This is a genomic window from Sphingomonas sp. BGYR3 (assembly GCF_025153455.1).
GTDB lineage: Bacteria > Pseudomonadota > Alphaproteobacteria > Sphingomonadales > Sphingomonadaceae > Sphingomonas.
In genome coordinates this window covers 1,842,323-1,954,272 of the sequence record NZ_JANZNT010000001.1, presented here as the reverse complement: position 1 = coordinate 1,954,272, position 111,950 = coordinate 1,842,323, and the positions used below count along the sequence as shown (strand labels likewise).

The window sequence follows — 111,950 nt, the reverse complement described above, 5'->3', positions numbered from 1 at the left end:
GGCCGGTATTGATCCCCCATGCGATCCCATAGGTGAAGAATGCAGTGCCGCTGGTTTCCGGCGGCGAACCCTCCGCCGCCAGCAGCGACGGCGCCCAATAGCCATCGGCTTTCTGAAGCGTGGCGAGCCGGGACGCCATGTCGGCGAACAGGCGCTCCAGCCGGATCCGGTCCGCACTCCCTTTGGGCAACAGCGGCAGGATGCGGGGGATAGACGCGAACACCCACCCGTTGCCGCGCGACCAGAATTGCTTGCGCTGCCGGTCATCCCGGCGGTCGAAAAAGCGGCTGTCGCGATAATAGAGCTTTTCGACGGGATCGTAGAGAAAGTCGGTCGTCGCCCAGAATTCGCGCATCGCAAAGTCGCGATACTTCCGCTCGCCCGTCTGTCGCGACAGCTCGACCAGCGCGGGCGGCGACATGAACAGCGCGTCGCACCAGCACCATCGGGTCAGACATTCGGCATTGCTGTATCCGGTGGGCGGCACGACGAAGGCCAGCGTCGTGACCGCGGGCTTGTCGACCACCTGATCGAACGTTGCCCGGGTGGGGGCAAGCGCGGCCCGCCCGGCGCCATTGGCCGCGGCCCACAGATAGCTTTGGGTGATGGCGTGGTCGTCGGCGAAATAGACCTTCCTGCCCGGCGTCCATTCGTTTCGCCGGCCATGGTCCATGATCGCCTGCCGGATGCGGTCGGGGGCACCGGCATCGGCAAGCGCCGTCATCCCGACCCAGAATACCGCCTGTTCCCACGCGCGGGCGTTGCCGGATTCGCCGGTGGCCCGGTTGATATGGGTTTGATCGCTCATCCGCCTGAGCTGCCAGTCGGCAAGCCGGACGGCGCTTTCGATCGGCTGAACCGCCGGCTGGGCCGCGACCATTACCGGCAGGGCCGCCAACGCTGCGCCAGCCATCCAACGCGTCATCATGCTCCATCCTCCAGTTCGGGGCGATCGGTCATCCGGGCCAGCACGCCGTCACGGGACGGGTCGTTCATCGGATGCCAGTCGTCTTTCAGTTATCATATAACCGGGTCGTTGCCGGTCAATCCTTGATCGGCGGTTCGGCATGGTGCGACCCGTCGGCCAGGCGGATGTGCCGCGCCAGGCTTTCCTGCATATGTCGGCGGGCGGCCGCTCGCGCGCCCTCCACGTCCAGCCGGGCAATGGCATCGACGATCGCGACATGCTGCGCGTCGACCAGGCCGGCATATTCCTGCGCACCCGCGCCCGGATCGGCGCGAAAGGCGAGTTCGCGGGGCGGAACCAGTCGCACGCCCAGAAACTCGCAGAAGCGGATGAAATACGGGTTTTTCGATGCCTTCGCGATGGTCAGGTGAAATTGCGCATCGGCTTCGGCAGCCGCCGCCGGGTCGGCGCTGACCGCGCGCATATGCGCCAGTGCCGCCTGCATCGCATCGACATCCGCCATGGACCGGCGCATCGCGGCCAGGGCAGCCATTTCGGTTTCGAACGCCAGCCGCATTTCCAGCAACAGGACAACATCGCCGATATCGGCCATTTCGTCGCGGGTAACCTGAAACGCGCGATACCGGGCGCTATCCGCCACGAACACGCCGTCGCCCTGCCGCGCCACGGCATAGCCCTGCGCCTCCAGCCGGGCGACCGCCTCCCGCACCACCGTCCGGCTCACCGCTTCGCTGCTGGCAATGTCCTTTTGCGCGGGCAGCCGCGATCCGGGCTGCCATTCGCCCGACAGGATGCGCGATTCGAACTTCACGAACAGCCGATCGGCCAGCGACCCCGTTTTCATCATGCCTGCCTTAACTGCAAAACCCATGGGCTGATCCACACATCCCGCTTGCCAACCAGTTGTATGATATCATACCTGTTTCAACCACGGGAGATGGTATGCGCTATGCAATGACCGCCATGGTGGCAACCCTTGGGCTGACGGCGCTGTGGGCACAGCCCGCGCCGGTGCAGGACCGGGGGGCTGACGCCGGGACGGGCAAGCCGGCGGCCGTCGTGACGCTGGCGACATACCGGTATGGCGACCTGTTGTGGGAAAACGACCGGACAGCGCATCGCATCTATGGCCGCCCCCTTGAAGCGGCCGAGCCGCCGTCGGGATCCGGGATCGATGCCTGGGGCAAACGGACCGCCCTGCCCTTTGCCGATCGTCAGCTGCGCAGCGGGGATTATCATCGCGACCAGGGTTCCGGCCTCGATTTCTACAGCGTCGGCACCGGCAGGGGGGCCGGTGGGCTGGGCGTCTGGCACGACAACAAACTGTGGACGTCGCGCAATTATGCCGCGCACCGGATCCTGCAAACCGGCGGCCCGGTCGCCGAATTCGAGGTGGAATATGCGCCATGGCCGGTCGGTGTCGATCGGCGGGTGTGGGAAACGCGCCGCTTCACCCTGCCGCTTGGCACACATTTCACGCAGCTTGTCTCGACCATCCACTCCAACACCGATGAGCCGCTGCTGATCGGCATCGGTATCGGCCGCCGCACGACCGGGCCGCGCGAGGGCGAGCTGACCGTCGATCCTGCGCATGGGCTGCTGAGCTGGTGGGGGCCGGACGAGGACGGGCGCGGGCGAATGGCCGTGGCGATCCGCGTTGATCCCCGGCGCCTTGTCCGCGTCATCACCGATGCCGACAATCACCTTGCCCTGATCCGGGTGATGCCGGGCGAGCCGTTCACCTATTATTCCGGATCAGCATGGAGCGGCGGGCAAGGGGGCTTCACCACGCGCGCGAAATGGGATGCCTATGCCCGCGACACGGTGGTCGCATTCGGGCGCAACGATACCGGAAAGCGGACGGCACGATGACGGGTCAGACGAACCGGCGGGGCATCCTGCGTCAGGCGGCCGGCGTGATGACCGTTCCGCTGATTGCCGGAACGGGCGCGGGTGGTGCGGCGGCGCTTGCGCAGACGGGGCCTGCGCCCCAGCTGCCCGACGGGGTTACCGACCGGGCCGATGCGGTCGCCCTGTTGCGGCGGATGGCCCAGCCGGTGGTCAGTCGCATGGCGAAGGGCCGGCTTCAGCGCGAATGGTCCCCCGAACTGAGTCCGATCTGGGACGGCCGCAATCCGCGCGTTGGCTATATGGAGGCATTTGCCCGGCTGGCCGATGGCATCGCGCCTTGGCTGGCCCTGCCCGTCGATTCCAGTGAAGAGGGAAAACTGCGCGGGGCAATGCGCGACGATATGCTGGCCTGCCTGACGCGGTCGGTCACGCCCGGCGATCCCGACTATCTGCTGTGGCGCGGCGCGGGGCAGGCGCTGGTCGATTCCGCCTATTTCACCAGTGCGCTGATCCGCGCTCCACAGGCATTGTGGGATCCGCTGGACGCATCCGCCAAACGCAGGATCGTCGAGGAAATCAAACGCCTGCGCAGCGTGTCGCCGCCCTATCAGAACTGGCTGCTGTTTGCGGCGATGAACGAGGTATTCCTGCTCTCGGTTGGCGAGGAATGGGACCCGATGCGGGTCGACCTGACGATCAAGAAGTTCAAGGAATGGTATGCCGGCGACGGCTGGTATGGCGATGGCGAGCGGTTCCATTTCGATTACTACAACAGCTATGTCATCCACCCCATGCTGGTGCAGATCCTGGAAGTGCTGGTCAGGGAAAAACCGCGGTTCAACAACCTGAAACCGGCTGAGGAACTGGCGCTGGCGATCCGCCGGATGCAGCGTTTTTCCGAGCATCTCGAACGCCTGATCGGGCCGGACGGCGCCTATCCGCCGATCGGCCGGTCGCTGACCTATCGCACGGCCGTGCTTCAGCCGCTGGGATATCTGGCGTGGCGGGGATTGCTGCCCGACACGCTTGCTCCCGGACAGGTGCGCAGCGCCAGCATGGCGGTTCAGCGTCGCATCTTTTCCGCGCCGTCCAATTTTGACGATCGCGGATTTCTGACCATCGGGTTTGTCGGGTATCAGCCGCAACTGGGCGACCGCTATTCCAACGCGGGCAGCATGTACATCGCATCGGAAGGGCTGGTTGCGCTTGGCCTGCCGCCGGACCATCCGTACTGGACCGCCCCTGCCGAGCCATGGACCATGCGCCGCGCCTATTCCGGGATGGCGTTCCGCAAGGATTATGCCGTCGATTACTGACCGCGATGATGGCGTGCAGCGATCCGCCGATCGGCTGCCAATCAGCTGGTGGCCCGGACGATCAGGCGCGGGGGCAGGACGATCGACCCGGATGCCTCGCCCGCAATGCGTTCGAGCAGCGATTTGACCAGCATCGCCGCGCCCTTGGCGATATCCTGCCGCACGGTGGTCAGCGCCGGGATCATGCTGGCGGCAAAGGGCAGATCGTCGAACCCGACCAGCCGGATATCGCCGGGCACGGTGATGCCCCGGCTGGCCAGCACCTGGATCGCACTTTGCGCAATCACGTCGGACGCCGCGAACATCCCGTCCGGCAGGGTTTGCTGAGCATCCAGAAAGGCGCCGATATCGTCGGTGCTCAGATCGCGGACCAGGTGCGTGGGCGAATCGATCAGCATCACCTGTCCCCCCGCCTGCGCAACGGCGTGCCGCGCACCGGCCAGGCGATGCTCGATCTCCACCGCCTGAGGATTGCCCAGAAAGGCGATGCGCCGGCACCCGCGGTCGATCAGATGCTGCACGGCGATCTGCCCGCCGGCAAAATTGTCGGTGCCGACGGAGCAATGGCGCTGGCCCGGATTATGCGCGCCCCATGCCACCAGCGGCAGATACTGATCGGCCGCCGCCTCCAGCACGCCGATCTGGTCCGACTGGCCGATCAGGATAAATCCGTCGACGCGGTCGAGCGCGATCATGCGGTCCAGCCAGTCGTCCCCGTCCGGAATGACGCGCGACAGCATCAGGTCGAACCCGCGCTCGGTCAGTTCGTCGGCCAGCGCGCCGATCATCGCCATGAAGAACGGGTCGGAAATATGCTGTCCGCGTTCATGGCCCAGCGGGATGATGACCCCGATGGCGCCGCGCCGCTTGATCCGCAGGTTGCGGGCATAGCTGCTCGGCCGGAACGAATGTTGGGCGGCCAGGTCGATGATGCGCTGCGATGTTTCGGCGTTGACCACGCTCTTGCCGGCCAGGGCGCGGCTGACCGTCGACGGCGATACCCCCGCCAACCGGGCAAGATCGTGGATCGTCCTTACCTTTTTAGGGTCCAAATCGCCGCTCCTGCCCAGGTCATCGACACGCCGATGGCCTGTCACCGCACCGCTTTTAGGCTGCGGGTCGGGGCGATCAAGCGGCGCGGCACGGGGGCTGACCGCGCGGCGATCATTCCTGCGCCAGCCCTGCCCGGTCGCCATCGACCCACAGGCGCAGCGTCGGGGCAAAGGTCGCACCGAACCGGCGATCGGGCCCGGTCCGCTCGCCCATCCCCCAATCGTCAATGAAACTGATGACCGACAGGTCCGGCAGGACCAGCCAGCTATAGGCCTGACGCGGCGCATCGCCGGGGTTCATGAAGATAAGGCCGGTGCCATTGATCGGTCGCCACTGCCCGTCCGCCAGCGAATCGGCCACCGCCCCGTACAGGCCGGTCGGCCCCGCCGGCCCTTCGGGATTGAACACATGGCGCTGTGTCGACCAGAACAGATAATATCGCCCTTCACGGCGCACGACATGCGGCCGCTCCAGTTCGTTGTTCAGCCTGTCCGCGCTCAGCAGCGGCGCGGTCAGCACCCATTGCTCGCCGTCATGGGACTGCGCCGAACCGATCACGCCGTTATAGGGCGATGACGATCCCGCCTGCGATCCGGCAAAGAACAGGTGATGCAAGCCGGTGTCGCGGTCCAGGAAATAGGCCGGGTCGCGAAACGCCTTGATCGTGCCCACGCCGCCGCCCGGCCCGGTCGTCGGCATATAGTGCGCGGGATCCAGCGCCACGATTTCGCGCAGCGCCCGCCAGTCGGTCAGCGCATAGCCATCCGCAGCCCCGGTCAGCGTCGCAGTGGCGGTGAACAGGCGCTGTTCGAAGCTCTCGGTCGCCTCGCCCCGGCGTCCGGTGGCGGTGAAATAGAGCAGCAGCGTGTGCCCGTCATCGTCCAGCACGGCCGATCCGGACCATTCGCGGCTGCCGGGCGAAAATCCGTCGGGCATGGCCGGGCCAAGCGGCTGCCACTTCCCTGCCCTGTGCAGCAACAGGTGGATGCGGGCATGGCCGTGCCGCTGGTCCGGATCATCGAACCGCGGCGCGCCCAGCGCCATCCACAGCGTATCGCCATCGCCGCCGATCCGGGCCGGGGCGCCGCCCCGATCCTGCACCGGCCAGGCGTCCCAGATGTCCAGATCGTTGGAAATCCGCTGAATATCCGCCTCTCCGATCAGCCGGGGGGCCTCCCCGCCGTCACCGATGCGCGCAACCATGTCGGCATTCCACTGGCTGACGCGCGGCGTTCCCGTGCCGGACAGGGGTGTCGTTGCCTTGGTCGAATCGGATTGTGCGCTGGAAGGGGACATGGGATCGGGCAGGCCTTATCAATGGGCTTCGGATGGGATGGACTGGTTGCGGGCATCAAGGCGCGCGCCCAGCGGGTCGCGGCGCAGCGTCCACAGCGCCAGCAGGGCAAGTGCCACGGCGAACAGGCCGCCCAGCACGATGGTGTATTCAGTGCCGAACAGGTCGCCGACCACCCCCATCGCCAGCGGCGCCAGCACCGCGCTGACACAGGTAAAGAACAGCAGCAGCCCGGCGATGGAGCCATGGCGGTCCCGCTCGAAACAGCTGATCCCCGTCGAATTGAGCGTGGGATAGATGACCGACATGAAAATGCCCGTCGCGGGCAGCGCAACCGCCGCAACGTCGCGTCCGCCGATCAGGGCGATGACGAACAACGCCGCCATGCCGGTGCTGCAGATCGCGATGACCCGTTTCCAGTCATGGCGGGCCAGCAACCAGGCACCGACAAAGCGCCCGGCGGCACGCAGCACGAAAAAGATGGAGACGACATAGCCGGCAAGCACCGCCAGCGATCCGTCATAGCCCGTGAAATAAGTGGGCGCCCAGACATAGATCGCGGCCTCTGCCCCGACATACAGCATCAGGGCGACACCGATGATCCAGGTCGCCGGATCGCGCAGCAACGCCAGCGACTGTCCGGCGCTGGCCGGTGCCTCGGCGCGCACTTCATGCCTGCGGACCGGCGTTGCGACCATGCCGGCAATCAGCACGAGGCACAGCATCGCCGCGATCAGATACACCCATTTCCAGCTCGCGCCCTGCTGGATCGAATAGGCGACGATGGCCGGGCCGATGATCGCGCCCGTGCCGAAAAACCCCTCGACCAGGTTCATGGTCGATGCGTGTTCCCGCGTCGAACCGGTGATGTCGCCGATCAGCGCCAGCGCCGCGGACTTGAAGATGCCGATGCCCAGACCCGACAGGAACAACAGGACGACGAACAGCGTGAAATCATGCCCCACCGCAAAGGCGGCCGATGACAGCCCGAACAGGCCAAGGCCGATCAGGATGGTCCATTTGCGGCCCAGCCGGTCGGCCAGAAAGCCGAGGAACAGAGCGGAAATGCCGATGCCGCTCATCGTGGCGTAATGAAAGGATCCGGCCGCGGTCAGGCCAAGCTGGAATTCCTTGATGATGCTGGGGATGACCGTGCCGACCGAATCGGTCGTCATTGCGAACGCCGCGAACATCAGAAAGATCAGCAACTTCAGGATTCGGTTCGATGACGATCCCGGATTGGCGGCGTTTGTCATGGTTCTGCTCTGGCCTGTTATCCTGCTCCTGCCACAGGGAAAGCAGAAATCGGGACTGGTTGCAACCGATTGCAGGAAATCAGGCGCAGGCTTGGACTTCGGACGGGTTTTGGGCCGATAGCCCCCGGAATAGTACGGATGTGGCATTTCGGCAACAAGCGATCCGCCTCATGCAATCGGTTGCAATTTTTGTTTTGCAATCCATTGCAAAGACGATAGCTGATACCGTCAAGGGCATAAGCCCGGTCTGTGAGGAGAGAGATTATGACCGTCCGGTCAGCACTATGTGCCACCGCAGCGATCTGCGCACTTGCGATCCCCGCCCATGCCCAGGAAGTTTCCGATCCGGCCGCCGTCGCCGCCACGGCCGATGCAGCCGCCGAGGATGAGGCGATCATCGTCACCGCCGTCGCCCGCGGCCAGAACCGCCTGGAAAGCTCGATCTCGGTCAGCTCGATCAGCAGCGACGACCTGGTCCGGCTGAACCCGCCCTCCTCCGCCGACCTGATCCGTCAGATCCCGGGCATCCGGTCCGAAGCGTCGGGCGGCGAGGGCAATGCGAACATCGCCGTGCGCGGCCTGCCAGTATCGACCGGCGGCGCACGCTATATCCAGCTGCAGGAAGATGGCCTGCCCATCCTTGAGTTTGGCGACATCGTGTTCGGCAATGCCGACAATTTCCTGCGCGCCGACCGTAATGTCGCCCGTGTCGAGGCGGTGCGCGGCGGTTCCGCCTCCACCTTTGCGTCCAACGCGCCGGGTGCGGTCATCAACTTCATCTCGAAAACCGGCACGAGCGAGGGCGGCGCCATTCAGGGCACCGTCGGCCTGGATTTCGAAACCTATCGCATCGATTTCGACTATGGCGCGCCGATCGCCGACGACCTCACCTTTCATGTCGGTGGCTTCTACCGGACCGGCGAAGGGCCGCGGGACATCGGCTACAACGGCTATAATGGCGGGCAGATCAAGGCGAACCTGACCAAGTCGTTCGCCAATGGCTATATCCGCCTGTCGGCCAAGTATCTGGACGACACGACGCCGACCATCCTGCCCCAGCCGGTGCAGGTGACGGGCAGCAACGGCAGCCCCGAATATCGCGGCCTGCCCGGGTTCGATCCGCGCACCGGATCGCTGTACAGCCGGTTCCTGCCCCCCGTCCTGACGCTGGATGGCAACAACAATCCCGCCACCTATGACTATCGCGACGGCCTGTCGGTGCGCAGCCTGGCGCTGGGAATCGAATCGCAGGTGGAAGTGGGTTCGGGCTGGACGCTGACCAACCGGTTCCGCTTTGCCGACAATAGCGGCGGCTTCCTCTCGCCCTTCCCCGCCGCCGTGGGCGCGGCACAGGAAATCGCCAACGGCATCGGCGGCCCCGGCGCGACGATCCGCTTCGCATCCGGCCCGGAAACCGGCAACGCCGCCAATGCGGCGTCGATCGGCGGCAATGGCCTGCTCACCAATGTCGTGGTGTTTAACACCCGGCTGAACAGCCTGGACAATGTCACCAATGATTTCCGCGTGGCAAAGGATCTGGACCTGGGCGGGGCCACGGCAACGCTGACCGGCGGCTTCTATTTCTCGCGTCAGGATGTGAACACCGACTGGCTGTGGACGTCCCATGTCCAGACGGTGCAGGGCAATGGCGATTCCGTGCTGGTCGACATCCTGCGCGCCGACGGCACCCGCGTCACCCAGAATGGCGTTCCCGGATACAGCGCGGCTGCGTTCGGCAATTGCTGCCGCCGCAGCTATGACGTGGCCTACAGCACCTATGCGCCCTTCGCCTCGCTGTCGACGAAGCTTGACCGCCTGACGCTGGACGCCAGCGTCCGCTATGACTTCGGCAATGCCGATGGCTCCATCACCGGCGCGGAAACCGGGTTTGGCGCGGGGATTGCCGCGGTCGACATCAACAATGACGGCGTGATCAGCATCGCCGAACGGCAGACCGCGGTGCTGCCGCTGGGCGCGGCGCGGCCGGTCAATTACGATTTCGACTATTTCTCGTTCTCGCTGGGCGCCAACTACCTGCTGACCGACGATCTCGGCGTCTTTGCCCGGTACAGCCAGGGCGGTCGCCACACTGCCGATCGCAGCCTGTTCACCCCCGCGATCAGCACCGTCGATGGCGGCACGCCGGGCGGCGATCAGGGTGTGGTCGCAACCGTGGATCAGCTTGAGCTGGGCCTGAAATACCGCGCCAACGGCTTTGGCCTCTATGCCACCGGCTTTTATGCCGAAACCGCCGAAACCAATGTCGAGATCGCGCCGCTGGAGCTGTTCGACAACCGGTACAAGGCTTATGGCATCGAACTGGAGGGCAGCTACACCACCGGGCCGTTCAACCTGTCCGCCGGCGCGACCTGGACCGATGCCGAAATCGTCGAATCGCTGAATGCAGCGGTTGTCGGCAATAAGCCGCGGCGTCAGGCGGATCTGGTGTATCAGGCGACGGCCCAGTACCGGTCAGACGTCTTCACGCTGGGCGCCAACGTCATCGGCACGACCGCCAGCTATGCACAGGACGACAATCAGCTGGAACTGCCCGCCTATGCTCAGGTGAACGCATTCCTTGCCGTGCGGCCCGTCGATCGGGTCGAACTGGGGCTGAATGCAACCAACCTGTTCAACAGCACCGGCTATACCGAGGCGGAAGAAGGGTCGATCCCCGCCAATGGCATCGTCCGCGCCCGGTCCATCGCCGGCCGCACCGTGCTGGCAACGGTCCGGTTCGACTTCTGATCCCCTGCCCGGCCGGGCCACGCACCCCTCGCGTGGCCCGGACCGGATGACCTTGGGATCAGGCGCGGCTCAGGTGCTGGGCTGCCATTTCGGGATCCGGTCGAAATCGGCCCGGGTGAACGGCACGTCATTGAACAGATAGGGATAGAAAAACCGCCGGATCGCCGCGTGATAGGCGCGGATCCGGTCCTGATACGCGATCTGCGCGGTCAGGTCGGTGCGCGCGATGCGGTGCGTCGCCGTCTGGATGCCCACCGTCGGCAACACCCAGCCCAGCCGGCGGGTCCACCGATCCCGATCGATCAGCGCGGCACGATAGGCACGGCTTTGCCCGGCCACGCTTTCATCGCCCAGCTGCTGAAACGCGAAATACCATTTCCAGTGAAAGGCTAGGCCGACCGGACTTGTCCCGCGCCATTCGGGATGCGTGCGAAAGAACGCGGCCATCGTCGCATCCTTTGGCCGGTCCCAGCCGCCATGCACCGCCTCGCGCTGGGCCAGGGTCAGCTCGACCCCCTGCCGCACCGGGATGGCCGCGTTGACCGCCAGATTGGCCAGCGCCGGCAGGACCAGCGTGGTGCCGAACCACATGGCAGCGCCGGTGGCGGCATTGGCGACCGACGACCATCCGGCCGCCCCGATGGCCAGCATGACGCCGGTCCAGAACAGGCAATAGCCAAGCGCATGGGCCATCATCCGCGCAAGATCCCATGACCCCGCCCCCGACAGCACCGCCCCGACGATCAGCGGCAGGATCAGCGCGGCATAAACCAGGCCAACCCGCAACGCGATCCGGCGCAGCCACAGCGCGCGTTCGCTGCGCGCCATCGCCCGCAACAGGGTGATCCGCCCGCTTTCCCGTTCGCCCGACACCAGGTCGTGCAGCAGCGCCACCAGGATCAGCGGCGTCAGGTACGTCAGGACGAATGCCCAGTCGAACCGGCCGGGCAGCGCCAGTTCGGCATTGTACAGTTCGCCATCGTAAATCTGCCCCTCTACCCCCAGGGCGCGGACGCGCAGCATATAGGGGGCAACGTCGCGCTGGCCGATCGCGGCAAAGGCCAGCGGCGATGGCGGGTCCCACGTCGCGTGCGGGGTGTAATAGGCCGCATCGCCCGCATCCCCCTTTCGCAGGACGAAATCGGCAATGGCGCCGACATCTTCCCGCTGCAGCGCGGGGATGCGGGCGATCGCCGCCTCTTGCCGGGCAATCTCGCCCAGCCCCGCCGCAATGCTGGCAATGGCCAGGATCAGGGTCAGGATTAGCGCGGGCAACGCCATGCGCTGACGCAGGAACAGCCGCAGTTCATGCCGCCACAGGGTCATCGGCCCGCCTCCGCCACGCGGCGCAGGGCCAGCGTCATGAACAGGCCGGCCAGCACCAGCCATGCGGCCAGCACGCCGATGGCCGGCAATGCGGCGGCCAGTTTTTCGGCGGTGGTCGTGCCGCGATAACTGAAATCGGGGACTTCCTGCCAGTTGCCGGGGTCGATGCGCACCCGGCGGGCCGCCTCGACATCGCTGTTGCGCGCGCCGTCATCGGCATAGGTGACGGACACCGCCTGCAGCCGGTTGAGCTGCTGCACGATGGTATAGCGATAGCGTTCGGCCTGGGTCAGGAACCGCCGATGGCTTTCCAGATCGGTGCCCGCCATCGCCATGGACAGCGATCGCAGGGCGATGGTCGGGCTCAACAGGCCGATCAGCGTCACCGTCCCGGACTGGTCGCGCTGCGCATCGAATTGCCGCCGGGCATAGGCGTCGAACAGGCCGGACGTCAGGCGCTCGCCCTCCAGCGCCAGCAGCCCGCGATAATTGAGCGGCAGGTCCTCGACCCGCGACACGCCGAACCGCGCCAGCGTCGCTCGCTTGAACGCATCGAAATGCGGATCGTCGGGATTGTGACTGTCGCCCAGCTGCCTCAGGTCGCGCTGGATGGCGACGTCGGTTTCAATCCGGTTGGCGGTCGGCCGCGCGGCCAGCGCCACGTCGGTCGCAATGCGCGGCAACAGGATCACCGTGACGGCCCATAGCCCGATCAGCGCGATCAGCGCCGCCCGCGCCTGTCCGGCAAAGGCAGAGGCAGCGGTGACCAGGATCACCCAGATCGCCAGATAGACGCCGTGACCCAGCGCCAGCCCCGCCGCCTCAACCGGGGGTGCGCCGCCGACCATCGTCATCCACGCCAGCGCCGCCAGTGCGGGCAGGCCAAGCAGCAGCGCCACCCCGCCCAGCGCCAGCGTCTTGCCGGCAATCACCGACGATGCGCTGACCCCATGGGCATAGAGCATTTTCAGCGTGCCCCGTTCCCGCTCGCGCGCAACCACGCCGAACCCGACAAAGATCAGGACCAGCGGGGCCAGCACCTGAAGGACGAATGCCGGGGTCAGCTGGCCAAAGCGGACCAGCAGCGAACTTTGCCGGACATCGCCGAAATTGGCGGTATTCTGCCGGTGCCCCTCCAGAAAGATGGTCGATCCGGTAAAGGCATCGACGCCGGCATCGAACCCGGCCAGCACGGGCAGCGGGCGGAACACGAAATGGCCGTAATGCACCATGCGGTGCGGATGGCGGGCCGGCTGGCCGTCAAACTCCTGATCGGCCTGCGCCTGAAACCGGCTGCGGATGCCATCGCTTGCCTGGCGATGCGAAATGGCGGTCAGCGCGGCGACCAGCGACAGCGCGATCAGCATCAGGATGGCCAGCGACGCCACGCGATTGCGCCGCATCAGCCGCCATTCGTCGCGCGCGATCCTCAATCCCGCCGTCACGCCGCCCGTGCCTCGCCATATCGGCGGTGCAGCGCCATCACGTCATACCCTTCTGCGCTCGTCACCTCCTCGACGATGCGCCCGGTGTCCAGAAATCCGATGCGGTCGGCGCAATCGGCCGCGCCCAGCAGGTCATGGGTGACCATCAGGATCGCCGTGCCGCGTTCGCGCAACTGCCGCAGCAGCGCGTTGAAATCCGCCGTCGCGCGCGGGTCCAGCCCCGATGTCGGCTCGTCCAGCAGCAGCAGCGGCACCTGTCGCACCACGGCCAGCGCGATCGCCACCTTTTGCCGCATTCCCTTGGAAAAGCCGGAGACGCGCCGGCCGCGCGCCTCGACCTGCAGCCCGGCGGCATCGAACGCGGCTTCCTTTTCCGCGGTGCTGCGCGGATCGCCGGCCAGCGCCAGGAAATAATCGATATTCTCCCGCGCGGTCAGATGGTCGTACAGCGCGACATTCTCCGGCAGGAACGCGATGCGCCGCCGGGCCGCATCCGGCGCCTCGCCCGGATCGATCCCGTCGATCCGCACGCTGCCCGATACCGGCTTCAGAAAGCCGAGCAGCGTCGCCAGCGTCGTCGATTTGCCGGCGCCATTGCCGCCCAGCAGCGCATAGATCTCGCCAGCGCCGACATTCAGCGACAAGTGATCGATGATGGTCCGCTCGCCGCGCTTCACCACAAGGTCCGCGACCCGGACCGGCAGAATTGGATCGGAATTGGTCATGGCCACGCTCTCAACACGGCCGGAACCGATCTGTCAATTTGAATGATATACCATGACATTGACTTGCGCCGGGCGCTCCTGCATCAGCGCGCGCTGACCGGCCGCCCGGGCGGCCCCGGTTTCTGCCGCAACATGGGGGTTCCGAATGACCAAGGGCGCACTGATCCGCACCATCCTGCTCGCCGGTATTGCTGGCTGGTGCCAGCCCGGCTGGGCGGGCGAACCGGCCGATCCGGTTGCGGAAACCGATGCGGCGCCGGGCGGCGACGACATCGTCATCACCGGCGTGCGCCAGGCGTATCGCGGCGATTTCCAGCTCAGGGAAATTCCCCAGTCGATCGACGTGATAGACGGCACGACGCTGGAGCGGAACAACATCCTGCGGCTGACCGACGCGCTTGATCTGGACGCCTCGGTCGCCCGTCAGAATACGCTGGGCGGCCTGTGGGATGCGTTTGCCGTGCGCGGTTTTGCGGGCGACGAAAACCTGCCCAGCGGCTTTCTGGTCAATGGCTTCAACGGCGGGCGCGGCTTTGGCGGGCAGCGCGATTCGGCCGGGATCGAGCGGGTCGAGGTGCTGAAGGGGCCGGCCGCCGCCCTGTTCGGCCGGGGGGAACCGGGCGGCACCATCAACCTTGTCACCAAACAGGCACAGATTGGCGAGACGTTCGGCACCGTGTCGCTGCAGGCGGGCAGTTTCGACCGGTGGCGCAGCGATGCCGACGTCAATCTGGCCGTTGCCGGGCCGGTTTCGGTGCGCCTGATCGGTTATGCCGAACGGGCCGACAGCTTCCGCCAGTTCATTCAGACGCACCGCTGGGGCTTTCTCCCGTCCGTCGGCGTCCGGCTGGGCGAGCGGACCCGGCTGACCTACGACCTTGAAAAGACGCGCGTCGCCGTGCCGTTCGATCGCGGCATCGTCGTCCTGAACGGCGATTTCAACACCGTGCCGCGCACCCGCTATCTGGGCGAGCCAGGGGACGGCGATCATGTCGCCCGCGCGACCGGGCATCAGTTGCGCCTGCAGCATGATTTTTCCGACGCGTGGAGCCTGTCGCTGGGGGCCAGCTATCGCGAGACGCTGCTGACCGGCACCTCGTCCGACGCGGAACTCGTCGCGTCGCGGCAGAAACTGTTTCGCGACGGCCGCTCGCTGTCGCGCCAGCGCCGCTCACGGCTGTATGATTCGGATCATTTCGTCGTTCGTGCCGAACTGGCGGGGCGGTTCGACACGGGCGCGCTCACGCACCGCGTGCTGATCGGCGCGGATCATGACGAGTTCAACAATTATCAGGATTTCCGCCGCTTCCGGCCGCCCGTGCTCAGCAGCAATCCGTCCGACCGGGCGGGCTATGTGCTCGATATCCTGAACCCGGCCTATGGCCGCTTCCCCGCGCCGGTGCCCGCACCGCAGAACGACCGGCTGGACGTCCAGCGGGCCACGGGCGGCTATGTGCAGGATCAGATCACGCTGTCCGACCGGCTGCAGCTGCGCGTCGGCGCCCGCTATGACAGCTTTCTGCTGCGGACCGACAACCGGATCACCGGCATCCTGTCCAGCCGCAAGGCCGACCGGCTGAGCCCGCAGGTCGGTGCCGTCTATGAACTCAGCGATGCGGTCAGCCTCTATGCCACCTATGGCGAGGGGTTCCGCGCCAACATCGGCACCGACGTCAGCGGCGCGATCTTCGATCCGGAAACCAGCAAGTCGGTCGAGGGCGGCGCAAAGCTCAGCCTGCTTGGCGGCGCACTGACCGGCACGGTCGCGGTGTTTCAGATGGACAAGGCCAATGTGCTGGCCAGCGATACGGCGAACCCCGGTTTCTCCGTCGCCATCGGCCGGGCGCGCAGCCGCGGGGTCGAGGTTGATCTGGGCGGCACGCTGCCCGGCGATGTCGATGTGCGGCTAAGCTATGCCTATGTCGATGCCGAGGCGCGCTCGACCGTGCTCGATCCCAATTTCTCGTTCCAGATCCGCCCCGGCGATCCGCTGATCAACATTCCCGACCACACGCTCAACCTGATGGCCAGCAAACGGTTCATGCTGGGCGAACGCAGCGTCGTGCTGGGTGCCAACGCCCAATATGTCGGCAAGCGCGCGGGCGAAACGGGCACCGATTTCACCCTGCCCTCGCACACCCTGGTCCGCCTGTTCACGCAGGTGGAGCTGGTGAAGGATACCGAGCTGTTCGCCGAAATCAGCAACCTGTTCGACGAACACTGGTACGCCAACAGCTATTCGACACTGTGGGTTCAGCCGGGCACGCCGCGCAGCGCGTCCGTCGGGCTGCGTTCCCGCTTCTGATTCGCGCCGCCGTCCGACCGGCATCCCGCGACCGGCATCGACCCGCCGGTCGCGGGCCCGGCCATACCCGGCACGCGCCGCATGGGTCTTCTTCGCCATTTTAGGAGAAAATGGTGCTGCCGGCGAGGATTGAACTCGCGACCTCAGCCTTACCAAGGATGCGCTCTACCACTGAGCTACGGCAGCACGACAACGGACGGGCCGCTGTGGAGGCGGCGCTATGGGCCGGGAAATGGCCGCTTGTCAAGCGAGGCGATGACAAGACGGAATGCCAGGGGGGACCACCGGCCCCCCGCACTCATTTCGGCGCGAGCACCATCAGCATCTGGCGCCCTTCCATCCGGGGATAGGCTTCGACCTTGCCATCCTCGGCGCAATCTTCCTGCACCCGCTGCAACAATCGCATGCCCAGCTGGCCATGGCTCAGCTCGCGGCCGCGAAAGCGCAGCGTCACCTTGACCTTGTCGCCTTCGCCCAGGAACTTGTGGATCGACTTCATCTTCGTATCATAATCATGATCGTCGATGTTCGGACGCATCTTGATCTCCTTGATCTCCTGCGTCTTCTGGCTCTTGCGGGCGAGATTGGCCTTTTTCTGGGCCTCGTACTTGAACTTGCCGACATCCAGGAACTTGGCGACCGGCGGGTCCGCATTGGGGGACACCTCAACCAGATCGAGCCCGACCTCCGCGGCCTGGGCCATCGCCTCACGCGTGTACATCACGCCGAGATTTTCGCCATTCTCGTCGATGACGCGCACCTTGGGCGACTGAATGAATTCATTATACCGCGGGCCGTTAAGCGGTACGGGCGCCTGCATCGAGCGCCGGGTCAGGGGAGGACGGATAGAAACAGCTCCTTCGTTCTTACACTTCGGCGCGATACATAGCGTTGAACACGGCAAATGAGAAGGGCCGCCGCGGACAGCGGGCCGGGCATGCTTGACCGGGCATTGGCCATGATGGCCCGATGCCACGGGCATCCCGCCCTTCGCCGTTCAGGAAAAGCGCGTGACCCCTTCCACCTTCCCGTGCTCCCGCTCCGGAGAGTGATCGCTCGCCACGATGGAAACCCCGATCGTCCCGCCACCAAGCTGGACAAAGCGGGTCAGGAAGATGTGGAGAAACAACGCCCCCGCCACCATCTCGCCCCCTTCCTCGATGGCAAACAGGAGCGTTGCGGGCCAGGAAAACTCATCAAGTCCCGCATTGGGCAAGATCTGGATTTCGATGACTTCCACGCCCGCGGCCGACACGGCGTAGAGGAGTGCGGCACCGAGCAGGCGTTGCCCCAACGGCCGGGGCAATGTCCGCCACCAGCCAAACAGGTACCAGGCAAGGGTCAGGCCTGCCAGCAAATACAGGCTTACCCCCAACAGTTTGAACGACAGCCGCGGGTCCAGATAGGCCTCAACCCGGTTCAGCTGTTCATGAAGGCTGACACCCTCGTCGACGGCGAGGATAAGGAAAAAGACGCTGATCAGGTTCCAGCCAAGTCTTGCATGCCCCTCGGTCCGCCGCGCGACCGCGCCCGCGACGACACCGGACGCACACAATGCCGCGGCGGAAAACAGCGAGGGGAAATTGGCTTCACCCGATAGCCGGAACAGACGCGACATGCCCAGCAACCCGGCACGGCCCATCGCGGCGAAAATGCCGACAACAATATGGGCCGCGACCAGGATCAGAATGATCTGAAGGTGACGACGCAGGATCCATTCGGGTGAGAATTTCTGCATGTGTAACAAATATAGAGCACAATCTTAACATAACTGAAACCTTTCATGTCCGGCGCACCGTCCCATTCGTGTCCATTCGATGCCGACTTCGCAGGATGGCGGCCCTGACCAAACGCCACTGGCTCAGCGCTGGCGTCCGTGGTCCCGGCTCGTCGAGCAGGCCGGGCGTGCACAGGAAACTTGCGGGGTTGCAGGCAAGCGCCGGGTCAGGGCACGCCGGGCGCGCTTAACCGGGCATTAGCCATGATGGACTAACCCCAGGGGCATTCGTCCGTTGCCGTTCAGGAAATGCGCCTGCCCCCTTCCGCCCCCCTGTCCCCGATCCGAACGGGCCGATCATCCGGGATTGTGCCGGTGCTGGCCGTGCTGCTGCTGGCGCTCGCCCTCGCGGCGATCAATCCGACCGGCTATCTGGGCGGAGGCGGCGATGGATATCATTATCTGGTCGCGGCGCGATGCGCATCGGAACATGGCGCGTGCCTGCCCGTCGATCACTGGTGGCGACGCTGGCCGATCGTGCTGCCGACGGGCCTGTCGCTGCGCCTGCTGGGCGAGGGGCAGCTGGCGCTTGCCGCCGCGCCGCTGGCCTATGCGCTGGCGGCGCTTGCCCTGCTGACCGATCTGGTGCGGCGGGTGGCGGGGGCGCGGGCGGGCATCATCGCCGGGTCGACGCTTGCGCTCACGCCCGTGTTCACCAGCGGGATGACCGAACTCAACATCGACATGCCGGAACTGGCGTTCACGCTGCTTGCCATGGGGTGCGCGGTCCGGCTGATGGACGACCGCCGGCAATGCTGGGCGATCGCCGCCGGGCTGGCCGTCGGGCTGGCCATTCAGGCGCGGCCGACCGCGCTGGCGCTGCTCCCGCTGGCCGGTCTGACGCTGCTGCGCCCCGCCGATCGCCGGTTTTTCCTGCCGCTGATCGGCGCAGCGGCCCTGCCCAGCATGGCAGAAGCCGCCATTTATGGCATCGCCGCCGGCGATCCATTGCTGCCATGGCGGCTGTCGCTCGGCCACACGACCATCCCGTCCACCGAATTGCTGCCGGGCGTCGATCCGTCGCACAGCCCGTTGTTCAACCCGGAATATATCGGGGGATGGCGTCGGCCGCTGGGGATTGAGGTGCACTGGCTGATCGACGGCCTGCTGAACTTCGTGCTGCACCCCGGCGTGTCGATCACCCTGCTGGGCGGGGCTGCGCTGGCGCTGCTTCACCCGGGTTGGCTGCGTGCCTCGGGCCGTGCAGAGTGCGTGCTCAGGCTGTTCGCGGCGATGGCGATCCTGTGGTTCGGCGTGCTGACCTATGGCCTGGCGGTCGATCCCAAGCCGCGGATGTTCCTGCCCGTCGCCGCGACGGCCAGCCTGTTCTTCGGCATCCTCTCCGTCCGGCTCTGGCCCCGCTACCGCAGCCTGACGGTGGTGATCGGCGCGCTGATCCTGCTCAAGGGGCTGGCCGCCGTTCATGACCGGGCGGGGCTGTGGGATCAGGCCGCAGCCGCCCCGCGCTGGATCGAACAGACGCCCGCCCCCCTGTTTGTCGAGGCGCGCACGGCCCGGTTCCTGGCGCTCGTTCCCGCGGTCCGGGCGCTGCCGCTGGCCGATCGGGGTCAGCGACACGGCCGGGTCCTGCTGATCGGCGAACGCGGATGTGCCGCCGCCGCAACAGCCGCCGGTTTCGGCGACTGGCGGGTCGAACGCAGCTGGCTTCAGCAGCGGCAACCAGGCGGTGCGATCGGCTGGCTGCGCCAGCGGCACCTATTCGTGGCACCGCCGCCGGTTTACGCGATGTGCGTGCTCAGCGCAGGTCCGGCGGTGTCGCCTCGCCGCTGAGCAGCGCGACCAGATCATCCAGCGGCATCACCCGCTGCCCCTCGCCGCCCAGCACGCGCAGCGCCACGGTGCGCTCCTCCGCCTCGCGCTTGCCGACCACGACCAGGTTCGGAACCTTGGCCAGCGAGTGTTCGCGCACCTTGTAATTGATCTTTTCGTTGCGCAGGTCGGTATCGGTGCGGATGCCCGCCGCCTTCAGCGCCTCGGCCACCTCGCGCGCATAATCATCGGCATCGGACACGATCGTCGCCACCACCGCCTGAACCGGGGCAAGCCACACCGGCAGACGCCCGGCGAAATGCTCGATCAGGATGCCGATGAACCGTTCATAGCTGCCAAAGATCGCGCGGTGCAGCATCACCGGCCGGTGCCGCTCGCCGTCCTCGGCGACATAGCTGGCGTCCAGCCGTTCGGGCAGCACCCGGTCGGACTGGATCGTACCGACCTGCCAGGTCCGCCCGATCGCGTCGGTCAGGTGCCATTCCAGCTTGGGGGCATAAAACGCCCCCTCGCCCGGCAGTTCCTCCCAGCCATATTGCTCGGTCGCCAGCCCGGCGCGGACCACGGCATCGCGCAGTTCCGCCTCGGCCTTGTCCCACATCTCCTCGCTGCCGAACCGCTTTTCGGGGCGCAGCGCCAGCTTGATGGAATAGGTAAAGCCGAAATCGCGATAGATACGGTCGGCGAGTTCACAGAACGCCTGCACCTCGGCGACGATCTGATCCTCGCGGCAGAAGATATGGGCATCGTCCTGGGTGAACTGGCGCACCCGCATCAGGCCATGCAGCGCGCCGTGCGGCTCGTTACGGTGGCAGCAGCCATTCTCATAAAACCGCATCGGCAGGTCGCGGTACGACTTGATCCCCTGGCGAAAGATCAGGACGTGCGCCGGGCAGTTCATCGGCTTCAGCGCCATCCAGTCCGCATCGTCGGAAACGATCGGCCCTTCGTCATCGACGTTCGGCACCTCGTCGGGGATGACGAACATGTTCTCGCGATACTTGCCCCAATGGCCCGACTGTTCCCACTGGCGCGCGTCCATCACCTGCGGCGTCTTGACCTCGCGGTATCCGGCAGCGTCGATCGCGCGGCGCATATACGCCTCCAGCTCACGCCAGATCAGATATCCCTTGGGGTGCCAGAACACCGACCCGTGCGCCTCCTGCTGCAGATGGAACAGGTCCATCTCCGCGCCCAGCCGGCGATGATCGCGCTTGGCCGCTTCCTCCAGCTTGGTCAGATGCGCGTCGAGCTGCTTCTTGTTCAGCCAGCCGGTGCCATAAATGCGCGTCAGCTGCGCATTCTTCTGATCCCCGCGCCAGTACGCGCCCGACACGCGGGTCAGCTTGAAAGCATCTGCCGCCACCTTGCCCGTGCTGGCCAGATGCGGCCCCCGGCACATGTCCAGCCAGTCGCCGCCGGACCAGTAAACCGTCAGCTCCTCGCCCTCGGGCAGTTCGGCGGCCCATTCCGCCTTGAACGTCTCGCCCTCGGCCCGCCACTTCTCGATCAGCGCCTCTCGGCTCCACACCTCGCGCTTGAGCGGCTTGTCCGCGCGGATGATCTCCCGCATCTTTTCCTCGATGGCGGGCAGGTCGTCCATGCCGAACGGCTCACGCGTCGCGGGTGCCTTCACGTCGTAATAAAAGCCGTCATCCGTCGCCGGACCGAACGTGATCTGCGTGCCGGGATACAGCGCCTGAACCGCCTCGGCCAGGATGTGCGCATAATCGTGCCGCACCAGTTCCAGCGCGTCCGCCTCGTCCTTCGCCGTAATCAGCGCCAGCTGCGCATCGCCCTCGAACGGCCGCATGATATCGCGCACCTCGCCATCGACACGCGCGGCCATCGCCGCCTTGGCAAGGCCAGGCCCGATCGCGGCGGCAATGTCCGCCGGGGTAGTCCCCGGGGCTACCTCACGGACGGAACCGTCGGGCAGCGTAATGCGGAACATCTCGGACACGGGGGAAACCCTTTTCGTTGCACTGTGGATAAATCGCGCGGCTTATGCCCGCGCGCGGGGCAAAGTGGCAAGCAGGCTGTTTGCACCCTTCATTTGTCCGACAAACCTTGCCCGCCGCCGCCCGACACGGCACACTCACGATATGGGAGCGGATTTCATCATGCGGCGCAGGGAGATCCTGGCCGCCGGGCTTGCCCTGCCGGTCGGCATGGGCGCTTCATCCACCGGCGCTGCGGCGGCGCGCAAGGGCGGGGCAGCCAACCCGCTGATCCTGCAACGCGCCGATCCGCACATCCTGCGTCAGGGCGGATGGTATTATTTCACCGGATCGGTGCCCGAATATGACCGGGTCGTCCTGCGCCGCGCGCGCACCATTGCGGGCCTTGCCACCGCGCCAGAGGTCGTGATCTGGCAACGCCCGGCCAGCGGGCGAATGGCCGGGTATATCTGGGCGCCGGAACTGCATTTCTTCGATGGCCGCTGGCACATCTATTTCGCCGCCGGCGACGGGGATCAGAAATTCCGCATCCGCACCTATGTCCTCGCCTCGTCCGACAGCAATCCGACCAACGCCAAATGGTCGCTGCTCGGCCAGCTTGAAACGCCATGGGACAGCTTCACGCTGGACTGCACCAGCTTTGCGCATCGTGGCCGCCGCTATCTGTGCTGGGCACAGACCGAACCGGGCATCGCCACCAACAGCAACCTCTATCTGGCGCCCATCGACACGCCGACCACGCTGGCCGCGCCGCCGGTGCGCCTGACCGTACCGACCCTGGAATGGGAGGTGCAGGGGTACAAGGTGGCGGAGGGACCGGCCGTGCTTGCCCGCAACGGCCGCCTGTTCCTCACCTATTCGGGCAGCGCCACCGATGCGCGCTACTGCATGGGAATGCTCACCGCCCGCGCCGATGCCGACATCATGGACGCGGGCAACTGGGCCAAATCGCCCGTCCCGGTGTTCGCCTCGTCGGATCGGAACAGCGTCTATGGCCCCGGCCATAACAGCTTTGTCGTGGACGAGCGGGGGCGCGACCTCCTCGTCTATCACGGCCGGGACTATCGGGAGATTGCGGGCAATCCCCTGTTCGACCCCAATCGCCATGCGCGGGTGCAACCGATCCGGTACCGCCCCGACGGCACCCCCGATTTCGGCGAACCGGTCGCCAACGGCCCGTTGATCTGAGCACATCGGGGGGCCGCGCCCTGCGATTCGCGCGCATACGTATCCGCGCCGCTCCGGCCTTGCCATCGGTTGTGACCGCTACCATCTGCCGCGATTGTGCATCGCAGCAGAGTTTCGGCCATGACCGCCCCCCGTTCGTCCGCTCCCTCCCCCGTAACGGCCTCGCCCGCCGCCCGCACCGCGCCCGTCGCGCTGGTGATGCTGGCGCTGGGGATGGGCGGCTTTGCCATCGGCACCACCGAATTCGCGGCGATGAGCCTGCTGCCCTATTTCGCCGAAGGGCTGGGGATCGACGCACCGACCGCCGGTCATGTCATCAGCGCCTATGCGCTGGGCGTCGTGGTCGGCGCGCCGGTCATCGCCGTCCTGTCGGCCCGCGTGGCGCGGCGCACCCTGCTGATCGGCCTGATGGCGGTGTTCGCGCTTGCCAACGGCCTGTCCGCCTTTGCCCCCGATTATCACTGGATGCTGGTGTTCCGCTTTCTCAGCGGCCTGCCGCACGGCGCCTATTTCGGTGTTGCCGCGCTGGTCGCCGCCGGCCTTGTCCCCGCCAATCGCCGGGCACAGGCGGTGGCGCTCGTCCTGTCGGGCCTGACCGTCGCGACGATCATCGGCGTGCCCGCCGCCAATCTGCTGGGTCAGTGGCTGGGCTGGCGCTGGGGCTTTGGCATCGTCGCGGTGCTCGCGCTGATCACTGCCGCGATGGTCTGGCGCTTCGCCCCGCAGGATCGGCCGCAGGCGGGGGCCAGCCCGCTGCGCGAACTGGCTGCCCTGCGCAAGCCGCAGGTGTGGCTGACCCTTGGCGTCGGCGCGATCGGCTTTGGCGGCATGTTTGCCGTCTATACCTATGTCGCCTCCACGATGATCGAGGTGACGGGCGTCTCCGCCGCATGGGTGCCGGCCGTGCTCGCGGTGTTTGGCACCGGCATGATGATCGGCAATCTGGGCGCGGCCTGGCTGGCCGACCGGGCGCTGGTGCCGACCGTCATCGGCCTCCTTCTGTGGAGTGCGGCGACGTTGGCGCTCTATCCCTTTGCGGCGGGCGATATCGTCACGCTGTCGCTGTCGGTGTTCCTGATCGGCATGGGCGGCGGCCTGGGCAGCGTGCTGCAGACGCGGCTGATGGACGTGGCGGGTGAGGCGCAGACGCTGGCCGCGGCCCTGCATCACAGCGCGTTCAACGTCGCCAACGCCCTTGGCCCGCTGCTCGGCGGCGCGGCCATCGCGGCGGGCTATGGCTGGACCTCGACCGGCTGGGTCGGCGCAGGCCTGGCGCTTGGCGGCCTTGCCATCTTCGGCCTGTCGCTGTTCCTGGAACGGCGCGGGGCGGCAACTCCCGTCGCCCGCCCGGCAGCACAATGCTGCTAGGCCGCGCTCACCCCTTGTAAGGGAGCAGTGGTGCGATAAGCTGGGCCAATGCGCTCCGCTCTTCGCCTGCTGGCCATGACCATCGCTGTGGGGATCGCCCCCGGCGGCGTCGCTGCCCCGCCGGAACCGGCGGTCCTTTTCGATGGCGCGGTCGATTACGCGCCGGTGCCTGCTGCGGACACCACAGCCGGATTCCAGTTCAGTCTACTGGCGGCAATCGACCCCGCCTTGCCGACCGCAACCGGCCAGAATGGCCAGATGCTGTCGCTGTTCGGTCGAGAAGATCTGATCGCCGCATCCAGCGACGATTACCGCGCCACGCGCTGCGCACCCGCACCGGCCACGGGTCCGGCGCTCGACGCCATCGCCGAACGGGCGCGCAACACGTCCATCGTCATCATCAACGAAAGCCATGAGCGGTCCGAACATCGCGGCTTTTCGGCAGAGGTTGCGGCCCGGCTGCGCCCGCTGGGCTATACGGTGCTGGCGATGGAGGCGCTGGACAATTCGGGCGTCGCCGCGCCGCTCCGGCATCGCGCACCGTTTCTTCGCGAACCGGCGCTGCCCTATTTCAGCAATGAGGACGGGTTTTATCTTGGCGAATCCGGCTTTGGCCGGTTCGGACGGATCGCCAAGCGCCTCGGCTATCGCCTGCTGCCTTACGAGGCCGGATCGCCGCCCTCGGCCCGGCCGATGACGCGCGAACAATCCATCGCCTTTCGCGAGGCGGAACAGGCGCGCACGCTGGCCGCATTCATCGCGGTCAATCCCTCGGTCAAGCTGCTGGTCCATGTCGGTTATTCCCATGCGGGCGAAGTGCCGATGCCCGATGGCACTGTCTGGATGGCCGCCCGGCTGAAACAGCAGACCGGGATCGACCCGCTGACGATATCGCAGACGACGTGTCGCGGCGGCGGCGATGCGACGCGACTGGCCGTCCTGCCGGCGGACGAACCCGCCGGCCGCTTCGATCTGGTGGTCGATCATCCGACCGCGCGGTTCGAACGGGGCCGCCCCGTCTGGCGGCGCGATCTTGGCGATCAATGGGTGGATGTCCCCGCCATGCGTCCCTTTACCGGGTGGCGGGTGATCGAGGCGCGGCTGGCCGGGGAACCCGTGACTGCCGTGCCGATGGACACGGTCGCCGTGCGGCCGGGTGAGGATGTGGCGCTGCTCCTGCCGCCCGGCCGCTACACGCTGCGGGCTATCGACGTGCCTGCCCGCCCGGCCGGCGATCCGCCGCTGCGAACCGGCTAATCCTTCGGCTGACCGGCCTTCATCCCCGAATGGCGGGGCGGCTGGCCTGTCCTACACGCGCCCGGCGGTTTAGCGTGCCGGGGATGCTTCCTCAGCGACCTCACACAGCGCGCCGCACCCCGGCCTTATCCATCGCCGCGCCATCGCCGCGCTGCCGCCACCGTGCGGGCGCTGCGCATTGGCTGACGCCCGAATACCCATCGAATGTGTCAAAACTGTCAACCGTTCACGCCACGCCGAACGGCACCACGCGGTTCAATTCGACATGGCCGATCTCGGCCCGGCCCAGAAACGGCACCTCCATCGCCCGGCACCATCGCTCGACGATCTGCTCCACGCTTTCGCCGAACGGCACGTCATTTTCGACCACCGCCGTCACCGCGCCCAGCCGGATGCCCGCAATCCCCTTCAGCTGGGTTGCGTTGGCGACCTGGAACAGCATCCGGTCGATCCGGTACAGCGGTTCGTCCACCTCCTCGATCATCAGGACATGGTCGGTCAGGTCGGGCAGCCACGGCGTGCCGATCATCGCCGCCAGGATGGCCAGGTTGAACGCCGCCGCCGGCCGCCCGTCGGCCAGGCTCGGCTCCAGCGCGCGCCGATCCCGGTCGATCAGCCAGCCCAGCGCCCATCCGGCGCCCTCGCCCGTATCGTTGCGGCCCAGGCTGCTGGCCATGCTGGCATGAACCGGCCGTCCGATCCGCCGGGCATACAGCGCACCCAGCAGGAACCCCATGTCGGAAAATCCCATATAGGTCTTGGCCCGCGCCGCATCGTTCAATTCGGGGATCACCCGGTCCAGGATGCGGTTCGACCCGTATCCGCCGCGCGCAAACCAGATCGCGTCGATCGACGGATCATTGGCATACTCCAGAAACGCCGCCGCCCGCTGCTCGTCGGTCCCGGCAAAATGCCCGGCCTCCATGAAGCATTGCGGGTGAAAGATCAGGTCATGCGCGGGAAAATGCAGCGCCATGAACGCACGCATCCGCAACGACCCTTCCTCGCTGACCCTTCGCGCAGGTGCAACGACTCCGATCCGCATCTTTTCTCGCTCCAAAACCCATGTCGTCATGCTGAACCTGTTTCAGCATCCACCCCGCCGCAAGCCACTGCATCGCCCGGGGCACGATGGACCCTGAAACAGGTTCAGGGTGACCCGATGGGGGATCGCCATGGCTTGCCCCCCATCCATTCCCCCGATAGCCCGCGATGATGGATAACGGCAAATCATACTATCTGGTCGGCATCGGGGGCAGCGGGATGATGCCGCTCGCCATGATCCTGGCCGGGCGCGGCGCGACAGTGGCGGGATCGGACCGTGGGCTGGATGCCGGCCGCGTGCCCGCCAAGTTCGATGCCCTGCGCACCCTGGGCATCGCACTTCACCCCCAGGATGGCAGCGGGATCGTCTCGCCGGATCAGGTCGTGATTGCCTCCGCCGCGGTCGAGGCGACGGTGCCCGACATGGTGCGCGCCGCCGAACTCGGCTGTGCCCGGATGACCCGCGCCGAACTGCTCAGCCGGTTGTTCAACGACAGCCGCCTTCGCATCGGTGTCGCGGGCACCAGCGGTAAATCGACCGTCACCGGCATGATCGCCCATATTCTGCACAGCACCGGCCGCGATCCGACGGTGATGAACGGCGCGGTTATGAAGAACTTCGCCACCGCTGACGCCCCCTTTGCCAGCGCGCTGGTTGGGCAGGGCGACCCGTTCGTTACCGAAGTGGACGAAAGCGACGGCTCCATCGCGCTTTATCGCCCCGACATCGCGGTGCTCAACAATGTCAGCCATGACCACAAATCGATGGAGGAACTGCGCGTCCTGTTCGGGGATTTCATCGCCGGGGCGGGCACCGCCGTGGTCAATGCCGATGATGCAGAGGCCATGGCACTGCTCGACGCCCGCGCACCCGCAGCGGCCCTGACCTTTGCTATCGAGGGCGAGGCTGACCTGTCGGCACGGAACATCGCCGAACAGCCCTTTGCCATCGCCTTCGATCTGGTTGCGGCGGGGGAAGCGGAGGGCCGCGTCACCCTGTCCGTTCCGGGCCGCCACAACATCGCCAATGCGCTGGCGGCATTGGGGGCAACCCTGGCCGCCGGGGTGCCGCTGGCAGAGGGGATTGCGGCCATTCAGGGCTTTACCGGCCTTCGTCGCCGGTTCGACCGGGTGGGTGAAGCAGGTGGCGTGACCGTGATCGACGATTTCGGGCACAACCCGGAAAAGATCGCCGCGACGCTCGACACGCTGCACGCCTTTCCCGGCCGCCTGCTCGTCCTGTTCCAGCCGCACGGCTATGGCCCGCTGCGGGTGATGCGTGCCGAACTGGTCTCCATGTTCGCCGACCGGCTGTCGCCCGACGATGTGCTCGTCCTGCCCGACCCCGTCTATCAGGGCGGCACCGTGTCGCGCGACGTCACCAGCGCCGACATCGTCGCCGATGTGGCAGCGCACGGCCGCGACGCCCGCCACATTCCCGTCCGCGACGATGCCGCCGCGACGCTGGTCGCGCTCGCCCGCCCCGGCGACCGGATCGTGGTGATGGGCGCCCGCGACGACACGCTCAGCCTGATGGCAGCAGGCATGGTCGCCAGCCTGGACAGCAGGCTTTCCAATATGGAAAGCTGACTTGACATGACGCGGTAGGTAAATGTAAAGCTCCCTTGTCGATTCGGAAAGGGAGGTTTCCACATGGGCCAAGTGCCAGCCGCCACGCGCCGCTATCTGCGCCGCTTCATGCCAACCATGGCCGCCTATATGGCTGCCCTGTTCTTCGCCAACTGGGCGATCCGGCAATGGGACCCGCAGGGCGCGGCCCTTGTCCTGCTGTCGGTGCTGCCCGCCCTGCCCATCGTCGTCCTACTCTGGGTGATCGGGCGGCTGATCGTCGAAACCACGGACGAATATGTCCGCCAGACGATGGTCACCGCGATGCTTGGCGGCACCGGCCTGATGCTGGCGGTGACGACCGTCTGGGGCTTTCTGGAGGATGGCGGCGTCCTGCCGCACCTGCCCGCCTATTGGGCGTTCGTCCTGTGGTGTGCAGGCTGGGGCATCACCCAGGGCGTCCTGGCCCTGCGCGAACGGGCGGGCGGCGAGGCATGAAGAACCGCCTCCGCGTGCTGCGCGCCGAACGCGGCTGGAGCCAGCAGGATCTTGCGGAACGGCTGGAGGTGTCGCGCCAGAGCGTGAACGCCATCGAAACCGGCCGCTACGACCCCTCGCTCCCGCTCGCCTTCAGGATATCCGATCTGTTCGACCTGCCGATCGAATCGATTTTCACCAATCCGTCCAGGGAGGACGCCCAATGATCCGCCACCTCATCACCCTGATGCTCGCCGCATTGCTGCCCGGCCTTGCCATGGCCCAGCCTGCCACGCCCGAAACCCGCATGGACCATATCTCGATCACCAGCATGGGTACGGGCGATCCGGTCATCCTGATCCCCGGCATGGCCAGCCCCCGCGCCGTATGGGACGGCGTTGCCCCCGACCTGGCCAAGACGCACCGCGTCCTGCTGGTTCAGGTGAACGGATTTGCCAATGACGATCCGGGCAAGAACCTGTCCCCCGGCATCATCGACGGCATCGTCGCCGACCTTGCCACCTATGCCGCCCGCGAAAAGCTGAACAAGCCGGCGGTGATCGGTCATTCGCTGGGCGGCCTTGTCGCGATGAAGCTGGCGGCGGATCATCCCGCGTTGCCGGGCCGGATCATGGCGGTCGACACCCTGCCCTTTTTCGGCGCGCTGTTCGGCGCATCCGACGCGGCGACGGCAGAGGGTCAGGCGCAGCGCGTGCGCGCCGCCATTGCCGCCGGGGCGATGCCCGCCGCCTCCACCCCGGTGACCAGCGATCCGGGCGGCATCTGGTCCATCACCCCCGCCGGCCGGATTCAGGTTGCGAACTGGTCGCGCATGGCCGACCCGCGGGTCGTGGCTCAGGCGACGTATGAGGATGTCGTGCTCGACATGCGCCCCCGCCTGTCCGCGATCACGGCGCCCTTCACCGTGCTGTACGCAACCGGGGCGGGACCGATGGCCAAGGCCCTGTGGGAACGCGAATATGCCGGATCGCCCGCCCGGCTGGTGCCCGTGGCGGACAGCTGGCACTTCATCATGCTCGATCAGCCCGCAGCCTTTTCCCGCGAGCTGCAGGCATTCCTGACCAAGTGAACGAACAGGGGTTGCGCCGCCCGGCGCGACCCCGCATCGCTGGCCCATGACCGACGCACGCATCGCCTTTTTCCACCGCCCGGGCACCGGGCCGACCATCGTCTTTCTGCCCGGCTATGCCAGCGACATGACCGGGGCCAAGGCGGTCGCCATCGAACGATGGGCGATGGCGCGGGGTCAGGCGGTGCTGCGGTTCGATTATCGGGGCTGCGGGGCGAGCGAGGGCGCGTTCGAGGATTTCACCCTGGCCGACTGGCGCGACGACGTGCTGATGATGATCGACCGGGTGGCGACCGGCCCGGTGATCCTGGTCGGATCGTCGATGGGCGGATGGCTGGCGCTGCTTGCGGCACGCGAACGGGCCAACCGGGTGGCGGGCATGGTCCTGATCGCGCCTGCGCCGGATTTCACCGACTGGGGCTTTTCACAGGACGAAAAGCTGACCCTGCTTCAGGAAGGGCGCGTCGAACGGCCCTCCCCCTATTCGCCGCAACCCACGGTGTTCACCCGCGCCTTCTGGTCATCGGGCGAGGCGAACCGGATCACCCATGGCACCATTCCCGTCGATTGCCCGGTGCGCATCGTGCAGGGTCAGGCCGATCCCGATGTGCCATGGGAACGCGCCGTGCATCTGGCCGGGCAACTCCGTTCAGCCGAGGTGCAGACCTGGCTGATCAAGAACGGCGACCACCGGCTGTCCCGCGACAGCGACATCGCGATGATCTGCCGCGCGATCGAGGATGTGAGCAACCCCCGATGATCCTGCCCCTGCTGATTGCCATTCAGGCCGCCGCGACGCCCAGCGCAGCGGATCGGGCGCGATATGAACGGTGCGTCGACCTGGCCACCGAACAGCCCGATGCCGCCGAAAAGGAAGCGGTCGACTGGCGGCTGGCGGGCGGCGGTTATCTGGCCCAGCAATGCCTGGGCATGGCGTACAGCAATCGGGGCAATTATCGGGGCGCGGCCGAAACCTTTGAAAGCGCGGCCCGTGCCGCCGAACTGGCGCAGGAGCGGCTGACCGGCAATTACTGGACCCAGGCCGCCAATGCCTGGGCCGCCGCGGGCGATCTGGGTCGCGCGCGATCGGCGATCGACGCTGCGCTGGCGAGCGGCCTGTTGAGCGGATCGGCGCTTGGCGAGGCGCATCTGGACCGGGCGCGGATCCGGGTGGCGCAGGGCGAACCGGAAAGCGCGCGGGCCGATCTTGATCAGGCATTGAAGCTGGCCGACCGCGATCCGCTGGCATGGCTGTTGTCGGCGACGCTTGCGCGGCGGCTGCGCGAAATGCCGATGGCGGTGCAGCACATCAACAAGGCGCTGGAACTGGCGCCCGACGACGCCTCGGTTCAGCTGGAGGCTGGCAATATCTGGGCGGTCACCGGCGATGAGGAAAAGGCCAAGGCCGCCTGGACCGCCGCCGCGACGCTGGGGAGTGGGAAGCCGGCCGGCGATGCTGCGACCAAAGCGCTGTCGCAGTTCGACGAGGGGCAGAACAGCGCCAACACGGCGGTAGCGGGCCAGTAAGCGCCGCCCGGCGTTCAGCCGAGCGCGGCCTGCTTTTCCTCGGCCAGCCGATCGAGTTCCGCCCGGCTCTTCTTTTCCGCCGCGGTCTTCAACTGGCCGCACGCCGCATCAATGTCGCGGCCGCGCGGGGTGCGGGTGGGGGCGGAAATCCCCGCCTCGAAAATGATGTTCGAAAACGCGCGGATGCGCTCCGGGGTCGAACATTCGTAAGGCGCGCCGGGCCAGGGGTTGAACGGGATCAGGTTGACCTTGGCCGGCAGGCGATATTTGCGGATCAGGCGAACCAGTTCGCGCGCATCGGCGTCGCTGTCATTCTTGTCCTTCAGCATCACATATTCGAACGTGATGCGGCGGGCATTGTTGGCGCCCGGATAATCGGCGCACGCCTGAAGCAGTTCCTCGATCCCGAACTTGCGGTTCAGCGGCACGATCTCGTCGCGCACCTCCTTGGTCACGGCGTGCAGCGAAACCGCCAGGTTCACGCCGATTTCCTCGCCAGCCCGCGCCATCATCGGCACGACGCCGCTGGTCGACAGGGTGATCCGCCGCTTGGACAGGGCAAGGCCGTCGCCATCCATGACGATGTGGAGCGCGTCGCGGACATTGTCGAAATTATACAGCGGCTCGCCCATGCCCATCATCACGATGTTGGTCAGCATCCGCCCCTCGGGCTGGCTCGGCCATTCGCCCAGCGCATCGCGCGCCAGCATCACCTGCCCGACAATCTCGCTTGCGGTCAGGTTGCGGACCAGCCGCATGGTTCCGGTGTGGCAGAACCGGCAGTTCAGCGTGCAGCCGACCTGGCTCGACACGCACAGCGTTCCCCGATCGGCATCGGGGATGAACACCATTTCGTAATCCTGCCCGTCATCCGACCGCAGCAGCCATTTGCGCGTGCCGTCGGACGAAACCTGCGCCTCCACCACCTCTGGCCGGGCGATCACGAACCGTTCGGCCAGCCACGGGTGCTGCGCCTTGGCGATGTCGGTCATCTGATCGAACGCGGTTGCGCCGCGATTGTAAATCCAGTGCCAGATCTGCTTCGCGCGCAATTTGGCCTGTTTCGGCTCCAGCCCGGCAGCCTCCAGCGCCGCGCGGATCGCATCGCGCGACTGCCCGACCAGGTCGATACGGCCATCCGTCCGCGCGGCAGGGGCGCGGGGAACGGGCACGGGGTCGATATGCCCCGGAATGGGCATGGGCGGCGATACGGTGTCGAGCATCACCGCCACATAGGCGATTTGGCGCCGGAATGCCAGTTGCGTGACCGGTCGTCAGCGCCGGGGCGCGGTGCCGCAGCCAAGCCGGGCCGCATCGATGGCCGCAGCAGCCCCGTTAAGGGCATAGCTGTCGACGAACGGCCGGCCATTGGCGGCGATGGTTTCGACCGTCATCGACCGGGCCGATCGCATCGCGGTGACGATCGCCTGATCGGTTGCGGCATCGGGCGACCAGGCGTCCGATGGCCCGGCCATCAGTACGAAACGCCGTTCCCCGACGGCCAGCGTCACCGGCGCTCGCTCGCTGCGCGGGCGGCTCAATCGCAGGTGCAGCTGATGCCTGATTCGCTCGCCCGGCCAGTTGGCGATCGCCGCAAATGCCGCCCCGCCCCGTTCCAGCGGACGCGCCATCGCATAGCATCGCCGGGGCATCGCGTCGGAGAATGCACCCCATGCGCCATAGACGCCGATCACGTTCCGGGCAGTCGCCGTGCCACCGGCGGCGAGCACACCGACCAGTATCAGCCCAGAAAAAGCCACGGATTTACGTGTTATTTCAGGCCCAATACGCCCGCGAAATGGCCATTCGGTTGTCTTCATGCCCCACGGTTTCAAGCCCCTGTGGCGAAATTGCAACGGTTAATCGGCGTTTACGTGCGGTTCATGCAACTGACAGCCTCGCTCTGCGCTTAACCCGCCTCTCCGCGCTCTTGCAGCGGAGCTTTTGAGTAGGAGTTGTTATGCGTACCCTTACCCTTTTGGCGCTTGGCGCCGCCACGATCGCAACGCCGGCCATGGCGCAGGATACCGCGCCCAACTGGACGGGCGGACGGATCGCCGTGCTTGGCGGTTACGACAATGTGCGGTCTGGCAGCACCGAGGATTCGGATATCGAGGGCGACGATCAGTCCATCGACGGTTTCCAGTACAGCGCCGAGCTGGGCTATGATTACCAGATCGGTGGCGCCGTGATCGGTGCCGAAGCGGAAATCGGTGATTCGACCGCCAGCGTCGACAACAACAACACCGATCCGAACTATTTCGGCTATGGCCAGGTGAAGACCGGTCGTGACCTGTATGTCGGCGCCCGCGCGGGTATCCTCGCCACGCCGTCCACGCTGGTCTATGCAAAGGCAGGCTATACCAATGCCCGTTTGGACGCGACGGCCAGCGACGGCGTGACCGAGGTCGGCCGCAACTTCAAGCTGGACGGCTATCGTCTGGGCGCAGGCGTTGAGCAGGCCATCGGCACCAACACCTTTGCCAAGGTCGAATATCGCTATTCCAACTATGGCGATGCCCGTCTCGAGTTCAACGAAGGCGGCACGATCGGCAATTTCGACGTCGATACCGACCGTCATCAGGTCGTCGCGGGCGTCGGTCTGCGCTTCTGATCGGCAAGCATCGCCAAATCAGGCGGGAAAGGGTCGGGGCCGCTTGCCCCGGCCCTTTTTGCCGTTAAGGATGAGGCGGTATTACCAGCTGTTAACCGAATCCAGTCCACTCGGAACGGCATCGGAAAACAGGGCGAGAAGCCCCGGGGGATAGAACGGACATGAAGGCCACGATCGAACGCGCGACGCTTCTCAAGGGGCTGAGCCATGTCCATTCGGTGGTGGAGCGGCGGAACACCATTCCCATCCTGTCCAACGTCCTCATCGACGCCACCGGCGACGGTGTCATCCGCCTGATGGCGACCGACCTCGACCTGCAGGTGGACGAGACGCTGAAGGCCGATATCGAAACGTCGGGCGCGATCACGGTGCCCGCGCACATGCTGTTCGACATCGCCCGCAAGCTGCCGGAGGGCGCGCAGGTGCAACTGGCCGCCAGCGACGGCCGACTGACCGTGACGGCCGGCCGCGCCCGGTTCAGCCTGCAAACCCTGCCGCGCGACGATTTCCCGGTGATTGCCGAGGGCGAATTGCCGGTCCAGTTCGAACTGCCCGTCGCCACGCTCAAGCAGATCATCGACAAGACCCGTTTTGCGATCTCGACCGAGGAAACGCGCTATTATCTGAACGGCATCTTCCTGCACGTGACGGATGAGGCGCAGCCGGTGCTGAAGGCCGCGGCGACCGACGGCCACAGGCTGGCCCGCGTCACCGTGCCGCGCCCCGATGGCGCAGAGGAAATGCCCGGCGTGATCGTTCCGCGCAAATGCGTGAACGAACTGCGCAAGCTGCTGGACGAAGTGGACGGATCGGTCGGCGTTTCGCTGTCCACGTCCAAGATCCGCTTTGACCTGGGCCAGGCGATCCTGACGTCCAAGCTGATCGACGGCACTTTCCCGGATTACAGCCGCGTCATCCCGACCGCGAATGACAAGCTGCTCAAGATCGATCCGAAAAGCCTGATGGCCGGTGTCGACCGCGTGTCGACCATCGCCACGGAAAAGGCGCGGCCCGTCAAGCTGGCGCTTGACCGGGACAAGGTCACGCTCTCGGTGACCAGCCCGGAACATGGCACCGCGGCCGAGGAAGTGCCCGGCGATTATGCCGCGATGGGATTCGAAATCGGGTTCAACGCCAAATATCTGCTCGACATTCTGAGCCAGGTGGAGGGCGACGCGATCGAGGTGCATCTGGCCGATGCCGGGGCGCCCACGCTGATCCGCGAAAACGACAAGTCGGCCGCGCTCTACGTCCTGATGCCGATGCGGGTCTGACCGGTATCGGGCGGGCCAGCCCGTCCGCATCCGGCACATCGGTCATCCGCTAGGGCAGCGGCGCAATCCCTGCCCGCAGGACGCGCAGCACATTGCCGCCCATCACCTTTGCGATATCGCGTTCGGACAGGCCGGCATCGATCAGGCCTTGAGTGATCAGCACCAATTCGCCGGTATCGAACCCGGTGGTCACTGCGCCGTCGAAATCCGATCCCAGTCCGACATAGTCGATGCCGACAAGGACGCGGACGTGCAGGATCGACCGGACGATCGCCGATACGTCCACCGAACAGACCGCGCCGTCCCAATAACCGATGCCGACCACCCCGCCGGTGCGGGCAACGCCGCGGATCTCATCATCGGTCAGGTTGCGGTTTTCCCGGCACACCGCCTGGACGCCGCCATGGCTGGACAGGACGGGCCGCCGGGCCATGGCCAGGATTTCGGCCACCGACCGATGGCTGGCGTGGGCAATGTCGACGATCATGCCACGCGCCTCCATCCGCCGGATCACCTGCCGACCCAGCGGGGTCAGCCCGCCCCGCGCCACCCCGTGCATCGACCCGGCGACTTCATTGTCGAAAAAATGGACCAGGCCGGCCATGCGAAACCCGGCGGCGTACAGCCGGTCCACATTGTCCAGCCGCCCCTCCAGATTGTGCAGGCCCTCGACCGACAGCAGTGCGCCGGTCACCTTCACCCCCCGACGGCGATCGGCGAGCAGGCCGTCCAGCGCCGCCGGGCTGTCGATGACGCGCAGCGCGCCCGCCGATCCCGCCTCTGCCACGCGGAGCTTTTCGGCATGGAACAGCGATCGTTCCAGCAACGAACCCCAGGTGCGCGGCGGCTGCATCTGCCCGATGGCAAGCAGGGTGATGTTGTCCGTTTCGCCCGTATTGGCGGCGTAATTCTGATTTTTCGGCGTTTTGGTGACGCTGGAGAACACCTGAAGCGCGACATTGCCAGCGCGCAGCCGCGGCAGATCGACCTGCCCCCGGTCAGAGCGGCTGAGCAGGCTGCGTTTCCACAACAGGGTATCGCCATGCAGGTCCGCCACCGCCAGCCGGCGGTGCAGGGCGCGGGCAACGGGCGTGATTTCAGGCCGCTGCCCGGCAACGACACGGTTCATCCCCCGCTCGGCGATGCCGGGGGCCAGGGTGAAGAAGGCGGTCGCAGCGATCAGGACAAGGGCCAGCACACCCAGCAGCAGCTTGCGGATCATCGCCCCCTCCTTGTCCCGTTTATCGGGCGCGATGCTAACGCGGTTCCCAGCGATGGTCCAAGGCGAACGGCGATTACCCGCGAACGAGCGTCACGAAACTGAACGCCGGGCGATCGCCCTCGGCCGCATGGTCCTCCCGCGCCGCCTCTCGCCATTCCGGGCCAAAGGCGGGAACGCTGGCGTCCCCCTCCGGCTCGGCATGAACCTCGGTCAGTTCGATCCGGTCGGCCATGGGCATGAACAGGGCAAAAACCTCTGCCCCGCCGATGATCGCCACGTCGGGAACATCGCCCGCCAGCGCCAGCGCGGCATCGACGCTGTGCGCCACCTCGGCCCCGGAGGCGGACCAGTTTGCATCGCGGGTCAGCACGATATGGCGGCGGCCGGGCAGCGGACTGGGGAAACTTTCGAACGTCTTGCGACCCATCACCATCGGCTTGCCCATGGTCAGCGCCTTGAACCGCTTCAGATCGGCGGGCAGCCGCCAGGGCAGATCGCCGTCACGGCCGATCACGCCATTGGTCGCCCGGGCAAGGTATAGCGTCATCATACCGCCACCGGTGCCTTGATATGCGGCTGCGCCACATAATCGTGGATCACGAAATCCTCATAGTCATACCCGTCGATGCTGTCCGGGCGGCGCAGGATTTCAAGCCGGGGCAGCGGGCCGGGCGTGCGCGACAGCTGTTCCCGCGCCTGATCCAGGTGGTTCAGGTAAAGGTGGCAATCGCCGCCGGTCCAGATGAATTCCCCAACCTCCAGGTCGCATTGCTGGGCCAGGATATGGGTCAGCAGCGCATAGCTGGCGATGTTGAACGGCACGCCCAGAAAGATGTCGGCCGACCGCTGATACAGCAGCAGCGACAGCTTGCCGTTCGCGACATGGGTCTGGAACAGGCAATGGCACGGTGCCAGCGCCATGCGGTGCAGTTCGCCGGGGTTCCATGCCGACACGATCTGGCGGCGGCTGGCGGGCTGAGTGCGGATCTGCTGCACCAGGTCGGCGATCTGGTCGATCGTTCGGCCATCGGGCGCTTCCCAGTGCCGCCACTGCTTGCCGTACACGGGGCCAAGGTCGCCCGCCTCATCGGCCCATTCGTCCCAGATGCTGACCTTGCGATCCTGCAACCAGCGCACATTGGTATCGCCGCGCAGGAACCAGAGCAGTTCGATGATGATCGATCGTAGATGCAGCTTCTTCGTCGTCAGCACCGGAAAGCCCTTGGCCAGATCAAAGCGCATCTGATGGCCGAACACGCTGAGCGTGCCGACGCCGGTGCGGTCGCGCTGTTCCACCCCGTGGTCGAGCGCGCGCTGCATGAGTTCGAGATAGGGAGGCATGGCCCATGGCGTAGCGGGCGGCGCGCGCCCCGCCAAGGGCCGTCAGTCGATCAGCGACAGCCAGTCGACGGGACGGCCGCGTCGGCGAAGTTCAACGGTCAGTTCCGGCGCGCCGCTGGCCGTCATGCGACCCAGCGGCTGGCCCGCCGCCACCTGCTGCCCCGTCCGGACGCTGATCGTATCCAGGCCGGAAATCAGCGTGGTCCAGCCAGCGCCGTGATCGACGATGACGACCCCGCCATAGCTGCGGAATGCCGCTGCATGGATCACCTGACCCTGTGCCGGGGCGACCACCACCGCCAGCGGCGATGCCGCCAGCGTCGTGCCGCGCGCGCGCACCCCGGCAGAGGTGACGCCGCCATAACCGGCGACGACGCGGCCGATTGCGGGCACGCGGTAACCCGGCGCCGTGCCGCGTACCGCCGTCGTTGCCTCGCTCTTGCCCGGCCGGGGCAGCGGATCGGGCAGCGCCATCAGGTCGCTCAGCACGGCCTGTGCCCGGTCCCCCTCCGCCATCTGGTCGATCAGGTCACGTGCCCGCTCGCCCAGCGCGATGGCCCGGTCGCTTTCGCCCAGCGCCACCCGGCCCAGTCGTTCGGCGCGCAGCCGCTCGGTCGATTCGAGCCGGGCCAGTTCGATCCGCCGCGTCTCCAGTGTGGCGCGGGACCGGGACAGGGCATCGACGGACTGGCTCGCCGCCGCGCGCAGCCGCTGCGATCCCGCAATCTCCCGACGGATGGCTGCCGTGCGCTGGCGGATCACGGGGACCAGCGTGCCCAGCACGGCCCGGGCATGGACGATATCGTCAGTGCTGCCCGGCCGGGCCAGCGCAAGCGCAGCGGGCCGACGGGCCAGCGACTGGATCGCCGCGATCAGCCGCACGATCCCCTGTTGCCGCTCTGCCAGCCGCCGGCGCTGTTCGCCAAGCAGCCGCGCGGCAAGGGCAACGCGCGCCCGCGCGGCGGTCAGCTCAGCCTCCGCTTCCGCAATCCGGGCGACCAGTGCCGCCCGCGCCTGTCCCGCGCGGACCGCCGCATCCCCGGCATCGGCCGCCTGCTGTTCCAGCGCCCGCGCACGTTCGGCCGCAGCGGCGCTGGCCTGCCGCGCCTCGGCCAGGGCGGCGCGCTGGCGGGCAATGTCGGCCGCTGGCGCGGCACCCAGCGTGGCCAGCGCGATCAGGGCAAGGATCGGCCGGGCCGCCATCACCCCTCCCGATGATAGGGATGGCCGGACAGGATGCTGACCGATCGCCACAATTGTTCGGCCAGCATCGCGCGGGCCAGCATATGCGGCCAGGTCAGGCGGCCAAAGGACAGCAGCAGGTCCGCCGATTTCCGCTCGGCATCGTCAAACCCGTCGGCAGCCCCGATCATGAACCGCGCCTCGCGCACGCCGTCGTCGCGCCAGCGACCCAGCGTCGCCGCCAGGTCGACGGATGGCAGGTCGCGGCCCTTTTCATCGAGCAGGACCAGGCGGGTCCCCGGCTCGATAGGGGGGATGCGCCCGCCCTGATCGGGCAATTCGGTGATGCGGACGGGCCAGCTGACCCGTTTCAGATAACGGTCGACCAGCTCCGCCTCCGCCCCCCGGCCGATGCGCCCGCGCGCGACGATGTGCAGCAGCATCAGCCGGGTCGGGCGGGCGGAATCAGGCGGCGCCGCCGGTCGCGGGCGTATCGCCGAACGACCACATCCGCTCGAGATTATAGAAACTGCGCACTTCGGGGCGGAACAGATGGACGATCACGTCGCCGGCATCGATCAGGACCCAGTCGGCCGTTGCCAGCCCCTCGACCCGCGCCGTGCGGCCGCACTGCGCCTTGATCTTTTCCGCCAGCTTGGTCGCCATGGATGCCACCTGCCGCGTCGACTTGCCCGATGCGATCACCATGTAATCGGCGATGCTCGACTTGCCGGCGAGCGGGATGGACACGGTTTCCACCGCCTGGTCATCGTCCAGCGAGGCGAGGACGAGCTGATGCAGCGCCTCCGCTTCCTGCGGGCTGGATGGGGACACGGATTGGGGTCGGGTTGCCAAGGAACCTCCTAGCGGCTGGGGACGGATGGGCGGGTTGGGGATCCCGGTGGCCTGTGCCAGCCGGGGTTGACGGCCCGAATGCGGGTCGCCGAGGTGGGATCGGGGCGGAAGCGCAGCAGCACGAGGGCCGGCAATCTCCACTTCGTCCAGTTCCTGCCCTGGCCTGCGGGGCGGACGAACCGCCGCAGCCAGCTCATCGCGGCACTCGCGCGAGCATCGTCATCATACCCCGGACGGGTCAGAACCGCAATCGGAACCTCCTGCGCGATCCGGCGCCAGCCGCGCCAGCGGTGAAACTGGGCCAGATTGTCCGCCCCCATCAGCCAGATGAAGCTGTGGCGCGGATAGAGTTTCCGGATCGCGCGCACGGTATCCAGCGTGTACCGGGTGCCCAGCCGCGTCTCCAACGCCGATGCCCGGATGGGCGCGCGCCGGGCCATGGCGCGGGCCGATGCCAGCCGCCGGTCGAGCGGCGCCATGTCCGATGCCCCGTCCTTCAGCGGGTTGCCCGGCGACACCAGCCACCACACCTCGTCCAGCCCCAGCGCCCGCATGGCTTCCAGCGAGATATGGCGGTGGCCGCGATGGGCGGGATTGAACGATCCGCCCAGGATGCCGATGCGCTTCAGACGACGCGCCCCCGGTTACGGCCGCACCTGGCCGGTGCCGATCACCTGCCATTTGTACGTCGTCAGCCCTTCCAGCGCGACGGGGCCGCGCGCGTGCAGGCGGCCGGTCGAAATGCCGATTTCCGCGCCCAGCCCGAATTCGCCGCCATCGGCAAACTGGGTAGAGGCATTCCACATCACGATCGCCGAATCGACGCCGTTCAGGAACCGCTCGGCAATTTCGGGATCGCTGGCGATGATCGCGTCCGTGTGCCGGCTGGAATGCCGGTCGATATGCACCATCGCCGCATCGACGCCATCGACCAGCGCCACGGACAGGATCGGTTCCAGATATTCGGTGTCCCAGTCATTGGCGGCGACCGGCACCACGCTGGGTTCGATCGCGCGCACCGAATCGTCCCCGCGCAGTTCGCAACCCGCCTTGGCCAGCGCGGCCAGAATCGGCGCGGGATCGGCGAATGCCCGGTCGATCAGCAGCGTTTCGGTCGCCCCGCAAATGCCCGTCCGGCGCATCTTGGCATTCACGGCAATGGCCAGCGCCATCGCCGGATCGGCCGACCCGTCGATATAGGTGTGACAGATGCCGTCCAGATGGGCGAGCACGGGCACCCGCGCCTCTGTCTGCACCCGCGCGACCAGCGACTTGCCGCCGCGCGGGACGATCAGGTCGATCAGGCCGTCCGCGCCCAGCATCGCGCCCACCGCCGCACGGTCGGTCGTGGGAACCAGCTGGATCGCATCGACCGGCGCACCCGCCGCCGCCAGCCCCTCGACCAGCGCGGCGTGGATCGCGGTGTTGCTCTCGATCGCTTCCGATCCGCCGCGCAGGATCGCGGCATTGCCCGCCATGACGCACAGCGCGCCGGCATCGGCGGTTACATTGGGGCGGCTTTCATAAATGATGCCGATGACGCCGATCGGCACGCGAACGCGCTTCAGCAGCATCCCGTTGGGCTGGGTCGACTGGTCGATCACCTGACCCACCGGATCGGTCAGGGCAGCCACCGCCTCGACCCCTGCCGCCATCCCCTCAACCCGCTTGTCGTCGAGCTTCAGCCGGTCAAGCATGGCCGGCGACAGGCCATTGGCGGCGGCGCGCTCCATGTCGCGGCCATTGGCGGCAATGATCGCCGGGCCGTGCGCACGGATGGCGGCGGCGCAGGCGCGCAGCGCAGCGGCCTTTTCAGCGGTCGGCATTGCCGCCAGCGCGGCGGATGCAGCGCGGGCGGCGCGGGCCATCCCCTCGATCAACGCCTTGGGATCGGCAGCGGAACGGGCGATTTCGACGGTTGCGGTCATCGGCTTTTCTCCGGGGCCCTCTCTCGCATCGCAGCGGAAAAATTGATAGCCCTTCGCACATGACGGGGGGAATCGAGGCGGCAGGGGAACTTGCCACGGGCGCGCTGATGGGTCGTGCGGTGGAACCGCGCGCCGGTGAGGGGCATGGCGATGCGGGCACGCTGTGCCTGAATTGCGGGACGACCCTGATCGGGCCGCATTGCCACCGGTGCGGGCAGGCGGGCCATGTCCATCGCAGCATCGGCGCGATCTGGCACGATCTGCTGCACGGCGTCCTGCATTTCGAAGGCAAGATGTGGGCGACGCTGCCCATGCTGATCACCCGGCCGGGCGAATTGACCCGCCGCTATATCGATGGCGAGCGGGCGCGATTCGTCTCGCCCATGGCGATGTTCCTGTTTTCGATCTTCACCATGTTCGCCGTGCTTCAGATCATGGGCATCCAGGTGCCGACCGACGTGAAGATGGACCCGGCGGCGGCGGCCGAAATGAAGGAGGAGCTTGGCAAGGTCCGCACGCAGCTCAGCACGGAAACGGCCAAGCTGGACGCCATGCCGCAGGATATGCCGGGACGACCCGCTCAGGTGCAGAAGGTCAAGCAGCTGCAGGTGCAGGCAGATATCCTCAAAAACATGGGTCCCTCCTTCGTCATCAACGGTGACGATGGCGAGGGCGCGATCAAGACGGGGTGGAAGCGGCTGGACAAGGGCATTGCCAAGGCACGATCCGATCCCGGCCTGATGCTGTATAAGCTGCAGGCAAATACCTATAAATTCAGCTGGTTGCTGATCCCGCTGTCGATCCCGTTCGTATGGATTCTGTTCGCATGGAAACGGGGCCTGCGCGGGTACGACCATGCGATCTTCGTCACATATTCCATTTCGTTCATGTCCCTGCTGTTCATCACGGTGACGATCGCGCAGGGGCTTGGTGCCTCCTGGGCGTTGATTGGCTGGGTCATCATGCTGGCCCCGCCCTTTCACCTCTATCGCCAGTTGCGCGGCGCCTATCGCCTGTCCCGGTTCAGCGCGCTGTGGCGAACGGCAATGCTGTCGGTGTTCATCACCATCATTCTGACGCTGTTCCTGATGCTGGTGCTTGGCCTGGGGCTGGTCGGATAGCGGCGGCGCGACCGGATTTGACTCATTGCCAGCCCCGCGCCGCCTTGCTATTGGCCGCGGCCTGCCAGCGACCGGATGCCAGCCACCCGGTCCTTCACGTGCGGCCGTGGCGGAACTGGTAGACGCGCAACGTTGAGGTCGTTGTGTCCGAAAGGACGTGGAAGTTCGAGTCTTCTCGGCCGCACCAGAATTGAAAAAGGCGGGGTTTCGGCCCCGCCTTTTTCATTCGTAGCCGGCTCATTGGGTGCCCGGCCGGTCCGCCGCGCCCTTAATCGCGCAGCAGATCGTTGATGCTGGTCTTTGACCGCGTCTGGGCATCGACCCGCTTGACGATCACGGCGCAATACAGCGCCGGCTTGCCGTCCCCGCCGCCGATGCTGCCGGGCACCACCACGGAATAGGGGGGCACGAAGCCGCGATGAACCTCGCCCGTCTCGCGGTCGATGATCTTGGTCGACGCACCCAGATAGACACCCATCGACAGCACCGCGCCCTCACCGACGCGAACGCCCTCTGCCACTTCGGCACGCGCGCCGATGAATGCGCCGTCCTCGATCACCACCGGGCCTGCCTGAAGCGGTTCGAGCACGCCGCCGATCCCGGCACCGCCGGACAGGTGGACATTCCGGCCGATCTGCGCGCAGGAACCGACCGTCGCCCAGGTGTCGACCATCGTCCCCTCACCGACATGGGCGCCGATGTTGACGAAACTGGGCATCAGGATCGCGCCCTTGGCGATGAACGACCCGCGCCGCGCAACCGCGCCGGGCACGACGCGGAACCCCGCCTCGCGGAACCGGGCATCGTCCCATCCGGCAAACTTGCTCGGCACCTTGTCGAATGCAGGCGCCCCGGCCGCACCGCCATCGATGACGACATTGTCGTTCAGGCGGAACGACAGCAGCACCGCCTTTTTCAGCCACTGATTGACGCGCCAGCCCCCCTCGCCATCCGGCTCGGCAACGCGCGCCTCGCCCGCGTCGAGCAGCGCAATCGCCGATTCGACGGCATCGCGCACTTCGCCGGTGGTGGTCAGCGACAGGCTGGCACGATCGTCCCATGCCTGATCGATGGTGGCTTGAAGCGCGTCGGTCATGCGAGTTCCCCATGAAGGTCTGCGAGCCAGTGGCTCAGGTCGTGCGTCGTGAAATCGATATAATCGGGCAGGGCGTCGGCGGGCGGCTGTTCCGATCCGCCGTCGATCCACAAAGTCGCCATGCCGATTGCCTTGGCCGGTGCCAGATTGCGGGCCAGATCCTCGGCAAACAGCGCGGTCTGCGGCTGAACCCGGTGATCGGCGCACAGCGTGGCATAGGCGCGCGGATCGGGTTTGGGCACCAGTCCGGTGGCCAGGATGTCGCACACCCCCTCGAACACGCTGCCCAGCCCGCGCTTGTCCAGCACCCGTTCGGCATAGGCGGTATCGCCGTTGGTAAACACCAGCTTGCGGCCCGGCAGCGCCGCGATGCGCGCAGCCAGCACCGGGTCGGGGTCGATCACGTCCAGTTCGACCGCATGGACATCGTCCAGGAAATGGTGCGGATCGACGCCATGCCGGGCCATCAACCCCGCCAGCGTCGTCCCATGATCGAAATAATACTGTTTTTGCAGGGCATAGGCCTCGTCCTGCGACATGCCGAGCAGCCGGGCGATATAATCGGTCATCCGCGCATCGATCCGGGCGAACAGATTCGACGACGCCGGGTACAGCGTGTTGTCCAGATCAAAGATCCAGGTGTCGATATGGGCGAGCGCGGGCGGCATGGCGCTGCCCCTTACTGTGCATGGGCCGGAAAGGAAATGGCCGGGCCGAGGATGGCGCGGACCATGGCGCGGACCATGGCAGGGACCATGGCCGGTTCAGGCGGACGGCAGGCGCAGCCGGACCAGCAGGCCGCCCAGATCCTCGCTTTCCTCCAGCGCCACGGTGCCTTCGTACAATTCGGCCACGTCGCGCACGATGGCCAGGCCAAGGCCGGTGCCCGGCTTGCCGCTGTCCAGCCGGACGCCGCGGTCAAAGATGCGGATGCGGTCCGCCTCCGGAATGCCGACGCCATCGTCCTCGACCTGGATTTCGACATAGCCGGCTTCGGTCACCACGGTGACGAACACGCTGCCCCCGCCATATTTGGCGGCATTTTCGACCAGATTGCCCAGGATTTCGTCCAGATCCTGCCGCTCGATCCGGGCGATCGGATCGGTTGGCCCGGTCACATCGATGCGGACATTGGGATAGAGCCGCGCGACCGCCCGCTCGACCGCCTCGACCGAGGGCCAGACGGCGGCGCGGCTGTGCGCCGACCCCCGCCTGCCCACTGCGCGGGCGCGGGCCAGATGGTGGTCCACCTGTCGCCGCATCGTGCGCGCTTCCCGAATCACGGTGTCGGCCAGATCGGCCTGACCGGCGGCCGCCCCGTTCATGATCACCGTCAGCGGCGTTTTCAGCGCATGGGCAAGGTTGCCGGCATGGCGGCGCGCCTCTTCCGCCTGACGGTCGTTATGCGCGACCAGGGCGTTCAGCTCCTCGATCATCGGCGCAACCTCGGCCGGCATCGTACCCGCCACCCGCGTCGTCGTCCCGGCGCGCAGATTGGCGATTTCCTTCTGCACCTTGCGCAGCGGCAACAGGCCGTACCAGGTCTGCAGCACCGCCATCACGATCAGGCCGATGCCGAGAATGGCGAAGCTGCGCACGACCGTCTGACGCAGTTCCGCCAGCTGTCCATTCAGCGCCGCCCGGTCCTGTGCCACCTGAAACCGCCAGACGGTCTTTGATCCCGGCAATTGCGCGTCGCGTTCGGCAACCCGCAGTACCTCGTCCCGAAACTGGTTGCTGTCATAGACATGGACGCCGCGATCGAAATGCACGCCGTCGGTGCGCAAGCGCCGGTCCCATAGCGAGCGGGAGGGAAAGGGTTCCACCCCGCCGCCGCTGACCTGCCAGTAAAAGCCGGAGCTTGGCTCCAGAAACCGCTGATCGGCAAGTTCGCGGTTGAACACCACCTGCCCGGTCGAATCGAGTTCGGCCGACAGGATCAGCGTCTTGAGCACATAGGTCAGCTGATCGTCGAACGTGCGGGTGATCGTGCTGGTCAGCACCCGGTCAAGGGCAAAGCCCCCGCCCGCCAGCAACAACAGGATCCAGGCGGTGGCGATGACGATCATCCGCCGGCTGAGCGATCCCGTCACCCGGACATGGCGCGAGGGGGTGGCGTCGTCCGGGGCTGCGGCGCGGCTCGCCTTGTCCCGCGGCCAGGACAGCCGGGGAAACAGGTTGCTCAATGCCATGCCAGCCCGCATCCCGCGCCGCCCCTCAGGCGTCGGCCGGTTCGTCCAGGCTGTAGCCCAGGCCACGGATCGTGGTGATGACATCCGCGCCCAGTTTCTTGCGGATGCGCGTCACGAACACCTCGATCGTGTTCGAGTCGCGGTCGAAATCCTGATCGTAGATGTGCTCGATCAGCTCGGTCCGGCTGACAACCTTGCCCTTGTGATGCAGCAGATAGGACAGCAGCTTGTATTCCTGCGCCGTCAGCTTCACCGGCTCGCCAGCCTTGGTCACCTTGCCCGACCGCGTGTCGAGGCGGATGTCGCCCGCGATCAGTTCGGCCGATGCATTGCCCGACGCACGGCGGATCAGGGCGCGCAGACGGGCAATCAGCTCCTCCGACTGAAACGGCTTGGCGACATAATCATCGGCACCGGCGTCCAGCCCGGCGACCTTGTCCGACCAGCTGTCCCGGGCCGTCAGCACCAGCACGGGGGTCGTCCGCCCTTCGCGCCGCCAGCGGTCAAGGACGGTCAGTCCGTCCACTTCGGGCAGGCCGAGGTCGAGGATGATCGCGTCATAGCTTTCGGTCGAGCCGAGAAAATGCCCTTCTTCGCCATCGGAGGCGGTGTCCACGGCATATCCGGCGCCGACCAGCGTGTTGTGGAGCTGCTGGCGCAGATTGGGCTCATCCTCGACGATCAGAACGCGCATCCGTTGCTCCTCTTTTTTGCGTGTGTACCGCGTCAGCGGCCGGTGCGACCCAGGATGCGACCCGACCGTGCGTCGACATCGACCCAGATCACATTGCCTTCGCGCAGGAATTTCAACGTGTAAATGGCGGTCCCCGAATCGAAGTCGAACCCCAGATATTCCGCGCCCTTCATCTGGGGAACGACGCGGCGCTCGATCTCGCGGGACGGCAGCAATCGCCCTTCGGCACGGCCCTGATGCGCGGCCTGCTGGTCGACGCGCGGGCGCCGCTGCGCCGCCGCTGCGTCGAAGCCTGCACCGCTGACCAGCACAAGCGCCGCCAGAAAGAGGGATTTGCCCGCCATGTTCATGGGCGTTGCCATAAAATTGCCGCGTTGAACAACCCGTGAATGGGACGGTAAGCGCCGCGCAAGGCCGAATCCTTTCCGGTGCTTGCCGCAGCGCCACAGTCCACCTAGGTGGCGCGGCATGGCGGCACCCATTCTGAGCTTTGAAAATCTGGGTCTGGTCCAGGGCAGCGGCTGGCTGTTCCAGGGGCTGAACCTCTATATCGGCGCGCGCGACCGGCTGGCGCTGATCGGGCGGAACGGCGCGGGCAAGACGACGCTGCTCAAGCTGTTGTCGGGCAAGATCGAGGCGGATGAGGGCAAGCGGGTGATCGTGCCGGGCACGCGCGTCATCCTGCTGGAACAGGATCCTTCGGTCGCTGGCCATGCGACGCTGATGGACTTTGCGCTGGCGGGTGCGGATGCGCCGGAGCGGCACGAGGTTGCGGCCATCGCTGACCAGCTGGGCATCGACATGGCGCGCGAGGCGGCGACCGCATCGGGCGGCGAGCGGCGGCGGGCGGCGATCGCCCGCGCGCTGGCGCAGGATCCCGACGTGCTGCTGCTGGACGAACCGACCAACCATCTGGATATCGCCGCCATCGAATGGCTGGAGGACTGGCTGACCCGGTTTCGCGGCGCGTTTGTCGTGATCAGCCACGACCGCACGTTCCTGACGCGCCTGACGCGCCAGACCTTCTGGCTGGACCGGGGGACCATGCGCCGTTCCGAAATCGGCTTTGGCGGGTTCGAGGCATGGACCGAACAGGTCGAGGCCGAGGAACAGCGCGCGGCCGAACGGCTGGATGCGCGGCTGAAGCTGGAGGAACACTGGCTGCAGCGCGGGGTCACCGGACGGCGGCGGCGCAACATGGGGCGGCTGAACAAGCTGATCGAGATGCGCGCCGAACGGGCGGCGATGACCGGGATGCAGGGCACGGCCGCACTTGCCGCATCGTCCGATGACAGCAAGACCAAGGTCGTGATCGACGCCAAGGGCGTGACCAAATCCTATGGCGACCGGGCGATCGTCCGGGATTTCAGCTTTCGGATCACGCGCGGCGACCGGATCGGCATTGTCGGGCGCAATGGCGCGGGCAAGTCCACGCTGATCAAGCTGCTGACCGGCGAAGTCGCGCCCGATGCGGGCGAGATCAAGCTGGCCAAGACCATCGACATGATCGTCATCGACCAGCAGCGCAGCAAGATGGCCCCGGACAAGACGGTGCGGGACGTGCTGGCCGATGGCGGCGAGTGGCTGGACGTGCGGGGCACGCGAAAGCACGTCCATGGCTATCTGAAGGAATTCCTGTTCCCGCCGGAAATGGTGGACGCGAAAGTCGGCACCCTGTCTGGCGGCGAACGGTCGCGTCTGTTGATGGCGCGCGAATTCGCCCGGCCCAGCAACCTTCTGGTGCTGGACGAGCCGACCAACGACCTGGACCTCGAAACGCTGGATCTGTTGCAGGACGTGATCGGCGATTATGAAGGCACCGTCCTGATCGTCAGCCATGACCGCGACTTTCTGGACCGCACGGTAACGGTCACTCTGGGCCTGGACGGCAGCGGCACCATCGATGCCGTGGTCGGTGGCTATGCGGACTGGGAGGCCAAGCGCCGCATCCGGCCAGAGGCGCGGAAGGCAGTGGCCAAGCCGGTCGAGGCCGCGCCGCCAAAACCGAAATCGGCCAAGCTGAGTTACAAGGATCAACGCGACTATGATCTCCTGCCCAAGCGGATCGAGGAACTGGATGCCGCCATCGCACGGGATGAGGCGGCGCTCGCTGATCCCAAGCTCTACACAGCCGATCCAAGGCGGTTTGCCGCGCTGACCGACGCCATCGCCAAGGCGCGGGACGAAAAGGACGCGGCCGAGATGCGGTGGCTGGAACTGGCCGAACAGGTCGAGGCTGCGGGCTGATCCCGCCTTACCGGCAAAAGCCGCGACCGCTCATGTCGAAATGGAAATGGTTGTAGTGCGCGGCATTGTAATCGGGGCTGAGCACCGTGGTGAACCGCTTGCACGCGCTTTCGTGGATCAGGCGCAGGAACCGGCGATCGCGTTCGTCCTGGCTGTTCCAGCCATCGGTCAGCGTCACCCGGCGCCCGTCGGACAGGGTAAAGCCGGCAATGTCGATGGCGTTGGCCAGCCCGTGCTGTGACACCCGTCCGCTGGCCGCAGGGCCATTACCCACGATCCCTCGGCAACTGAACGTGCCATAGGTTTCGATGCGTACTACCGCCTGACCATAAACGATCCGGGCCGCAGGCTGCACCGCATAGCGGGTCCAGGCGACGAACCGCTGGGCCAGCGGGCACCGGATCGCCTTCAGCCCGCTGGTCGGCAGGCCGTAATCGTCGAGCCGCACGGCACCTTCGACCAGGCAGCCGCTGCCGAAATCCTGATCGGGCAAGGGCGTGAAGCGGACGCCCGCCTGCGCCAGTTCGGCATGGCATTGCAGCGTGTCCGCTGTCGCGGGACGCCGCACGGTCACCGGCCCGCCGGCCCGCGGGCGGATGCGCTGTTGCGGGCGATCCTCCTCTCCACCCCCGCCGAACACGCATCCGGCCAGCATCAGGGGCAGGGCGAGCAGGGCGGGCAAGCGGACGCGAAATACCATGGCACCAGTCTAAAGCGGCACTGCGCCCGCGCAACCAGCCGCTTGACGAACCGCCGCCTGCGAGCGCTACCATGCAGCCGGACAGGAGGGGATGAACGATGATCCGATGGATGCTCGCGCTGGTGGCGCTGTTCTGTGGCGCGGCGGCGCTGGCGCAGGGCGCGCCGGCACCGGGCACGCGCATTCCGCTGTGGGAAAAGGGCGCGCCGGGATTCGAGGCTCGCGCCACGCTGCCGGAGGAATCGAAGGATTATTGGACCAAGTCGATCAACGCGCCGTCGGTCACCTATTTTCCCGCCCATCCGGAACGGCGCACCGGCGCGTCCGTCATCATCATGCCGGGCGGCGCGCACGAATTTCTGGTCATCACCACCGAGGGGGACGATGTCGCCCGCTGGTTTGCGCAGCGCGGCGTTGCCGCATTCGTCCTGCGCTACCGCCTGTTCCGGCAGAAGGATTCGCCCTACAGCTTCGCTAATGCGCGCGAGGATGCGGAGCGGGCCGTCCGCCTGGTCCGATCCCGAGCCGCCGAGTATTCCATCGCGCCAGACCGGATCGGCGTGATGGGATTTTCGGCGGGCGGTGAGCTGGCGCGGGTCACGCTGCTCAGCCCGCCGGTTCCCGCTCCAGGCGCAGCGGACGCGATCGACCGGCTGTCGGCACGGCCCGATTACGGCATCCTGGTGTTTCCCGGCCCGCTGAAGGGCGAGGAGGCGATCACCAAAGACGCGCCGCCGCTGCTGCTATCCGCCGCCAGCGACGACGCCTGCTGCTCACAGCCGGTGATTGACATCCTGACCGCCTACCGCGCGGCAGGGGCCTCGGCGGAACTGCACCTGTATGCGGCCGGGGGCCATGCCTATAACATGGGTGAGGCGACGCCGATGGTGTCGCTGCGCCACTGGCCGGAACGGATCACAGACTGGATGACCGACCGCGGGCTGCTTGCACCGCCGCCGCAACAAAAGCGTTGACAGGCAACTCAGTGCCTCTAGGGCGGTCGACGGGCCACGCGGTCCCAACGCCGCGCGTGCTCTCTGCAAGGAGAGACTGACATGACTGACCTGACTGCCGCCGGCGCAACCCTTGCGCCCGCCAAGCCCGCCACCCTTCCGGCGCGCCCCCATTTTTCCTCCGGTCCTTGTGCCAAGCCGCCCGGCTGGTCGCTCGACAAGCTGGCCGTCGATTCGCTCGGCCGTTCGCACCGGTCAAAGCTTGGCAAGCAGCGCCTGCAATACGCCATCGACCTGATGCGCGAGATGCTGCGCCTGCCCGACACCCACCGCATCGGCATCGTACCCGCATCCGACACCGGCGCCTATGAAATGGCGATGTGGACGATGCTGGGCGCACGGCCCGTCACCGCGCTGGCATGGGAAAGCTTTGGCGAAGGCTGGGTGACCGATGCGGTCAAGCAGCTGAAGCTCGATCCCACCGTCATCCGCGCCGATTACGGCCAGCTGCCCGATCTGAACGCGGTCGACTGGTCCACCGACGTCCTGTTCACCTGGAACGGCACGACCAGCGGCGTGCGCGTGCCGAACGCGGACTGGATCCCGGCCGACCGCGAGGGGCTGTCCTTTGCCGATTCGACAAGCGCGGTGTTCGCCTATGACATCGACTGGGACAAGATCGATGTGGCGACGTTCAGCTGGCAGAAGGTGCTGGGCGGTGAGGGCGCGCACGGCGTCCTGATCCTCGGCCCGCGCGCTGTGGAACGGCTGGAAACCTATACCCCCGCCTGGCCGCTGCCCAAGGTGTTCCGCCTGATGGCCAAGGGCAAGCTGGCCGAGGGCGTGTTCAAGGGCGAGACGATCAACACCCCGTCGATGCTGGCCGTCGAGGACGCGATCTTCGCGCTTGAATGGGCGAAATCGCTTGGCGGTCTTGAGGGGCTGATCGCGCGCAGCGATGCCAATGCCGCCGCGCTGGACCGGATCGTCGCGGAACGCGACTGGCTGGGCCATCTCGCCGCCGATTCCGCCACCCGTTCAAAGACCAGCGTCTGCCTGACGGTCGAGGGCGCGGACGAGGCATTCATCAAGCAGATGGCGAGCCTTCTGGAAAAGGAAGGCGCGGCATTCGACATCGCCGGATATCGCGATGCGCCCGCCGGCCTTCGCATCTGGTGCGGCGCCACGGTCGATACCGCCGATATCGAGGCGCTCGGCCCCTGGCTCGACTGGGCCTACGCGGCCGTCAAGGCAGCCTGAAACCCGCCCGCGCTCCCGCGAAAGCGGGGGCCCGGAGCGGCAAAGCCACTCCCTTTGAAACTCTGCGCTTCTGCTTTCGCAGCAGCACGCTCTCTTCCAAGGACCAATCCCATGCCCAAGGTTCTGATTTCCGACAAAATGTCCCCGCTCGCCGCCCAGATTTTCCGCGATCGCGGGGTCGAGGTGGACGAGATCACCGGCAAGACGCCCGATGAGCTTAAAGCGATCATCGGCGAATATGACGGCCTGGCCATCCGCTCCTCGACCAAGGTGACCAAGGACATTCTGGCCCATGCCACCAATCTGAAGGTCGTCGGCCGCGCCGGCATCGGCGTCGACAATGTCGACATTCCCGCCGCCAGCGCCGCCGGTGTCGTGGTGATGAACACGCCGTTCGGCAATTCGATCACCACCGCCGAACACGCCATCGCCCTGATGTTCGCGCTGGCCCGCCAGTTGCCGGAGGCGGACGCCAGCACGCAGGCGGGCAAGTGGGAAAAGAACCGCTTCATGGGCGTCGAGCTGACCGGCAAGACGCTGGGCCTGATCGGTGCGGGCAATATCGGTTCGATCGTCGCCGACCGTGCGCTGGGCCTGAAGATGAAGGTCGCCGCCTTCGATCCCTTCCTGTCGCCCGAGCGCGCGCTGGAAATCGGCGTGGACAAGGTGGAGCTGGACGAGCTGCTCGCCCGCGCCGATTTCATCACGCTGCACACGCCGCTGACCGATCAGACGCGCAACATCCTGTCGGCGGAAAACCTGGCCAAGACCAAGAAGGGCGTGCGGATCATCAACTGCGCGCGCGGCGGCCTGATCGACGAGGCCGCGCTGAAGGCGGGCCTGGATTCGGGCCATATCGCCGGCGCGGCGCTGGACGTGTTCGTCGAGGAACCGGCCAAGGCGCATCCGCTGTTCGGCACGCCCAATTTCGTCGCCACCCCGCATCTGGGCGCATCGACCAATGAGGCGCAGGTTAATGTCGCGTTGCAGGTGGCCGAACAGATGGCCGATTACCTGCTGACCGGCGGCGTCACCAACGCGCTGAACGTGCCCAGCCTGTCGGCGGAGGAAGCGCCCCGGCTGAAACCCTATATGGCGCTGGCCGAGCGGCTGGGCAGCCTGGTCGGCCAGCTGGCCCATGGCGGCGTGCCGCGCGTCTCCGTCCATGCCGAGGGCGCAGCGGCGGAACTGAACCTGAAACCGATGGTGTCGGCGGCGCTGGCCGGGTTCCTGCGCGTCCATTCCGACACGGTGAACATGGTCAATGCGCCGTTCCTGGTAAAGGAACGCGGGATCGAGGTGCGCGAGGTGCGCAACGAACGCGCGGGCGATTACAACAGCCTGGTGCGCGTGTCGGTCAAGACCGATGCCGGCGAGCGGTCGGTGGCGGGCACGTTGTTCAGCAACGCCGCACCGCGCCTGGTTGAGCTGTTCGGCATCAAGATCGAGGCCGATCTGGCCGGCGACATGCTGTACGTCGTCAACGAGGATGCGCCGGGGTTCATCGGTCGTCTGGGTTCGACGCTGGGCGAGGCGGGCGTCAACATCGGCACCTTCCACCTCGGTCGCCGCGAAGCGGGCGGCGAGGCGGTGCTGCTGCTGTCGGTCGACGAGGCAGTGACGCCGGAGCTGATCGCCCGCGTCCGCGCCCTGCCGGGCGTCAAGACGGCGATGGCGCTCAAGTTCTGAACGCAACCTTCGGGGGGCCGCTTGTGATGAGCGGCCCCTTCGACTAGCGGCTTGCAGCCATGACCGGATTGCTGCCCGAAGGATTTCACGACCGCCTGCCGCCGCTGGCCGATGCCGCGGCCCGGCTGGAGCGGCGCATCCTCGATACCGCCTTTGCCCATGGCTATGAGCAGGTCGATCCGCCACTGGCGGAGTTTGCCGACACGCTCGGCCAGCGGCTCAAGGCATCCAGCCTGAAGGACGCGGTCCGCTTCGTCGATCCCGTGTCGCAGCGCACCCTGGCCATCCGTCCCGACATCACGGCACAGGTCGGCCGCATCGCCGCCAGCCGGATGGCGCACCATCCGCGCCCCGTCCGCCTGTCCTATGCCGGGCCGGTGCTGAAGCTGCGCGCGGGTCAACTCGCGCCCGATCGCGCGCTGCGTCAGATCGGTGCAGAGCTGATCGGCCTCGATTCGGTCAGCGCCGCCCGCGAAGTGGTGGGTGTGGCGGTCGAGGCGCTGACGGCCGCCGGGCTGACCGGATTGTCCATCGATTTCACGCTGCCCGACCTGGTCGAGACGCTGGCCGGCGACTGGCTGTCGCCTGCGCAGCTGGCGGCGCTCAACGAGCGGCTGGATGCAAAGGATCACGCGGGCGTCGCGGCGATCGCGCCCGATTATCTGCCGCTGATCGAGGCGGCGGGGCCGTTCGGGCGCGCGATCGAGCGGCTGGCCGCATGGGATGCCACTGGCGCGCTGGCCAGCCGGATCGACGGGCTGCGCGCGCTGGCCGACGGCATTGGCGGGCAGGTTTCCCTGACGCTGGACCCGACTGAGCGGCATGGGTTCGAATATCAAAGCTGGCTGGGCTTTTCGATCTTTGCCGCCGGGGTGCGCGGCGAGATCGGCCGGGGCGGCGCCTATGTCGTGATGCACGATGGCGGCATTGCCGAACCGGCCATCGGCTTTTCGCTCTATGCCGATCCGATCCTTGAGGCGGGACTGGCGGTTGCCGAGCGCCGCCGCCTGTTCCTGCCCATCGGCACCGATGCCGGTCTGGCGGCGCGGTTGCGCGCCGAGGGCTGGGTCACGGTTGCCCAGCTGCACGACGGCGACACGCCGCAGGCGCAGCTGTGCAGCCATGTGCTGACGGACGGGACGCCTCGCCAGATCTGATCAAAGGCGCGTCGCCGCAACCCGGCGGATGGCGGCAAAGAAGCGCGGGACCGGCCCGTTGCGGGTCATCCAGTCGCTATAGGCCTGATAGTCGGGATCGGCGCCCAGGTGCTTTTCCTCGGTTTTCGCGCGCCAGAAATAAACGCCCGTCACCGCCGCCATCAGCACCGTGTTGCGGATCGCATCGGACCAGCTGTTCGTCGTCGTCAGGAATGGCAGCGTGGCGATCCACCAGAACAGGTTCTTGGACACATAGGCGGGATGCCGGGTCCAGGCATAGGGACCGTGGGTCAGGATGCCGCGATGCGTCAGGTTTGAAAACCGGATGCCGAACGCGATCGTCGCCCAGGCATAAATGGCGGTCAGCGCGACCAGCACTGCACCGAACCCGGCCATGACCGCCGGATAATCGCGCAGCCAGAACGTCCATTCCGACGTGCCGGGATGATAGTCCAGCGGCCCGCCATTGCCCATCAGCGCGAACGGGGGATAGCAGATCAGCGCCGACACCCATCCGGCCGTATAGGGCGTGGCCGACCGGATATGCGCGTCCAGCGGCTTCATCGTCAGGATATAGCCCGATGTGGCGAACGCGACGTCGACCATGAACATGACGGTGATCAGAAAGCGCGCCAGCATCACCGGATCGCCCAGCAGCATCGACCGGTCCCATCGGATCACCTCGCCAAATCCGCCCGGCACGATGGCGAGCATGAAGGCCAGGAAAAACCCCTTCACCGCCCATGCCCGCAAATGGCCGTAAATGGCCTCCCGGTCGATCGGCTCATCCAGGTTCATCAGCCACGCGCCAAGGTGCCAGGGGCCGTCGCGCGGTTCGACCAGGTGGCGGTCGATCCACAGGACATAGGGGATGGACAGCGCGAACAGCCACGGCGCCGCCATCTGGAAACACCACATGGCGAACTGGTAATTGCCCTGCCAGTAAAAGCGGGCAACGGCATAGACACCGGCGATCGCGGCCCAGGTGAGCCACAGGCCGACCAGCTTGGTAATGCTGGTGTCGATGCTGTCCTTAAGCGGCCGCTTCAGCGACCAGTCGATCCCGGTCGACGGGTTGCGGTGCACCTTGTCGACCAGCACCGACCACAGGACCATGGGCACGCCCGCCGCCGCGACATTGACCAGCGCAGCGAATGGCCCGTCCATGCCCAGCCACAGGGCCAGCGCCAGCCATGCCGTCATCCCGGCCAGCCCGGCAAGCCCGACGCCGTGCGACACGGCCGATCGCGGCCGCGGATCGGCATCCGTGCGCGGGGCGAGGGCGGCGTCGTGATACATCCACGCCCGATTAGCGCGGCAATGGTAAGCAAGCCGTGAAGGATGATTGCTGATTGGGCTGGACGAGCGGCCGATGCGGCGCTTTACTGCACTGCACCACATCGATTTGCCGAAAGGTCTCCCGCCCGATGAACCGTCCTCTCGCGCTTGGCGCGCTGCTGCTTGCCACCACTGCGCCCGCGCTTGCCCAGAACAGCAAGCCGCAGCCGCTGCCGATCGTCGACAAGGTGCCGGCCGCGCGCGACGTGCAATATCCCGGCACGCTGAAGCTGGAGATCGACGCGACCAACGTGGCGCAGGGGATCTTTACCGTTAAGGAGACGATCCCCGTTGCCAAGGCCGGGCCGATGACCCTGCTGTTCCCCGAATGGCTGCCCGGTGCCCATGCGCCGCGCGGGCAGATCGAAAAGCTGACCGGCCTGGTCTTTACCGGCAATGGCAAGGTGATCCCGTGGAAGCGCGACGTGCTGGACATGAACGCGTTCCACCTGGACATCCCGGCCGGCGTCCGCTCGGTCGAGGCGCGGTTCCAGTTCGCCTCTGCGACGCAGGGCAATCAGGGGCGGATCGTGATGGCGCCCAAGATGCTGAACCTTCAGCCCAATTCGATGAGCCTGTATCCCGCCGGCTATTTCACGCGGAACATCCCGGTCAGCATGACCGTGACCTATCCCGACGGCTGGACCGCGCGGTCCGGCCTGCCCGCCACCAATCGCGGGTCGGTCTACAGCTATCAGACGACCGATTACGACACGCTGGTCGACAGCCCGGTCTTTGCCGGCGCCTATTTCAAGGAATGGGCCTTGTCCGACCGCGTTGACCTCAACGTCTTTGCCGACAATCCCAAGGAGCTGGAGGCCAAGCCGGAGCATATCGAGGCGCACAAGCGGCTGGTGGAACAGGGCGTGAAGCTGTTCGGCGCGCAGCATTACGACAAGTATGAATTCCTGTTCGCCATCACCGACGAAATGGGCGGGATCGGCCTTGAGCATCACCGCAGCTCCGAAAACGGCGTCGGTCCCGGCTATTTCACCGACTGGGACAAGGGGCCGGGCAGCCGCAACCTGTTGCCGCACGAATATACCCATAGCTGGAACGGCAAGTTCCGCCGCGGGGCCGATCTGTGGACACCGGATTTCCGCTATCCGATGCGCGACAGCCTGCTCTGGGTGTATGAAGGGCAGACGCAATTCTGGGGCTATGTCCTTCAGGCGCGCTCCGGCATTGTCGGCAAGCAGGATACGCTGGACATGCTGGCCAACATTGCCGCAACGCTCGACACGCGCGCGGGCCGCACCTGGCGTCCGCTGATCGACACGACGAACGATCCCATCATCTCCGCCCGCCGGCCAAAGGGCTGGACCAGCTGGCAGCGGAGCGAGGATTACTACAATGAAGGCCTGCTGATCTGGCTTGAGGTCGATGCCAAGCTGCGCGAGCTGTCGGGCGGCAGCAAGTCGATGGACGATTTCGCCAAGGCGTTTTTCGGCATCAATGACGGCGACTGGGGCGTCGTCACCTACACGTTCGACGATGTCGTCCGCATCCTGAACGGCATTCAGCCCTTTGACTGGTCAAAGCATCTGAAGGCGCGGACCGAACTGGTCAGCCAGGGCGCGCCGCTGGGCGGGTTCACCGGCAACGGCTACAAGCTGGTGTACAGCGAAGAGCCGACCGCCTTCCTGAAGGGGTCGGAGGCCAAGGCCGGCGGGGTCAACCTCACCTATTCGCTGGGCCTGACCGTCGGCAAGGACGGCACGATCAGCGGCGTCGACTGGGGCAGCCCCGCGTTCAAGGCCGGACTTGCGGTGGGCGGCACCGTGACTGCGGTGGGCGGCGAGGCATATACCCCCGACCAGTTGAAGACGGCGGTGAAGGCTGCGAAGGGCGGACGCGAGCCGATCCGGTTGCTGGTCAAATATGGCACGCATTTCCGGGAGGCCGCCATCGACTATCACGATGGGCTGCGCTATCCGCGCCTCGAAAAGACTGGCGCGGGAGAAAACGGCCTCGACCGGCTGCTCAGCGCCAAATAGCCAAGGGGAAAGAGCAATGCGTATCGACATGGTGCCGGTCGGCAATGATCCGCCGAACAGCCTGAACGTCATCATCGAAGTGCCGACCGGCGGCGAGCCGGTGAAATATGAGTTCGACAAGGCGTCGGGTGCGCTGTTTGTCGATCGCATCCTGCACACGCCGATGCGCTATCCGGCCAATTACGGGTTCGTGCCGCACACGCTGTCGCCGGACGGCGATCCGCTGGACGCGCTGGTCATCGCCCGCTCGCCCTTCGTCCCCGGCTGCGTTGTTGCGGCCCGCCCCATCGCGGTCCTGAACCTGGAAGACGAAGCGGGCGGCGATGAAAAGCTGATCTGCGTGCCGCACGACACCGTCTTTCCCTATTATTCCAACGTGATGGAAAAGGACGATCTGCCCGGTATCGTGATGGAGCAGATCGAGCATTTCTTCACCCACTACAAGGACCTGGAAAAGAAGAAGTGGGTCCGCGTCGGCACCTGGGGCGGGGCGGAAGATGCGCGCCGCATCACGCTTGAAGCCATCGAACGCTACAAGCAGGACAAGGAGGCTGCGGCCGAATCCGTCGATCAGACCGGCGTCGAAACCGCTCAGGGCTGAACCTTTCAAGCGGTTTGAAATGGGGCCGGTGCACCGATGGTGTGCCGGCCCCTTTGCTGTCCGGCCCTATTTGCCCGCCGTCAGCTTCAGCCCGACGATGCAGCCGATCAGCGCGAGCATCAGGAGCAGCCGCACCGGCGTTGCGCTTTCGCCATAGGCAAGGATGCCGACCAGGATCGTGCCGAGCGCGCCGATCCCGACCCAGACGGTATAGGCCGTGCCCATGGGAATCGTGCGCGCCGCGATTTCCAGCAGCAGCATCGACAAAGTGACGCTGACCAGAAAGGCGATCGTCCAGGGGATGCTGCGAAAGCCATCGACGTGGCGAAGGCTGGTGGTGAAGCCCACCTCGAACAATCCGCCCAGGATCAGCCAGACCCATGCCATCCTTCAGCCCCCCGCCGCCAGCCGCGCCAGCGCATCGCCGCTGACCCGCTGCACCGTCCATTCGTCCATGCCGACCGCGCCCATCGCCCGGTAAAAATCGATCGCCGGCTGGTTCCAGTCGAGCACCGCCCATTCAAACCGGGCACAGCCGCGTTCCAGCGCGATCCGCGCACACGCCTTCAGCAGCGCCTTGCCCGCGCCCGATCCGCGCACGGCGGGCGTGACGTACAGGTCCTCAAGATACAGGCCGCGACGCCCCTCCCAGGTCGAGAAATTGTGGAAGAACAGCGCAAAGCCCACCGGCTCGCCAGCCACCTCGGCGATCAGCGCCTCGGCCGCGGGGCGTTCGCCGAACAGCGCATCAGTCATCATCGCATCGTCGGCCTTTACGGCATCGGGCTCACGCTCATATTCGGCAAGTTCGCGCACGAAGCGCAGGATCGTGCCCACATCGCCCGATACTGCCGCACGTACGTTCATATCGCCGCCTCCACGCCTTTGCCGGTCTTGCTGCGCGCCGCCAGGATGCACCCCGCAACGATCAGCCCGGCGCCCGCCACCGTCCATGGCGACACGACCTCTGCGAACACCAGCCAGCCGAGCAGCGCCGCCCAGGCAAAGGCGGTATATTCCACCGGCGCCAGATAGCTGGCATCGGCGCGGGCATAGGCCCAGGCCAGCGCCTGGATCGACACCAGCGCCAGCACGGCCGCTGCCGCGATCCACCCCGTGCCACCCAATCCCGCCATCGGCGTCAGCGCGACGAACGGCGTCGCCGCCAGATAGCAGAGGAAAAAGACGAAATTTGTGGCAAAGGCGACCTCCAGCGGGCTTGCCGACTGGGCCTGCACGCGCAGCATGACATTGGATGCGCCGTACAGCATGGCCGCGATCAGGATGGCAACGGCGCCGCGAAACGCGTCCGGCCCCATTTCCGCCTGCGCCTGTCCGATCAGGATGACGCCGACCCCGGCAAAGGCGGTGACCGAACCGATGATGGCAGCCCGCCCGACCTGTTCCTTCAGCACAAGGGCGGCCAGCCCGATGGCGACCAGCGGCGAGATAAAGGCAAGCGCAATGCCCTGTGCCAGCGGCACCCGCGTCAGGCCCCAGAAAAACAGGACGATGGACAATGCGCCGAAACTGCCCCGGATCAGGTGGAGCCGCATGGCCCGCCATCCGGGCAACCGCCCGCCCCCGCCGAAAAAGATCGCACCGCCCAGGACAGAGCCGAGCAGGGATCGCCAGAACATCGCGCTATAGGCACCGATGGCGATGCTCTGCGCCTTCATGATCGCATCCATGCCGGAAAACAGGGCGATGCCGACACAGCCCATGGCAAAGGCAATGATGGGGGCAGTGGCGGGGCGGGTCATGCCCCGCGCTTGAAGGGGCCCGCCCCCGGCGTCAACCGCCGCGCTCGTCCGCCAGTCGTCTGTCCAGCCGCGCCTCGGCGGCATCGGCAAAGCGGCGGCACGCGCCCGCATCGATCATCGGATGCGGGACCGGCCGTTCCGCAATGCTTTCATCGCCGCCAGCAACCGGTCGTCGGGGGCGTGCGCGGCAACCGGCAGCGCAGCCGCCAGGATCGCCAGCGCAGCAGTAGCACCCCGCAACACAGGGTTATTCCGCAGCAACGGCGGGCGCGCTCGACGCCTCGATCTCCGCTGCCTTTGCCTCGACCAGCTTGACGATATGGTCCAGCATGTCCGCGCTTTCGACCGTGTGGTCGGTGACGCCCGACAGATACACCATATGCTTGCCATTGCCGCCGCCGGTCAGGCCGATGTCGGTTTCCCGCGCCTCGCCCGGTCCGTTGACCACGCAGCCCAGCACCGACAGCGACATGGGCGTGCGGATGTGCTGAAGCCGTTCCTCCAGCGCCTGAACCGTGCGGATCACGTCGAACCCCTGCCGCGCGCAGCTGGGGCAGGACACGACTCGGACACCCCGGTTGCGGATGCCCAGCGCCTTCAGGATCTCGAACCCGACGCGCACTTCGTCCTCCGGCTCGGCCGACAGCGATACGCGAATGGTATCGCCGATCCCGAACCACAGCAGCGAGCCGATGCCGATCGCGCTCTTCACCGTCCCGCCGACGAAGCCGCCCGCCTCGGTAATGCCCAGATGCAGCGGGCAATCCACCGCCTCTGCCAGCTGCTGATAGGCGGCGACGGCCAGAAACACGTCCGACGCCTTCACCGCCACCTTGTAGTCGTGGAAATCATGGTCCTGCAGCAGCTTGATATGATCGAGCGCGCTTTCGACCAGCGCCTCCGGGCACGGCTCGCCATATTTTTCCAGCAGGTCCTTTTCCAGGCTGCCGGCGTTCACGCCGATGCGGATCGCACAGCCATTGGCCTTGGCCGCGTTCACCACTTCGCGCACCCGGTCGGCGCTGCCGATATTGCCGGGATTGATGCGCAGACAGGCTGCCCCTGCATCGGCCGCTTCCAGCGCGCGCTTGTAGTGGAAATGGATGTCCGCGACGATCGGCACGCGGGATGCGCGAACGATCTGTTTCAGCGCGGTGCTGCTTTCCACGTCCGGCACGGACACGCGGATGATGTCCACGCCCGCCTCTTCGCACCGGCGAATCTGATCGACCGTCGCCTTCACATCGGTGGTCGGCGTGTTCGTCATGGTCTGCACCGTTACCGGCGCGTCGCCGCCCACGGGGACATTGCCGACCATGATCTGGCGGCAGGGGCGTCGCGCGATATCGCGCCATGGACGGACAGACATGAAGATTTCCCGGATAAGAAGGCAGCTTTCGTTCGCGCCGCTATACCCGTAAGGCGGGCGGCATGAAAGACGGTGGTGCGGGCGCGGCGCGACGGGCGCGGGTAACGGATCCGGTCGCGCGGCACCATGGCATGGACTGGCTGCGCATCGGCGCGTTCGCCATCCTGATCCTCTATCATATCGGCATGGTCTATGTGCCCTGGGGCTTTCACGTGAAGTCGCCATCGGGTGCGGACTGGACGACCATTCCGATGCTGGCCGTCAACGCATGGCGGCTCGGCCTGTTGTTCGTCGTGTCCGGCTATGCCAGCCGCGCGCTCCTGGAACGGTCGAGCAGCATCGCCAGCTTTACCGGCAACCGGACGTTGCGCCTGATCCTGCCGCTGTTGTTCGGCGTGATCGTCATCGTGCCGCCCCAGCCCTGGGTCGAGCTGGTGACGAAATTCGGCTATCCGCAAGGCTACTGGCATTTCTGGACCACGGACTACTTCCGGTTCGGGAAACTGTTCGGCCTGGTCCTGCCGACCTGGAACCATCTGTGGTTCATCGTCTATCTGTGGGTGTACACGCTGCTGCTGGCGCTGATCGTCCTGCTGCCCGGCGGCGGACGAGCGCAGCGATTGTTCGACCTGGCCATGAGCCTTGGCGGCGGAATGGGTGTCGTGCTGATCCCGCTGGGCTGGCTGCTGTGCGTCCACGTCCTGTGGTTCCCGTTCCGGGGGGAAACGCACGCCCTGTTCGACGATTACATCGCGCATCTGATGTATCTGCCCGGCTTCATGTTCGGTTTTGCTCTGGCGCGGTCCGGCCAGGCGATGGCCGGCATCCGGCGCTGGTGGCCGGTGACGGCGGCGGTCGCTGCGCTGGCCTATGGCTTCAAGGTCTATGCCGAGCTTGCCTGGCCCGGCGACATGCCGGTGCCGGACGCGTTCATCGCCCCCTATGCCGCCGCCCATGCCACCCAGCAATGGTGCGCAATCGTGGCGATGATCGGCATCGCGGAACGGTTCTGGAACCGGGATCATCCCATCCGGCCGATGCTGACCGAGGCTGTTTTCCCCTTTTACCTGATCCATCAGACGATCATCATCGTCGCGATCTTCTGGCTGGTGCCGCTGGCCCTGCCGGGATGGGCGGAGTTTCTGGCGACGGTCGCGGTGACCGTCGCCGGATGCTGGCTTTTCTATGGGGTGGGACGCACGCTGCCTTGGCTGCGTCCGCTGATCGGTCTGCGTCGAAAGCGGCCGCACCTGCCGATGCCCCGCCCGGTGGCCGCAGTCTGATGGAGTGGATGATGCGCCTGTTGTTGCTGATTGGAGTATGGATCATGTCTGCCCCCGCCGCTGCCCAGGAATCGCCCCGCTGGACGATTGTCATCCATGGCGGGGCGGGGGTGATCGAACGCGACAAGATGACGCCCGAGCGCGAGGCGGCGGCTCGTGCCGGGCTGAATGCCGCGCTGGACGCCGGGTCCAAAGTGCTGGATGCGGGCGGCAGCGCGCTGGACGCGGTGGAGGCCGCCGTCCGCGTGCTGGAGGATGACCCGAACTTCAACGCCGGGCGCGGGGCCGTGTTCACCTACGAGGGCACGAACGAGCTGGACGCGGCGATCATGGACGGCGCGACCCGCGCGGCAGGCGCGGTCGCCGGCGTCACCGCGACGAAAAACCCCATCGGTCTTGCCCGCCGCGTCATGGAGGCCAGCCCCCATGTCATGCTGGCGGGCAAGGGGGCCGATACCTTCAGCCGCGAACAGGGGCTGGAACAGGCCGGACCCGAATGGTTCGCCACCGACGAACGACGCCAGCAGCTTGAAAAGATGAAGGCGCAAAAGACCAGCTGGTTCGATGTCGACATGAAATACGGCACCGTCGGCGCGGTCGCCCGCGACGCCCAGGGCCATGTCGCCGCCGCCACCTCGACCGGCGGGGTGACCGGCAAGCGATGGGGCCGGGTCGGCGATTCACCGCTGATCGGCGCAGGTACCTATGCCGACGATCGCGCCTGCGCCGTATCGGCCACCGGGGCGGGCGAGTTTTTCATCCGTGAAGGCGTTGCCCATGAAATCTGTGCGCGCGTCCGATTCGCCGGAGATACGCTGAAACAGGCCGCCGACACCGTGATGGCCGAAACGCGCGCGCTGGGCGGCACCGGCGGGGTGATCGTCACCGGCCCGTCGGGCGAGATCGCCTGGAGCTTCAACACCCCCGGCATGTATCGCGGCAGCGCGGCGGCTGGCGGCGAACGGACAGTCGCAATTTATGGCGACGAGCGATAAGGGGGCGGCCATGATTCGCGCCCTCGCCTCGCTCATCCTCGCCATTGCGCTCGTGCTGCCGCAATCAGCGGACGCCTATGGCTTTTACGCTCATGGCCGCATTTCGCGGCTGGCCATGCTGAACGTAAAGCCGCAGACGCGAGCGGCGGTGATGGCCATGCTTCGGCAACAGGCGCTGATCGAAACGCCCGAATGCCGGGTTGATTCGGTCGAGGAAGCGGGGGCCTGGGCCGATTGCGCCCGCGGGCTGGGCGCGCGGTTTCAGTACACCGCGTCCTGGCACTATCAGAATGTCGATGTCTGCAAGCCCTTCGACCTCGCTTCGGCGTGCAAGGACGGCAACTGCGTCTCGGCTCAGGTCGACCGCAACGTCAAACTGCTTCAGGACCGCGCGACGCCCCGGCGCGAAAAGATCATGGCGCTGCTCTTCCTCATGCATTTCGTCGAGGATCTGCACATGCCGCTGCACGCCGGCGACCGTGCGGACCGGGGCGGCAACGATGTCCGCTCCAGCTATGGCGACTATGTCAGCGAACGGCTGAACCTGCACAGCATCTGGGACGGGGCGCTGGCTGAACGCGCGATCACAACTCCGCCAGAAATCATCCGCCCCTATTCGCCGCGGGAACGCGCCGCGCTCAGCGGCGGGACGACGCTGGACTGGAGCCGGGAGGCGTGGGCCGTCAGCCGCGACGTCGCCTATGCCGGCGCGCTGGGCGACCCATGCGGGGCAAAGCCGGACGGCCGGGTCACGCTGACCAGCGAAGCCATCGCCGCCGCCGTTCCGGCCGCGCAGCTTCAGGCCCAGCGGGCTGGCCTGCGCCTTGCCCGCCTGCTCGATGAATCCTTTGATCCCGCCAACGCGTTCGACAGCGCCGCCCAGCGCCGCGAACGGCGTCGGCCCCGCGACTGACGCAGCCTAGTCCGCGTCTTTTGGCGGCCTGCCGCGCCGGGCGCGTTCCGGTTCGGCCAGCTTGATGCCGCGCCGCGCCAGCGCCTCGCGCAGCAGGCACTCGACCTGCGCGTTGACGCTGCGCAGGTCGCCCGCCGCCGATCGCTCGATCGCGGCGTACAGCACCGGATCGAGCCGAAGCGGAAAGGCTTTTTTCGGCGGCGCCATCGCCCGTGCTTACTGGTACAGCGACCCGGCGTTGACCACCGGCTGCGTATCGCGTTCGGCGCACAGCACGACCATCAGGTTCGATACCATCGCCGCTCGCCGTTCGTCGTCCAGCTCGACCACATTCTTGGCCGACAGCTGTTCCAGCGCGAGTTCGACCATGCCGACCGCGCCCTCGACCAGCTTCATGCGGGCGGCGATCACTGCCTCTGCCTGTTGCCGACGCAGCATGGCCTGGGCGATTTCCTGCGCATAGGCCAGGTGGGTCAGGCGGCATTCGTCGATGCGCACGCCGGCCATCGCCACCCGGTCCTGCAATTCGACCTGCAATTCGTTGCTGATCGTGTCGGCATCGCCGCGCAGCGTCACCTGTTCCGATTCGAAATCGTCATAGGGATAGCGGCTGCCGATCGCGCGGACCGCGCTTTCGATCTGCACGTTCACGAACACCTTGTAATCATCCACATCGAACAGCGCCTGCGCCGTATCGGCCACGCGCCAGACGACGTTGGATGCAATCTCGATCGGATTGCCACGCTGATCGTTCACCTTGATCCGCTCGGACGTGACATTGTGAATGCGAACCGACACCTTTTTCTTGGTCATCCACGGCCATGTCCAGCGCAGGCCCGTTGTACGATCGGTGCCCTTGTAATCGCCGAACAACAGGATCGCCGCCGCCTGATTTGGTTGCAGCAGATAGAAGCCGCATGCCCAGAACAGGAACAGCGTCGCACCGATCGCAACGATCAGCACCCGTGCGCCCTTTGCCTCCACCGCGGCGATGCCCAGCACCGTCGCGGTCGCCAGCACCAGCAGCACGAGCAGATGGACGTATCCGCTCATCGTCTGCGCCGGCCGCTCCAGACTGCGGTTCAGCGCGCCCACCCCTTGATCAACCATCACGACCTCCCGATAAATTATGATATCACTTTAATATCATCTTTGAAGGTCGGCAAGCGGATTCGGAACCGCAACGAAAAGGGGGCGTCCCGATCCCGGAACGCCCCCCAGATCCTGCAATTGGACCGCCGCGTTATTGCAGCGTGATCGTCACCGCGCGGCGGTTCTGCGCCCAGCTGGTGTCGTCCGACCCCAGTGCCAGGGGCCGTTCCTTGCCATAGCTGATCGTCGTGATGCGCGAGGGCGCGATGCCGCGCGCCGCCAGGTAATTGGCGGCTGCATTGGCGCGGCGGTCCCCCAGTGCCAGATTGTATTCGCGCGTGCCGCGTTCGTCGCAATGCCCCTCGATGGTGATGCGGACATTGGGATAGCGCTGCAGCCACTGGGCCTGGCTGTCCAGGATCTGGGCCGCACGCGAATCGATCTGATAACGGTCCAGATCGAAATTGACCGTGTCGGATGCCACGCTGGCCATGAAATCCTCACGCGATCCGGGGACGGGACCGGTCGAGGGCGTGGGCGTCACGGCGCCTGCGCCGGTATCGCCGGGGCCAGGCGGCAGCACTTCGGGGCGCTTCTTGGCGCAACCGGCGGTCGCGATCAGCGCCGCGGATACCAGGATCGTGGCGGTCAGACGGGCCATATCGTTCTCCTTTGTTCGCAGATTGGTTTGATCGTGTAACGGATGAAGCGGACGAATTGATCCCGGCGATCAGGGGCGCAGCGCCCCCCAATCGGGGTCGGATCCGTCCAGCGGCGTCGGCACGCGGCGTTCATTGACTCCGGTCAGGTCGACGATCCACACATCGCCCCGGCCCGACCCCTGGGCCGATCGGAAATAGGTGAGGACGCGGCCATTGGGTGCCCAGTTCGGCCCTTCATCGCCCCATGCCTCGGTCAACAGCTTTTCGCCGCCACCGGACGGGGACATGACGCCGATGCGGAATGCGCCGCCGCCGATCTTGGTGAACGCGATCTGGTCGCCGCGCGGGCTCCATGCCGGGGTGGCATAGCGGCCGCCGCCAAAGCTGATGCGCTGCTGGTTCGATCCGTCGGCATTCATGACATAAAGCTGCTGCGTGCCCGACCGGTCACTTTCGAAAACGATGCGGTTGCCGTCGGGCGAATAGCTGCCGCCGGTGTCGATGCCGGGTGCCGTGGTCAGCTGTTCCGGCCGGCCGCCCTGGGTAGACACGCGGTACAGGTCGGTGTTGCCGTTGACCGCCATCGAAAACAGCACCCAGCGCGCATCGGGCGAAAAGCGCGGCGCAAAGGCCAGGCTGACATTGCTGACCAGCGCCCGCTGACGCCCGTTCTCCAGATCGTAGACATACAGCGTCGGTTTATCGTTCAGATAGCTCATGTACACGATCTGCCGGTTGTCCCGCGACAGGCGCGGGGTCAGCACGATCGACTGGCCATTGGTCAGAAACCGGTGATTTTCCCCGTCCTGATCCATAATCGCCAACCGCTTGATCCGCTTCCCCTTGGGGCCGGTTTCGCTGATGTAGACGATGCGGCTGTCGAAATACGGGCCTTCGCCGGTCAGCCGGGTGTAAATGGCGTCGGAGCATTTATGCGCCGCGCGCCGCCAGTCGGCGGGCGTCACGACAAAGCCCTGCCGCGTCAGTTCGGTGCGGGCGAACACGTCATACAGGTAGCAGCCGACCGTCAGCGTGCCGTTGCCATTGGCGCGGACATATCCCTGAACCAGCGTCTGTGCGCCGGTGCCGCCCCAATAGGCGAAATCGGGCGCCGTCACCTGCGCAAAGTCGGGGGCGCGCAGCTGGCCGGGGCCAAGCGGCTTGAACAGGCCGGAATTGGTGAGGTTGGTGGTGATGATCTGCGCCACCTTGCGCCCCAGCTCGTCCGTCGATCCGGCCGGCGTCGCGGCGACCTGAGGCGTCGGCATGGCGGGGACGGCGATGGGGGCCGGCGCCGAAATGCCGCCGACGATATCCACCTCGACCTGCGCCAGCGCGGGCGCGGCGCCAAGGCCGAGCATCATCGCTGCGGCAGCAGCGCGGATCAGCGGGTTCAGCCAGTTACTCATCACATCTCCTCGTCCGGCACGGGCCGGCGGCATGGCATTGAAACGGTCAATCAAGGCGGAAGGAAGGCGCATCACGGCAGCCGGTAATTGATGATGATATCCTCCCAACCCCCGGCATACAGATCGGCGGGCAGTTCATAGGGCGCGCACTGGATGAACGCGGCAATCGCCAGTTCGGCGACACGCTGGGAATAGCGGCGGTTTTCGTCGGTCACGCCGGTCTGCCCGCGCAGCTGCGGCCGGGCGGCCATGGTGCCGTCGGGCGACAGCTGAAGCCGGATGCGCGAGCGGATTTCGTTGGCGCCCGGCCCGGGATTAGGAATGCGGTTGGCACAAGGCTGCACCTGACGCTGGATCGCCTGGGCCAGATTGGCCACGGCCTGCGCGCCGACCTGTTCGCCGCGCGGGGTCGCCCCCTTGCCAGGGCTTTCATTGGCGACGATGCCCTTCAGGAAATTGTCGCCCAGCCGGCCGCCGGTGGGCCGGGCCTGATTGCTGCTCTTGGCCGTTCCCGCCTGCTTGCTTGCCGCCTGGGCGGATTTCGGCGCGGGCCGGGCGGGCGTTTCGGGGCGGGGCGATCGATCCGCCTTGGCCGCAGGCGGTTTTGGCTGCGCCTTTGGCGGCACCGGCTTTGGCACGGGCTTAGGCGCTGGCGCTTCCGTCTTTGCAACGGGCGCGGGGGCGGGCGTTTCCGGCACCGGCTCGGGTGCGGCGGCGTCTTCCGGCGGGCCGAAATCGGGGGCGACAGCGGTGGCCGGCGCCTCGGTCGTCGGCGGCGCCTGAGAAATCAGGGCCACATCGTCGACGAGCGACACGTCCATCGGCGCGCTGACCCGTTCATTGGTGGCTGGCCGGGACAGGAACACCGACAACAGGGCGAACAGCGTCAGATGCGCCAGCACTGCGACGCCAAAGCCGATCCATTCGCTGCGGTCCGCCCGGGCCATGCCGCGTCAGCGCCCCTCGCCCTGCGTGGTGACCAACGCCACGCGGGTCAGACCCACGCGGTTCAGCTCGCCCATCACCGCCATCACCCGGCCGTAATCGAGGCTGCGGTCGGCGCGCAGCAGGATCTGCGGCGGACGGCCATCGACGGCGCGCGCGGCAATCGCCTGAAGCTGGCCGGGCAGCGCATCGGTCGACACCGCCTGTTCCCCGACGAACACCGCACCGGTTTCGTCGATGGAAATCGCAACGGGTTCCTGATCCTGATCCACCGCCTTGGCCCGGCTGTCGGGCAGGTTCACCGACACCCCGGCGGTCAGCAGCGGCGCGGTGACCATGAAGATGATGAGCAGGACCAGCATGACGTCGACCAGCGGCGTCACGTTGATTTCCGCCATCGGCGCGCGGCGGCCCTTGGCACGGGCAGAGGGCAGGTTCATCGCCATCGCCGCTTATCCTTCCAGCTGGCGCGACAGCTGAAGATGAAAGCGGTCGGCAAAGCGCATCAGCCGGGATTCGACGCCGTTGATGCGGTGGCCAAAGCGGTTGTAGGCGATCACCGCCGGAATGGCCGCAAACAGGCCGATCGCGGTCGCGAACAGCGCCTCTGCAATGCCCGGCGCGACGACGGCGAGGGCGGTATTCTGTTCAGCCGCAATCGCGGTAAAGCTGCGCATGATGCCCCAGACGGTGCCGAACAGGCCGACAAAGGGGGCGACCGATCCGATCGTCGCCAGCCAGTTGAGGCGATCCGACAGCTTTTCCACCTCCAGGGCCACACGGCCCGCCATTGCGGTGGCCAGGCGTTCGCGCGTCCCTTCGCGGTCGATGCGGTGACCGGCCGTCGACTTTCGCCATTCATCGACACCAGCGGCAAAGACGCGCTCGATCGCGGTGTCGCCATCGGCGCGCTGACGATAGAGCAGGTCGATATCCTGTGCCCGGTCGAAATCCCGTTCGAACCGGGCGATGGACCGGTGGACCCCGCCCAGCCGCAGGACGAACGCAATGATGATCGACCAGGTCCACAGGCTGGCAGCCGCCAAGCCGATCATCACAATCTTGACGACAATATCCGCCTGCAGAAACAGCGCCAGCGGCGATAGCGACGCGGGATCGGTGGCGAGATTCAATTCCATGATGTTTCCTGTTTCCCCTGCCAGATCAGCGGCGCGAACCGGACCAGCCAGTCCGCCGGCTGACGCCGTGGCCGACCGGCGGGCGTGACGAACACCGCCTCGACCGTTGCATCGACCAGTAAGTCAGTGCCGCGCATGACCCGTTGATGAATGGTGACCGCCGCGGCGCGGACCGCGATCACGCGGCTGACGATCAGCAGCGCATCGTCGAGCCGTGCCGGTGCGACATAGCGCAGCGTGACGTCGCGAATGGCATAGACGCCCTCGCCCGCTTCATGCGCCGCGCGCTGATCGATCCCAGCGGTGCGCAGCATATCCGATCGTGCCCGTTCCATGAACCGCAGATAGTTGGCGTGATAGACGATGCCGGACAGGTCCGTATCCTCGAAATAGACGCGCAGCGGGAACCGGTGTTCCAGCCCGTCAAAGCGGCCTTGTGCCGGTAGATCGTCGCCAGGTCCGTCCATGCCGCACCGCTGCTACCCATGAACGCGCGCGGGGGAAACCCCATAAGCAGCGATCCGCCGCGCTTTCGGGCGGTCTGACGTCAGTCGAACAAGCCGTCCTGGCTGCCCTGCGGCGGTTCTAGGCCCAGATGCCGCCACGCTGCCCCGTTCAGGCAACGGCCCCGTGCGGTGCGGGCGATCATGCCGATCTGGATCAGATAGGGCTCGATCACCTCTTCCACCGTGTCGCGCGGTTCGGACAGGCCCGCGGCCAGCGTTTCCACCCCCACCGGCCCGCCGCGATAGACATCGGCGATCATGGTCAGATAGCGCCGGTCCATCGCGTCCAGGCCCAGGGCGTCGACCTCCAGCCGGTTGAGTGCCGCATCGGCTACAGCCGCATCAACAATAGCCGCGCCCGCGACATTGGCAAAATCGCGCACCCGCCGCAGCAGCCGCCCGGCGATGCGCGGCGTGCCCCGCGAGCGGCGCGCAACCTCGCGCGCGCCATCGGGGGCGATGGCCAGATCGAGCAACCCGGCGGCGCGGGTGACGACCCGTTCCAGTTCGTCCACCGTATAGAATTGCAGGCGCACCGGGATGCCGAACCGGTCGCGCAGCGGCGTCGTCAGCAATCCCTGCCGCGTCGTTGCGCCAACCAGGGTAAAGCGCGGCAGGTCGATGCGCACCGAGCGGGCCGACGGCCCCTCCCCGATCATCAGGTCGAGCGCGCGGTCCTCCATCGCGGGATAGAGCACCTCCTCCACCGCCGGATTCAGCCGGTGAATCTCGTCGATGAACAGGACGTCGCCATCCTCCAGATTGGTCAGCAGCGCGGCAAGATCGCCCGACTTGGCGATGACCGGGCCGGAGGTCGCGCGAAAGCCGACGCCCAGTTCGCGGGCGATGATCTGCGCCAGCGTGGTCTTGCCAAGGCCCGGCGGGCCAAAGAACAACACATGATCCAGGGCATCACCGCGCCCGCGCGCGGCATCGATGAACACGCGCAGATTTTCGCGCGCCGCCCGCTGGCCGACAAATTCGTCCAGCGATTTCGGCCGCAGCGCGGCGTCCACATCCTCCGGGCGGCGGGCGGCAGTCAGGATGCGGTCGGGATCGGTCACCGCCGTTCCTTATCCGTTCGCATCCGCGAAGCCAAGCGCCCCGCTGTGCCTCAGGTGGCGGTGCGGGTCGTCGTCGCGCTGAAGGCGTTGGCAATGGCGCTGTAAAGCGGTTTCGGCTGCGCGTTGGCGTCATAGGGACAGGGCCGGACCGGCAGGCCGTCGGTTCGCGGATTGAAGCTTTGCAGCCAGCTATATTTGTCGTTCATGCCCCAGACGAGCACGTCCTTGAGCTGCGGATAGCTGAACAGCAGGTCGAGCCACGCGCGGCCATAGGTCGCGACATCGGCGTCGCGCTGGGCGATGCTGCCCGACCGGTTCTGATCGCTGACATCAAACTCCGTGATGATCAGCTTGTAGCCGAGCGCAACCACCTGATCGAGCCAGGCGCGCATCTGCGGGATCTGGGCATTGGCGATGTCCTGCGCAGTGCCGGAGGAATAAAAGCCGATATGCGACTGGATGCCGAGGGTATCGATCGGCACGTTGCGATCGCGAAAGCCGCGCAGCAGGTTGAGCACGCCATTGCGGTGCGTGGTCGAGCCCCAGTCCATATAGTCGTTATAGACCAGCTCTGCCGTCGGCAGTTCCGCCCGCGCCGTGCGAAAGGCAAGGTCGAGGATCGAATTGTCGCCGCCCACCGCGTTGTGCAGGATGTTGGTGCGGACGGCACCGGTATTCGGCTGAACAGCCTCGTTCACCACATCCCAGCTCTTGATCCGGTTGCCGAAATGCCGGGCGACATTCTGAACATGGGTGCGCACCAGCCGTTCGGCAGTGGCGCGGGGATTGGTGCCCATATCGTAATTGCGCAGCCAAGCAGGAAAGCGTTCCTGAATGTACCAGAGCATCACATGGCCACGCATTTCCATGCCCTTGCTTTCGGCATAGGCAAGCATTTCGTCGGCGCGGCGCCAGTCGTACACATTTTCGGCGCTGGACTGATATTCCCACTTCATCTCGTTTTCGGGGACCAGCAGCTTGCAATCCCGCTCCAGCAACGCGGCATAGGCAGGGTTGTTGAACGATGCGGCATCGGCCCCGGGCGCGGCCCAGGCCAGCGTCGATCCGAAGCGCATGCCGCGCGCGGCGGCAGCGGCGGCAAGGGTCGTGGTGGGCGTCGGTGTCGGCGCGGGGGGAGCGGGCGGGGGCGGAGGTGGAGCCGGGGTCGGGGCCGGCGGAGGCGCGGAAATGCTGCCACCGCCACCACTACTGCCGCTGCTGCCCCCGCCACAGGCAGTCAGGCCAAGCGCACCGGCAAGCGCGATCGTTTCCCGTCGAGTATAGGGCTTCATCATCCATCTCCCACCCGGCCGCGGGTGCGGCCCACAGCATCGCCGGATTGATCATCCGGTCTGATGGGATCGATGGTATCGCTATCAATCCAGCAGGCAAGCAAAATATGATATCGCTACCATCGGCTTATCGTGCCGCGCGCTTCAACGCTTCCCGCACCAGGGCGTCCAGCGTCGCGGCGGGGCCGATCCCGTCCTCTGCCGCGCGGACGGCGGCGCTGGCCTCTGCCGGGCGGAAGCCGAGGTTGAGCAGCGCGGAGACGGCATCCGCGCCATGCCCGGCCACGGGCGCAGCGCCGATGGCGGCCGGCCCGGCGGCAAGCGGCGCGCCCCCGGCCCGGTCCTTCAACTCGCGCACGATGCGCTCAGCCAGTTTCGGGCCGACACCGTTCGCCCGCGCCACCATCGCCTTGTCCTGACCCGCAATGGCGCGGTGCAGATCGGCGGGCGGCAGGATGGAGAGAATCGCCAGTGCAACCTTTGCCCCCACCCCCTGCACCCCGGTCAGCAGGCGGAACCAATCGCGTTCATCCGCCGTGGCAAAGCCGACCAGCCGGATAAAATCCTCTCCCACCAGCATTTCAGTGTGCAGTTTGACCGTGCCGCCAACCGGGCCGATCGCCTCCAGCGTGCGCGACGATGCCCCGACCAGATAGCCGACGCCGTTTACGTCGATCACCGCATGGTCGGCGGCAGTGGCGACCAGCTCCCCCTTCAGATGCGCGATCATTGCAGGACGTCCATGGTCAACCGGCTGACAGTTTTGACACAATGACAGGGTTTCAGAACGGGCCCCTGCAGAAAATCGGGCTTCAACGTGCAGCGAGCAGGAGAGACAGGCCGGGTCATACCGCCAGCTAACAGCAGCAGGGGCGGGTAGGAAAGGGGCGGCCGTTATGCCCGGCCGCTAACCGCCCGCGCGCTGGCGGCGTGATGGGCGTGGCAGATGGCAACGGCCAGCGCATCGGCCGCGTCCGTGCCCGCAATCTTCACGCCCGGCAGCAGGCGGGCGACCATGGCATGAACCTGCGCCTTTTCGGCATTGCCGATGCCGACCACCGCCTTCTTCACCAGCCGGGCGGCATATTCGCCGACATCGATGCCCGACCGGGCAGCAGCGCACAGGACCACGCCGCGCGCCTGCCCCAGTTTCAGCGTGGATTGCGGGTTGGCGTTGACGAACACCTCCTCCACCGCCGCCGCATCGGGCGCATGGTCCACGATCAGCGCAGCAAGCATGGCGTCCAGATGGGCCAGGCGTCGGGGCAGCGGCGCGCCGGCGTCGGTCTTGAGCTGCCCGTTGGCAAGGTGCGACAGGCGATTGCCCTCTGCCCGGATCAGCCCCCAGCCGGTCGTGCCAAGGCCCGGATCGAGGCCGAGGATCAGCATGAGGGATTGCCGCTGGCCCGGTCGCCTGGTTCCCCCACCCCAACCCCTCCCCTGAAGGGGAGGGGCTTTGCTTGCGGCACTGTTGGCCCCTCCCCTTCAGGGGAGGAGTCGGGGTGGGGATGACCCGGCCAGCGATCGGGCGTCCGGGCGAGGGTGGTGACGATGGTCTGGAGCACGCCTTCGATATTGTCGCGCACATCGGCGTTCGTGAAGCGCATCGTTCGATAGCCCTGCCCGGCAAGCATTTGGTCGCGGCGCGCATCAGCGGCGGGATCGTGGGTATCGCCGTCGATCTCGACGATCAGCGCCTTTGCCGGACAGAAGAAGTCGCAGATGAAGGGGGCGATGACAGCCTGGCGACGAAATTTGTGGCCGGTCTGGCTGTTCGACAGGCGACGCCACAGGCGTTTTTCCCATTCTGTCGGGTTGAGGCGCATTTCACGTGCGCGATTGCGAAGGTCGTGCACCGTGACCACTGCCCCACCCCAACCCCTCCCCTGAAGGGGAGGGGCTTTTTGCTGTCTTAACCCAGCTTCTCCATCACCTCGTCGGAGACTTCGTAATTGCCCCAGACGGTCTGGACGTCGTCATCGTCGTCGAGCGCGTCGATCAGCTTGAACAGCGTCGCGGCGTCGCCTTCGCTGACGGCGACCATGGTCTGCGGACGCCAGGCGAGCTTTGCCCCTTCATATTCGCCGAGCACGGGTTCAAGGGCCTTGGCCACTTCGTGCAGGCTGTCCTGCGCGGTCCAGATTTCGTGGCCTTCATCGCTGCTGGTCACATCTTCTGCGCCCGCTTCCAGTGCGGCCTCGAACACCGTGTCCGCATCGCCCGCGCTGGCGGGATAGGTGATGAGGCCCATCCGGTCGAACGCATGGCTGACCGAGCCGGCGGTGCCGAGGTTGCCGCCATTCTTGGAGACGGCCGTGCGCACATTGGTGGCGGTGCGGTTGCGGTTGTCGGACAATGCCTCGATGATCAGGGAGACGCCGCCGGGGCCGAAGCCTTCGTACCGGATTTCCTCGTAATTCTCGGTATCGCCCTTCGACGCCTTGTCGATCGCGCGCTGGATATTGTCCTTTGGCATGGACTGGGCCTTGGCCGCGTTGACCGCGGCGCGCAGGCGCGGGTTCATGTCGGGATCGGGCAGGCCCATCTTGGCCGCGACGGTGATTTCGCGGGAAAGCTTGGAAAACATGCCCGAGCGCTTCTTATCCTGAGCGCCCTTGCGGTGCATGATGTTCTTGAATTTCGAATGGCCTGCCATGGGTTCGTTTCTTGGTCTGTTGAACGGACGAGCGCCGGGGACGCCCTTTCCCCCTGCCCTAGAAGAAAGAACGATGGTTCGACAAGGTGGGGGTAAACGCGAAAGCAGTCCTCCCCCGCCAGGGGGAGGTGCCGCAATCAGCGGCGGAGGGGGCGGCATCCCCCTCCTCTATGGGGCCTCCTCCCCCTCCGTCAGCGCTTCGCGCCGCCACCTCCCCCTGGCGGGGGAGGATTTCGGACGTGTTCAGGCCAGCGTGACGGCGGTGCCGGAGACGGAAACCATCAGCATCGACCCCTTGTCGCCCACCACCTCGTAATCGATGTCGATGCCGACCACGGCGTTGGCGCCCAGTCGCGCCGCCTCTGCCTGCACTTCGGCGAATGCGCCGTCGCGGGCTTCGCGGAACACGCGTTCATAGCTGCCCGACCGGCCACCGACGATATCGCGGATATTGGCGAAGAGATCGCGGAACAGGTTGGCGCCGACGATCACTTCGCCAGCGACGACGCCGTGATATTCCCGGATTTCGCGGCCCTGAATGGTGGGGGTGGTCGAAAGGATCACGGCGTCTCTCCCTGTCGGTGGCGGCGGCCCTTAGACCAGGCCCAGCGCCTGCTTGTATGTTTCGAGCAGCATTTCCGCCTCTTCGCGGTGATGCTTTTCCATCTTCCTCAGCCGGACGATGGACCGCATCGTCTTGACGTCGAAGCCGGTGGCCTTTGCCTCGCCATACACGTCCTTGATGTCGTCGGCGATGCCCTTCTTTTCCTCTTCCAGCCGCTCGATTCGTTCGATGAGCAGGCGGAGCTGTTCGGCGGAGATGTTGTCGCTCATGGATGATTCCCGGTTGGGGTGAGAGGTTGGCCAGCGCGTTTAGGCAATGACGCCTGCCGCCTCAACCGGGATCGTCGGCGCTGCCCTCAATCCTTGTGGACAACCCCGTCGGCCATCACGAAAGCGACGGTTTCAAGGCGTTTGACGTCAGCCAGCGGATCGCCGTCGACCGCGATCAGATCCGCCTGCTTGCCCGGCGCGATGGTGCCGATCACGGCCGACTGGCCCAGCACTTCGGCGGCGCTGACCGTGGCGGCGCGAATCGCCTGGGCCGGGGTCATCCCCGCCTCGACCATCAGGGCGAATTCCTGTGCATTGTCGCCATGCGGCGAAACGCCGGTGTCGGTGCCGAACGCGACCTTGACGCCGGAGGCGATGGCCCGGCGATGGCTTTCGATGGCGGCGGCGGCGGCCTCCTCTGCCTTGGGGATCGTCGCGGGGGGCAGCTGGCCGCCCCGCGCCTGCGCCAGCGCGGCACGCGGGGCCATCATGGTGGGGACGAGCCAGGTGCCCTTTGCCTTCATCAGGCGGATCGTTTCGTCATCCAGGAACGTGCCATGATCGATGGTGTCCACGCCCGCCTCGACCGCCGCACGCGTTCCTTCGGCCGCATGGCTGTGTGCAGCGACGCGGCGGCCCAGGGCATGGGCGGTATCGATGATCGCGCGCATCTCCTCCGGCTGCATGGCGCGGCCCAGCCCGCCCGACACGTTGGACAGGACGCCGCCGGTTGCCGCGAACTTGATCACCTGTGCGCCAAGGCCAACCTGTTGCCGGACGGCGCGGCGGCAATCGTCGACCCCGTCGCAGACATTGACCTGCGTATCCTTGATCATATCGGCGATATCCTCCCGCACCCCGTTCGCGCCGTCGCCATGGCCGCCGGTGACCGAGATCATCGTACCGGCATTGACGATCGCCGGGCCGGCAATGTCGCCGCGCGCAATCCCGTCGCGCAGGGCGCGGATGCCGCGCGGATTGCCGCCAAGGTCGCGGACGGTGGTGAAACCGGCCGACAGCGTTTTCTTCGCATTGGCGGCGGCATAGATGAGGTCGTCGGAGACATCGCGGTTGATCGCCGTCGCCCGCGTCTGGATGGGATCGCCGCGAAAGCCCCAGAGATGGACGTGGAGGTCGATCAGGCCGGGCAGCACCGTCTTGTCGCGAAGGTCGATGACGCTGGCCCCCGAATCGGGCGCGACATGGCCATCGCGCAGTTCCGCCACCTTGCCATCGCGCACGATGATCGTGGTGGGGCCAAGCGGCGCCTTGCCCGGTTCGGCGATGACGCGGCCGGCATGGATGAAGGTGGCCGGCGAGGGTGCCCCTTGCGCAACGGCAGCGGCTGGGCCCAGCAGCAGGGCAGCGGCGATCAGACGGTTCATGGCAATCCCCTTGTTCCTTGTTGCCGCCAGCCTAACGCGGCCGGCGGGCAAGGAAAGGGATTAGCGCGACGGATCCTGAAGCGCGGTCGGATCGCTGGCCGGAAAGGTGTCGGCAAGCGCATCGTCCAGCGCGGCCTCAGCCTCCGGCACCGGGTTCTTCAGCATGGACAGGCGCATCCGTTCCAGCTGTTCCGGGGTGGCATCGCCCTGATGCCTTGCCTTCCATTCGGCGGCGGGCATTCCGTAGATGAGGTGCCGGGCGGCGTCCCGGTCCAGCGGCGTATTCGTATTCTCGGACGCCTCCTGAACCCAGTCGGCCAGGCAGTTGCGGCAAAAGCCGGCAAGGCCCATCAGCTCGATATTCTCGGCATCCGTGCGGTGGCGCAGATGGCGGACCAGCCGCCGGAATGCCGCCGCCGCAACCGCATCATCCAGATCGGCAAGCGTCGTCATTGTCATCCCTCCTGTTGATCCAGATCGAATATGAGTTAGAGCCACGGCAGCACAAGCCAAGGATTATCCAGTTCCATGACCATGGCCATCAGCCCCCGTTCGCGTAAGGTCCGCGTGTTGGCGACCCTGGGCCCGGCAAGCAGCACGCCGGAAATGATTGCCAGACTCTACGCAGCAGGCGCCGATGCGTTCCGCGTCAACATGAGTCACGGCGATCAGGCATCGAAGATCCCGTTGATCGAGGCGATCCGCAGCCTGGAAAAGCAGTTCGGCCGGCCGACTACGATCCTGGCCGACCTGCAGGGCCCGAAGCTGCGCGTCGGCAAGTTCACCGACGGTCGCGTCATCCTGGAAACCGGGCAGCGGTTCGTGCTGGACCGGTCGGCAGAGCCGGGCGATTCGACCCGGGTGGAATTGCCCCACCGCGAGATTTTCCAGGCGATCGAAACGGGTGCGCACCTGTTGTTGGATGACGGCAAGCTGCGGCTGCGCGTGCTGGAACATGACGAAACCCGCATCGTCACCGAAGTGCAGGTCGGCGGGCCGCTGTCCAATTCCAAGGGGCTGAACGTCCCCGACGTGGTGCTGCCGATGGCGGCGCTGACCGACAAGGACCGCAGCGATCTGGCCTTTGCCGTCGAACAGGGTGTCGACTGGATCGCGCTCAGCTTTGTCCAGCGGCCGGACGATCTGGCCGAGGCGCGCCGGCTGATCCAGGGGCGCGCCGCGCTGCTGGCCAAGATCGAAAAGCCGAGCGCGGTGGCGCGGCTGGACGAGATTGTGGAACAGTGCGACGGCGTGATGGTGGCCCGCGGCGACCTGGGCGTCGAGCTGCCACCCGAAACCGTGCCGCCGATGCAGAAGCGGATCGTGGAGACCGCCCGGCGCATGGGCCGCCCGGTCATCGTGGCGACGCAGATGCTGGAATCGATGATCACCGCGCCGACGCCGACCCGCGCCGAAGTGTCGGACGTCGCCACCGCCGTTTACGACGGGGCGGACGCGATCATGCTGTCGGCGGAAAGCGCCGCCGGTGCCTGGCCCGTCGAATCGGTGGCGATGATGGATGCCATCGCCCAGGCGGTCGAGCGCGACCCGGCGCATGGCGACCGCGTGCATTTCACCGTCACCACCCCCGATCCCACCACCGCCGACGCGCTGGCCGAGGCGGCGAAGAACATCGCCCAGACGACCAGTGCAAAGGCGATCATCTGTTTCACCATTTCCGGTTCGACCGCACGGCGCATGGCGCGCGAGCGGCCGTCCGTCCCGGTCATGGTGCTGACCCCGAAACAGGAAACCGCCCGGCGGCTGGGCCTGTTGTGGGGCGTGCACGCCGTGCAGACCAAGGATGTCGCCAGTTTCGAGGAAATGGTGGCCAAGGCAAAGCGCATGGCGCTGCGCCACGGCATTGCCCAGGCGGGCGACCGCGTCGTCGTATGCGCGGGCGTGCCGTTCGGAACGCCGGGGTCGACCAACCTGGTCCATGTCGTGCGCATCACCGGCGACGAGCTGAAGGGATATCACGGCGCCTGAACGCGGCATCGGGGGATGATCGGCCGGCAAGTCCCGCGGTGAGCGGGCTCAGGCGATGATCCCCCCCGCTGCCCCCGCGGGCGGTGGACGTCAGGCGAGCAGGCCGACCTGAACCAGATGCGCGCGGAAGGCGGGCGCAGTGGTGAACAGCACCGAATCGATGCCCATCGCGCTGGAGGCTGCGATGTTGGCCGGGTTGTCGTCCACGAACACCGCCTGCTGCGGCGTCAGGCCGAACCGGTCGAGCGCGAGGCGGTAGATCGCCGGATCGGGTTTGACCAACCGTTCCTCGCCCGACACCACGATGTCGCGGAACCGGTCGAAAATCTCTGCCTGGGTATCGCGGAACGGCGGGAAAAACTCGGCGGAGAAATTGGTGATCGCGAACAGCGGCACGCCGGCTGCGTCCAGTTCGCGCACGATATCCAGCATTCCGTCGACCGGGCCGGACAGGCTTTCGTTGAAGCGCGGCCCCCAGGCGGCGATCAGATCGGCGTGCTGCGGAAAGCGTTCGGTCAGTTCGACCGCGGTTTCGGCAAAGCTGCGCCCGGCGTCATGCTGAAAATGCCATTCTTCATTCACGACATCGCGCACAAACGCCTCGAGCGCCTGATCATCGTCGATCAGGCGCCGGTAGAGGTTACGCGGGTGCCAATGGTACAGCACGTTGCCGACATCGAAAATGACGGCAGACGCGTGTGCCATGACCGGCCTTTAGCCCTGGCGGGCCTTGAAGCGGGCCTGGGTCTTGTTGATGACGTAGATGCGGCCGCGACGGCGGATCACGCGGTTGTCCCGGTGGCGATCCTTGAGCGACTTCAGAGAATTGACGATCTTCATGACCGGCTGACCTTGCAATCCAGAATGAACAGGGGTTCCGGATTTGGGCCCGGAAAGAGGCGCTCGCCTAATCGAGGGGGGGCATCAAGTCAAGGGATGCAGGGCCAAAGCGGGCCAAAACCGGCGGGGATGGACACTGGCGCGGCCCGAGGCGTTAAGGCATGGTGCCGCCGGGCGCCGCGATGGCCGCCCGCGTATCAAGAGGGAACAGGTTACCCATGCCGCAAAATGCCGTTTCCCGCCCCCTGCTGGCGCTGAGCGCCGCGCTGATGCTGGGCGCGTGTGCCACCACCCCGTCGCTGCCGCCGGCGAGCGCGATCCGATATCATCTGAACACGCCGATCGAGCCGGGCACGGTGGCGATCGAGGCAGTGACCAGCGGCGGCGAGCCGAGCTTGGCCTATCGCGCCTATCTGGATGCGGTTGCGGCGGAGCTGGGCGATCTGGGCTTTACCATCCTGCCGGACGGACAGGCGGCCAGCAGCCGGTACGTCGTCGCCGTGTCGTTCAGCCGCGCGGCGGCGGGTTCGGTGCGCAGCCAGTCGCCGGTGTCGATCGGCCTGGGCGGCGTTTCGGGCGGCATGGGCGGCGCGGTTGGCGGCGGCCTCAATCTGGGCCTGGGCGGCCGGACGCGGCAGATTTCGGCAACGCAGCTGAGCGTGCAGATCCGCCAGCGGTCGGACAGCACCACCATCTGGGAAGGCCGGGCCGAGGGCGAGACGGTAAACGGCACCCCGGCCGGCGAACCGGCGGCGGTCGCGCAGCGGCTGGCCGATGGCCTGTTCGCGCGATTCCCCGGCGAATCAGGCATCACGACGACGATCCGATGAGCATTTCCATCAACGCCGCGTTCGACAGCGGCAATATCGACCTGACCATGATCGAGGGCGACCGGGTGGACCTGACCATCCGGGCGGATCATCTGTCGGAATTCTATCAATGGTTTCATTTCCGCGTGGCGGGGGCAAAGGGGCGGACGCTGACGTTCCGCATCCTGAACGCGGGCAACGCGGCCTATGCCTTTGGCTGGCCCGGCTATCGTACGCGGGTCAGCACCGACCGGGCGCACTGGCGGCTGGCACCGACGGACTATGCCGATGGCGTCCTGTCCTTTACCCACAGTTTTGACAGCGACGTCGCCTGGTTCGCCTATTTCGCGCCCTATTCGATGGAGCGGCATCAGGACCTGATCGCGCGCATGGCGGCGATGCCGGGGGTTCAGCACCGCGAATTGGGCACCACGCTGGACGGACAGGCGATCGATTGCCTGACGCTGGGCACCGGGCCGAAACAGGTGTGGCTCTATGCCCGCCAGCATCCGGGCGAGAGCATGGCGGAATGGTGGATGGAAGGCGCGCTGGAAAAGCTGACCGATCCGTCGGATGTGCAGGCGCGCGCCCTGCGCGACAAGGCGACGTTCCACATCGTGCCGAACATGAACCCGGATGGTTCACGCCGTGGCCATTTGCGAACCAATGCGGCTGGCGTCAATCTGAACCGCGAATGGCACGCGCCGACGCCGGAGCGCAGCCCCGAAGTGCTCTGCGTGCGCAATGCGATGGACGAAACCGGCGTCGATTTTGCGATGGACGTGCATGGCGACGAGGCGATTCCGGCCAATTTCCTGGCCGGGTTCGAGGGGATCCCGAGCTGGACCGACGCGCAGGGCGAGAAATATTACGCTTATGGCCGAGCGCTGGCCGCCAATACGCCGCTGTTCCAGACCGAGCGGGGATATGAAAAGGCAAAGCCCGGCCGGGCCAACCTGTCCATGTCGACCAATCAGCTGGCCGAACGGTTCGGCGCGGTGGCGATGACGCTGGAAATGCCGTTCAAGGATCATGACCCGTCGCCGGACCCGGAATATGGCTGGTCGCCCGATCGCTGCAAGGCGCTGGCCCATGCGTGCCTGGACACGCTGGCGGGGTTCGTCGACGGGTTGTGACACCGGCGACGGCTCTGGCGATCCGGGAGGGCGAGCTGGACGATCCGGCGGTCATTGCCCTGCTGAGGGTTCACGCAGAGGGGATGCTGGCCGCGTCCCCGCCCGGCAGTTGTCATTTCCTGGACCTGTCCGGCCTGAAACAGCCGGAAGTGCGGTTCTTTTCCGCCTGGATCGGCGACCGGTTGGCCGGGATCGGCGCGCTGAAGCGGCTGGATGCCGGGCATGGCGAGCTGAAGTCGATGCGGGTGGCCGAGGCGTTTCTGGGTCAGGGGGTTGGGCGGGCGATGCTGGAACACCTGATCGCGACGGCGCGGGCGATGGGCATGACGCAGCTGAGCCTGGAGACGGGCAGCACCGCGCCCTTTGCCCCCGCATTGGCGATGTATGCGGCCCATGGGTTCGAACCGTGCGGCGCATTCGGCGATTATCGGGATGGCGACCCGTTCAGCCGCTTTCTCACCCGCGCGATCTAGGCTAGCGGCACGGCGAAACCCAATCATTCCCGAAAGGAAGCCCATGCCCAGCCTCGTCCTGATCCGCCACGGCCAGTCCGCCTGGAACCTGGAAAACCGGTTCACCGGATGGTGGGACGTCAACTTGACCGAGCAGGGGATCGAGGAGGCAAAGGCGGCCGGGCGGATGCTGGCCGACAAGGGGTTCGATTTCGACCTGGCGTTCACCAGCATGCAGACGCGCGCGATCAAGACGCTGAATCTCGCGCTGGAGGAGATGGGCCGGCTGTGGCTGCCGGTGGTCAAGGACTGGCGGCTGAACGAGCGGCATTATGGCGGCCTGACCGGGCTGAACAAGGCGGAGACGGCGGCGCGCCACGGCGAGGAACAGGTCCATGTGTGGCGGCGCAGTTTCGACGTGCCGCCCCCGCCGATGGAGGCTGGCAGCGCGTTCGACCTGGGCACCGACCGCCGTTATGCCGGGATCGCCATTCCGTCGACCGAAAGCCTGAAGGACACGATCGCCCGTGTCCTGCCTTATTGGGAACAGGTGATCGCGCCGGAACTGCGCGCGGGCAAGCGGGTGGTGATTTCGGCGCATGGCAATTCGCTGCGCGCGCTGGTCAAGCACCTGTCCGGCATTTCGGATGCGGATATCGCGGCGCTGGAAATCCCGACGGGACAGCCGATCGTCTATGAACTCGACGACGCGCTAGGCGCGACGGATCGCTATTATCTGAGCGAACGCTGATCGGCGGCGGCCCCGAACCGTCATCCCGGCAAGGGAGGAAGCGCCGGGATGACGGGGGACGAACGGACGATCCCCAGGGGGATGGAAGGGGACCGTCCGGCGACCTGCGTGAAGCGTGGGTTCAGGCCGTGGCGGGTGACGCTGCGGGCCGCAGGAAATTGAACACCGAATCGATGAACTGAAGCGCGCGATCGGTCAGCTCGATCCGCGGCGCGCCCTCTCCGCCCGTGACCAGGGCGATCATGCCGTCATCGACCAGCCGGTCGAGCACCAGCGCAAAGGCACCCTCCGGCACGGCGATTTCGTCGCGCACCTGTGCCGCGGTCATCGGCGTCGCCTGTTCGCGCGCGATCGACAGCCGCAGCAGGATATCCCAGCCGGGCTCACCGAAATAGCCGCCGGGCGCATGGGCATCGCGCCAGCGGCGGAACTGATAGACCTCGGCCGGGGTCGAAATGGGCTGACCCACCTCGCCCGCGCCATGCGCGTGCATAAGTTTCAATGCTCTCGTCCTGATGGATGGCGACAGGGTGCCGCAGTGCCGATCCGTAGTGCCGGCCGGTTTCTCGCTGGAAACAGGGTGCGCTTAGCGGATGCGGGCGCCGCCGTCATGTCCCGTAGGTGCGGGACATTAACCCTGTTCGACCTGGGTTTTTGCGGGTTGGGGCCACAGGCCGGGCCAATCCCCGTTGCTCTTGGCCGGAAGCCCGGCTAACCCGCCGCCAGTCAGGCGTTTCCTGCCGCGGTGAGGGGAAGACAGATGGCCGATCGCCAGCCGCTGGTCGGCATCATCATGGGCAGCACATCCGATTGGGAAACGATGCGCCATGCCGCCGACGCGCTGGCTGCGCTGGCGGTGCCGCACGAGGTAAAGGTGGTTTCCGCGCATCGCACGCCGCAGCGATTGTACGATTATGCCCAATCCGCCGCCGACCGGGGACTGAAGGTGATCGTGGCCGGCGCGGGCGGGGCGGCGCACCTGCCCGGCATGGCGGCGGCGATGACGCACCTGCCCGTGCTGGGCGTGCCGGTGGAATCCAAGGCGCTGTCGGGCATGGATAGCCTGTTGTCGATCGTGCAGATGCCGGGCGGGATTCCGGTAGGCACGCTGGCCATCGGCAAGGCGGGGGCGACCAATGCCGGCCTGCTGGCCGCAGCGATCCTGGCGACGCAGGACGAGGCGCTGGCCGAGCGGTTGAAGGCATGGCGCGCGGCGCAGACCGACAGCGTGGCGGACGCACCGCAATGAACGGCGCGCTTCCACCCGGATCGACCATCGGCATCATCGGTGCGGGACAGCTGGGCCGGATGCTGGGCGTGGCGGCGGCGCAGCTTGGCTATCGCGTGCATGTGTTCGCGCCCGCCAGCGGCCCGGCCAACGACATCTGCAACGCGTTTACCAAGGCCGCCTATGACGATGCCGACGCGCTGGCCGGATTCGCCCGCGCGGTGGATGTCGTCACGTACGAATTCGAGAATATCGAGGCGGGGCCGATCGCGGCGCTGGCCGACAGCGTGCCCGTGCGCCCCGGCGTCGAGGCGCTGCGCACCGCGCAGGACCGGGTGCTGGAAAAGCGATTTGTCGAGGCGCTGGGCGGGCGCGCCGCCCCCTGGAGGATTGTCGTGGATCGCGCGGCGCTGGACCGGGCGATTGCCGAAATCGGGACGCCCGCGATCCTGAAGACCAGCCGCTTCGGCTATGACGGCAAGGGTCAGGCGCGGCTGATGTCCCCCGCCGATGCGGACGCGGCGTGGGCGGCGATTGGCGGACAGCCCGCGATCCTGGAGGGGTTTGTCCGGTTCGAGCACGAGTTTTCGATCCTGCTGGCGCGCGGTGCGGATGGTGCGGTGCAGGGGTATCCCCCGCCGCTGAACACGCACCGGGACGGCATTCTGGCAACATCCGCCGTGCCCGCGCCCGCGCCGGTCGCGGCGCAGTGGACCGAGGCGGCGGCGCTGGCCGGACGGGTGGCGGAGCGGCTGGGTTATATCGGCGTGCTGACGCTGGAATTCTTTTGCGGGCCGGACGGGCCGGTGTTCAACGAAATGGCGCCGCGTGTGCACAATAGCGGGCACTGGACGATCGAGGGCGCGGAAACATCGCAGTTCGAAAACCATGTCCGCGCGATCTGTGGCCTGCCGCTGGGGCCGACGGGCCTGACCGGCCAGGGCGTGGCCATGGAAAACCTGATCGGCGAGGATGCGCGCCGCTGGCCCGACCTGATGGCAGAGCCGGGCGCGCACCTGCACCTGTATGGAAAGGTGGAGATCCGTCCGGGCCGCAAGATGGGCCATGTGACGCGCGTGACACGCTGATCAGTGGCCGCGCTGATCAGCGGCCGAGGGCTTCCACGGCGCGGTCGCGCAGCCGCTCGATTGCAGCGGCATGGATGCCCGGCGCGGCGGCGATGACGCCGAACGCCTGACCGCGGGGCGTGTTGAACCGCAATTTCCGCCCCAGCGCATCGGTGACCAGCGCGCCGGCCTCTCGCGCGATCAGAACGGCGGCGGCGATATCCCATTCATGGCCCCAGCGGATCGTGGCGAGCAGATCGGCATCGCCGCCCGCAACCATCGCGATGCGCAGCGCGATGCTGTTCGGCTTTGCCACCGCGACCAGATCGCGGTCGGCGCTGGGCAGCGTGTCGGCGGGAACCCGCGCGCCGGGCAGGTCGGTGCGATCCGAAGCGCGCACCGGCACGTCGTTCAGCATCGTGCCGCGGCCCGCGCGGGCCAGCCACAACTGGCCAGTGACCGGGGCATAGAGCGCGGCGACCAGCGGCTGCTCCCCCTCGACCAGCGCGACCGACACCGCCCAGCCGGGGCGGCGGCGGATGAAATCGCGGGTCCCGTCAATCGGATCGACCACCCAGACCCGCCGCCGCATCAGCCGGTCGGACCGGTCCAGCGTTTCTTCGGACAGCCATCCGGCATCGCCGTCGATTGCCGCCAGCGACCGCTTGAGATGATCATCCACCTCAAGATCCACGTCGCATACCGGCTGGCCCGGCGATTTTTCCCAGGCATTGAATGCGCCCTGCCAGCGATCATGCGCCAGATCGCCGGCCGTGCGGACGGCATCGGCGACCGCGCGGGTCAGGGCATCGCCGCCGCCGTCAGCCACTCGCCACCGTCATCCCGTCGATGCGCAGGGTGGGGACGTTGATGCCATAGCGAAATTCAAGGTCGTTCGCCGGGGTCAGCGCCAGGAACATCTGTTTCAGATTGCCCGCAATCGTGATTTCCTGAACCGCTGGGCCGATCTGCCCATCCTCGATCAGGAAGCCGGAAGCGCCGCGACTGTAATCGCCGGTGATGCCGTTCACCCCCTGACCGATCAGTTCGGTGACATAGATGCCGCGCCGCACATCGCCGATCAGCGTTTCGGGCGGGATGGTGCCCCCTTCCAGATGCACGTTGCTGGCCGTGACGCCCGGCGGACCGGACAGGCCGCGCGTGGCATGGCCGGTGGGTTCACGGCCAAGTTGACGGGCGGAGGCGGAATCCATCAGCCATGTCTGAAGCACCCCGTGATGGACGATGGCCAGCGGCGACACCGGCAGCCCTTCGCCATCGAACGGGCGGGAGCGCAGGCCATGCGGGCGATGGGGATCGTCCATGATCGTGATCCCGGCGGGCAGGATGGCGGTGCCCAGCGCGTCGATCAGGAAACTGGTGCGCCGGGCAATGGCCGACCCGGCAATCGCGCCGATCAGATGACCGATCAGGCTGGACCCGACGCGCGGATCGAACAGCACCGGCATGGGTCCGCTGTCGATGCGAACCGGCGCGCGGCGCGCCACCGCCCGTTCGCCCGCGCGCGCGCCGACCAGCGCCGGTGGTTCCAGCATCGATTGGTGCCGGGCGGTGTGATGCGCGTAATCGCGGTGCATCCCGGCATCGTCGGCGGCCAGCACGCTGGCCGATACGGAATAGCCGGTGGCGGCATAGCCGGCGGCAAAGCCGTGACTGGTGGCAAGGGCGGTGATCCCGCGGCTGGCGCTGGCCCCCGCCCCTTCGCTGTTGGTGACGCCCGAAACCGCGCGGGCCGCATCCTCTGCCGCAAGCGCGCGGTCCTTGAGCACCGCCGGGTCGGCATCGCCGCCATCGTCCAGGTCGAGCAGCGGGGCATCCCCGTGCATCAGCCGCTCTGCCGGCGCAAGGCCGGCCCAGTCATCCTCTGGCGCCAGCCGCGCCATTGCCACGGCGCGTTCGGCCATGGTGCGCAGCGCATCGGGGCCGAAATCGCTGGTCGAAACGCTGGCCGACCGCTTGCCGACAAAGACGCGCAGGCCAAGTTCCGCGCCCTCCGACCGGTCGACATCCTCCAGCACGCCAAGGCGCACTGACGCGCCGATCGCGGTATCGGCGGCGATCAGCGCATCGGCGGCATCGGCGCCCGCGCGGCGGGCGGCATCGACGGCGGCGCTGGCCTGCGCCACGGCCTGTTCAATCGTCAGCATCGGTTCGACATAGGGCGCTGCGGCCCATCCGCCAATGGTTCAGCCGCGCTTGCGCGCCTGGGTATAGGTGCCGAGCAGCCGGACCCATTTGGAATGGAAACGCAGTTCATCCAGCGCGCGATCGACGGCGGCATCGCCCGGCCGCCCTTCGATGTCGCAATAGAATTGCGTGGCGGCAAAGCTGGCCCCGGTCTGATAGCTTTCCAGCTTGGTCATGTTGACGCCGTTGGTGGCGAAACCGCCCATCGCCTTGTACAGCGCGGCGGGCACGTTCTTCACCTCGAACACCAGGGTCGTCATGTGCGGACCGGCGGGCTGCGCATCCGGTGCCTGACGCGCCAGCACGACGAAGCGCGTGGTGTTGTGATCGGCATCCGCGATATCGCTGGCCAGCACCTCAAGCCCATAGAGCGCGGCGGCCCCCGGCGGGGCGAGCGCGGCCAGCGCGGGATCGCCGGATGCCGCGACCAGCGCGGCCGCCCCGGCGGTGTCGGCATAGACTTCCGGTTCGATGTCGTGGCTGCGCAGCCAGTGGCGGCACTGGCCCAGCGCCTGTTCATGGCTGATCGCGCGGCGCACGCCTGCCACGGGGCCACGGCCGAGCAGCGCGTGGCGGATCGGCAGGAAATGTTCGCCGGTGATGACCAGACCGGATTCGGGGAGCAGGAAATGGATGTCGGCAACGCGGCCGTGCAGCGAGTTTTCGATGGGGATGATCGCGCAATCCGCGCGCCCGTCGCGCACTGCGTCGATCGCCTCCAGAAAGCTGAAACAGGGCAGCGGCGCGCAATCCGGAAACGCTTCCAGCGCGGCGACATGGCTGTTCGCGCCGGGTGCGCCCTGAAACGCGACGGCGCGCGCCGGATCGGCCAGGGCGGCGGCGGTCATGCGCTGAACCAGCGGACGGGCGGGGGCGGCGAATTGCTGCATCGACGGCGCGATTAGCCCCCGCCCCCCGCCGGCGCAAGACGCGGGCCGGATCGCGGGCCGGCGCGGCAAAGCCACGGCTTGCGGTGCTGCACCTGCGTCGGTAAGGGATCAGCCGACCTAATTTTCTTCATGCGGGACAACGCACGGAACATGGACAATCAGACGAACACGATCGCGGGTTGGGTGCTGGCGGGATGCGCGGCTGCGCTGGGCCTGTCGATCGCGAGCGGCATGATCTTTCACGGTGAAGCCCCGGAAAAGCAGGGCTATCCGGTTGCAGCGGCCGAGGATGCCGGTGGCGGCGGCGGCGGCGGTGCGGCCGAACCGCCGATCGCGGCGCTGCTCCAGACGGCCGATGCTGCCGCGGGTGCCGAGGTGTTCAAGAAGTGCGCGGCGTGCCATTCGGTGAATCAGGGCGGTGCCAACGGCATCGGTCCCAATCTGTGGGGCATCCTGGGCAAGCCGCATGCGGCGGTTGCCGGCTTTGCCTATTCCGACGCGCTGAAGGCGGTTGGCGGCAACTGGGACTTCGATTCGATGAACCAGTGGCTGAAGAGCCCGCGCAAATATGCCGAGGGCACCAAGATGACCTTTGCCGGCCTGTCCAAGCCGGAAGACCGCGCCAATGTCATCGCCTATCTGAATTCGCAGGGGTCGAACCTGCCGCTTCCCGCCGCCCCGGCAGAGGGCGCTGCGGCCCCGGCTGCCGATGCGGCCGCTGCTGAGGCAGCGCCTGCCGACGCGATGGCCAACGCCGCCCAGTAAAGCGCGATCCCGTTTCCCTGTCACCGCCACACGCGTGGCGATGACAGGGACGGTCGATGTCATTGCGCGGCCTGGGCCATTTTTTCGCGCATCGCATAATAGCCCTGGATGTAATCCCATCCTTCCTGCGCCGTTTCGACATAATGGAACAGGTCGAGGTCACGCGGCGAGATCACGCCTTCTTCGCACAAAGCCTCGAAATTGATGACCCGTTCCCAGAATTCGCGGCCATAGAACAGAACGGGCATCCGCTCGACCTTGCCGGTCTGCATCAGAGTCAGCAGCTCGAACGCCTCGTCAAAGGTGCCAAATCCGCCGGGGAACACCGCGACGGCGCGCGCGCGCAGCAGGAAGTGCATCTTGCGCAGCGCGAAATAGTGGAACTGCATCGACAAGGCCGGCGTCACATAGGGGTTGGGCGCCTGTTCATGCGGCAGGACGATGTTAAGGCCGATGGATTCGGCCCCCGCCTCGCACGCGCCGCGATTGGCCGCTTCCATGATCGACGGGCCGCCGCCGGAGCAGACGACGAACTGGCGCGTGCCGTCGGGGTCCACCGGATAGGCGCTGGCCAGGGTGGCGAGCGCCTTTGCCTCGTCATAATAACGGGATTTGGCGACCAGCCGCTCCGCGATGCGCCGCGCCTGATCGTCGCTGGCCAGATCGAGCAGCGCCTGCGCCTTGGCCGGTTCGGGAATCCGGGCCGAGCCATAGATGACGAGGGTGGAGCCGATCTTTGCCTCGTCCATCACCAGCTGCGGCTTGAGCAGCTCAAGCTGGAAGCGGATGGGGCGCAGATCCTCGCGCAACAGGAAATCCATGTCCTGAAAGGCGAGGCGATAGGAGGGATGCTCCGTCTGCGGCGTATGGGTGCCGCAACGGGCGGTTTCGGCGTCTTCTTCAGCGCGGCGAAACACGCGCTTTGGCAGTTGGCTTTCAGTCATTGCCTTTAGCTAGGCGATCGTTCCGCCCGCCGCCAGCCATCCCGCCCGATTTTCAGGCGACCGGCACCCCGGCCCGCCCGGCCAGATCCACGACATAATGCCACGCGACCCGGCCCGACCGCGCGCCGCGCTGCGTCGCCCAGCGGATCGCATCGGCATCGTCGGCAACCAGGCCCAGCGCGGCGGCATGGGCATGGACCACCGCCAGATACTGATCCTGATCCACGGCATGAAAGCCGAGCGACAGGCCGAACCGGTCGGCCAGCGCAAGCTGATCGTCGGCGGTGTCGCGCGGATTGATCGCATCGGCCTCTGCCGCGAAATCGCGGGGGACGAGGTGGCGGCGGTTGGACGTGACGACCAGCCGGGCATTGTCCGGCCGGGCAGCGGCCCCGCCCTCCAGCAGCGAGCGAAAGGCGCGGCCCTCGCCCGGCGCGTCAAAGCCCAGATCGTCGATGAACAGCACAAACGCGCGCGGCACCGCGCCGATCAGCGCGAACAGCCGGGGCAGGGTGGCGATGCGCGCCGCGCCGACATCGATCATGGCGATATCGGCCCCCGTGCCCTGAAGTTCGGCGACGACGGATTTGACCAGCGCCGATTTTCCCGTGCCGCGCGCACCCCAGAGCAGCACATCCTGCGCCGCGGCACCATCGGCCAGCCGGCGAAGATTGGCGAGCAGCAGATCGCGCTGACGATTCACCCCGACCAGCCGGGCGAGCGGCAACGGCCGGAACGCAGCGATCGCCGACAGCGACGCACCGTCCCAGCCATAGGCGGGATGCGCAGCCGGATCGGCCATCGGCGCGGGCGGCGGGCTCAGCCGTTCAAGCGCGGCAGCGATGCGGGCGATCGGATCGGTCATGACGGCCGCCCTCCTAACCCGCGTTCGCCGAACCCTCAAGCAAGCCCGGCGAGCAGCGCCTCTGCCTCTGGCCGGTCGACAAAGCGGGGATCAGCGATCAGCGCGCGCAGCAGGGTCGCGGCCTCTGTCCGGCGGCCCGCCCCGGCATAGGCCTGAGCCAGCCGCCAGCGCAGCACCGCCTGATCCGGGGCAAGCGCCACCGCCTTTTCCAGGATCGGCACCGCACCGGCCGCATCGCCCGCAACCAGGCGCGATAGGCCAAAGGCATGGACGGCGACGGCATTGGCCGGGGCAAGGGCATAGGCCCCCTCGCCATAGCGGCGGGCGGCATCGGCATCGTCCAGCCCGGCATAACCCTGTGCCAGCGCGGCGAGCAGGGCGGCGTCGCGATTGCCGATGCGGAACCGGATATCCTCCAGCGCGTCGACCGCATCGTCATAGCGCCCGGCAGCAAGCTGACGATCGGCAAGCAGGCGCAGCGCCATCAGGTTGCGCGGATTTTGCGCGACGAAGCCCGCCAGCACCCCGGATGCACCAGCGGCATCGCCGGTCCGCTCCATCCCCTCGATCAGGCGGAGGAGCACGGGCTGATCGAACCGGATGGCGGCGGCGCGGCGATAGGGCGTCAGCGCATCGGCCGGCCGGTTCAGCGTCATCAGCACGTCGCCGACCAACAGGAACGCGCCCGGCGCGCCGGGATTGTCCGCCGCCACCCGCTGTGCCCGGGCAAGCGCATCGGCCGGTCGTCCAGCCTCGATCAGCGCGCGGATATAGGGGATGGCGACATCGGGCCGGCCGGGCGCTTCATCGGCTGCGGCCTGAAGCACCGCCAGCCCGGCATCGCTGGAAAAGGGCGCAGGCGCAGCGCGCACCGGCCAGGCGGCGCGATCCAGAAAGGCGCCCGCCTCTGCCCGCTCACCAATCCGTTCAAGGCCGCGACCGACCAGTTCCAGCGCATAGCTGTCGGCATCGGCACGAAGGACCAGCGGGCGCAGGACGCGGACGGCGTTGCGCGCGGCATCGACCCGCAACAGGCTGGCCGCGAACAGGCGACGGACGTTGAGGTTCATCGGCTGCTGATCGATCAGCTGGCCCAGCTTGGTCGCGGCCTGTTCATTGGCGCCCGCCTGCATATCCAGCGTCGCGGCCAGCAGCAGCCCGCCGGGCATGGCCAGCACGCCGGGACCGCCCCGTTCCAGCACCGAACGGGCCAGCGCATAGCGCCCGGCACGGGCGGCCAGCAGCGCCTGAAGATAGAACACGCGGGGACTGGTCGGGCGCGCCTCTGCCGCGCGGCGGGTCATCGCCAGCATCTCGACACTGTGCCCCGTATCGCCCAGCGTCGCGGCCAGTTCGATCAGCGCATCGTGATGATAGCCATCGATCGCCACCGCCCGGCGGAACCAGGGGATGGATGCGACCAGCCCGGCCTGTTGGCGGACAAGTTCGCCGCGCAGGACCAGCGCGTTCACATTCTGCGGCCGCAACGTGACGGACCGGTCGGACGCGGCGATGGCACCGACCAGATCGCCGGCGACAAAGCGGAACCGGCCAAGGTCGGTCCACGCATCACCGTCCCGCGGGGCAGCGGCCACTGCCTGTTCGAGGTTGGCGCGCGCCGCCGCCAGATCGCCCAGCGCCAGCATGGCCAGCCCGCGCATCCGCAAGGCATAGACGCGGTGGTCGGGCAGCGCCTGACCCACCGCCTGCAACGCAGCGCGGCCATCGCCCTGCAGCACGATGGCATGGGCGCGCAGATGCTGCACCCCGGCAAGCGGCGTCCCGGCGGCAACGGCGCGTTCCAGTTCGCCCTCTGCCTGTGCGCCCTCGCCCAGCGCCAGATGGGCACGGGCCAGCGCCAGATGCGCCGCCGCCATATCGGGATTGGCGCGAACGGCCTTCCATGCCCAGGCGCGTGCGCCCGTGGCATTGCCCGCCGCCATCAGCCGGGCGGAACGGGCCAGCTGATCGCCGGCCGCGCCGTCATCGGCGCTGGCGGACGCGACCGGCACGGCCAGCAGCATGGCGAGCGGGGCAAGAACCCTAGGGCTGAAGGTCATAGGCCTTGATCAGGTCATAGAGGGTCGGGCGGCTGATCCCCAGCAGCTTGGCACTGCCGGAGATGTTGCCGTTGGTGCGGGCAAGCGCGCGGCGGATCGCCCGGCGGTCGGCGATTTCGCGCATCGCCTTCAGGTTGATGGCGTCATCGCCTTCGCCCGGTTCGGCAAGGTCGAGATCGGCGGCGGTGACGCGCGCGCCATCGGCCATGATCACCGCCCGCTTTACCCGGTTTTCCAGTTCGCGGACATTGCCGGGCCAGCCCCATGCGTCGATCGCGGCCAGAGCATCGGGCGTGAACCCCTTGACCGCTGCATTCATCGACGCGGCGTGTTTGCGCAGGAAATGGCGGGCGAGCAGGCCGGCATCGCCGGTGCGTTCGGCCAGCGCCGGGATGGGCACGACGATTTCGGCCAGCCGGTAATACAGATCCTCGCGGAACCGGCCATCGGCGACCATCGCATCGACATCCTGATGCGTGGCGCACACGATGCGCGTATCGACCGGGATTGCGCGGCGGCCGCCGATGCGTTCGATCACCCGTTCCTGCAAAAAGCGCAGCAGCTTGACCTGAAGCGGCAGGGGAATGTCGCCGACCTCGTCCAGGAACAGGGTGCCGCCATGCGCCTGTTCGATCTTGCCCTCCGTCGTCTTGACCGCGCCGGTGAACGCGCCCTTTTCATGGCCGAACAGCTCGCTTTCCAGCAGCGTTTCGGGGATGGCGGCACAGTTGATGGCAACGAACGCGCCCTTTGCCCGGCGGCTGACATCGTGCAGGCCGCGCGCCAGTAATTCCTTGCCCGTGCCGCTGGCCCCCAGCAGCATGACCGAGACATCGGCCGCGGCGACGCGCTCGATGGTGCGCGTCACCTTCTGCATTTCGGGCGCGGCGGTGATGATGCCGCCGATCGAGGCCCGGTCGCCGCCGGGCCGTTCGCGCAGGCGACGGTTTTCCGCCTCCAGCGCATGAACGTGAAAGGCGCGCGCGACGATCAGGCCAAGCGCGTCGATATCGATCGGCTTGGCGTAGAAATCGAATGCGCCCATGTCGATCGCCCGCAGCGCGCTTTCCCGTGCGCCATGGCCGGACGCCACGATCACCTTTGCATCGGGTTTCAGGGCCAGGATATCGGCCAGCAGGGCAAATCCCTCTGTCGTGCCGTCCGGGTCGGGCGGCAGGCCGAGATCGAGGGTGATGACGGCCGGTTCGTCCGCCCGCAACGCGGCAAGCGCGCTGTCCCGGTCGCCGGCAACCGTGACCTGATAGCCGTCATAGGCCCAGCGCAGCTGCCGCTGCAGGCCCAGATCGTCCTCGACGATCAAGAGACGGGGGGCGTCGGCGCTCATGCCGCTTTCTCCATGCTGGGCGTGTCGGTGATGGCGGCGGGAACGGCATCGGCACGGGCCAGCCGCACGCGAAAGCGGCTGCCGATGCCGGGGGTGCTGTCCACATCGATCCGGCCGCCCATCGCCTCGGCCAGCTGGCGCGCCTCGAACGCGCCGATGCCGAAGCCGGTCGGCTTGGACGAGACAAAGGGCCGGAACAGCGATTCGCGGATGAAGGCGGCGGTCATCCCCGCACCGCAATCGATGACGTCGATCCACACATGATCCTGCGCCTCGCCCGGCCGCACGGTGACGGGCGTGCCGGGTGCGCTTGCCTCGACCGCATTCTGGACCAGATGGGCGAGCAATTGTTCCAGCCGCTGCGGATCGGCCAGCGCGACCGGGTGGCTGTCGCCGTCCATCACGATGGGCTGACCCGGACGGCGGGCGATCACCGCATCGATGACCGGGCGCAGCGAGACCGCGCCCATCACCTCTGCCCCGCCGCCGCGCTGCTGATGCGACAGCCGGGCGATCAGATCGGTCATCCGGCCCGCCGAATCGCGCAGCGTGGCGATCATGTCGGCGCGGAATTCGGGGTTGTCGGCATGGCGTTCGGCGTTGCGGGCCACCAGGCTGAGCTGGCTGACCAGATTTTTGATGTCATGCAGGATGAAGGCGAAGCGGCGGTTGAATTCGTCGAACCGGCGCGCCTCGGCAAGCGCGTCCTGGGCGCGCGCCTCGGCCAGGTAACTTGCCGCCTGACGCCCGGCGACGCGGAGCAGGTCGAAATCCTCCCAATCCAGCGCCCGGTCGAGCGGCGGCCGGGCGAGCAGGATCGCGCCTGCCAGCGTGCCGACATGCGGCAGCGGCACAATGATCCAGGCATCGGTTTCGGCAAGGATCCAGGCCGGAACGGACGGGTCGCCGCCCGCGCGGCGCACCGCGTCCAGTTCGACGATCCGTTCATGCGTATCCGGGGGCACGATCATCGGCGCATGGTCGGCCACCGGCAGCGACCAGCGCCAGCCCGATGCGACGGACAGGCCATCGCCCGCCGGCAGCAGCAGCAGCCCGGCCGGGGCATCGACCAGATCGGCCACAGCCTTGACCACCCGTTCGTCGAGGGTGGCGCCGCTGTCCGGCTGGCCCAGCGTTTCGGTGAACCGCTGCCATTCGACGCGATAGTCATAGCGGTGGCGAAACAGGTGCTTGGCCAGCTTGACCCGCACCCAGGCGCGCAGCCACGGGCTGGACAGGAAGACGAGCGTTGCGGCCGTGGTGCCGAACACGAACGCCGCCTGACCCAGCCGGGCATAGTCGCCGCCCAGCACCGCGATCAGGCTGAGCGCGGAAAGAAGCAGCGTCAGATAGACGATCGCGCCAAGCAGCCAGAGCGACTGCATCAGCGCGGTGCGCGACACCTGAACCCGCCGGTCGGTGCGCGCGATCAGCGACAGGGCAAGCGCGGCGGCAATCATGCCCATGGCGATGCCGCGCGCCGCCAGCAATTCGTCCGAAACGCCGCCCGCCGCCAGATGGAGCAGCGCGCCGTTCGCCTCGATCAGCCACAACACCGATGCCGCCGCGATCACGGCGCGGCCCCGTCCCATCGTCGCGGCGCGATAGCCATTGAGGAGGAGGACCAGCGCCGCCACCGACACCATCAGATTCAGCGCCGCCGACGCATTCAGATAGGCATCGGCCGTGGCGGGCGCGGCAGCGGTGGCGGCCAGCGCGACCATCATCTGCGTCCCCTGTATCAGCAGGACGACCAGATAGACGAGGCCAAGCGCGGCCGGGGGACGCGTCAGCGCAAGGCGATGGACCAGCGCGGCGAGCAACAACCAGGCCATGCCGCGCGCACCGGCCGCAAGCCGGGTGCCCAGTTCCACCGGGCCGACCCCCGCCACCGCCAGCGCCCAGAGCGCGGTCAGGGCAAGCGCGGCGACCAGCGCGGGCCGCGGGACGCCGGGCACGGGCCGGCGCAGCGTTGCCAGCGCCAGGGCAGCAAACAACACCGCTGCACTGGCATGACCCCAAAGGATGATCGCGGCCATCATGCCGGCGTTACCGCGCCCCTTCCGGCCACAGGACGACGCGCACCGTCTGAATCAGGATCAACAGGTCGAGAAAGGGCGAATAATTCTTGGCGTAATACAGGTCGTATTCCAGCTTTTCGCGGGCATCCTCGACCGACGCGCCATAGGGGAAATTGATCTGCGCCCAGCCGGTGATGCCCGGTTTCACCATATGGCGTTCGGCATAATAGGGCAGTTGCTGTTCCAGGTCGGACACGAATTGCGGCCGTTCGGGGCGCGGGCCGACAAAGCTCATTTCGCCCTTCAGCACGCTCCAGCACTGGGGCAGTTCATCCAGGCGGGTCTTGCGGATGAAGCGGCCGACACGGGTGATGCGGGGGTCGTCCTTTTCCGCCCAGACGGCGTTGCCTGCCACTTCGGCATCGACGCGCATCGAGCGCAGTTTCAGGATGTTGAACGGCTGTCCGAACAGGCCGACCCGGCGCTGGCGGTAAAAGGCCGGACCCTTGCTGTCGAGTTTGACGAGGATCGCGGTCAAGAGGATCACCGGCCCGGCCAGCGTCAGCAACAACAGGCTGGCCGTCACGTCGAACAATCGCTTGAACAGGCTGGACAGCATCCGGCCCGATGAAAAGCCGTCGGAAAAGATCAGCCAGCTGGGATTGACGCTGTCCAGATCGACCCGGCCGGTTTCGCGTTCCAGAAAGCTGGAAATGTCGTTCACATGGACGCCGGTCGTCTTGATGCGCAACAGGTCCTTGAGCGGCAGGGCGTTGCGACGTTCCTCCAGCGCCAGCACGACTTCGGCGGCGTTGAGCAGCACGACATGATCGGCCAGGTTGTAGATCGCATCGCGCGCGATCGCTTCGGGAATGACGCGGTTCGTCTCGCTCATCGCGACATAGCCGACGACGACGAAGCCCGCACCGCGCGAGGCGGCGAGCCGTTTCAGCCGCTGGGCGCGCGGCCCGGCACCCAGCACGACGACCCGGCGCTTGAACACCTGTCCGCCCAGCGTCTTGCCCAGCAGGATGCGCATCAGCGTCAGCATCACCACCGCCGCCGACATCGCGTAGAGCAGGTTGGAGCGCCAGAAGGTCAGCACCGGCACCAGAAAGAAGATCACCGACAGAAAGATGATGCCGAGCGATACGGCGACGATCAGCCGGGCGACCGCCACGCGCAGCGATTGCAGCGCATCCGCGCCATAGACGCCGACCGCGATCATCGCGACCTGAAGCGACAGGGCAAAGCTGAACAGTTGCGGCAGGCGGGTGTGCAGCGGTTCGACCAGCATGTCGATCTGACCCGCGCGAACGACCCAGCCGATTTCCGCTGCAATCAACAGCAGGATGAGATCGAACAGGCCAAGCAACAGCACGGCATAGGGAACGTAATGCTTGAACAGTCTGATCATCGACCCGTCCGATGCGCTTCACTGTCAAATCCGCCGACAGTCGATCCGGCTGTCGCAGAAATTGACAAAGAAAAGCTGAATCGGCGCAGATCGGCCGGCAGACGGCGTCAGGCGATGCGGCGGCTCCGCCATTGATCGGCGGTCTGGCCCCAGGCATCGACCTGGACCGCCTCATGCGGCGGGGGCAGCGAAACCGGGCCGCCATTGGTCGACCCCAGCCGCCGGGCAAGCGCGATGGAGCGCAGATTGTCGGGGGCGATGGTGTGGATCACCCGTGTCCAGCCCAGCACATCGACGGCATAGTCCATGCACGCCATCGCGGCTTCATGGGCATAGCCGCGACCAGCGAAGCCGGGATGGACGCCCCAGCCCACCTCTGTGCCCGGCCAGCCTTCGGGCTGCCAGGGGCCGATCCGGCCGACCCAGCGCCCGGTGTCGCGTTCGATGACCGAGAACATCGCAAAGCCGCGAATGTCCCATGCCCCGCGCATCGTGCATAGTTCCCGCCACGTCACTGCACGCGATTTGACCCCGCCCAGAAAGCGCATGGCGTCGGCATCGGCATTCATTTCCGCCCAGCCATCCAGGTCCGACGCCTCCGGCAGGCGGAGGATCAGTCGCTGGGTGGCAAGGACGGGCGCGGTCACCGGCCGAAACGGTCGCGCAGCGCGAGCATGGCCAGCGCCGCCTTGGCCGCTTCGCCGCCCTTGTCCTTTTGCGCGGGATCGGCGCGGACCAGCGCCTGCGCCTCATTCTCCACGGTCAGGATGCCGTTGCCGATGGCGACCCCGTCCATGGTCAGCGCCATGATGCCGCGCGCGCTTTCGCCCGCCACGATTTCGAAGTGATAGGTTTCGCCCCGGATAACGACGCCGATCGCGACATAGCCGTCATAATCGCCCGACTGATCCGCCAGCGCGATGGCACCGGGGATTTCGAGCGCGCCGGGGACGGTGACCGTTTCATGGTCATGACCGGCCGCCTTGATCGCAGCACGGGCGCCGGCGAGCAGCAGATCGTTGAGATGATCGTAGAACCGCGCCTCGACGATCAGAAACTTGGCCATGGGATGCTCCTGCAACAATAAGGTTGGTTCCGGCCGGTCCGGGCCGACCGGACAGTGGCGTCAGGGTTCGACGTCGATCGGCCGTTCGCCGACGATGGACAGGCCATAGCCGTCAAGGCCGACCAGCGTGTGATGCGTATTGCTGAGCAGCACCATTTCCTCGACCCCCAGTTCGGTCAGGATCATCGCGCCGACGCCGTAATCGCGCAACTCCTCCATATCCACCTCGGTCCGCGTGCCCGCGCGGCGCTCCACCGCCATGGTGAAGGCATCGTTGCGCGGTTTGTTGATGACCACGACGACGCCGGCCCCGGCCTCTCCGATGATCTGCATCGACCGTTCGAGCAGGCCGCCCCGGTCCCCCGCCTCTCCGAACAGGTCGCCAAAGGGGGACAGGGCGTGCATCCGCACCAGCGTGGGGGTGGCCGGATCCACCTTGCCCTTCAGCAGCGCGACCTGTTCGGTGCCCGCCGCCTTGTTCCAGAAGGTGATGACGCGCCATTCGCCGCCCCAGCGGCTGGTGAAGCTGGTTTCCGCGCGCCGTTCGACCAGATGGTCGTGGCGACGGCGATAGGCGATCAGATCGCGGATCGTGCCGATCTTCAGCTTGTGCAGCCGGGCAAAGGCGACCAGGTCGTCCATGCGGGCCATGGTCCCGTCATCCTTCATGATCTCGCAGATCACCCCGGAGGGGTTGAGCCCGGCCAGGCGGGAGACATCGACCGCCGCCTCGGTATGGCCGGCGCGGACCAGCACGCCGCCCGGCCGCGCGACCAGCGGAAAGACATGGCCCGGCGTCACGATTTCGTCCGCGCCCTTCGACGCGTCGATGGCGACAGAGATGGTGCGCGCCCGGTCCGCCGCCGAAATGCCGGTGGTGACGCCGGTCTTTGCCTCAATCGACACGGTAAAGGCGGTTTCGTGGCGGGTGCCGTTGGCGCGGCTCATCAGATCGAGGCCAAGCTGATCCACCCGGTCCTTGGTCAACGACAGGCAGATCAGCCCCCGGCCGTGCGTTGCCATGAAATTGATCGCGGCGGGCGTCGCCATCTGGGCCGGGATGACCAGATCGCCCTCATTCTCCCGGTCCTCATCATCGACTAGGATGAACATCCGGCCATTGCGCGCCTCGTCGATGATCTCCTCGATCGGGACCAGGACGGGCGTGTCGTCATTCGCAAAGACAAAGGATTCGAGCTTGCGCAGCGTGTCCGCGGTGGGATTCCAGTCGGGCTGTTCCAGGTCGCGCAGGGTGTTGGCATGAAGCCCGGCCGCGCGGGCAAGGCCGGAGCGGGACATGCCCCCCTCCACCACCAGTTTGCGGACACGGGCAATCAGATCAGTGGACATCGGACGTCGCTCCAGAACAGAAGCCGCGCCCCTATCACATCGCAGTGTGACGTTCCAGAATAGATTCACATTGCCGGGTGAAGGCGATCCTTCATCCGCGCCAGATAGCGGGCCAGTACGTCAATCTCGACGTTCACCGCATCGCCCGCGCTCAGCGTCCCCAGCGTGGTGACCGACCAAGTATGGGGAATGATGTTCACCGACACGTCCGAACCATCGGCCGTGTCCGCAACCTCGTTCACGGTCAGCGACACGCCGTCGATGGTGATCGATCCCTTTGGCGCGACAAAGGGGGCAAGCGGTTCGGGTAGGCGAAAGCGGACGCGGTGCGATTCGCCATCGGGGGTGACGTCGATGACGCTGGCCACGCCATCGACATGACCGGTCACGATATGCCCGCCCAGTTCGTCGCCCAGCCGCAGGGCGCGCTCAAGATTGAGGCGGCGGCCGGCGCTCCACATTCCGGATGCCGTCTTGCTGACCGTTTCGCCGGACACGTCGAACCGCACCCGGCCCGGTGCCTTGTCCACCACGGTCAGGCACACGCCCGAACAGGCGATGGATGCGCCCAGATCGATGCCTGCCACGTCATAGCCGGTTGCCACGGTGACGTGCAGGTCGCCCGTCGCCTCAACCGATTCGATCGTGCCGATATCCGTGACGATGCCCGTGAACATGGCTGCACTCTCTCCGTTATCGCGCCCGCTGGTATAGCTGCATGGTGTCGCTGCCAAGCATCCGCTGTTCGAGCAGGTGCCACCGGCCGTGCGCGGCGGACAGATCGCCCAGCCCCAGATCGGGCAGGGTCCGGCCCCCGCCGATCAGGATGGGCGCCCGATAGAGGAGCAGGCGGTCGACCAGGTCGGCCGACAGGAATGTTGCCGCTGTCTGCATCCCCCCTTCGACCAGCAGATGATTGACCGGCAGGCCGGCGATCGCCCCGGGCGATGCCAGCGTTTCCACGCCCTCCAGCGCCGCGCCGGTCAGCACGTAACGGGCGGGCGAACGGTCGTGCAGTCCCGGCAGCCGGACGTCGAGCGCCGGGCGATCCGCCAGCCATGTGCCGCGCCCGACCAGGATCGCGCCGTGCCGCGCGCGTTCCAGATGGGTGTGCGCCCGCGCCTGTGGCCCGGTGATCCAGCGGCTGCTGCCATCCGCCATTGCGGCGGCTCCATCCAGCGACAGGGCGAGTTTCAGCGTGACCAGCGGGCGACCCAGCACCTGACGCGTCAGGAACCCCGCCATCGTCTGTGCCGCCGCCACCGCGCCGGTGCCGATATCAAGGGCGATGCCCGCATCGCGCAGCCGGGCATGGCCGCCCCCACTCACCCGCGGGTCCGGATCGCCCATCGCCGCAACGACACGGGCGATGCCGGCGGCCAGGATCAGGTCCGCACAGGCCGGGCCGCGGGGGGAGAGATGGCAGCACGGCTCCAGCGTGGTGTAGAGCGTGCCGCCGCGCGCGGCATCGCCCGCCTGCGCCAGCGCCATCGCCTCTGCATGGGGCCGCCCGCCCGGCTGCGTCCAGCCGCGCCCGACGACCCGGCCATCGGGGGCAAGGACGATGCAGCCGACATTGGGGTTGGGATCGCTGAGCCCACGGGTTCGCTCGGCCAGCGCAATGGCGGCCGCCATCGCCCGCTCATCGACCGCGCCCCCCGGCACCCGGTTCAGAGCCCGAACCGACTGAGGCCGTCGTCGATCTTTTGCCACTCGCGGCGGCGCTTTTCCTTTTCGGCGTTGATCTTTTTCAACCGTTCCAGCTTTTCCGCCTCGTCCACCTTTTGCTGGGCGGTGATTTCGGCATCGGACCGGTCAAGCCGCCAGTCGTTCACATAGACGATCTCGCGCTTGTACGGTTTTTCCCATTTGCTGTCCTGAACGAACCCGAACACGACCAGACCGGTCAGTGTGGCGGCCAGGCCCAGAAAGCCCCATTTGTGTGGAGCGGGACGGATCAGCATGTCATAGGCGTCGCGAAGGGCGCTGCGCGGTCGCACCTGTCGCATCATCCGGAAATGGTTGGGCGAAAGCATGGACAAAACATAGGGGCAGAGGCCGGCCACGACCAGCCCCCGCCCCCAAAACGGCCCGGATCAGTTGATCCGGAAGCGGACCGTCATCTGTTTCCACACCTCCTGCGGCACGCCGTCGCGGGTCGCGGGGCGGAACCGCCAGCGGGCAAGCGCGTGGCGGCGCGTTGCCTGAAAGAAGCCGTCGCTATCGGCAGAGACGCGCTCCACCGCCTTTACCCGGCCATCGACGCCGATCAGTACGCGGACGGTGACGATCCCTTCTTCGCCAAGGCCAAGTTCGCGGCCCGGATAATCGGGCTGAAACGTCCCGGCATAGCGGGGATCGACGGTTGCCCCGATCAGCACGGGGGCGGGCGGATCGACGATGGTACCCGTGCCGGCCCCCGTACCTGTGCCGCCCGGCGTGCCAGTGGTCGGGCCGGATGGCACAGGCGTGGGTTCGGTGGGGCCGGTGATGACCGGGCCGGTCGGCGGCGCGTCGATCACGGGGCGGACAATGTCGATGGTCGATGAACGCGGGGGCGTTTCCACCGTCGGCTTCACCGGTGCCTGCTTTTCGACCGGCAGGGGCGAAGGCGGCGTTTCGATGGGGACGCGATAGGTTTCGATGGTGTCGTCCCCGGGCGGGATTACAGTGACTGCACCCAATGTGGCGAGCGCGGCGATGATCGCGCCATTCACCAGCAATGCGGAACCCAGCGCCGCCGGGTTCAATCCCTTGTTACGGTCTGCATACATGGCTTCGTCTCCTCTCCAGTGGAGACGAGTGATGGTACAACATCACAATTTGCTGTCAAAGGCTTTCGCTATGGCCATCCAAAGGCGCAATCAATGGGCGGTCAGGCGGGCCAGCGCGCGTGTGCGGCCGATCAGCGGCAGCAGCGCGGCCATGTCCGGGCCATGGTCCCGGCCGGTCAGCGCAAGGCGCAGCGGCAGGAACAGGGCCCGGCCCTTTCGGCCTGTAGACCCCTTCAGCACACCCGTCAGCTGACCCCAGGGATCCTGGCTCCAGTCCAGTGCCTCAGTGACGGCAGCCGCCTCGGCCAGGAACCCCGCCTCGTCCGGTTGGACCGGGACGGCGATGTCGCCTGCGATCACCGGCCACCAGTCCGCCGCCTCCGCCACCACCGACAGGTTGGGCCGCACCGCATCCCATGCGGCGGCATCCATGCCGGCGGGCAGGCGATGGACGACGGCATCAAAGGGTAGCTGATGCACGATACGGGCATTGACCTGTGCCAGTTCCTGTTCGTCGAACCGGGCCGGGGCACGGCCGAAACGCGCAAAATCAAAGCTGGCGAGGAGCGGCGCTGGATCGGCAAAGGGCTCGACCGGATCGCTGGTGCCGATGCGGGCCAGCAGCGACAGGATCGCCGCAGGTTCGATGCCCGCGTCGCGGAAATGATCGCAGCCGAGCGAGCCGAGCCGCTTGGACAGCTTGCCCTCCGCCCCGGTCAGCAGCGCGGCATGGGCGAAGCGCGGCGGGGCAGCGCCCAGCGCGTCGAACATCTGTACCTGTGCTGCGGTATTGGTGACATGATCCTCGCCCCGCGCGACCAGCGTGATGCCAAGGTCGATATCGTCGATCACCGAGGGGAGGAGGTACAGCCAGCTGCCATCCGCGCGGCGCACCACGGGATCGCTCATCGACGCGGCATCGAACTGCTGCGGCCCGCGCACCGCATCGTCCCATTCGATCGCGCCATCGGCCAGACGAAAGCGCCAGTGCGGCCGCCGCCCCTCGCCCTCGAACGCCGCGCGCTGATCATCGGTCAGGCGAAGCGCCGCGCGGTCATAGACGGGGGGCAGGCCCCGCCCCAGCAGGATCTTGCGGCGAAGGTCCAGCTCCTCCGGCGTTTCGTAACAGGGATAGACCCGGCCCGCCGCCTTCAGCCGATCGAACTCCCGCTCATACAGGGCAAAGCGGTCGGACTGGCGCACCTCTGCATCCGGGGTCAGGCCCAGCCAGGCCAGGTCGGCGCGGATCGCATCGACATATTCGGCGCGGGAGCGTTCGGCATCGGTATCATCGATGCGCAGCAGGAACCGCCCGCCGCCCGCGCGCGCCGCCAGCCAATTGTGGATGGCCGTGCGCAGATTGCCGACGTGCAGGCGGCCGGTGGGGCTGGGGGCGAAACGGGTCACGATGGTCATGATGCGCCCAGCGTCTAGGCCGCAGCGGCCCGTGCCGCAATCGCCACTTGCCGGGGGGGCCACCCGCCGCCTAAAGGGCCGCTGTCAAAATTCCTTCATCAACTGCGTGGGGCGCGACATGAAGCTGTTGGCGGGCAATTCCAATCTTCCGCTCGCGCGGGCCATCGCGCACTATCTCGAAATTCCGCTGACCCAGGCGAATGTGCGCCGGTTCGCCGATGAAGAGATCTTTGTCGAAATCCTGGAAAATGTGCGGGGCGAGGACGTGTTCGTCCTGCAATCCACCGCCTATCCGGCCAATGACAATCTGATGGAGATGCTGATCATGATCGATGCGCTGAAGCGCGCATCGGCCAAGCGCATCACCGCCGTCCTCCCCTATTTCGGCTATGCCCGCCAGGACCGCAAACCCGGCCCGCGCACGCCGATTTCCGCCAAGCTGGTCGCAAACCTGATCACCACCGCCGGCGCCGACCGCGTCCTGTCGGTGGACTTGCACGCCGGGCAGATTCAGGGGTTTTTCGACATCCCGACCGACAATCTGGTCGCCGCGCCGGTGATGTCGGCCGACATCCATACCCGGTTCGGGGACAAGAACCTGATGGTCGTGTCGCCCGACGTCGGCGGCGTCGTGCGCGCCCGGTCGCTGGCCAAGCGGCTGGACAATGCCCCGCTGGCGATTGTCGACAAGCGCCGCGAGCGGGCGGGCGAATCGGAAGTGATGAACATCATCGGCGAGGTGGAAGGCCGGTTCTGCATCCTGATCGACGATATCGTCGATTCGGCTGGCACGCTGTGCAATGCCGCCGCCGCGCTGAAGGCGGCAGGGGCGGAAGGGGTCGTTGCCTATTGCACGCACGGTGTCCTGTCGGGCGGGGCGGTCGCGCGGGTCGAGGCATCGTCGCTGGAAGAGCTGGTGATCACCGATTCGATCGGCAATCACAGCATCATCGCCGATGCCAAGCATATCCGCCACCTGACCATCGCCCCGCTGCTGGCCGAGGCCATCCGGCGGATCGCGGAAGAAGCGAGCGTTTCCAGCCTGTTCGATTAATCCGCGCCGGCAGGCACCAGAGGCGCCGGTTCGTCCAGCGCATCGTCGGGCCGGGCGGGCCGGACGGCCGGCTTGCCGCCCGCCGAGCGGATCAACAGGTAGCCGCCGATCGCGGACAGGATCGACCCGGCGAGCACGCCGATCTTCACCTCGTTGACGAACAGCTCGTTGCCCGGAAACGCAAGGCCGCCGATGAACAGGCTCATGGTAAAGCCGATGCCGGCCAGCATCGCGACGCCATAGATCTGCTGCCAGCTGGCGCCGCCCGGCACTTCGGCAAAGCCGGTCCGGCAGCTGATCCAGATGCTGCCGAAAATGCCGAACTGCTTGCCCAGGAACAGGCCGAGCGCGATGGCCAGCGGCAGCGGCTCAAACAGGATTTCCGGCCCCAGTCCCATCAGCGGCACCCCGGCATTGGCAAAGCCGAACAGCGGGACGATCAGGAACGCGACCGGTTTGTGAAGCGCGTGTTCCAGCCGGTGCAGCGGCGAATCCTGTGCATCGGGCGCGCCCGGCGTCGGCTTTACCGGGATCATGAAGGCGGTGAGCACGCCAGCGATGGTCGCATGAACGCCGGACAGAAAGACCAGATACCAGAGCAACGCGCCCAGCAGCAGATAGGGCCAGAGCCGCTGAACATTCGATTTGTTGAGGAAATACATCCCGCCAAGGACCAGCCCGGCCGCAGCCAGCGCCAGCGAGGACAGCCCGGCGGTGTAGACAAAGGCGATGATCGCCACCGCGCCCATATCGTCGACGATCGCAACGGTGGTCAGGAACAGCTTGAGCGAGGCAGGCGCATGGCGGCCGAGGATCGCCAGCACGCCGATGGCAAAGGCGATGTCGGTGGCGGCCGGAATCGCCCAGCCATTGGTCAGCGCCGGATCAAAGCCGGTGACGAACAGATAGACCGCCGCCGGCGCGGCCATTCCCGCCGCAGCCGCGATGAAGGGCAGCCGCCGGTCCGACCAGCGGGCGAGGCGGCCATCGGTAAACTCCCGCTTGATCTCCAGCCCGACCAGCAGGAAGAAAATCGCCATCAGCGCATCGTTGATCCACAGATGAACGGTCATCGACCCGTATTTGGGCGACAGGACAGGGCCGGTGTCGAGGTGCAGGAAATGCTGATACCCCTCTGCCGTTGCGGGCAGATTGGCGGCAAGCATGGCCAGCACGGCAGCAACGATCAGGACGATTCCGCCCGTCGCCTCGCTCTTGAGGAATTGCCGCAGGGCTGATGGAGCCCGGGTGCCGGTAGCCATTGAAACCTCCTGTTGCCGCTCCCCTGCAACGTCCTAACTGCTGGTCATCGGGCCGCAAACCCCATATCCGGTGGCCATGGCGAGTTCCTATGAGCCCCATCGAACCAATCCATTGATCCAATGGTGGCGACAGCACGCCGTCGTCGATGTCGATCATGTCGATGTCGTTGAACGGGTGCGGGACGCATCTGTCGCCGCAGCACGCGCTGGTGCAGACCGTCCTGCTGTTGGCGGTATTCGCTGCGCTGGCGGTCCCGCTGGGGCTGACCTTGCGGCAGATTGCATGGGAGGCATCCGCATCGCGGCAGGTTCGGGAGGTGGTGGCGAGCCAGTTTCCGAACGATGCGCGGATCAGCCAGATCGAGGTCAGTTATGCCGGTGAGACGGTACGGGTCACGGCCACGATGCTGACCCCGGAATTGCGGGGACGGGCGGAGCCGACGGCGGCGGCGACGTTGACGCGGCTGTTGAACCGGCCGGTGGCTGTGGCACTGGAACAGGTTCAGGTTGCGGGCGGCGAGGCGGAGGCGGCGCAGCTGGCGGCGGCGAGTGCGACGGCGCGCAACCGGGAAGAGACGATTTCGGCAATGACCGACCGGCTGGCGCTGGTCGCGGGGGTCGAGCGGGGCGCGGTGCTGATCGACCGGGAGGCGCGGCGGGCGATGGTGCGGGCGGTGGTGCTGCCGGGCGCCGGCCTGGCGACCTATCGCGGGCTGGAACAGCGGATCGCGAGCACCGCCGAGGGGTGGCGGGTCGAGCTGGTGCCGCCGGCGCTTGCCCTGCCCGACATCCCCTATCGCGAGGACGAGCCGGATGCCGCGGCGCTGGCGCTGGCAGCATGGGCGGGCCAGCGGGTTGCGGCGCCCATGGGCGTTTCCGGCCCGGCCCAGCGGGCGGAGGCGGTGGTCGCCCGACTGACATCGGCCGGGGTCCAGGCCCGGGTGACGGAGCGCGCCGCAACCGGCGATGCCGTCACCCTGAGCTGGCTGGCACCGGACAGCGAATAGCCGTCAGGCCTTTGCCAGCGCCTCCGCGATCAGGGTGCGGCTGTTGTCGATCCCGTAAAGCGCAATGAAGCTGCCCATGCGCGGTCCCTGGCTGGAGCCGAGCAGGGTTTCGTACAGCGCCTTGAACCAGTCGCGCAGGTTTTCGAAGCCGCCGGTCTTGCCGATTTCATAGACCTCGTTCTGGATATCCTCGGCACTGGCATCGGCGGGCAGCGTGGCGAGCACCGCGTCGAGACGGCGCAGGGCGTCCACCTCCACCCCCTCTGGCGCGCGGCGGACCAGGGTAGGGGCAACGAAGTCGCGGTTATAGGCCAGCGCCTTGCCGATCAGTTCGTCCAGCGCCGGGTGGCTTTCGGGCGTGGCGTCGGCGACGTAGTTGCCGAGATAGCCCCAGACCTGTTCCCGCGTCGCGCCCGCGCCCATCACGCCGACCAGATTGAGGATCAGGCCAAAGGTGACGGGCAGCGCCGCGACCGGCGGCGGGCCGTTGTGAATGTGGTGCACCGGATTGCCGAGCCGCTGTTCGACCGGCTGGGCATCATAATTGCCCGCAAACTGCCAGTAATCGTCCACTGCGCGGGGGATGACGCCCATGTGCAGCGCCTTGGCCTTTTTCGGTTCGCGATAGATGTAGAAGGCGAGGCTTTCGTCCGAGCCATAAGTCAGCCATTGTTCCAGGCTGAGGCCATTGCCCTTGGACTTCGAGATCTTTTCCCCCTTTTCATCCAGGAACATCTCGTAATTGAAGCCTTCGGGCGGGCGGGCGCCAAGGACGCGGGCGATCTTTGACGACTGGGTGACCGAATCGATCAGATCCTTGCCCGCCATTTCATAATCGACGCCCAGCGCGACCCAGCGCATGGCCCAATCGACCTTCCATTGCAGTTTCGCCCCGCCGGACAGGATCGATTGTTCGATCACATCCCCGTCGTCGGTGAAGCGGACGATCCCCGCCTCTGCATCCACGACCTCGACCGGCACCTGCAGCACCACGCCCGATTTCGGGCTGATCGGCAGGACGGGGGAATAGGTCGCCTGACGTTCGGCGCGCAGCGTCGGCAGCATCACGCCCATGATCGCGTCATACTGGCGCAGTACCTGGCGCAGGGCATCGTCGAACCGGCCGGAGGTGTAGTAATCGGTGGAGGAGGCGAATTCGTAATCAAAGCCGAAGCGGTCGAGAAATTCGCGCAGCATCGCATTGTTGTGATGGGCGAAGCTTTCGTACTTTTCGAACGGATCGGGCACCTTGGTCAGCGGATGGCCGATATAGGCCCGGAGCATCTCCTGATTGGGCACATTGTCCGGCACCTTGCGCAAACCGTCCATGTCGTCCGAAAACGCGATCAGGCGCGTCGGCTGATCCGACAGGGTTTCGAAGGCGCGGCGGACCATGGTGGTGCGCAGCACTTCGTTGAACGTGCCGATATGCGGCAGGCCCGACGGACCATAGCCGGTTTCGAACAGCACCGGTGCGCCCTTTTCCGCCGGATAGCGTTTCAGAAGCTTGCGCGCCTCTTCATAGGGCCATGCCTTTGAAACGAGCGCGGCGTCGCGCAGTGCCTGATCGATGCTGGTCATAGTGGCTGAGCCTTTGCCGCGTTGGGGCGCGAATCGCAAATCGCATCGGCGGCGGGCCGCGGCGGCGGTTGACAGTTTGGACACAAAAAGAGGGTTTTCGCGGCGGAAGCGCCAGCGACGCGACAGGGAAGCGACAGCCGGGCGACTCGCGCGGTGGGCGGCATGGGCATGCCGCAGGAGGGAAAAGGACATGTACCTGGCATGGCGGCGAGCATGACGATCCTGTGCCGTGTAGGACAGGCGCAAAGGAACCTATGTCAAGATCACGGATTGTTGCGCGGCGCCAATGACCGACGGACCCAGCGACCATGATCATTTCCAGCACCCCGCGCTTCAGCCGCATCGTCCGCGACGTGTGGAAGCCGCTGACCGTGCTGGCGGTGTGGGACATCATCGTCACCGTCACCTATTTCGTGCTGCCGTTCCGAGCGCCCGAATTGCCGTTGACCATTTTCGGTACCGTGCTGGGCCTGTTCATCGGGTTTCGCGACAATTCCGCCTATCAGCGATGGTGGGAGGGGCGCATTTTGTGGGGGGCGATGATCAACGCATCGCGCAGCCTGTCGCGCAGCGTCATCGCGTTCCTGCCCGACGAACCGGAGGCGGCGCGCGAATTGAAGCGGTCGATCGTGCTGCGCCACATCGCCTATGTCCACGCGCTGCGCGGGCAATTGCGGCGGTTGCCCGAAAATCCCGATATCGACCGCATCCTGGGGCCGGAGGAAGCGGCCGAGGCGCGGTCCTTTGCCAACCCCGCCAACGCGCTGCTGACCGGCAATGGCCGCCGGATCGAGGAGGCGCGCCGCAACGGATGGATCGACACCATCCAGCAGACGCAGATCGAGCGGGTGATGGTCGATATCTCCAACGCGCAAGGCGGGATGGAGCGGATCAAGAACACCCCGCTGCCGATGCAGTACCGGTTTTTCCCGGCGTTTTTCACGCGCCTGTTCTGTGTCCTGTTGCCCATCGGCCTGGTCGAGACGCTGGGCTGGGCAACGCCCGTCGGATCGACGCTGGCGGGCCTGATGTTCCTGGCCGCGCTGCGCATCGGCGATGACCTGACCGATCCGTTCAGCAATACCGAGCATGACGTGCCGATGACCGCGATGTGTACGACGATCGAAATCGACCTGAAGCAATCCATCGGCGACGAGCCCCCCCCGCCGGTCACGCCGGTCAAGAATGTGCTGTGGTAAGCGTTTCCATAATGTTCCCGCTGGGCTAGACCCCCGCGGGTGACCATCGCCCTGCCCCACCCTGCCCTGCACGCCAGCCATTCCGGTGCCTGGATCAGCGATGGCGACGGCACGCGCGCCGTCGGCCGGGGCGAGGCGATCCGGCTGGCCGCCGATACCCCGGTGCTGATGCTGAACGCGCCGCTGGTGGCCGCGCGGCTGGGCTATGCCGACCTGTCCGGGCTGGACGTGCTGGAGCTGTTCGCATTCCTGCACCCGGCCCGGTTCCTGGTGCCGACCCCGGCGGGGCTGGCGCGGGCGGTCGGCCTGACCGTCCCCGAACAGGATGCGGACATTGCCGCGATGCTGCGTCAGGCGGCGGCGGCGATGATCGAGCGGATCGGCACCGAA

Annotated in this window: 112 protein-coding genes and 2 tRNA genes (2 of these 114 running past the window's edge); 40 read left to right on the top strand and 74 right to left on the bottom strand. The window is 66.8% G+C overall.

Features of this window, described 5'->3' with window-relative positions; translation table 11 throughout:
* Positions 1-928, bottom strand: the 5' portion of a protein-coding gene (locus NYR55_RS09255; protein WP_260020968.1) for a glycoside hydrolase family 88 protein. The gene continues 206 nt to the left of window position 1, outside the view; the window shows 928 of its 1,134 coding nt (coding positions 1-928); its start codon is at positions 926-928; its stop codon lies beyond the left edge, outside the window.
* Between the two features lie 115 nt (positions 929-1,043).
* On the bottom strand, positions 1,044-1,799 hold the full coding sequence (locus NYR55_RS09250) for a FadR/GntR family transcriptional regulator (RefSeq protein WP_260020967.1): 756 nt from the start codon (positions 1,797-1,799) through the stop codon (positions 1,044-1,046).
* 83 nt (positions 1,800-1,882) lie between these two features.
* On the opposite strand from NYR55_RS09250, the gene NYR55_RS09245 reads away from it, so the two are divergent.
* Positions 1,883-2,800 (top strand): DUF4861 domain-containing protein, encoded by a 918-nt coding sequence (locus NYR55_RS09245; RefSeq protein ID WP_260020966.1) that lies wholly within the window; start codon positions 1,883-1,885, stop codon positions 2,798-2,800.
* Complete coding sequence (locus NYR55_RS09240) at positions 2,797-4,095, top strand: DUF2264 domain-containing protein (protein WP_260020965.1); 1,299 nt, start codon at positions 2,797-2,799, stop codon at positions 4,093-4,095. Before NYR55_RS09245 ends, NYR55_RS09240 begins: the two co-directional genes overlap by 4 nt.
* A gap of 41 nt (positions 4,096-4,136) precedes the next feature.
* On the opposite strand, the gene NYR55_RS09235 is transcribed toward NYR55_RS09240, so the two are convergent.
* The 3 genes from NYR55_RS09235 to NYR55_RS09225 all read right to left on the bottom strand — a co-directional run bounded on the left by NYR55_RS09235 (position 4,137) and on the right by NYR55_RS09225 (position 7,698).
* Positions 4,137-5,192 (bottom strand): substrate-binding domain-containing protein, encoded by a 1,056-nt coding sequence (locus tag NYR55_RS09235; RefSeq protein ID WP_260020964.1) that lies wholly within the window; start codon positions 5,190-5,192, stop codon positions 4,137-4,139.
* 67 nt (positions 5,193-5,259) lie between these two features.
* Positions 5,260-6,444: a glycoside hydrolase family 68 protein gene (locus NYR55_RS09230; protein ID WP_260020963.1), complete on the bottom strand. Its 1,185-nt coding sequence runs from the start codon at positions 6,442-6,444 to the stop codon at positions 5,260-5,262.
* Between the two features lie 18 nt (positions 6,445-6,462).
* On the bottom strand, positions 6,463-7,698 hold the full coding sequence (locus tag NYR55_RS09225; protein ID WP_260020962.1) for an MFS transporter: 1,236 nt from the start codon (positions 7,696-7,698) through the stop codon (positions 6,463-6,465).
* Positions 7,699-7,962: 264 nt separating this feature from the next.
* Here NYR55_RS09225 and NYR55_RS09220 point away from each other — a divergent pair, with 264 nt between their 5' ends.
* Positions 7,963-10,446, top strand: coding sequence for a TonB-dependent receptor (locus tag NYR55_RS09220; RefSeq protein ID WP_260020961.1), 2,484 nt, complete (start codon positions 7,963-7,965; stop codon positions 10,444-10,446).
* 69 nt (positions 10,447-10,515) lie between these two features.
* Here NYR55_RS09220 and NYR55_RS09215 read toward each other — a convergent pair whose 3' ends face one another.
* The 3 genes from NYR55_RS09215 to NYR55_RS09205 are packed head-to-tail and all read right to left on the bottom strand — an operon-like array spanning position 10,516 to position 13,942.
* Entirely contained in the window at positions 10,516-11,772 is a 1,257-nt protein-coding gene (locus NYR55_RS09215; RefSeq protein ID WP_260020960.1) for a DUF3526 domain-containing protein, read from the bottom strand.
* Entirely contained in the window at positions 11,769-13,217 is a 1,449-nt protein-coding gene (locus tag NYR55_RS09210; RefSeq protein ID WP_260020959.1) for a DUF3526 domain-containing protein, read from the bottom strand. The genes NYR55_RS09215 and NYR55_RS09210 overlap by 4 nt, the downstream gene beginning before the upstream one ends.
* Positions 13,214-13,942 carry an ABC transporter ATP-binding protein gene (locus tag NYR55_RS09205; RefSeq protein WP_260020958.1) on the bottom strand — a complete coding sequence of 243 codons (729 nt, stop codon included), beginning with the start codon at positions 13,940-13,942 and terminating at the stop codon, positions 13,214-13,216. The genes NYR55_RS09210 and NYR55_RS09205 overlap by 4 nt, the downstream gene beginning before the upstream one ends.
* Positions 13,943-14,087: 145 nt before the next feature.
* Between NYR55_RS09205 and NYR55_RS09200 the strand changes: the two genes are divergently transcribed.
* Entirely contained in the window at positions 14,088-16,247 is a 2,160-nt protein-coding gene (locus NYR55_RS09200) for a TonB-dependent siderophore receptor (protein WP_260020956.1), read from the top strand.
* 111 nt (positions 16,248-16,358) lie between these two features.
* Here NYR55_RS09200 and NYR55_RS09195 read toward each other — a convergent pair.
* The 3 genes from NYR55_RS09195 to NYR55_RS09185 all read right to left on the bottom strand — a co-directional run bounded on the left by NYR55_RS09195 (position 16,359) and on the right by NYR55_RS09185 (position 17,985).
* A tRNA-Thr gene (locus tag NYR55_RS09195) sits at positions 16,359-16,433 on the bottom strand.
* A gap of 112 nt (positions 16,434-16,545) precedes the next feature.
* Positions 16,546-17,067, bottom strand: coding sequence for a translation initiation factor IF-3 (gene infC / locus NYR55_RS09190; protein ID WP_260020954.1), 522 nt, complete (start codon positions 17,065-17,067; stop codon positions 16,546-16,548).
* A 177-nt stretch (positions 17,068-17,244) separates the two neighbouring features.
* On the bottom strand, positions 17,245-17,985 hold the full coding sequence (locus NYR55_RS09185) for a hypothetical protein (RefSeq protein ID WP_260020953.1): 741 nt from the start codon (positions 17,983-17,985) through the stop codon (positions 17,245-17,247).
* A gap of 354 nt (positions 17,986-18,339) precedes the next feature.
* Here NYR55_RS09185 and NYR55_RS09180 point away from each other — a divergent pair, with 354 nt between their 5' ends.
* Positions 18,340-19,815 carry a glycosyltransferase family 39 protein gene (locus tag NYR55_RS09180; protein ID WP_260020952.1) on the top strand — a complete coding sequence of 492 codons (1,476 nt, stop codon included), beginning with the start codon at positions 18,340-18,342 and terminating at the stop codon, positions 19,813-19,815.
* On the opposite strand, the gene thrS is transcribed toward NYR55_RS09180, so the two are convergent.
* Positions 19,781-21,778 carry a threonine--tRNA ligase gene (thrS, locus tag NYR55_RS09175; protein ID WP_260020951.1) on the bottom strand — a complete coding sequence of 666 codons (1,998 nt, stop codon included), beginning with the start codon at positions 21,776-21,778 and terminating at the stop codon, positions 19,781-19,783. The genes NYR55_RS09180 and thrS overlap by 35 nt on opposite strands.
* Before the next feature lie 160 nt (positions 21,779-21,938).
* On the opposite strand from thrS, the gene NYR55_RS09170 reads away from it, so the two are divergent.
* The 3 genes from NYR55_RS09170 (at position 21,939) to NYR55_RS09160 (ending at position 25,589) form a co-directional block, all read left to right on the top strand.
* Complete coding sequence (locus NYR55_RS09170; RefSeq protein WP_260020950.1) at positions 21,939-22,964, top strand: glycoside hydrolase family 43 protein; 1,026 nt, start codon at positions 21,939-21,941, stop codon at positions 22,962-22,964.
* Positions 22,965-23,162: 198 nt separating this feature from the next.
* Positions 23,163-24,332, top strand: coding sequence for an MFS transporter (locus NYR55_RS09165; protein WP_260021616.1), 1,170 nt, complete (start codon positions 23,163-23,165; stop codon positions 24,330-24,332).
* A gap of 48 nt (positions 24,333-24,380) precedes the next feature.
* A complete protein-coding gene (locus tag NYR55_RS09160) occupies positions 24,381-25,589 on the top strand; it encodes a hypothetical protein (RefSeq protein ID WP_260020949.1) in 1,209 nt (402 codons plus the stop codon).
* 226 nt (positions 25,590-25,815) lie between these two features.
* Here the strand turns inward: NYR55_RS09160 and NYR55_RS09155 are convergent, their stop codons facing one another.
* On the bottom strand, positions 25,816-26,634 hold the full coding sequence (locus NYR55_RS09155; protein ID WP_260020948.1) for an LD-carboxypeptidase: 819 nt from the start codon (positions 26,632-26,634) through the stop codon (positions 25,816-25,818).
* A gap of 170 nt (positions 26,635-26,804) precedes the next feature.
* On the opposite strand from NYR55_RS09155, the gene NYR55_RS09150 reads away from it, so the two are divergent.
* From NYR55_RS09150 to NYR55_RS09125, 6 genes are all read left to right on the top strand, one after another.
* On the top strand, positions 26,805-28,223 hold the full coding sequence (locus NYR55_RS09150) for a Mur ligase family protein (protein WP_260020947.1): 1,419 nt from the start codon (positions 26,805-26,807) through the stop codon (positions 28,221-28,223).
* A gap of 63 nt (positions 28,224-28,286) precedes the next feature.
* Complete coding sequence (locus tag NYR55_RS09145) at positions 28,287-28,700, top strand: hypothetical protein (protein WP_260020946.1); 414 nt, start codon at positions 28,287-28,289, stop codon at positions 28,698-28,700.
* Entirely contained in the window at positions 28,697-28,906 is a 210-nt protein-coding gene (locus NYR55_RS09140; protein ID WP_260020945.1) for a helix-turn-helix transcriptional regulator, read from the top strand. The genes NYR55_RS09145 and NYR55_RS09140 overlap by 4 nt, the downstream gene beginning before the upstream one ends.
* Positions 28,903-29,769, top strand: a complete 867-nt coding sequence (locus tag NYR55_RS09135) for an alpha/beta hydrolase (protein WP_260020944.1) — start codon at positions 28,903-28,905, stop codon at positions 29,767-29,769. The genes NYR55_RS09140 and NYR55_RS09135 overlap by 4 nt, the downstream gene beginning before the upstream one ends.
* A gap of 46 nt (positions 29,770-29,815) precedes the next feature.
* Positions 29,816-30,529: an alpha/beta hydrolase gene (locus NYR55_RS09130; RefSeq protein WP_260020943.1), complete on the top strand. Its 714-nt coding sequence runs from the start codon at positions 29,816-29,818 to the stop codon at positions 30,527-30,529.
* Positions 30,526-31,296, top strand: a complete 771-nt coding sequence (locus NYR55_RS09125) for a tetratricopeptide repeat protein (RefSeq protein WP_260020942.1) — start codon at positions 30,526-30,528, stop codon at positions 31,294-31,296. Before NYR55_RS09130 ends, NYR55_RS09125 begins: the two co-directional genes overlap by 4 nt.
* A 14-nt stretch (positions 31,297-31,310) precedes the next feature.
* Here the strand turns inward: NYR55_RS09125 and rlmN are convergent, their stop codons facing one another.
* Positions 31,311-32,495 carry a 23S rRNA (adenine(2503)-C(2))-methyltransferase RlmN gene (gene rlmN / locus NYR55_RS09120; protein ID WP_260021614.1) on the bottom strand — a complete coding sequence of 395 codons (1,185 nt, stop codon included), beginning with the start codon at positions 32,493-32,495 and terminating at the stop codon, positions 31,311-31,313.
* A gap of 75 nt (positions 32,496-32,570) precedes the next feature.
* The gene (locus tag NYR55_RS09115; RefSeq protein ID WP_260020940.1) at positions 32,571-33,056 is read right to left on the bottom strand and encodes an invasion associated locus B family protein; all 486 of its coding nucleotides are present in this window, start codon (positions 33,054-33,056) and stop codon (positions 32,571-32,573) included.
* Between the two features lie 200 nt (positions 33,057-33,256).
* Here NYR55_RS09115 and NYR55_RS09110 point away from each other — a divergent pair, with 200 nt between their 5' ends.
* Complete coding sequence (locus NYR55_RS09110) at positions 33,257-33,910, top strand: outer membrane beta-barrel protein (protein ID WP_260020938.1); 654 nt, start codon at positions 33,257-33,259, stop codon at positions 33,908-33,910.
* A 161-nt stretch (positions 33,911-34,071) separates the two neighbouring features.
* Positions 34,072-35,184 (top strand): DNA polymerase III subunit beta, encoded by a 1,113-nt coding sequence (gene dnaN / locus NYR55_RS09105; RefSeq protein ID WP_260020937.1) that lies wholly within the window; start codon positions 34,072-34,074, stop codon positions 35,182-35,184.
* Positions 35,185-35,233: 49 nt separating this feature from the next.
* On the opposite strand, the gene NYR55_RS09100 is transcribed toward dnaN, so the two are convergent.
* The 8 genes from NYR55_RS09100 to NYR55_RS09065 all read right to left on the bottom strand — a co-directional run bounded on the left by NYR55_RS09100 (position 35,234) and on the right by NYR55_RS09065 (position 41,712).
* On the bottom strand, positions 35,234-36,406 hold the full coding sequence (locus NYR55_RS09100) for a dipeptidase (RefSeq protein WP_260020936.1): 1,173 nt from the start codon (positions 36,404-36,406) through the stop codon (positions 35,234-35,236).
* A gap of 73 nt (positions 36,407-36,479) precedes the next feature.
* Entirely contained in the window at positions 36,480-36,956 is a 477-nt protein-coding gene (locus NYR55_RS09095) for a dihydrofolate reductase (RefSeq protein WP_260020935.1), read from the bottom strand.
* The gene (locus NYR55_RS09090) at positions 36,953-37,747 is read right to left on the bottom strand and encodes a thymidylate synthase (protein ID WP_260020934.1); all 795 of its coding nucleotides are present in this window, start codon (positions 37,745-37,747) and stop codon (positions 36,953-36,955) included. Before NYR55_RS09090 ends, NYR55_RS09095 begins: the two co-directional genes overlap by 4 nt.
* A gap of 42 nt (positions 37,748-37,789) precedes the next feature.
* Complete coding sequence (locus NYR55_RS09085; protein ID WP_260020933.1) at positions 37,790-38,950, bottom strand: peptidoglycan DD-metalloendopeptidase family protein; 1,161 nt, start codon at positions 38,948-38,950, stop codon at positions 37,790-37,792.
* Positions 38,950-39,372: a 23S rRNA (pseudouridine(1915)-N(3))-methyltransferase RlmH gene (locus NYR55_RS09080; RefSeq protein WP_260020932.1), complete on the bottom strand. Its 423-nt coding sequence runs from the start codon at positions 39,370-39,372 to the stop codon at positions 38,950-38,952. The genes NYR55_RS09085 and NYR55_RS09080 overlap by 1 nt, the downstream gene beginning before the upstream one ends.
* A gap of 22 nt (positions 39,373-39,394) precedes the next feature.
* On the bottom strand, positions 39,395-39,763 hold the full coding sequence (gene rsfS / locus NYR55_RS09075; RefSeq protein WP_260021613.1) for a ribosome silencing factor: 369 nt from the start codon (positions 39,761-39,763) through the stop codon (positions 39,395-39,397).
* 29 nt (positions 39,764-39,792) lie between these two features.
* Positions 39,793-40,413, bottom strand: a complete 621-nt coding sequence (locus tag NYR55_RS09070) for a nicotinate-nucleotide adenylyltransferase (protein WP_260021611.1) — start codon at positions 40,411-40,413, stop codon at positions 39,793-39,795.
* Positions 40,414-40,428: 15 nt separating this feature from the next.
* Positions 40,429-41,712: a glutamate-5-semialdehyde dehydrogenase gene (locus NYR55_RS09065; protein ID WP_260020931.1), complete on the bottom strand. Its 1,284-nt coding sequence runs from the start codon at positions 41,710-41,712 to the stop codon at positions 40,429-40,431.
* Positions 41,713-41,771: 59 nt separating this feature from the next.
* Here NYR55_RS09065 and NYR55_RS09060 point away from each other — a divergent pair, with 59 nt between their 5' ends.
* Together NYR55_RS09060 and NYR55_RS09055 are read left to right on the top strand one after the other, a co-directional pair.
* Entirely contained in the window at positions 41,772-42,833 is a 1,062-nt protein-coding gene (locus NYR55_RS09060) for a DUF3667 domain-containing protein (protein ID WP_260020930.1), read from the top strand.
* A gap of 100 nt (positions 42,834-42,933) precedes the next feature.
* A tRNA-Leu gene (locus NYR55_RS09055) sits at positions 42,934-43,020 on the top strand.
* Positions 43,021-43,101: 81 nt separating this feature from the next.
* Here the strand turns inward: NYR55_RS09055 and dapD are convergent.
* The 5 genes from dapD to NYR55_RS09030 all read right to left on the bottom strand — a co-directional run bounded on the left by dapD (position 43,102) and on the right by NYR55_RS09030 (position 47,177).
* A complete protein-coding gene (dapD, locus tag NYR55_RS09050) occupies positions 43,102-43,929 on the bottom strand; it encodes a 2,3,4,5-tetrahydropyridine-2,6-dicarboxylate N-succinyltransferase (RefSeq protein ID WP_260020929.1) in 828 nt (275 codons plus the stop codon).
* Positions 43,926-44,597, bottom strand: coding sequence for a pyrimidine 5'-nucleotidase (locus NYR55_RS09045; RefSeq protein ID WP_260020928.1), 672 nt, complete (start codon positions 44,595-44,597; stop codon positions 43,926-43,928). Before NYR55_RS09045 ends, dapD begins: the two co-directional genes overlap by 4 nt.
* 96 nt (positions 44,598-44,693) lie before the next feature.
* A complete protein-coding gene (locus tag NYR55_RS09040; RefSeq protein WP_260021609.1) occupies positions 44,694-45,998 on the bottom strand; it encodes a HAMP domain-containing sensor histidine kinase in 1,305 nt (434 codons plus the stop codon).
* 148 nt (positions 45,999-46,146) lie between these two features.
* Positions 46,147-46,815 (bottom strand): response regulator transcription factor, encoded by a 669-nt coding sequence (locus NYR55_RS09035; RefSeq protein ID WP_260020927.1) that lies wholly within the window; start codon positions 46,813-46,815, stop codon positions 46,147-46,149.
* Between the two features lie 32 nt (positions 46,816-46,847).
* Positions 46,848-47,177, bottom strand: a complete 330-nt coding sequence (locus tag NYR55_RS09030) for a PepSY domain-containing protein (protein ID WP_260020926.1) — start codon at positions 47,175-47,177, stop codon at positions 46,848-46,850.
* Between the two features lie 106 nt (positions 47,178-47,283).
* Here NYR55_RS09030 and NYR55_RS09025 point away from each other — a divergent pair, with 106 nt between their 5' ends.
* The gene (locus tag NYR55_RS09025; RefSeq protein WP_260020925.1) at positions 47,284-49,062 is read left to right on the top strand and encodes an ATP-binding cassette domain-containing protein; all 1,779 of its coding nucleotides are present in this window, start codon (positions 47,284-47,286) and stop codon (positions 49,060-49,062) included.
* 7 nt (positions 49,063-49,069) lie between these two features.
* Here the strand turns inward: NYR55_RS09025 and NYR55_RS09020 are convergent, their stop codons facing one another.
* On the bottom strand, positions 49,070-49,762 hold the full coding sequence (locus NYR55_RS09020; RefSeq protein WP_260020924.1) for an extensin family protein: 693 nt from the start codon (positions 49,760-49,762) through the stop codon (positions 49,070-49,072).
* Between the two features lie 98 nt (positions 49,763-49,860).
* On the opposite strand from NYR55_RS09020, the gene NYR55_RS09015 reads away from it, so the two are divergent.
* From NYR55_RS09015 to NYR55_RS09000, 4 genes are all read left to right on the top strand, one after another.
* On the top strand, positions 49,861-50,736 hold the full coding sequence (locus tag NYR55_RS09015; protein WP_260020923.1) for an alpha/beta hydrolase: 876 nt from the start codon (positions 49,861-49,863) through the stop codon (positions 50,734-50,736).
* Positions 50,737-50,817: 81 nt separating this feature from the next.
* On the top strand, positions 50,818-51,975 hold the full coding sequence (locus NYR55_RS09010; protein ID WP_260020921.1) for a phosphoserine transaminase: 1,158 nt from the start codon (positions 50,818-50,820) through the stop codon (positions 51,973-51,975).
* Positions 51,976-52,086: 111 nt separating this feature from the next.
* Entirely contained in the window at positions 52,087-53,664 is a 1,578-nt protein-coding gene (serA, locus tag NYR55_RS09005) for a phosphoglycerate dehydrogenase (protein ID WP_260020919.1), read from the top strand.
* Between the two features lie 59 nt (positions 53,665-53,723).
* Positions 53,724-54,821, top strand: coding sequence for an ATP phosphoribosyltransferase regulatory subunit (locus tag NYR55_RS09000; RefSeq protein WP_260020918.1), 1,098 nt, complete (start codon positions 53,724-53,726; stop codon positions 54,819-54,821).
* Here NYR55_RS09000 and NYR55_RS08995 read toward each other — a convergent pair whose 3' ends face one another.
* Positions 54,822-56,120 (bottom strand): protein-S-isoprenylcysteine O-methyltransferase, encoded by a 1,299-nt coding sequence (locus NYR55_RS08995; RefSeq protein WP_260020917.1) that lies wholly within the window; start codon positions 56,118-56,120, stop codon positions 54,822-54,824.
* A gap of 128 nt (positions 56,121-56,248) precedes the next feature.
* Here NYR55_RS08995 and NYR55_RS08990 point away from each other — a divergent pair, with 128 nt between their 5' ends.
* On the top strand, positions 56,249-58,156 hold the full coding sequence (locus NYR55_RS08990) for a peptidase M61 (RefSeq protein WP_260020916.1): 1,908 nt from the start codon (positions 56,249-56,251) through the stop codon (positions 58,154-58,156).
* A 16-nt stretch (positions 58,157-58,172) separates the two neighbouring features.
* Positions 58,173-58,757, top strand: coding sequence for an inorganic diphosphatase (gene ppa / locus NYR55_RS08985; RefSeq protein WP_260020915.1), 585 nt, complete (start codon positions 58,173-58,175; stop codon positions 58,755-58,757).
* A gap of 66 nt (positions 58,758-58,823) precedes the next feature.
* Here ppa and NYR55_RS08980 read toward each other — a convergent pair whose 3' ends face one another.
* From NYR55_RS08980 to ispG, 4 genes are all read right to left on the bottom strand, one after another.
* Positions 58,824-59,144 carry a multidrug efflux SMR transporter gene (locus NYR55_RS08980; protein WP_260020914.1) on the bottom strand — a complete coding sequence of 107 codons (321 nt, stop codon included), beginning with the start codon at positions 59,142-59,144 and terminating at the stop codon, positions 58,824-58,826.
* A gap of 3 nt (positions 59,145-59,147) precedes the next feature.
* Complete coding sequence (locus tag NYR55_RS08975) at positions 59,148-59,624, bottom strand: GNAT family N-acetyltransferase (protein WP_260020913.1); 477 nt, start codon at positions 59,622-59,624, stop codon at positions 59,148-59,150.
* Positions 59,621-60,520: a DMT family transporter gene (locus NYR55_RS08970; RefSeq protein WP_260020912.1), complete on the bottom strand. Its 900-nt coding sequence runs from the start codon at positions 60,518-60,520 to the stop codon at positions 59,621-59,623. The genes NYR55_RS08975 and NYR55_RS08970 overlap by 4 nt, the downstream gene beginning before the upstream one ends.
* 247 nt (positions 60,521-60,767) lie before the next feature.
* Positions 60,768-61,889, bottom strand: a complete 1,122-nt coding sequence (ispG, locus tag NYR55_RS08965; protein WP_260020911.1) for a flavodoxin-dependent (E)-4-hydroxy-3-methylbut-2-enyl-diphosphate synthase — start codon at positions 61,887-61,889, stop codon at positions 60,768-60,770.
* A gap of 62 nt (positions 61,890-61,951) precedes the next feature.
* Here ispG and NYR55_RS08960 point away from each other — a divergent pair, with 62 nt between their 5' ends.
* From NYR55_RS08960 to NYR55_RS08950, 3 genes are read left to right on the top strand one after another with little or no spacing between them, the layout of a single operon-like run.
* Positions 61,952-63,172 carry an acyltransferase family protein gene (locus tag NYR55_RS08960; protein ID WP_260020909.1) on the top strand — a complete coding sequence of 407 codons (1,221 nt, stop codon included), beginning with the start codon at positions 61,952-61,954 and terminating at the stop codon, positions 63,170-63,172.
* 44 nt (positions 63,173-63,216) lie between these two features.
* Positions 63,217-64,167: an isoaspartyl peptidase/L-asparaginase gene (locus NYR55_RS08955; RefSeq protein ID WP_260020908.1), complete on the top strand. Its 951-nt coding sequence runs from the start codon at positions 63,217-63,219 to the stop codon at positions 64,165-64,167.
* Positions 64,168-64,177: 10 nt separating this feature from the next.
* Positions 64,178-65,080 carry a S1/P1 nuclease gene (locus NYR55_RS08950; RefSeq protein WP_260020907.1) on the top strand — a complete coding sequence of 301 codons (903 nt, stop codon included), beginning with the start codon at positions 64,178-64,180 and terminating at the stop codon, positions 65,078-65,080.
* Positions 65,081-65,086: 6 nt separating this feature from the next.
* On the opposite strand, the gene NYR55_RS08945 is transcribed toward NYR55_RS08950, so the two are convergent.
* The 18 genes from NYR55_RS08945 to NYR55_RS08860 form a co-directional block, all read right to left on the bottom strand.
* Positions 65,087-65,287, bottom strand: a complete 201-nt coding sequence (locus tag NYR55_RS08945) for a toxin-antitoxin system HicB family antitoxin (protein ID WP_260020906.1) — start codon at positions 65,285-65,287, stop codon at positions 65,087-65,089.
* Between the two features lie 9 nt (positions 65,288-65,296).
* Positions 65,297-66,190: an SPFH domain-containing protein gene (locus NYR55_RS08940; RefSeq protein ID WP_260020905.1), complete on the bottom strand. Its 894-nt coding sequence runs from the start codon at positions 66,188-66,190 to the stop codon at positions 65,297-65,299.
* Positions 66,191-66,323: 133 nt separating this feature from the next.
* Complete coding sequence (pal, locus tag NYR55_RS08935; RefSeq protein WP_260020904.1) at positions 66,324-66,833, bottom strand: peptidoglycan-associated lipoprotein Pal; 510 nt, start codon at positions 66,831-66,833, stop codon at positions 66,324-66,326.
* A 69-nt stretch (positions 66,834-66,902) separates the two neighbouring features.
* Positions 66,903-68,243 carry a Tol-Pal system beta propeller repeat protein TolB gene (tolB, locus tag NYR55_RS08930; RefSeq protein ID WP_260020903.1) on the bottom strand — a complete coding sequence of 447 codons (1,341 nt, stop codon included), beginning with the start codon at positions 68,241-68,243 and terminating at the stop codon, positions 66,903-66,905.
* Between the two features lie 71 nt (positions 68,244-68,314).
* Positions 68,315-69,190, bottom strand: coding sequence for a cell envelope biogenesis protein TolA (locus NYR55_RS08925; RefSeq protein ID WP_260020902.1), 876 nt, complete (start codon positions 69,188-69,190; stop codon positions 68,315-68,317).
* A gap of 6 nt (positions 69,191-69,196) precedes the next feature.
* Positions 69,197-69,634, bottom strand: coding sequence for a protein TolR (tolR, locus tag NYR55_RS08920; RefSeq protein ID WP_260020901.1), 438 nt, complete (start codon positions 69,632-69,634; stop codon positions 69,197-69,199).
* A gap of 6 nt (positions 69,635-69,640) precedes the next feature.
* On the bottom strand, positions 69,641-70,327 hold the full coding sequence (tolQ, locus tag NYR55_RS08915) for a protein TolQ (protein WP_260020900.1): 687 nt from the start codon (positions 70,325-70,327) through the stop codon (positions 69,641-69,643).
* Positions 70,318-70,794, bottom strand: a complete 477-nt coding sequence (ybgC, locus tag NYR55_RS08910) for a tol-pal system-associated acyl-CoA thioesterase (protein WP_260020899.1) — start codon at positions 70,792-70,794, stop codon at positions 70,318-70,320. Before ybgC ends, tolQ begins: the two co-directional genes overlap by 10 nt.
* Positions 70,795-70,874: 80 nt before the next feature.
* Positions 70,875-71,897: a Holliday junction branch migration DNA helicase RuvB gene (ruvB, locus tag NYR55_RS08905; RefSeq protein ID WP_260020898.1), complete on the bottom strand. Its 1,023-nt coding sequence runs from the start codon at positions 71,895-71,897 to the stop codon at positions 70,875-70,877.
* A 50-nt stretch (positions 71,898-71,947) separates the two neighbouring features.
* A complete protein-coding gene (locus NYR55_RS08900; RefSeq protein ID WP_260020897.1) occupies positions 71,948-73,189 on the bottom strand; it encodes an endo-1,4-beta-xylanase in 1,242 nt (413 codons plus the stop codon).
* Between the two features lie 127 nt (positions 73,190-73,316).
* Entirely contained in the window at positions 73,317-73,919 is a 603-nt protein-coding gene (ruvA, locus tag NYR55_RS08895) for a Holliday junction branch migration protein RuvA (RefSeq protein WP_260020896.1), read from the bottom strand.
* Between the two features lie 164 nt (positions 73,920-74,083).
* Entirely contained in the window at positions 74,084-74,578 is a 495-nt protein-coding gene (ruvC, locus tag NYR55_RS08890) for a crossover junction endodeoxyribonuclease RuvC (protein ID WP_260020895.1), read from the bottom strand.
* On the bottom strand, positions 74,572-75,045 hold the full coding sequence (locus NYR55_RS08885) for an endonuclease domain-containing protein (RefSeq protein WP_260020894.1): 474 nt from the start codon (positions 75,043-75,045) through the stop codon (positions 74,572-74,574). Before NYR55_RS08885 ends, ruvC begins: the two co-directional genes overlap by 7 nt.
* A 56-nt stretch (positions 75,046-75,101) precedes the next feature.
* Complete coding sequence (locus NYR55_RS08880) at positions 75,102-75,845, bottom strand: YebC/PmpR family DNA-binding transcriptional regulator (protein WP_260020893.1); 744 nt, start codon at positions 75,843-75,845, stop codon at positions 75,102-75,104.
* Positions 75,846-76,088: 243 nt separating this feature from the next.
* Positions 76,089-76,409, bottom strand: a complete 321-nt coding sequence (locus tag NYR55_RS08875) for a heavy metal-binding domain-containing protein (protein ID WP_260020892.1) — start codon at positions 76,407-76,409, stop codon at positions 76,089-76,091.
* A 30-nt stretch (positions 76,410-76,439) separates the two neighbouring features.
* Positions 76,440-76,679, bottom strand: coding sequence for a DUF2312 domain-containing protein (locus NYR55_RS08870; RefSeq protein WP_260020890.1), 240 nt, complete (start codon positions 76,677-76,679; stop codon positions 76,440-76,442).
* 86 nt (positions 76,680-76,765) lie between these two features.
* Complete coding sequence (locus NYR55_RS08865) at positions 76,766-78,064, bottom strand: amidohydrolase family protein (protein WP_260020889.1); 1,299 nt, start codon at positions 78,062-78,064, stop codon at positions 76,766-76,768.
* Positions 78,065-78,124: 60 nt separating this feature from the next.
* Positions 78,125-78,517, bottom strand: a complete 393-nt coding sequence (locus tag NYR55_RS08860) for a DUF1244 domain-containing protein (protein ID WP_260020887.1) — start codon at positions 78,515-78,517, stop codon at positions 78,125-78,127.
* A 75-nt stretch (positions 78,518-78,592) separates the two neighbouring features.
* Between NYR55_RS08860 and pyk the strand changes: the two genes are divergently transcribed.
* The gene (gene pyk / locus NYR55_RS08855; protein WP_260020885.1) at positions 78,593-80,053 is read left to right on the top strand and encodes a pyruvate kinase; all 1,461 of its coding nucleotides are present in this window, start codon (positions 78,593-78,595) and stop codon (positions 80,051-80,053) included.
* Positions 80,054-80,143: 90 nt separating this feature from the next.
* Here the strand turns inward: pyk and NYR55_RS08850 are convergent, their stop codons facing one another.
* Both NYR55_RS08850 and ykgO read right to left on the bottom strand, forming a co-directional pair.
* Entirely contained in the window at positions 80,144-80,758 is a 615-nt protein-coding gene (locus NYR55_RS08850) for an HAD family phosphatase (protein WP_260020883.1), read from the bottom strand.
* 9 nt (positions 80,759-80,767) lie between these two features.
* Positions 80,768-80,893, bottom strand: coding sequence for a type B 50S ribosomal protein L36 (gene ykgO, locus NYR55_RS08845; RefSeq protein ID WP_260020881.1), 126 nt, complete (start codon positions 80,891-80,893; stop codon positions 80,768-80,770).
* A gap of 218 nt (positions 80,894-81,111) precedes the next feature.
* On the opposite strand from ykgO, the gene NYR55_RS08840 reads away from it, so the two are divergent.
* The 4 genes from NYR55_RS08840 to gpmA are packed head-to-tail and all read left to right on the top strand — an operon-like array spanning position 81,112 to position 84,041.
* Complete coding sequence (locus NYR55_RS08840) at positions 81,112-81,723, top strand: DUF4136 domain-containing protein (RefSeq protein WP_260020879.1); 612 nt, start codon at positions 81,112-81,114, stop codon at positions 81,721-81,723.
* Positions 81,720-82,838 carry a M14-type cytosolic carboxypeptidase gene (locus NYR55_RS08835; RefSeq protein WP_260020878.1) on the top strand — a complete coding sequence of 373 codons (1,119 nt, stop codon included), beginning with the start codon at positions 81,720-81,722 and terminating at the stop codon, positions 82,836-82,838. The genes NYR55_RS08840 and NYR55_RS08835 overlap by 4 nt, the downstream gene beginning before the upstream one ends.
* Positions 82,835-83,311, top strand: a complete 477-nt coding sequence (locus NYR55_RS08830) for a GNAT family N-acetyltransferase (protein ID WP_260020877.1) — start codon at positions 82,835-82,837, stop codon at positions 83,309-83,311. The genes NYR55_RS08835 and NYR55_RS08830 overlap by 4 nt, the downstream gene beginning before the upstream one ends.
* A gap of 43 nt (positions 83,312-83,354) precedes the next feature.
* A complete protein-coding gene (gene gpmA, locus NYR55_RS08825) occupies positions 83,355-84,041 on the top strand; it encodes a 2,3-diphosphoglycerate-dependent phosphoglycerate mutase (protein WP_260020876.1) in 687 nt (228 codons plus the stop codon).
* A gap of 121 nt (positions 84,042-84,162) precedes the next feature.
* Here the strand turns inward: gpmA and NYR55_RS08820 are convergent, their stop codons facing one another.
* Complete coding sequence (locus NYR55_RS08820; protein ID WP_260020875.1) at positions 84,163-84,543, bottom strand: hypothetical protein; 381 nt, start codon at positions 84,541-84,543, stop codon at positions 84,163-84,165.
* Positions 84,544-84,801: 258 nt separating this feature from the next.
* On the opposite strand from NYR55_RS08820, the gene purE reads away from it, so the two are divergent.
* Both purE and NYR55_RS08810 read left to right on the top strand, forming a co-directional pair.
* Positions 84,802-85,290, top strand: coding sequence for a 5-(carboxyamino)imidazole ribonucleotide mutase (purE, locus tag NYR55_RS08815; RefSeq protein WP_260020874.1), 489 nt, complete (start codon positions 84,802-84,804; stop codon positions 85,288-85,290).
* Positions 85,287-86,357 (top strand): 5-(carboxyamino)imidazole ribonucleotide synthase, encoded by a 1,071-nt coding sequence (locus NYR55_RS08810; RefSeq protein WP_260020873.1) that lies wholly within the window; start codon positions 85,287-85,289, stop codon positions 86,355-86,357. Before purE ends, NYR55_RS08810 begins: the two co-directional genes overlap by 4 nt.
* A 16-nt stretch (positions 86,358-86,373) precedes the next feature.
* On the opposite strand, the gene NYR55_RS08805 is transcribed toward NYR55_RS08810, so the two are convergent.
* From NYR55_RS08805 to NYR55_RS08795, 3 genes are read right to left on the bottom strand one after another with little or no spacing between them, the layout of a single operon-like run.
* On the bottom strand, positions 86,374-87,165 hold the full coding sequence (locus tag NYR55_RS08805; protein ID WP_260020871.1) for a 3'(2'),5'-bisphosphate nucleotidase CysQ: 792 nt from the start codon (positions 87,163-87,165) through the stop codon (positions 86,374-86,376).
* Positions 87,158-88,504 (bottom strand): metallopeptidase TldD-related protein, encoded by a 1,347-nt coding sequence (locus tag NYR55_RS08800; RefSeq protein ID WP_260020869.1) that lies wholly within the window; start codon positions 88,502-88,504, stop codon positions 87,158-87,160. Before NYR55_RS08800 ends, NYR55_RS08805 begins: the two co-directional genes overlap by 8 nt.
* A 39-nt stretch (positions 88,505-88,543) precedes the next feature.
* Positions 88,544-89,434 carry a prephenate dehydratase gene (locus NYR55_RS08795; RefSeq protein ID WP_260020868.1) on the bottom strand — a complete coding sequence of 297 codons (891 nt, stop codon included), beginning with the start codon at positions 89,432-89,434 and terminating at the stop codon, positions 88,544-88,546.
* 150 nt (positions 89,435-89,584) lie between these two features.
* On the opposite strand from NYR55_RS08795, the gene NYR55_RS08790 reads away from it, so the two are divergent.
* Positions 89,585-90,199 (top strand): cytochrome c family protein, encoded by a 615-nt coding sequence (locus NYR55_RS08790; protein WP_260020867.1) that lies wholly within the window; start codon positions 89,585-89,587, stop codon positions 90,197-90,199.
* A gap of 59 nt (positions 90,200-90,258) precedes the next feature.
* Here the strand turns inward: NYR55_RS08790 and NYR55_RS08785 are convergent, their stop codons facing one another.
* The 14 genes from NYR55_RS08785 to NYR55_RS08720 all read right to left on the bottom strand — a co-directional run bounded on the left by NYR55_RS08785 (position 90,259) and on the right by NYR55_RS08720 (position 105,457).
* The gene (locus tag NYR55_RS08785; RefSeq protein ID WP_260020866.1) at positions 90,259-91,143 is read right to left on the bottom strand and encodes an LOG family protein; all 885 of its coding nucleotides are present in this window, start codon (positions 91,141-91,143) and stop codon (positions 90,259-90,261) included.
* Between the two features lie 52 nt (positions 91,144-91,195).
* On the bottom strand, positions 91,196-92,008 hold the full coding sequence (locus tag NYR55_RS08780; protein WP_260020865.1) for an ATP-binding protein: 813 nt from the start codon (positions 92,006-92,008) through the stop codon (positions 91,196-91,198).
* Positions 92,009-92,043: 35 nt separating this feature from the next.
* Complete coding sequence (locus tag NYR55_RS08775) at positions 92,044-94,068, bottom strand: tetratricopeptide repeat protein (protein ID WP_260020863.1); 2,025 nt, start codon at positions 94,066-94,068, stop codon at positions 92,044-92,046.
* Positions 94,052-95,413, bottom strand: coding sequence for a PEP-CTERM-box response regulator transcription factor (gene prsR / locus NYR55_RS08770; protein ID WP_260020862.1), 1,362 nt, complete (start codon positions 95,411-95,413; stop codon positions 94,052-94,054). Before prsR ends, NYR55_RS08775 begins: the two co-directional genes overlap by 17 nt.
* Positions 95,410-97,452, bottom strand: a complete 2,043-nt coding sequence (prsK, locus tag NYR55_RS08765) for an XrtA/PEP-CTERM system histidine kinase PrsK (RefSeq protein ID WP_260020861.1) — start codon at positions 97,450-97,452, stop codon at positions 95,410-95,412. The genes prsR and prsK overlap by 4 nt, the downstream gene beginning before the upstream one ends.
* 10 nt (positions 97,453-97,462) lie before the next feature.
* Positions 97,463-98,851 carry a TIGR03013 family XrtA/PEP-CTERM system glycosyltransferase gene (locus NYR55_RS08760; RefSeq protein ID WP_260020860.1) on the bottom strand — a complete coding sequence of 463 codons (1,389 nt, stop codon included), beginning with the start codon at positions 98,849-98,851 and terminating at the stop codon, positions 97,463-97,465.
* A 107-nt stretch (positions 98,852-98,958) separates the two neighbouring features.
* Positions 98,959-99,498, bottom strand: coding sequence for a GNAT family N-acetyltransferase (locus tag NYR55_RS08755; RefSeq protein ID WP_260020859.1), 540 nt, complete (start codon positions 99,496-99,498; stop codon positions 98,959-98,961).
* On the bottom strand, positions 99,495-99,917 hold the full coding sequence (gene ribH, locus NYR55_RS08750) for a 6,7-dimethyl-8-ribityllumazine synthase (protein ID WP_260020858.1): 423 nt from the start codon (positions 99,915-99,917) through the stop codon (positions 99,495-99,497). Before ribH ends, NYR55_RS08755 begins: the two co-directional genes overlap by 4 nt.
* Before the next feature lie 60 nt (positions 99,918-99,977).
* Complete coding sequence (ribB, locus tag NYR55_RS08745; protein ID WP_260020857.1) at positions 99,978-101,267, bottom strand: 3,4-dihydroxy-2-butanone-4-phosphate synthase; 1,290 nt, start codon at positions 101,265-101,267, stop codon at positions 99,978-99,980.
* A 65-nt stretch (positions 101,268-101,332) separates the two neighbouring features.
* Positions 101,333-101,944 (bottom strand): riboflavin synthase, encoded by a 612-nt coding sequence (locus tag NYR55_RS08740; RefSeq protein WP_260020856.1) that lies wholly within the window; start codon positions 101,942-101,944, stop codon positions 101,333-101,335.
* A 16-nt stretch (positions 101,945-101,960) separates the two neighbouring features.
* Positions 101,961-102,902: a bifunctional diaminohydroxyphosphoribosylaminopyrimidine deaminase/5-amino-6-(5-phosphoribosylamino)uracil reductase RibD gene (gene ribD, locus NYR55_RS08735; RefSeq protein WP_260020855.1), complete on the bottom strand. Its 942-nt coding sequence runs from the start codon at positions 102,900-102,902 to the stop codon at positions 101,961-101,963.
* 35 nt (positions 102,903-102,937) lie between these two features.
* Positions 102,938-103,303, bottom strand: coding sequence for a hypothetical protein (locus NYR55_RS08730; RefSeq protein WP_260020854.1), 366 nt, complete (start codon positions 103,301-103,303; stop codon positions 102,938-102,940).
* A gap of 60 nt (positions 103,304-103,363) precedes the next feature.
* Positions 103,364-104,041 carry an energy transducer TonB gene (locus NYR55_RS08725; protein ID WP_260020853.1) on the bottom strand — a complete coding sequence of 226 codons (678 nt, stop codon included), beginning with the start codon at positions 104,039-104,041 and terminating at the stop codon, positions 103,364-103,366.
* Positions 104,042-104,131: 90 nt separating this feature from the next.
* Positions 104,132-105,457 (bottom strand): glutamate--tRNA ligase, encoded by a 1,326-nt coding sequence (locus NYR55_RS08720; protein ID WP_260020852.1) that lies wholly within the window; start codon positions 105,455-105,457, stop codon positions 104,132-104,134.
* A gap of 118 nt (positions 105,458-105,575) precedes the next feature.
* Here NYR55_RS08720 and NYR55_RS08715 point away from each other — a divergent pair, with 118 nt between their 5' ends.
* Positions 105,576-106,511 (top strand): ribose-phosphate pyrophosphokinase, encoded by a 936-nt coding sequence (locus NYR55_RS08715; protein ID WP_260020851.1) that lies wholly within the window; start codon positions 105,576-105,578, stop codon positions 106,509-106,511.
* Here the strand turns inward: NYR55_RS08715 and nhaA are convergent.
* Positions 106,508-107,773, bottom strand: a complete 1,266-nt coding sequence (gene nhaA, locus NYR55_RS08710) for a Na+/H+ antiporter NhaA (RefSeq protein WP_260020849.1) — start codon at positions 107,771-107,773, stop codon at positions 106,508-106,510. The two genes, NYR55_RS08715 and nhaA, sit on opposite strands and share 4 nt — an antisense overlap.
* Positions 107,774-107,919: 146 nt before the next feature.
* On the opposite strand from nhaA, the gene NYR55_RS08705 reads away from it, so the two are divergent.
* Positions 107,920-108,780, top strand: a complete 861-nt coding sequence (locus NYR55_RS08705; protein WP_260020847.1) for a hypothetical protein — start codon at positions 107,920-107,922, stop codon at positions 108,778-108,780.
* A 3-nt stretch (positions 108,781-108,783) separates the two neighbouring features.
* Here the strand turns inward: NYR55_RS08705 and NYR55_RS08700 are convergent, their stop codons facing one another.
* Positions 108,784-110,361 carry a lysine--tRNA ligase gene (locus NYR55_RS08700; protein ID WP_260020845.1) on the bottom strand — a complete coding sequence of 526 codons (1,578 nt, stop codon included), beginning with the start codon at positions 110,359-110,361 and terminating at the stop codon, positions 108,784-108,786.
* Positions 110,362-110,669: 308 nt separating this feature from the next.
* On the opposite strand from NYR55_RS08700, the gene NYR55_RS08695 reads away from it, so the two are divergent.
* Together NYR55_RS08695 and NYR55_RS08690 are read left to right on the top strand one after the other, a co-directional pair.
* Complete coding sequence (locus tag NYR55_RS08695) at positions 110,670-111,560, top strand: bestrophin family ion channel (RefSeq protein ID WP_260020843.1); 891 nt, start codon at positions 110,670-110,672, stop codon at positions 111,558-111,560.
* Between the two features lie 39 nt (positions 111,561-111,599).
* Positions 111,600-111,950: the beginning of an ATP-dependent DNA helicase gene (locus tag NYR55_RS08690; RefSeq protein ID WP_260020842.1), read on the top strand. The gene runs 2,394 nt beyond the window's last position; only the first 351 of its 2,745 coding nucleotides appear in the window; it begins with the start codon at positions 111,600-111,602; its stop codon lies beyond the right edge, outside the window.

Excerpts from the sequence above, each read along its gene's own strand:
- NYR55_RS09250 (WP_260020967.1), bottom strand. The coding sequence starts at position 1,799 with ATGGGTTTTGCAGTTAAGGCAGGCATGATGAAAACGGGGTCGCTGGCC.
- NYR55_RS09245 (WP_260020966.1), top strand. The coding sequence starts at position 1,883 with ATGACCGCCATGGTGGCAACCCTTGGGCTGACGGCGCTGTGGGCACAG.
- NYR55_RS09240 (WP_260020965.1), top strand. The coding sequence starts at position 2,797 with ATGACGGGTCAGACGAACCGGCGGGGCATCCTGCGTCAGGCGGCCGGC.
- NYR55_RS09230 (WP_260020963.1), bottom strand. The coding sequence starts at position 6,444 with ATGTCCCCTTCCAGCGCACAATCCGATTCGACCAAGGCAACGACACCC.
- NYR55_RS09225 (WP_260020962.1), bottom strand. The coding sequence starts at position 7,698 with ATGACAAACGCCGCCAATCCGGGATCGTCATCGAACCGAATCCTGAAG.
- NYR55_RS09220 (WP_260020961.1), top strand. The coding sequence starts at position 7,963 with ATGACCGTCCGGTCAGCACTATGTGCCACCGCAGCGATCTGCGCACTT.
- NYR55_RS09215 (WP_260020960.1), bottom strand. The coding sequence starts at position 11,772 with ATGACCCTGTGGCGGCATGAACTGCGGCTGTTCCTGCGTCAGCGCATG.
- NYR55_RS09205 (WP_260020958.1), bottom strand. The coding sequence starts at position 13,942 with ATGACCAATTCCGATCCAATTCTGCCGGTCCGGGTCGCGGACCTTGTG.
- NYR55_RS09200 (WP_260020956.1), top strand. The coding sequence starts at position 14,088 with ATGACCAAGGGCGCACTGATCCGCACCATCCTGCTCGCCGGTATTGCT.
- infC (WP_260020954.1), bottom strand. The coding sequence starts at position 17,067 with ATGCAGGCGCCCGTACCGCTTAACGGCCCGCGGTATAATGAATTCATT.
- NYR55_RS09185 (WP_260020953.1), bottom strand. The coding sequence starts at position 17,985 with ATGCAGAAATTCTCACCCGAATGGATCCTGCGTCGTCACCTTCAGATC.
- NYR55_RS09170 (WP_260020950.1), top strand. The coding sequence starts at position 21,939 with ATGCGGCGCAGGGAGATCCTGGCCGCCGGGCTTGCCCTGCCGGTCGGC.
- NYR55_RS09165 (WP_260021616.1), top strand. The coding sequence starts at position 23,163 with ATGCTGGCGCTGGGGATGGGCGGCTTTGCCATCGGCACCACCGAATTC.
- NYR55_RS09160 (WP_260020949.1), top strand. The coding sequence starts at position 24,381 with ATGCGCTCCGCTCTTCGCCTGCTGGCCATGACCATCGCTGTGGGGATC.
- NYR55_RS09155 (WP_260020948.1), bottom strand. The coding sequence starts at position 26,634 with ATGCGGATCGGAGTCGTTGCACCTGCGCGAAGGGTCAGCGAGGAAGGG.
- NYR55_RS09150 (WP_260020947.1), top strand. The coding sequence starts at position 26,805 with ATGGATAACGGCAAATCATACTATCTGGTCGGCATCGGGGGCAGCGGG.
- NYR55_RS09145 (WP_260020946.1), top strand. The coding sequence starts at position 28,287 with ATGGGCCAAGTGCCAGCCGCCACGCGCCGCTATCTGCGCCGCTTCATG.
- NYR55_RS09140 (WP_260020945.1), top strand. The coding sequence starts at position 28,697 with ATGAAGAACCGCCTCCGCGTGCTGCGCGCCGAACGCGGCTGGAGCCAG.
- NYR55_RS09135 (WP_260020944.1), top strand. The coding sequence starts at position 28,903 with ATGATCCGCCACCTCATCACCCTGATGCTCGCCGCATTGCTGCCCGGC.
- NYR55_RS09130 (WP_260020943.1), top strand. The coding sequence starts at position 29,816 with ATGACCGACGCACGCATCGCCTTTTTCCACCGCCCGGGCACCGGGCCG.
- NYR55_RS09125 (WP_260020942.1), top strand. The coding sequence starts at position 30,526 with ATGATCCTGCCCCTGCTGATTGCCATTCAGGCCGCCGCGACGCCCAGC.
- rlmN (WP_260021614.1), bottom strand. The coding sequence starts at position 32,495 with ATGCCCATTCCGGGGCATATCGACCCCGTGCCCGTTCCCCGCGCCCCT.
- NYR55_RS09110 (WP_260020938.1), top strand. The coding sequence starts at position 33,257 with ATGCGTACCCTTACCCTTTTGGCGCTTGGCGCCGCCACGATCGCAACG.
- dnaN (WP_260020937.1), top strand. The coding sequence starts at position 34,072 with ATGAAGGCCACGATCGAACGCGCGACGCTTCTCAAGGGGCTGAGCCAT.
- NYR55_RS09100 (WP_260020936.1), bottom strand. The coding sequence starts at position 36,406 with ATGATCCGCAAGCTGCTGCTGGGTGTGCTGGCCCTTGTCCTGATCGCT.
- NYR55_RS09095 (WP_260020935.1), bottom strand. The coding sequence starts at position 36,956 with ATGATGACGCTATACCTTGCCCGGGCGACCAATGGCGTGATCGGCCGT.
- NYR55_RS09090 (WP_260020934.1), bottom strand. The coding sequence starts at position 37,747 with ATGCCTCCCTATCTCGAACTCATGCAGCGCGCGCTCGACCACGGGGTG.
- NYR55_RS09085 (WP_260020933.1), bottom strand. The coding sequence starts at position 38,950 with ATGGCGGCCCGGCCGATCCTTGCCCTGATCGCGCTGGCCACGCTGGGT.
- NYR55_RS09080 (WP_260020932.1), bottom strand. The coding sequence starts at position 39,372 with ATGCTGCTGCACATCGTCGCGCGCGGGCGCATCGGCCGGGGGGCGGAG.
- NYR55_RS09065 (WP_260020931.1), bottom strand. The coding sequence starts at position 41,712 with ATGACCGCAACCGTCGAAATCGCCCGTTCCGCTGCCGATCCCAAGGCG.
- NYR55_RS09060 (WP_260020930.1), top strand. The coding sequence starts at position 41,772 with ATGACGGGGGGAATCGAGGCGGCAGGGGAACTTGCCACGGGCGCGCTG.
- dapD (WP_260020929.1), bottom strand. The coding sequence starts at position 43,929 with ATGACCGACGCGCTTCAAGCCACCATCGATCAGGCATGGGACGATCGT.
- NYR55_RS09045 (WP_260020928.1), bottom strand. The coding sequence starts at position 44,597 with ATGCCGCCCGCGCTCGCCCATATCGACACCTGGATCTTTGATCTGGAC.
- NYR55_RS09040 (WP_260021609.1), bottom strand. The coding sequence starts at position 45,998 with ATGATCGTCATCGCCACCGCCTGGATCCTGTTGTTGCTGGCGGGCGGG.
- NYR55_RS09035 (WP_260020927.1), bottom strand. The coding sequence starts at position 46,815 with ATGCGCGTTCTGATCGTCGAGGATGAGCCCAATCTGCGCCAGCAGCTC.
- NYR55_RS09030 (WP_260020926.1), bottom strand. The coding sequence starts at position 47,177 with ATGGCAACGCCCATGAACATGGCGGGCAAATCCCTCTTTCTGGCGGCG.
- NYR55_RS09025 (WP_260020925.1), top strand. The coding sequence starts at position 47,284 with ATGGCGGCACCCATTCTGAGCTTTGAAAATCTGGGTCTGGTCCAGGGC.
- NYR55_RS09020 (WP_260020924.1), bottom strand. The coding sequence starts at position 49,762 with ATGGTATTTCGCGTCCGCTTGCCCGCCCTGCTCGCCCTGCCCCTGATG.
- NYR55_RS09015 (WP_260020923.1), top strand. The coding sequence starts at position 49,861 with ATGATCCGATGGATGCTCGCGCTGGTGGCGCTGTTCTGTGGCGCGGCG.
- NYR55_RS09010 (WP_260020921.1), top strand. The coding sequence starts at position 50,818 with ATGACTGACCTGACTGCCGCCGGCGCAACCCTTGCGCCCGCCAAGCCC.
- serA (WP_260020919.1), top strand. The coding sequence starts at position 52,087 with ATGCCCAAGGTTCTGATTTCCGACAAAATGTCCCCGCTCGCCGCCCAG.
- NYR55_RS09000 (WP_260020918.1), top strand. The coding sequence starts at position 53,724 with ATGACCGGATTGCTGCCCGAAGGATTTCACGACCGCCTGCCGCCGCTG.
- NYR55_RS08995 (WP_260020917.1), bottom strand. The coding sequence starts at position 56,120 with ATGTATCACGACGCCGCCCTCGCCCCGCGCACGGATGCCGATCCGCGG.
- NYR55_RS08990 (WP_260020916.1), top strand. The coding sequence starts at position 56,249 with ATGAACCGTCCTCTCGCGCTTGGCGCGCTGCTGCTTGCCACCACTGCG.
- ppa (WP_260020915.1), top strand. The coding sequence starts at position 58,173 with ATGCGTATCGACATGGTGCCGGTCGGCAATGATCCGCCGAACAGCCTG.
- NYR55_RS08980 (WP_260020914.1), bottom strand. The coding sequence starts at position 59,144 with ATGGCATGGGTCTGGCTGATCCTGGGCGGATTGTTCGAGGTGGGCTTC.
- NYR55_RS08975 (WP_260020913.1), bottom strand. The coding sequence starts at position 59,624 with ATGAACGTACGTGCGGCAGTATCGGGCGATGTGGGCACGATCCTGCGC.
- NYR55_RS08970 (WP_260020912.1), bottom strand. The coding sequence starts at position 60,520 with ATGACCCGCCCCGCCACTGCCCCCATCATTGCCTTTGCCATGGGCTGT.
- ispG (WP_260020911.1), bottom strand. The coding sequence starts at position 61,889 with ATGTCTGTCCGTCCATGGCGCGATATCGCGCGACGCCCCTGCCGCCAG.
- NYR55_RS08960 (WP_260020909.1), top strand. The coding sequence starts at position 61,952 with ATGAAAGACGGTGGTGCGGGCGCGGCGCGACGGGCGCGGGTAACGGAT.
- NYR55_RS08955 (WP_260020908.1), top strand. The coding sequence starts at position 63,217 with ATGTCTGCCCCCGCCGCTGCCCAGGAATCGCCCCGCTGGACGATTGTC.
- NYR55_RS08950 (WP_260020907.1), top strand. The coding sequence starts at position 64,178 with ATGATTCGCGCCCTCGCCTCGCTCATCCTCGCCATTGCGCTCGTGCTG.
- NYR55_RS08945 (WP_260020906.1), bottom strand. The coding sequence starts at position 65,287 with ATGGCGCCGCCGAAAAAAGCCTTTCCGCTTCGGCTCGATCCGGTGCTG.
- NYR55_RS08940 (WP_260020905.1), bottom strand. The coding sequence starts at position 66,190 with ATGGTTGATCAAGGGGTGGGCGCGCTGAACCGCAGTCTGGAGCGGCCG.
- pal (WP_260020904.1), bottom strand. The coding sequence starts at position 66,833 with ATGGCCCGTCTGACCGCCACGATCCTGGTATCCGCGGCGCTGATCGCG.
- tolB (WP_260020903.1), bottom strand. The coding sequence starts at position 68,243 with ATGAGTAACTGGCTGAACCCGCTGATCCGCGCTGCTGCCGCAGCGATG.
- NYR55_RS08925 (WP_260020902.1), bottom strand. The coding sequence starts at position 69,190 with ATGGCCCGGGCGGACCGCAGCGAATGGATCGGCTTTGGCGTCGCAGTG.
- tolR (WP_260020901.1), bottom strand. The coding sequence starts at position 69,634 with ATGGCGATGAACCTGCCCTCTGCCCGTGCCAAGGGCCGCCGCGCGCCG.
- tolQ (WP_260020900.1), bottom strand. The coding sequence starts at position 70,327 with ATGGAATTGAATCTCGCCACCGATCCCGCGTCGCTATCGCCGCTGGCG.
- ybgC (WP_260020899.1), bottom strand. The coding sequence starts at position 70,794 with ATGGACGGACCTGGCGACGATCTACCGGCACAAGGCCGCTTTGACGGG.
- NYR55_RS08900 (WP_260020897.1), bottom strand. The coding sequence starts at position 73,189 with ATGAAGCCCTATACTCGACGGGAAACGATCGCGCTTGCCGGTGCGCTT.
- ruvA (WP_260020896.1), bottom strand. The coding sequence starts at position 73,919 with ATGATCGCGCATCTGAAGGGGGAGCTGGTCGCCACTGCCGCCGACCAT.
- ruvC (WP_260020895.1), bottom strand. The coding sequence starts at position 74,578 with ATGCTGATCCTCGGCCTCGATCCGGGCCTTGGCACGACCGGCTGGGGG.
- NYR55_RS08880 (WP_260020893.1), bottom strand. The coding sequence starts at position 75,845 with ATGGCAGGCCATTCGAAATTCAAGAACATCATGCACCGCAAGGGCGCT.
- NYR55_RS08870 (WP_260020890.1), bottom strand. The coding sequence starts at position 76,679 with ATGAGCGACAACATCTCCGCCGAACAGCTCCGCCTGCTCATCGAACGA.
- NYR55_RS08865 (WP_260020889.1), bottom strand. The coding sequence starts at position 78,064 with ATGAACCGTCTGATCGCCGCTGCCCTGCTGCTGGGCCCAGCCGCTGCC.
- NYR55_RS08860 (WP_260020887.1), bottom strand. The coding sequence starts at position 78,517 with ATGACGACGCTTGCCGATCTGGATGATGCGGTTGCGGCGGCGGCATTC.
- pyk (WP_260020885.1), top strand. The coding sequence starts at position 78,593 with ATGACCATGGCCATCAGCCCCCGTTCGCGTAAGGTCCGCGTGTTGGCG.
- NYR55_RS08850 (WP_260020883.1), bottom strand. The coding sequence starts at position 80,758 with ATGGCACACGCGTCTGCCGTCATTTTCGATGTCGGCAACGTGCTGTAC.
- ykgO (WP_260020881.1), bottom strand. The coding sequence starts at position 80,893 with ATGAAGATCGTCAATTCTCTGAAGTCGCTCAAGGATCGCCACCGGGAC.
- NYR55_RS08840 (WP_260020879.1), top strand. The coding sequence starts at position 81,112 with ATGCCGCAAAATGCCGTTTCCCGCCCCCTGCTGGCGCTGAGCGCCGCG.
- NYR55_RS08835 (WP_260020878.1), top strand. The coding sequence starts at position 81,720 with ATGAGCATTTCCATCAACGCCGCGTTCGACAGCGGCAATATCGACCTG.
- gpmA (WP_260020876.1), top strand. The coding sequence starts at position 83,355 with ATGCCCAGCCTCGTCCTGATCCGCCACGGCCAGTCCGCCTGGAACCTG.
- purE (WP_260020874.1), top strand. The coding sequence starts at position 84,802 with ATGGCCGATCGCCAGCCGCTGGTCGGCATCATCATGGGCAGCACATCC.
- NYR55_RS08810 (WP_260020873.1), top strand. The coding sequence starts at position 85,287 with ATGAACGGCGCGCTTCCACCCGGATCGACCATCGGCATCATCGGTGCG.
- NYR55_RS08800 (WP_260020869.1), bottom strand. The coding sequence starts at position 88,504 with ATGCTGACGATTGAACAGGCCGTGGCGCAGGCCAGCGCCGCCGTCGAT.
- NYR55_RS08795 (WP_260020868.1), bottom strand. The coding sequence starts at position 89,434 with ATGCAGCAATTCGCCGCCCCCGCCCGTCCGCTGGTTCAGCGCATGACC.
- NYR55_RS08790 (WP_260020867.1), top strand. The coding sequence starts at position 89,585 with ATGGACAATCAGACGAACACGATCGCGGGTTGGGTGCTGGCGGGATGC.
- NYR55_RS08785 (WP_260020866.1), bottom strand. The coding sequence starts at position 91,143 with ATGACTGAAAGCCAACTGCCAAAGCGCGTGTTTCGCCGCGCTGAAGAA.
- NYR55_RS08780 (WP_260020865.1), bottom strand. The coding sequence starts at position 92,008 with ATGACCGATCCGATCGCCCGCATCGCTGCCGCGCTTGAACGGCTGAGC.
- NYR55_RS08775 (WP_260020863.1), bottom strand. The coding sequence starts at position 94,068 with ATGACCTTCAGCCCTAGGGTTCTTGCCCCGCTCGCCATGCTGCTGGCC.
- prsR (WP_260020862.1), bottom strand. The coding sequence starts at position 95,413 with ATGAGCGCCGACGCCCCCCGTCTCTTGATCGTCGAGGACGATCTGGGC.
- prsK (WP_260020861.1), bottom strand. The coding sequence starts at position 97,452 with ATGGCCGCGATCATCCTTTGGGGTCATGCCAGTGCAGCGGTGTTGTTT.
- NYR55_RS08760 (WP_260020860.1), bottom strand. The coding sequence starts at position 98,851 with ATGATCAGACTGTTCAAGCATTACGTTCCCTATGCCGTGCTGTTGCTT.
- ribH (WP_260020858.1), bottom strand. The coding sequence starts at position 99,917 with ATGGCCAAGTTTCTGATCGTCGAGGCGCGGTTCTACGATCATCTCAAC.
- ribB (WP_260020857.1), bottom strand. The coding sequence starts at position 101,267 with ATGTCCACTGATCTGATTGCCCGTGTCCGCAAACTGGTGGTGGAGGGG.
- NYR55_RS08740 (WP_260020856.1), bottom strand. The coding sequence starts at position 101,944 with ATGTTCACGGGCATCGTCACGGATATCGGCACGATCGAATCGGTTGAG.
- ribD (WP_260020855.1), bottom strand. The coding sequence starts at position 102,902 with ATGGCGGCCGCCATTGCGCTGGCCGAGCGAACCCGTGGGCTCAGCGAT.
- NYR55_RS08730 (WP_260020854.1), bottom strand. The coding sequence starts at position 103,303 with ATGCTTTCGCCCAACCATTTCCGGATGATGCGACAGGTGCGACCGCGC.
- NYR55_RS08725 (WP_260020853.1), bottom strand. The coding sequence starts at position 104,041 with ATGTATGCAGACCGTAACAAGGGATTGAACCCGGCGGCGCTGGGTTCC.
- NYR55_RS08720 (WP_260020852.1), bottom strand. The coding sequence starts at position 105,457 with ATGACCATCGTGACCCGTTTCGCCCCCAGCCCCACCGGCCGCCTGCAC.
- NYR55_RS08715 (WP_260020851.1), top strand. The coding sequence starts at position 105,576 with ATGAAGCTGTTGGCGGGCAATTCCAATCTTCCGCTCGCGCGGGCCATC.
- nhaA (WP_260020849.1), bottom strand. The coding sequence starts at position 107,773 with ATGGCTACCGGCACCCGGGCTCCATCAGCCCTGCGGCAATTCCTCAAG.
- NYR55_RS08705 (WP_260020847.1), top strand. The coding sequence starts at position 107,920 with ATGTCGATCATGTCGATGTCGTTGAACGGGTGCGGGACGCATCTGTCG.
- NYR55_RS08700 (WP_260020845.1), bottom strand. The coding sequence starts at position 110,361 with ATGACCAGCATCGATCAGGCACTGCGCGACGCCGCGCTCGTTTCAAAG.
- NYR55_RS08695 (WP_260020843.1), top strand. The coding sequence starts at position 110,670 with ATGATCATTTCCAGCACCCCGCGCTTCAGCCGCATCGTCCGCGACGTG.